At 66.7% G+C, this 109941-nt stretch carries 118 protein-coding genes, 1 tRNA gene and 1 riboswitch (2 of these 120 cut by a window edge); of the genes, 55 read left to right on the top strand and 64 right to left on the bottom strand.

Translation table 11 applies throughout. The annotated features are described in order from the left end of the window. A protein-coding gene (locus tag AC2EAL_RS04905) for a hypothetical protein (RefSeq protein WP_484723045.1) crosses the window boundary here: on the bottom strand, positions 1 to 70 show its beginning. It extends 74 nt beyond the left edge of the window; 70 of the gene's 144 nt are visible here — the first part of the coding sequence; the start codon lies at positions 68 to 70; the stop codon falls past the left edge of the window. Positions 71 to 171: 101 nt separating this feature from the next. Beyond that, positions 172 to 816: a cob(I)yrinic acid a,c-diamide adenosyltransferase gene (gene cobO / locus AC2EAL_RS04900; protein ID WP_484723044.1), complete on the bottom strand. Its 645-nt coding sequence runs from the start codon at positions 814 to 816 to the stop codon at positions 172 to 174. A gap of 36 nt (positions 817 to 852) precedes the next feature. Then, a riboswitch (cobalamin riboswitch) is annotated at positions 853 to 1051 on the top strand. Between the two features lie 82 nt (positions 1052 to 1133). On the opposite strand from cobO, the gene AC2EAL_RS04895 reads away from it, so the two are divergent. The 7 genes from AC2EAL_RS04895 (at position 1134) to cobJ (ending at position 9293) form a co-directional block, all read left to right on the top strand. Beyond that, positions 1134 to 1508: a DUF1636 family protein gene (locus tag AC2EAL_RS04895; protein WP_484723043.1), complete on the top strand. Its 375-nt coding sequence runs from the start codon at positions 1134 to 1136 to the stop codon at positions 1506 to 1508. Next, positions 1505 to 2539, top strand: coding sequence for a cobalamin biosynthesis protein CobW (gene cobW / locus AC2EAL_RS04890; protein WP_484723042.1), 1035 nt, complete (start codon positions 1505 to 1507; stop codon positions 2537 to 2539). The genes AC2EAL_RS04895 and cobW overlap by 4 nt, the downstream gene beginning before the upstream one ends. A gap of 103 nt (positions 2540 to 2642) precedes the next feature. After that, the gene (gene cobN / locus AC2EAL_RS04885; protein ID WP_484723041.1) at positions 2643 to 5915 is read left to right on the top strand and encodes a cobaltochelatase subunit CobN; all 3273 of its coding nucleotides are present in this window, start codon (positions 2643 to 2645) and stop codon (positions 5913 to 5915) included. A gap of 145 nt (positions 5916 to 6060) precedes the next feature. Beyond that, positions 6061 to 7203: a precorrin-3B synthase gene (gene cobG, locus AC2EAL_RS04880; RefSeq protein WP_484723040.1), complete on the top strand. Its 1143-nt coding sequence runs from the start codon at positions 6061 to 6063 to the stop codon at positions 7201 to 7203. Then, complete coding sequence (locus AC2EAL_RS04875) at positions 7187 to 7816, top strand: precorrin-8X methylmutase (RefSeq protein WP_484723039.1); 630 nt, start codon at positions 7187 to 7189, stop codon at positions 7814 to 7816. Before cobG ends, AC2EAL_RS04875 begins: the two co-directional genes overlap by 17 nt. Then, positions 7813 to 8562, top strand: coding sequence for a precorrin-2 C(20)-methyltransferase (locus AC2EAL_RS04870; RefSeq protein WP_484723038.1), 750 nt, complete (start codon positions 7813 to 7815; stop codon positions 8560 to 8562). The genes AC2EAL_RS04875 and AC2EAL_RS04870 overlap by 4 nt, the downstream gene beginning before the upstream one ends. After that, positions 8559 to 9293: a precorrin-3B C(17)-methyltransferase gene (gene cobJ, locus AC2EAL_RS04865; protein WP_484723037.1), complete on the top strand. Its 735-nt coding sequence runs from the start codon at positions 8559 to 8561 to the stop codon at positions 9291 to 9293. Before AC2EAL_RS04870 ends, cobJ begins: the two co-directional genes overlap by 4 nt. A gap of 83 nt (positions 9294 to 9376) precedes the next feature. Here the strand turns inward: cobJ and AC2EAL_RS04860 are convergent, their stop codons facing one another. Continuing rightward, positions 9377 to 10117 (bottom strand): cobalt-precorrin-6A reductase, encoded by a 741-nt coding sequence (locus tag AC2EAL_RS04860; RefSeq protein WP_484723036.1) that lies wholly within the window; start codon positions 10115 to 10117, stop codon positions 9377 to 9379. On the opposite strand from AC2EAL_RS04860, the gene cbiT reads away from it, so the two are divergent. From cbiT to AC2EAL_RS04825, 7 genes are all read left to right on the top strand, one after another. Beyond that, positions 10116 to 11285: a precorrin-6Y C5,15-methyltransferase (decarboxylating) subunit CbiT gene (cbiT, locus tag AC2EAL_RS04855; protein ID WP_484723035.1), complete on the top strand. Its 1170-nt coding sequence runs from the start codon at positions 10116 to 10118 to the stop codon at positions 11283 to 11285. The two genes, AC2EAL_RS04860 and cbiT, sit on opposite strands and share 2 nt — an antisense overlap. Next, entirely contained in the window at positions 11282 to 11641 is a 360-nt protein-coding gene (locus AC2EAL_RS04850) for a cobalamin biosynthesis protein (RefSeq protein WP_484723034.1), read from the top strand. Before cbiT ends, AC2EAL_RS04850 begins: the two co-directional genes overlap by 4 nt. Before the next feature lie 136 nt (positions 11642 to 11777). Continuing rightward, positions 11778 to 12563: a precorrin-4 C(11)-methyltransferase gene (gene cobM, locus AC2EAL_RS04845; RefSeq protein ID WP_484723033.1), complete on the top strand. Its 786-nt coding sequence runs from the start codon at positions 11778 to 11780 to the stop codon at positions 12561 to 12563. Further along, positions 12560 to 13879, top strand: a complete 1320-nt coding sequence (locus AC2EAL_RS04840) for a cobyrinic acid a,c-diamide synthase CobB (RefSeq protein ID WP_484723032.1) — start codon at positions 12560 to 12562, stop codon at positions 13877 to 13879. The genes cobM and AC2EAL_RS04840 overlap by 4 nt, the downstream gene beginning before the upstream one ends. Continuing rightward, positions 13876 to 14601, top strand: a complete 726-nt coding sequence (gene cobA, locus AC2EAL_RS04835; RefSeq protein ID WP_484723031.1) for a uroporphyrinogen-III C-methyltransferase — start codon at positions 13876 to 13878, stop codon at positions 14599 to 14601. Before AC2EAL_RS04840 ends, cobA begins: the two co-directional genes overlap by 4 nt. Beyond that, on the top strand, positions 14598 to 15341 hold the full coding sequence (gene cobF, locus AC2EAL_RS04830; RefSeq protein WP_484723030.1) for a precorrin-6A synthase (deacetylating): 744 nt from the start codon (positions 14598 to 14600) through the stop codon (positions 15339 to 15341). The genes cobA and cobF overlap by 4 nt, the downstream gene beginning before the upstream one ends. Then, positions 15334 to 16284: a phosphotransferase enzyme family protein gene (locus AC2EAL_RS04825; protein WP_484723029.1), complete on the top strand. Its 951-nt coding sequence runs from the start codon at positions 15334 to 15336 to the stop codon at positions 16282 to 16284. The genes cobF and AC2EAL_RS04825 overlap by 8 nt, the downstream gene beginning before the upstream one ends. A gap of 7 nt (positions 16285 to 16291) precedes the next feature. On the opposite strand, the gene AC2EAL_RS04820 is transcribed toward AC2EAL_RS04825, so the two are convergent. Next, a complete protein-coding gene (locus AC2EAL_RS04820) occupies positions 16292 to 17194 on the bottom strand; it encodes a DMT family transporter (RefSeq protein ID WP_484723028.1) in 903 nt (300 codons plus the stop codon). Next, complete coding sequence (locus AC2EAL_RS04815; RefSeq protein WP_484723027.1) at positions 17194 to 18078, bottom strand: LysR family transcriptional regulator; 885 nt, start codon at positions 18076 to 18078, stop codon at positions 17194 to 17196. The genes AC2EAL_RS04820 and AC2EAL_RS04815 overlap by 1 nt, the downstream gene beginning before the upstream one ends. Positions 18079 to 18261: 183 nt before the next feature. On the opposite strand from AC2EAL_RS04815, the gene AC2EAL_RS04810 reads away from it, so the two are divergent. The 19 genes from AC2EAL_RS04810 to AC2EAL_RS04720 all read left to right on the top strand — a co-directional run bounded on the left by AC2EAL_RS04810 (position 18262) and on the right by AC2EAL_RS04720 (position 30421). Further along, the gene (locus AC2EAL_RS04810; protein WP_484723026.1) at positions 18262 to 19146 is read left to right on the top strand and encodes a glycosyltransferase; all 885 of its coding nucleotides are present in this window, start codon (positions 18262 to 18264) and stop codon (positions 19144 to 19146) included. Positions 19147 to 19182: 36 nt separating this feature from the next. Then, positions 19183 to 20160: a hypothetical protein gene (locus AC2EAL_RS04805; protein ID WP_484723025.1), complete on the top strand. Its 978-nt coding sequence runs from the start codon at positions 19183 to 19185 to the stop codon at positions 20158 to 20160. Between the two features lie 156 nt (positions 20161 to 20316). After that, positions 20317 to 21828: a signal recognition particle protein gene (gene ffh, locus AC2EAL_RS04800; protein ID WP_484723024.1), complete on the top strand. Its 1512-nt coding sequence runs from the start codon at positions 20317 to 20319 to the stop codon at positions 21826 to 21828. Then, positions 21825 to 22391, top strand: coding sequence for a demethoxyubiquinone hydroxylase family protein (locus AC2EAL_RS04795; protein ID WP_484723023.1), 567 nt, complete (start codon positions 21825 to 21827; stop codon positions 22389 to 22391). Before ffh ends, AC2EAL_RS04795 begins: the two co-directional genes overlap by 4 nt. Next, the gene (locus AC2EAL_RS04790; RefSeq protein ID WP_484723022.1) at positions 22388 to 22567 is read left to right on the top strand and encodes a hypothetical protein; all 180 of its coding nucleotides are present in this window, start codon (positions 22388 to 22390) and stop codon (positions 22565 to 22567) included. The genes AC2EAL_RS04795 and AC2EAL_RS04790 overlap by 4 nt, the downstream gene beginning before the upstream one ends. After that, a complete protein-coding gene (locus AC2EAL_RS04785) occupies positions 22567 to 23073 on the top strand; it encodes a GNAT family N-acetyltransferase (RefSeq protein ID WP_484723021.1) in 507 nt (168 codons plus the stop codon). The genes AC2EAL_RS04790 and AC2EAL_RS04785 overlap by 1 nt, the downstream gene beginning before the upstream one ends. Beyond that, on the top strand, positions 23070 to 23609 hold the full coding sequence (locus tag AC2EAL_RS04780) for a GNAT family N-acetyltransferase (RefSeq protein WP_484723020.1): 540 nt from the start codon (positions 23070 to 23072) through the stop codon (positions 23607 to 23609). The genes AC2EAL_RS04785 and AC2EAL_RS04780 overlap by 4 nt, the downstream gene beginning before the upstream one ends. Then, complete coding sequence (locus AC2EAL_RS04775) at positions 23606 to 24124, top strand: GNAT family N-acetyltransferase (RefSeq protein ID WP_484723019.1); 519 nt, start codon at positions 23606 to 23608, stop codon at positions 24122 to 24124. The genes AC2EAL_RS04780 and AC2EAL_RS04775 overlap by 4 nt, the downstream gene beginning before the upstream one ends. Further along, positions 24121 to 24648 (top strand): GNAT family N-acetyltransferase, encoded by a 528-nt coding sequence (locus AC2EAL_RS04770; RefSeq protein WP_484723018.1) that lies wholly within the window; start codon positions 24121 to 24123, stop codon positions 24646 to 24648. The genes AC2EAL_RS04775 and AC2EAL_RS04770 overlap by 4 nt, the downstream gene beginning before the upstream one ends. Beyond that, entirely contained in the window at positions 24645 to 25274 is a 630-nt protein-coding gene (locus tag AC2EAL_RS04765; RefSeq protein ID WP_484723017.1) for a GNAT family N-acetyltransferase, read from the top strand. The genes AC2EAL_RS04770 and AC2EAL_RS04765 overlap by 4 nt, the downstream gene beginning before the upstream one ends. Further along, positions 25271 to 25567, top strand: a complete 297-nt coding sequence (locus AC2EAL_RS04760; RefSeq protein ID WP_137109538.1) for a chorismate mutase — start codon at positions 25271 to 25273, stop codon at positions 25565 to 25567. Before AC2EAL_RS04765 ends, AC2EAL_RS04760 begins: the two co-directional genes overlap by 4 nt. Before the next feature lie 43 nt (positions 25568 to 25610). Continuing rightward, the gene (rpsP, locus tag AC2EAL_RS04755; RefSeq protein WP_484723016.1) at positions 25611 to 25967 is read left to right on the top strand and encodes a 30S ribosomal protein S16; all 357 of its coding nucleotides are present in this window, start codon (positions 25611 to 25613) and stop codon (positions 25965 to 25967) included. A gap of 6 nt (positions 25968 to 25973) precedes the next feature. Continuing rightward, positions 25974 to 26138: a hypothetical protein gene (locus AC2EAL_RS04750; protein ID WP_484723015.1), complete on the top strand. Its 165-nt coding sequence runs from the start codon at positions 25974 to 25976 to the stop codon at positions 26136 to 26138. Continuing rightward, positions 26135 to 26641 (top strand): ribosome maturation factor RimM, encoded by a 507-nt coding sequence (gene rimM, locus AC2EAL_RS04745; protein ID WP_484723014.1) that lies wholly within the window; start codon positions 26135 to 26137, stop codon positions 26639 to 26641. Before AC2EAL_RS04750 ends, rimM begins: the two co-directional genes overlap by 4 nt. A 60-nt stretch (positions 26642 to 26701) precedes the next feature. Further along, positions 26702 to 27670, top strand: coding sequence for a hypothetical protein (locus AC2EAL_RS04740; RefSeq protein ID WP_484723013.1), 969 nt, complete (start codon positions 26702 to 26704; stop codon positions 27668 to 27670). Between the two features lie 43 nt (positions 27671 to 27713). Continuing rightward, positions 27714 to 28517 carry a tRNA (guanosine(37)-N1)-methyltransferase TrmD gene (gene trmD / locus AC2EAL_RS04735; RefSeq protein ID WP_484723012.1) on the top strand — a complete coding sequence of 268 codons (804 nt, stop codon included), beginning with the start codon at positions 27714 to 27716 and terminating at the stop codon, positions 28515 to 28517. A 258-nt stretch (positions 28518 to 28775) separates the two neighbouring features. Beyond that, positions 28776 to 29150, top strand: a complete 375-nt coding sequence (gene rplS, locus AC2EAL_RS04730; RefSeq protein ID WP_484723011.1) for a 50S ribosomal protein L19 — start codon at positions 28776 to 28778, stop codon at positions 29148 to 29150. A gap of 11 nt (positions 29151 to 29161) precedes the next feature. Beyond that, the gene (gene rpmE, locus AC2EAL_RS04725) at positions 29162 to 29383 is read left to right on the top strand and encodes a 50S ribosomal protein L31 (protein ID WP_484723010.1); all 222 of its coding nucleotides are present in this window, start codon (positions 29162 to 29164) and stop codon (positions 29381 to 29383) included. A 228-nt stretch (positions 29384 to 29611) separates the two neighbouring features. Next, on the top strand, positions 29612 to 30421 hold the full coding sequence (locus AC2EAL_RS04720; protein ID WP_484723009.1) for a division plane positioning ATPase MipZ: 810 nt from the start codon (positions 29612 to 29614) through the stop codon (positions 30419 to 30421). On the opposite strand, the gene AC2EAL_RS04715 is transcribed toward AC2EAL_RS04720, so the two are convergent. The 13 genes from AC2EAL_RS04715 to xdhA form a co-directional block, all read right to left on the bottom strand. Continuing rightward, positions 30390 to 30563, bottom strand: coding sequence for a hypothetical protein (locus AC2EAL_RS04715; protein WP_484723008.1), 174 nt, complete (start codon positions 30561 to 30563; stop codon positions 30390 to 30392). The genes AC2EAL_RS04720 and AC2EAL_RS04715 overlap by 32 nt on opposite strands. 150 nt (positions 30564 to 30713) lie before the next feature. Then, on the bottom strand, positions 30714 to 31502 hold the full coding sequence (locus AC2EAL_RS04710) for a glycoside hydrolase family 25 protein (protein ID WP_484723007.1): 789 nt from the start codon (positions 31500 to 31502) through the stop codon (positions 30714 to 30716). A gap of 96 nt (positions 31503 to 31598) precedes the next feature. Further along, entirely contained in the window at positions 31599 to 31946 is a 348-nt protein-coding gene (locus AC2EAL_RS04705; RefSeq protein WP_484723006.1) for a carboxymuconolactone decarboxylase family protein, read from the bottom strand. A gap of 60 nt (positions 31947 to 32006) precedes the next feature. Continuing rightward, complete coding sequence (locus AC2EAL_RS04700; RefSeq protein ID WP_484723005.1) at positions 32007 to 33083, bottom strand: NAD(P)/FAD-dependent oxidoreductase; 1077 nt, start codon at positions 33081 to 33083, stop codon at positions 32007 to 32009. 49 nt (positions 33084 to 33132) lie between these two features. Continuing rightward, a complete protein-coding gene (locus AC2EAL_RS04695) occupies positions 33133 to 34035 on the bottom strand; it encodes an aldo/keto reductase (protein ID WP_484723004.1) in 903 nt (300 codons plus the stop codon). 79 nt (positions 34036 to 34114) lie between these two features. Next, positions 34115 to 35203 carry a BMP family ABC transporter substrate-binding protein gene (locus AC2EAL_RS04690; protein ID WP_484723003.1) on the bottom strand — a complete coding sequence of 363 codons (1089 nt, stop codon included), beginning with the start codon at positions 35201 to 35203 and terminating at the stop codon, positions 34115 to 34117. 49 nt (positions 35204 to 35252) lie between these two features. Further along, on the bottom strand, positions 35253 to 36179 hold the full coding sequence (locus tag AC2EAL_RS04685; RefSeq protein WP_484723002.1) for an ABC transporter permease: 927 nt from the start codon (positions 36177 to 36179) through the stop codon (positions 35253 to 35255). A gap of 3 nt (positions 36180 to 36182) precedes the next feature. Continuing rightward, positions 36183 to 36461, bottom strand: a complete 279-nt coding sequence (locus AC2EAL_RS04680; protein ID WP_484723001.1) for a hypothetical protein — start codon at positions 36459 to 36461, stop codon at positions 36183 to 36185. After that, the gene (locus AC2EAL_RS04675) at positions 36458 to 37540 is read right to left on the bottom strand and encodes an ABC transporter permease (protein WP_484723000.1); all 1083 of its coding nucleotides are present in this window, start codon (positions 37538 to 37540) and stop codon (positions 36458 to 36460) included. Before AC2EAL_RS04675 ends, AC2EAL_RS04680 begins: the two co-directional genes overlap by 4 nt. A gap of 71 nt (positions 37541 to 37611) precedes the next feature. Continuing rightward, complete coding sequence (locus AC2EAL_RS04670) at positions 37612 to 39135, bottom strand: ABC transporter ATP-binding protein (RefSeq protein WP_484722999.1); 1524 nt, start codon at positions 39133 to 39135, stop codon at positions 37612 to 37614. Then, positions 39132 to 40124, bottom strand: a complete 993-nt coding sequence (gene xdhC, locus AC2EAL_RS04665; RefSeq protein ID WP_484722998.1) for a xanthine dehydrogenase accessory protein XdhC — start codon at positions 40122 to 40124, stop codon at positions 39132 to 39134. Before xdhC ends, AC2EAL_RS04670 begins: the two co-directional genes overlap by 4 nt. Further along, positions 40117 to 42411, bottom strand: coding sequence for a xanthine dehydrogenase molybdopterin binding subunit (gene xdhB, locus AC2EAL_RS04660; RefSeq protein WP_484722997.1), 2295 nt, complete (start codon positions 42409 to 42411; stop codon positions 40117 to 40119). Before xdhB ends, xdhC begins: the two co-directional genes overlap by 8 nt. Then, a complete protein-coding gene (gene xdhA, locus AC2EAL_RS04655; RefSeq protein ID WP_484722996.1) occupies positions 42408 to 43784 on the bottom strand; it encodes a xanthine dehydrogenase small subunit in 1377 nt (458 codons plus the stop codon). The genes xdhB and xdhA overlap by 4 nt, the downstream gene beginning before the upstream one ends. Before the next feature lie 297 nt (positions 43785 to 44081). On the opposite strand from xdhA, the gene AC2EAL_RS04650 reads away from it, so the two are divergent. The 6 genes from AC2EAL_RS04650 to AC2EAL_RS04625 all read left to right on the top strand — a co-directional run bounded on the left by AC2EAL_RS04650 (position 44082) and on the right by AC2EAL_RS04625 (position 52802). Next, entirely contained in the window at positions 44082 to 44621 is a 540-nt protein-coding gene (locus AC2EAL_RS04650; RefSeq protein WP_484722995.1) for a DUF2269 family protein, read from the top strand. A 96-nt stretch (positions 44622 to 44717) separates the two neighbouring features. Next, complete coding sequence (locus tag AC2EAL_RS04645; protein WP_484722994.1) at positions 44718 to 45332, top strand: glutathione S-transferase family protein; 615 nt, start codon at positions 44718 to 44720, stop codon at positions 45330 to 45332. A gap of 106 nt (positions 45333 to 45438) precedes the next feature. Beyond that, the gene (gene dnaE, locus AC2EAL_RS04640) at positions 45439 to 48885 is read left to right on the top strand and encodes a DNA polymerase III subunit alpha (protein ID WP_484722993.1); all 3447 of its coding nucleotides are present in this window, start codon (positions 45439 to 45441) and stop codon (positions 48883 to 48885) included. A gap of 79 nt (positions 48886 to 48964) precedes the next feature. Beyond that, on the top strand, positions 48965 to 49696 hold the full coding sequence (locus tag AC2EAL_RS04635) for a heparan-alpha-glucosaminide N-acetyltransferase (protein WP_484722992.1): 732 nt from the start codon (positions 48965 to 48967) through the stop codon (positions 49694 to 49696). Positions 49697 to 49755: 59 nt separating this feature from the next. After that, positions 49756 to 52173, top strand: a complete 2418-nt coding sequence (gene pheT / locus AC2EAL_RS04630; RefSeq protein ID WP_484722991.1) for a phenylalanine--tRNA ligase subunit beta — start codon at positions 49756 to 49758, stop codon at positions 52171 to 52173. Between the two features lie 158 nt (positions 52174 to 52331). Next, positions 52332 to 52802 (top strand): DUF411 domain-containing protein, encoded by a 471-nt coding sequence (locus AC2EAL_RS04625; RefSeq protein ID WP_484722990.1) that lies wholly within the window; start codon positions 52332 to 52334, stop codon positions 52800 to 52802. Between the two features lie 10 nt (positions 52803 to 52812). Here the strand turns inward: AC2EAL_RS04625 and AC2EAL_RS04620 are convergent, their stop codons facing one another. From AC2EAL_RS04620 to panB, 14 genes are all read right to left on the bottom strand, one after another. Next, the gene (locus AC2EAL_RS04620; RefSeq protein ID WP_484722989.1) at positions 52813 to 53493 is read right to left on the bottom strand and encodes a DUF1523 family protein; all 681 of its coding nucleotides are present in this window, start codon (positions 53491 to 53493) and stop codon (positions 52813 to 52815) included. A 12-nt stretch (positions 53494 to 53505) separates the two neighbouring features. Continuing rightward, entirely contained in the window at positions 53506 to 53787 is a 282-nt protein-coding gene (locus AC2EAL_RS04615; RefSeq protein ID WP_484722988.1) for a hypothetical protein, read from the bottom strand. Next, complete coding sequence (locus tag AC2EAL_RS04610; RefSeq protein WP_484722987.1) at positions 53784 to 55133, bottom strand: DUF6638 family protein; 1350 nt, start codon at positions 55131 to 55133, stop codon at positions 53784 to 53786. Before AC2EAL_RS04610 ends, AC2EAL_RS04615 begins: the two co-directional genes overlap by 4 nt. Next, complete coding sequence (locus AC2EAL_RS04605) at positions 55130 to 55615, bottom strand: hypothetical protein (RefSeq protein ID WP_484722986.1); 486 nt, start codon at positions 55613 to 55615, stop codon at positions 55130 to 55132. Before AC2EAL_RS04605 ends, AC2EAL_RS04610 begins: the two co-directional genes overlap by 4 nt. A gap of 137 nt (positions 55616 to 55752) precedes the next feature. Continuing rightward, on the bottom strand, positions 55753 to 56088 hold the full coding sequence (locus AC2EAL_RS04600) for a hypothetical protein (protein ID WP_484722985.1): 336 nt from the start codon (positions 56086 to 56088) through the stop codon (positions 55753 to 55755). Further along, a complete protein-coding gene (locus AC2EAL_RS04595; RefSeq protein WP_484722984.1) occupies positions 56085 to 56471 on the bottom strand; it encodes a hypothetical protein in 387 nt (128 codons plus the stop codon). Before AC2EAL_RS04595 ends, AC2EAL_RS04600 begins: the two co-directional genes overlap by 4 nt. Before the next feature lie 57 nt (positions 56472 to 56528). Continuing rightward, on the bottom strand, positions 56529 to 56843 hold the full coding sequence (locus AC2EAL_RS04590) for a hypothetical protein (protein WP_484722983.1): 315 nt from the start codon (positions 56841 to 56843) through the stop codon (positions 56529 to 56531). Continuing rightward, complete coding sequence (locus AC2EAL_RS04585) at positions 56843 to 58771, bottom strand: AAA family ATPase (RefSeq protein ID WP_484722982.1); 1929 nt, start codon at positions 58769 to 58771, stop codon at positions 56843 to 56845. The genes AC2EAL_RS04590 and AC2EAL_RS04585 overlap by 1 nt, the downstream gene beginning before the upstream one ends. A 58-nt stretch (positions 58772 to 58829) precedes the next feature. Beyond that, the gene (locus AC2EAL_RS04580) at positions 58830 to 59957 is read right to left on the bottom strand and encodes a hypothetical protein (protein ID WP_484722981.1); all 1128 of its coding nucleotides are present in this window, start codon (positions 59955 to 59957) and stop codon (positions 58830 to 58832) included. 307 nt (positions 59958 to 60264) lie between these two features. Then, positions 60265 to 60441 carry a hypothetical protein gene (locus tag AC2EAL_RS04575; protein ID WP_484722980.1) on the bottom strand — a complete coding sequence of 59 codons (177 nt, stop codon included), beginning with the start codon at positions 60439 to 60441 and terminating at the stop codon, positions 60265 to 60267. Further along, positions 60434 to 60655 carry a hypothetical protein gene (locus AC2EAL_RS04570; protein WP_484722979.1) on the bottom strand — a complete coding sequence of 74 codons (222 nt, stop codon included), beginning with the start codon at positions 60653 to 60655 and terminating at the stop codon, positions 60434 to 60436. Before AC2EAL_RS04570 ends, AC2EAL_RS04575 begins: the two co-directional genes overlap by 8 nt. Positions 60656 to 60658: 3 nt before the next feature. Then, entirely contained in the window at positions 60659 to 61729 is a 1071-nt protein-coding gene (locus AC2EAL_RS04565) for a hypothetical protein (RefSeq protein WP_484722978.1), read from the bottom strand. Positions 61730 to 61990: 261 nt separating this feature from the next. Continuing rightward, complete coding sequence (gene panC / locus AC2EAL_RS04560; RefSeq protein ID WP_484722977.1) at positions 61991 to 62830, bottom strand: pantoate--beta-alanine ligase; 840 nt, start codon at positions 62828 to 62830, stop codon at positions 61991 to 61993. Then, positions 62827 to 63657 carry a 3-methyl-2-oxobutanoate hydroxymethyltransferase gene (panB, locus tag AC2EAL_RS04555; RefSeq protein ID WP_484722976.1) on the bottom strand — a complete coding sequence of 277 codons (831 nt, stop codon included), beginning with the start codon at positions 63655 to 63657 and terminating at the stop codon, positions 62827 to 62829. The genes panC and panB overlap by 4 nt, the downstream gene beginning before the upstream one ends. Before the next feature lie 153 nt (positions 63658 to 63810). On the opposite strand from panB, the gene AC2EAL_RS04550 reads away from it, so the two are divergent. Then, positions 63811 to 64152 carry a cupin domain-containing protein gene (locus AC2EAL_RS04550; RefSeq protein ID WP_484722975.1) on the top strand — a complete coding sequence of 114 codons (342 nt, stop codon included), beginning with the start codon at positions 63811 to 63813 and terminating at the stop codon, positions 64150 to 64152. Here the strand turns inward: AC2EAL_RS04550 and AC2EAL_RS04545 are convergent. Together AC2EAL_RS04545 and AC2EAL_RS04540 are read right to left on the bottom strand one after the other, a co-directional pair. Next, entirely contained in the window at positions 64149 to 65024 is an 876-nt protein-coding gene (locus AC2EAL_RS04545) for a L,D-transpeptidase (protein ID WP_484722974.1), read from the bottom strand. The genes AC2EAL_RS04550 and AC2EAL_RS04545 overlap by 4 nt on opposite strands. Positions 65025 to 65181: 157 nt before the next feature. Next, positions 65182 to 66390, bottom strand: coding sequence for an aminopeptidase P family protein (locus tag AC2EAL_RS04540; protein ID WP_484723402.1), 1209 nt, complete (start codon positions 66388 to 66390; stop codon positions 65182 to 65184). Between the two features lie 246 nt (positions 66391 to 66636). Here AC2EAL_RS04540 and AC2EAL_RS04535 point away from each other — a divergent pair, with 246 nt between their 5' ends. After that, entirely contained in the window at positions 66637 to 66975 is a 339-nt protein-coding gene (locus AC2EAL_RS04535; protein ID WP_484722973.1) for a TFIIB-type zinc ribbon-containing protein, read from the top strand. Positions 66976 to 67203: 228 nt separating this feature from the next. Then, entirely contained in the window at positions 67204 to 68193 is a 990-nt protein-coding gene (locus AC2EAL_RS04530; RefSeq protein ID WP_484722972.1) for a P1 family peptidase, read from the top strand. Between the two features lie 142 nt (positions 68194 to 68335). Here AC2EAL_RS04530 and AC2EAL_RS04525 read toward each other — a convergent pair whose 3' ends face one another. From AC2EAL_RS04525 to AC2EAL_RS04475, 11 genes are all read right to left on the bottom strand, one after another. Further along, positions 68336 to 68776 carry a molybdenum cofactor biosynthesis protein MoaE gene (locus tag AC2EAL_RS04525; RefSeq protein ID WP_484722971.1) on the bottom strand — a complete coding sequence of 147 codons (441 nt, stop codon included), beginning with the start codon at positions 68774 to 68776 and terminating at the stop codon, positions 68336 to 68338. 1 nt (position 68777) lies between these two features. Further along, complete coding sequence (gene moaD / locus AC2EAL_RS04520) at positions 68778 to 69026, bottom strand: molybdopterin converting factor subunit 1 (protein WP_484722970.1); 249 nt, start codon at positions 69024 to 69026, stop codon at positions 68778 to 68780. Further along, positions 69023 to 69688, bottom strand: a complete 666-nt coding sequence (pgsA, locus tag AC2EAL_RS04515) for a CDP-diacylglycerol--glycerol-3-phosphate 3-phosphatidyltransferase (protein ID WP_484722969.1) — start codon at positions 69686 to 69688, stop codon at positions 69023 to 69025. The genes moaD and pgsA overlap by 4 nt, the downstream gene beginning before the upstream one ends. A 67-nt stretch (positions 69689 to 69755) precedes the next feature. Continuing rightward, positions 69756 to 71051 (bottom strand): M16 family metallopeptidase, encoded by a 1296-nt coding sequence (locus AC2EAL_RS04510; protein WP_484722968.1) that lies wholly within the window; start codon positions 71049 to 71051, stop codon positions 69756 to 69758. Then, positions 71048 to 72397, bottom strand: a complete 1350-nt coding sequence (locus tag AC2EAL_RS04505; protein WP_484722967.1) for a M16 family metallopeptidase — start codon at positions 72395 to 72397, stop codon at positions 71048 to 71050. Before AC2EAL_RS04505 ends, AC2EAL_RS04510 begins: the two co-directional genes overlap by 4 nt. Before the next feature lie 74 nt (positions 72398 to 72471). Continuing rightward, positions 72472 to 73002 carry a DUF3035 domain-containing protein gene (locus AC2EAL_RS04500; RefSeq protein ID WP_484722966.1) on the bottom strand — a complete coding sequence of 177 codons (531 nt, stop codon included), beginning with the start codon at positions 73000 to 73002 and terminating at the stop codon, positions 72472 to 72474. A gap of 62 nt (positions 73003 to 73064) precedes the next feature. Then, positions 73065 to 73559: a signal peptidase II gene (lspA, locus tag AC2EAL_RS04495; protein ID WP_484723401.1), complete on the bottom strand. Its 495-nt coding sequence runs from the start codon at positions 73557 to 73559 to the stop codon at positions 73065 to 73067. A 2-nt stretch (positions 73560 to 73561) separates the two neighbouring features. After that, positions 73562 to 75148, bottom strand: a complete 1587-nt coding sequence (gene purH, locus AC2EAL_RS04490) for a bifunctional phosphoribosylaminoimidazolecarboxamide formyltransferase/IMP cyclohydrolase (RefSeq protein WP_484722965.1) — start codon at positions 75146 to 75148, stop codon at positions 73562 to 73564. 13 nt (positions 75149 to 75161) lie between these two features. After that, on the bottom strand, positions 75162 to 76895 hold the full coding sequence (locus tag AC2EAL_RS04485; protein WP_484722964.1) for a heparinase II/III family protein: 1734 nt from the start codon (positions 76893 to 76895) through the stop codon (positions 75162 to 75164). Positions 76896 to 76998: 103 nt separating this feature from the next. After that, entirely contained in the window at positions 76999 to 78150 is a 1152-nt protein-coding gene (locus AC2EAL_RS04480) for a saccharopine dehydrogenase family protein (protein ID WP_484722963.1), read from the bottom strand. 97 nt (positions 78151 to 78247) lie between these two features. After that, the gene (locus AC2EAL_RS04475) at positions 78248 to 79297 is read right to left on the bottom strand and encodes a saccharopine dehydrogenase (RefSeq protein ID WP_484722962.1); all 1050 of its coding nucleotides are present in this window, start codon (positions 79295 to 79297) and stop codon (positions 78248 to 78250) included. Positions 79298 to 79449: 152 nt separating this feature from the next. On the opposite strand from AC2EAL_RS04475, the gene rfbC reads away from it, so the two are divergent. From rfbC to rfbA, 5 genes are read left to right on the top strand one after another with little or no spacing between them, the layout of a single operon-like run. Then, positions 79450 to 80013, top strand: coding sequence for a dTDP-4-dehydrorhamnose 3,5-epimerase (gene rfbC / locus AC2EAL_RS04470; RefSeq protein WP_484722961.1), 564 nt, complete (start codon positions 79450 to 79452; stop codon positions 80011 to 80013). Continuing rightward, positions 80010 to 81047, top strand: coding sequence for a dTDP-glucose 4,6-dehydratase (rfbB, locus tag AC2EAL_RS04465; RefSeq protein WP_484722960.1), 1038 nt, complete (start codon positions 80010 to 80012; stop codon positions 81045 to 81047). The genes rfbC and rfbB overlap by 4 nt, the downstream gene beginning before the upstream one ends. Further along, positions 81047 to 81829 carry a YdcF family protein gene (locus AC2EAL_RS04460; RefSeq protein ID WP_484722959.1) on the top strand — a complete coding sequence of 261 codons (783 nt, stop codon included), beginning with the start codon at positions 81047 to 81049 and terminating at the stop codon, positions 81827 to 81829. Before rfbB ends, AC2EAL_RS04460 begins: the two co-directional genes overlap by 1 nt. Next, complete coding sequence (gene rfbD / locus AC2EAL_RS04455) at positions 81826 to 82662, top strand: dTDP-4-dehydrorhamnose reductase (RefSeq protein WP_484722958.1); 837 nt, start codon at positions 81826 to 81828, stop codon at positions 82660 to 82662. The genes AC2EAL_RS04460 and rfbD overlap by 4 nt, the downstream gene beginning before the upstream one ends. Then, on the top strand, positions 82659 to 83549 hold the full coding sequence (gene rfbA, locus AC2EAL_RS04450) for a glucose-1-phosphate thymidylyltransferase RfbA (RefSeq protein WP_484722957.1): 891 nt from the start codon (positions 82659 to 82661) through the stop codon (positions 83547 to 83549). The genes rfbD and rfbA overlap by 4 nt, the downstream gene beginning before the upstream one ends. Positions 83550 to 83825: 276 nt before the next feature. Here rfbA and AC2EAL_RS04445 read toward each other — a convergent pair whose 3' ends face one another. The 7 genes from AC2EAL_RS04445 to AC2EAL_RS04415 form a co-directional block, all read right to left on the bottom strand. Further along, a complete protein-coding gene (locus AC2EAL_RS04445) occupies positions 83826 to 84053 on the bottom strand; it encodes a formate dehydrogenase subunit delta (protein ID WP_484722956.1) in 228 nt (75 codons plus the stop codon). Further along, positions 84043 to 84843 (bottom strand): formate dehydrogenase accessory sulfurtransferase FdhD, encoded by an 801-nt coding sequence (gene fdhD, locus AC2EAL_RS04440; RefSeq protein WP_484722955.1) that lies wholly within the window; start codon positions 84841 to 84843, stop codon positions 84043 to 84045. The genes AC2EAL_RS04445 and fdhD overlap by 11 nt, the downstream gene beginning before the upstream one ends. Beyond that, positions 84840 to 87716 (bottom strand): formate dehydrogenase subunit alpha, encoded by a 2877-nt coding sequence (gene fdhF, locus AC2EAL_RS04435; RefSeq protein WP_484722954.1) that lies wholly within the window; start codon positions 87714 to 87716, stop codon positions 84840 to 84842. Before fdhF ends, fdhD begins: the two co-directional genes overlap by 4 nt. A 4-nt stretch (positions 87717 to 87720) precedes the next feature. Beyond that, entirely contained in the window at positions 87721 to 87930 is a 210-nt protein-coding gene (locus AC2EAL_RS04430) for a DUF4287 domain-containing protein (RefSeq protein ID WP_484722953.1), read from the bottom strand. Then, the gene (locus AC2EAL_RS04425) at positions 87927 to 89432 is read right to left on the bottom strand and encodes a formate dehydrogenase beta subunit (RefSeq protein WP_484722952.1); all 1506 of its coding nucleotides are present in this window, start codon (positions 89430 to 89432) and stop codon (positions 87927 to 87929) included. The genes AC2EAL_RS04430 and AC2EAL_RS04425 overlap by 4 nt, the downstream gene beginning before the upstream one ends. Then, positions 89429 to 89887, bottom strand: coding sequence for a formate dehydrogenase subunit gamma (locus AC2EAL_RS04420; RefSeq protein ID WP_484722951.1), 459 nt, complete (start codon positions 89885 to 89887; stop codon positions 89429 to 89431). Before AC2EAL_RS04420 ends, AC2EAL_RS04425 begins: the two co-directional genes overlap by 4 nt. Before the next feature lie 89 nt (positions 89888 to 89976). Beyond that, positions 89977 to 90858, bottom strand: a complete 882-nt coding sequence (locus AC2EAL_RS04415) for a LysR family transcriptional regulator (protein ID WP_484722950.1) — start codon at positions 90856 to 90858, stop codon at positions 89977 to 89979. 61 nt (positions 90859 to 90919) lie between these two features. Between AC2EAL_RS04415 and AC2EAL_RS04410 the strand changes: the two genes are divergently transcribed. The 4 genes from AC2EAL_RS04410 to uvrC all read left to right on the top strand — a co-directional run bounded on the left by AC2EAL_RS04410 (position 90920) and on the right by uvrC (position 94823). Continuing rightward, positions 90920 to 91711: a S49 family peptidase gene (locus AC2EAL_RS04410; RefSeq protein ID WP_484722949.1), complete on the top strand. Its 792-nt coding sequence runs from the start codon at positions 90920 to 90922 to the stop codon at positions 91709 to 91711. Further along, positions 91712 to 91897, top strand: coding sequence for a hypothetical protein (locus AC2EAL_RS04405; RefSeq protein WP_484722948.1), 186 nt, complete (start codon positions 91712 to 91714; stop codon positions 91895 to 91897). Next, the gene (locus AC2EAL_RS04400) at positions 91894 to 92667 is read left to right on the top strand and encodes an SDR family oxidoreductase (protein WP_484722947.1); all 774 of its coding nucleotides are present in this window, start codon (positions 91894 to 91896) and stop codon (positions 92665 to 92667) included. The genes AC2EAL_RS04405 and AC2EAL_RS04400 overlap by 4 nt, the downstream gene beginning before the upstream one ends. Positions 92668 to 92966: 299 nt before the next feature. Further along, the gene (gene uvrC, locus AC2EAL_RS04395; RefSeq protein ID WP_484722946.1) at positions 92967 to 94823 is read left to right on the top strand and encodes an excinuclease ABC subunit UvrC; all 1857 of its coding nucleotides are present in this window, start codon (positions 92967 to 92969) and stop codon (positions 94821 to 94823) included. Positions 94824 to 94934: 111 nt separating this feature from the next. Here uvrC and AC2EAL_RS04390 read toward each other — a convergent pair whose 3' ends face one another. From AC2EAL_RS04390 to tsaD, 9 genes are all read right to left on the bottom strand, one after another. Then, entirely contained in the window at positions 94935 to 95627 is a 693-nt protein-coding gene (locus AC2EAL_RS04390) for a hypothetical protein (RefSeq protein WP_484722945.1), read from the bottom strand. Between the two features lie 360 nt (positions 95628 to 95987). Then, complete coding sequence (locus AC2EAL_RS04385; protein ID WP_484722944.1) at positions 95988 to 96989, bottom strand: 4-hydroxyproline epimerase; 1002 nt, start codon at positions 96987 to 96989, stop codon at positions 95988 to 95990. Between the two features lies 1 nt (position 96990). Further along, entirely contained in the window at positions 96991 to 98220 is a 1230-nt protein-coding gene (locus AC2EAL_RS04380; RefSeq protein WP_484722943.1) for an NAD(P)/FAD-dependent oxidoreductase, read from the bottom strand. 1 nt (position 98221) lies between these two features. Beyond that, positions 98222 to 99181 carry a dihydrodipicolinate synthase family protein gene (locus tag AC2EAL_RS04375; RefSeq protein ID WP_484722942.1) on the bottom strand — a complete coding sequence of 320 codons (960 nt, stop codon included), beginning with the start codon at positions 99179 to 99181 and terminating at the stop codon, positions 98222 to 98224. 82 nt (positions 99182 to 99263) lie between these two features. Next, the gene (locus AC2EAL_RS04370; protein ID WP_484722941.1) at positions 99264 to 99965 is read right to left on the bottom strand and encodes a GntR family transcriptional regulator; all 702 of its coding nucleotides are present in this window, start codon (positions 99963 to 99965) and stop codon (positions 99264 to 99266) included. Positions 99966 to 100054: 89 nt separating this feature from the next. Then, entirely contained in the window at positions 100055 to 100474 is a 420-nt protein-coding gene (locus AC2EAL_RS04365) for an EVE domain-containing protein (protein WP_484722940.1), read from the bottom strand. Beyond that, the gene (locus AC2EAL_RS04360; protein ID WP_484722939.1) at positions 100471 to 100743 is read right to left on the bottom strand and encodes a YciI family protein; all 273 of its coding nucleotides are present in this window, start codon (positions 100741 to 100743) and stop codon (positions 100471 to 100473) included. Before AC2EAL_RS04360 ends, AC2EAL_RS04365 begins: the two co-directional genes overlap by 4 nt. A 2-nt stretch (positions 100744 to 100745) precedes the next feature. Further along, positions 100746 to 101702 carry an NAD(P)H-dependent glycerol-3-phosphate dehydrogenase gene (locus AC2EAL_RS04355; RefSeq protein WP_484722938.1) on the bottom strand — a complete coding sequence of 319 codons (957 nt, stop codon included), beginning with the start codon at positions 101700 to 101702 and terminating at the stop codon, positions 100746 to 100748. Next, the gene (tsaD, locus tag AC2EAL_RS04350) at positions 101699 to 102790 is read right to left on the bottom strand and encodes a tRNA (adenosine(37)-N6)-threonylcarbamoyltransferase complex transferase subunit TsaD (protein ID WP_484722937.1); all 1092 of its coding nucleotides are present in this window, start codon (positions 102788 to 102790) and stop codon (positions 101699 to 101701) included. Before tsaD ends, AC2EAL_RS04355 begins: the two co-directional genes overlap by 4 nt. 45 nt (positions 102791 to 102835) lie before the next feature. Here tsaD and AC2EAL_RS04345 point away from each other — a divergent pair, with 45 nt between their 5' ends. The 4 genes from AC2EAL_RS04345 (at position 102836) to AC2EAL_RS04330 (ending at position 106355) form a co-directional block, all read left to right on the top strand. Continuing rightward, positions 102836 to 103588 carry a uroporphyrinogen-III synthase gene (locus tag AC2EAL_RS04345; RefSeq protein WP_484722936.1) on the top strand — a complete coding sequence of 251 codons (753 nt, stop codon included), beginning with the start codon at positions 102836 to 102838 and terminating at the stop codon, positions 103586 to 103588. Positions 103589 to 103642: 54 nt separating this feature from the next. Next, on the top strand, positions 103643 to 104782 hold the full coding sequence (locus tag AC2EAL_RS04340) for a COG4223 family protein (protein ID WP_484722935.1): 1140 nt from the start codon (positions 103643 to 103645) through the stop codon (positions 104780 to 104782). After that, a complete protein-coding gene (locus tag AC2EAL_RS04335; protein ID WP_484723400.1) occupies positions 104782 to 106230 on the top strand; it encodes a heme biosynthesis HemY N-terminal domain-containing protein in 1449 nt (482 codons plus the stop codon). The genes AC2EAL_RS04340 and AC2EAL_RS04335 overlap by 1 nt, the downstream gene beginning before the upstream one ends. A 49-nt stretch (positions 106231 to 106279) precedes the next feature. Beyond that, positions 106280 to 106355: transfer RNA gene (locus tag AC2EAL_RS04330), tRNA-Thr, on the top strand. A 69-nt stretch (positions 106356 to 106424) separates the two neighbouring features. On the opposite strand, the gene AC2EAL_RS04325 is transcribed toward AC2EAL_RS04330, so the two are convergent. From AC2EAL_RS04325 to AC2EAL_RS04315, 3 genes are all read right to left on the bottom strand, one after another. After that, a complete protein-coding gene (locus tag AC2EAL_RS04325; protein ID WP_484722934.1) occupies positions 106425 to 108923 on the bottom strand; it encodes a DEAD/DEAH box helicase in 2499 nt (832 codons plus the stop codon). A 145-nt stretch (positions 108924 to 109068) separates the two neighbouring features. Then, a complete protein-coding gene (locus AC2EAL_RS04320; RefSeq protein ID WP_484722933.1) occupies positions 109069 to 109845 on the bottom strand; it encodes a 3'(2'),5'-bisphosphate nucleotidase CysQ in 777 nt (258 codons plus the stop codon). Then, positions 109832 to 109941: the 3' portion of a TldD/PmbA family protein gene (locus AC2EAL_RS04315; RefSeq protein WP_484722932.1), read on the bottom strand. The gene runs 1234 nt beyond the window's last position; the window shows 110 of its 1344 coding nt (coding positions 1235-1344); its start codon lies beyond the right edge, outside the window; it ends in the stop codon at positions 109832 to 109834. The genes AC2EAL_RS04320 and AC2EAL_RS04315 overlap by 14 nt, the downstream gene beginning before the upstream one ends.

Here is a 109941-nt window from a genome sequence, read left to right as displayed (position 1 = left end):
CCAGCGGCGCGCAACCTGCGAGCGTCAGCATCAAGAGTGCCGCCATCAGCATCCAACCCGTGTTCTGCATCCCTGCCTCCCCCGTTTTTCCATGTGTTGCGAAATCGTTAACGTCCGCGACCAAGTGATTGATTCCAAAGCGGTCCCAGCGTTTTCCCACCGTGGACAGGTTCAGAACTCCACCCCCGGCTGGCCCTTGATTCCGGCCCGGAAGGGGTGCTTGACCAGCGTCATCTCGGTCACCAGGTCCGCCGCCTCGATCAACTCATCCTTCGCATTCCGCCCGGTCAGCACGACATGAGTCAAGGGCGGCTTCTCGGTCTTCAGAAAGGCCAGAACCTCCCCGATATCCAGGTAGTCATACCGCAGCGCGATGTTGATCTCATCCAGCAGGACCATGCGGACCCTAGGGTCCCGGATCAGCTCCTTCGCCTTCTCCCACCCCGCCCGTGCGGCGGCGATGTCGCGGGCCTTGTCCTGCGTCTCCCAGGTGAAGCCCTCGCCCATCGCGTGGAACTGGCAGAGGTCCGAGAAATTCTCGGTGATCAGCCGCCGCTCGCCGGTGTCCCAGGCGCCCTTGATGAACTGCACCACCGCCGAAGGCATCCCATGCGCGATGCAGCGCAGGATCATCCCGAATCCGCTGGAGCTTTTGCCCTTCCCCGCCCCGGTGTGAACGATGATCAGGCCCTTCTCGCCCTCTTTCCCCGCCATGATCTTGTCCCGCGCGGCCTTCTTCTTCGCCATCTTCTGGGCGTGGCGGGCGAGGTCGTCAGTGGCAGGCGCGGGCTCGGGTGTCGCAACAGTCTCGGTCATGGTCGGTCGTGTCCTTGACAAGGGGGGGTGCGATGGCTCAGGTGGGCTGGCGCTGGTTCCTGTTTATGACAGGCGAAGAGGGAATGCGACAGGTCGGAAGCGACCCAGGCAGCCGCCCCCGCGACCGTGACCGGAGAGGTCCCATGGCCACTGGCGAAAGCCGGGAAGGCGGGGGCCGTGGGGGCCATCCCCCGTATCCGCAAGCCGGGAGACCTGCCAGCGCGGAAGGCAACCGGCGGACGGGGTGTTCCGCGACCGGTGATCGGCGGAAACGCCCCTCGCTGGCCCACCCTTTTCGCCTTAAAGGCAAGGCACCGATGGGCACGACCCTTTTCGTCTGCACCACCTGCAAGGCCGGGGAACCGGCCCCCGAGGGCGCAACGCCCCCCGGTGCCCAGCTGCATGCCGCCCTTACCGCCGAGCCCACGCCCGAAGGCGTCCGCATCGTCGGGGTGGAGTGCCTCTCGGCCTGCAACACCGGCTGCGCCGTCTCGCTGACCAAACCCGGCGCCTGGTCCTACGTCTACGGCCGCCTTACCCTTGACGACGTCCCCGCGATCCTGGAGGGCGCCGGGAAATACGCTGCAACCACGGACGGCATCGTCCCCTGGCGCGACCGCCCCACCGTCTTCCGCAAGCAATCCATCGCCCGCATCCCTCCCCTCCCGCCGCACGAAGAGGCCGCCGAATGACCGATCTGACGAAAATCCCCGTGACCGTGATCACCGGCTTCCTTGGCGCGGGCAAGACCACGCTGATCCGCCACCTGATGCAGAACCCGCAGGGCAAGCGCCTGGCGATCCTCGTCAATGAGTTCGGCACCGTGGGCGTCGACGGCGACATCCTGAAATCCTGCGCCGATGAGAATTGCCCCGTCGAGAACATTGTCGAACTCGCCAATGGCTGCATCTGCTGCACCGTCGCCGACGACTTCATCCCGACGATCGAGCAGCTGATGGCCATGCCCCAGCGCCCCGATCACATCCTGATCGAGACCTCGGGCCTCGCCCTGCCGAAGCCGCTGCTCAAGGCCTTCGACTGGCCCGCGATCCGTTCGAAGATCACGGTCGACGGCGTCATTGCGCTCGCCGATGCCGAGGCCGTCGCGGCGGGCCGCTTCGCCCCCGACGTGGACGCCGTAGAAGCCCAACGCGCCGCCGATGACTCGCTCGACCACGAAACCCCGCTCTCCGAAGTCTTCGAAGACCAGATCCTCTGTGCCGACCTGATCCTCCTGTCCAAGGCCGACCTCGCTGGGGAAGCGGGCCTTGCGGCGGCGAAGGACGTGATCGCTGCCGAGATGAACCGCCCGGTCCCCATGCTCCCCATGACTGACGGCGTGATCGACCCCCGCGTGATCCTCGGCCTCAATGCCGCCGCCGAGGACGACCTCGCAGCCCGCCCCTCGCACCACGACGGCGAGGACGACCACGAGCATGACGACTTCGATTCCGTCGTCATCGACCTGCCCGAAGTCACCGACCCGGAGGCCCTGACCACCGCCATCGTCCGACTGGCCGAAGAGCTGAACATCCTCCGCGTCAAGGGCCACGTCGCCGTCGCCGGCAAACCCCTGCGCCTTCTGGTCCAGGCCGTCGGCGCCCGGGTCCGCATGCAGTTCGACCGCCCTTGGGGCACCGCCCCGCGCAAGTCGCAGCTGGTCGTGATCGCCGAACACGACGACATCAATGAGGCCGCCATCCGCAGGGTCCTGGGGGCCTGACTGACGTGAACCACCCCTTCCCATCCCGCAGGCCCAAAGCGCCTCCCTCCCCCCAGCGTGGGGGAGGGCCGGGGTGGGGGGGCACCTCTCTCGGGAGGACCTGATGCACGTCGTCTTCCGCGAAAGCCACGGGCTGGAGGAAACCGAGACCCCCTTCGACCTCGGCCAGGACCCCGCTGACCTCATCGTCCTCAGCTTCTCCGACAGCGACCTCGGCGCCTTCACGGCAGGCTATGAGCGCATGAGTAAGGTGGGCAAAGATGCCCACCCTACCGTGCGTCTCGCCAACATCGTGGCGCTGAAGCACCCGATTTCCGTCGATACCTACGCCGAGCGGACCCTGTCCGGCGCAAAGGCCATCCTCGTCCGTCTGATCGGCGGCGAGGCCTACTGGCCCTATGGCCTCGCCACGCTGCAGGACCTCGCCCGCCGCAACGGAATCGCCTTGGCGGTCCTCCCCGCCGACGGCCGCCCCGACCCGCGCCTCGACGAGCTGTCCACCCTCCCCGTCTCAACCCTCCGCCGGTTGCAGTCCCTCTGCGACGAAGGCGGGGCCGTCGCCGCCCATGCCGCGCTTGCGCAACTGGCCCTAGCCGCAGGCATCTACGCCGCCCCGGTGTTGGGTGAAAAGACTGTGCCGCAGATGGGGTTCTACGATCCCGACCGGGGGGTCATCCCCGCGCCGCAGGCCCTCCCGATTCAGGGGGTGGGAACGACGCCCGCTAAAGGCTCCATCCTCGTCACATTCTACCGCAGCTACCTGACCTCCGGCGACACTGCGCCCGTGGACGCCCTGATCCACGCCCTCCGCGCCGCAGGTTTCCAGACCTACGGCGCCTTCGCCCCGAGCCTGAAGGCCCCCGGCGTGGCCGACTGGCTCTCCGCCCACCTGACCGCAAACCCGCCCATCGCGATCCTCAACGCCACCGCCTTCTCCGCCAAGTCCGACGCCGGCGCGACGCCCTTTGACGCGGCCACTTGCCCCGTCTTCCAGGTCGCCCTCTCCACGGCCCGCCGTCGCGACTGGGCCACCTCCGACCGGGGCCTGTCGCCCGCCGACCTCGCCATGCACGTCGTCCTGCCCGAGGTCGACGGCCGCCTCTTTGCCGGCATCGTCAGCCACAAGTCCCCCGGCAAAAAGCACCCCGAGCTCCAATTCTCCCGCTTCGCCCACCGCGCAGATGCCGCCCGCATCCAGGCCGTGGTCGACCGCGTCACCCACTGGCACCGCCTCGCCACCACCCCCGCCGCTGACCAGCACCTGGCGATCATCCTCTCCACCTACCCCGGCCGCGCGCACCAGATGGCCCACGCCGTCGGCCTCGACGCCCTGGCCTCGACCGATCGCCTGCTCACCACCCTGGCCGCCGAGGGTTACCAGGTCACCAAAGGCGCACCGCTGACCGAGGCCCTGACCGAAACCCTCACGTGGCCCCTAACCGCATACGAGACGGAACTCCAAACCCTCCCGGAACCCCTCCGCCAGGACCTGACCGAGGCCTGGGGCGACCCCACCAGCGACCCCTCGGTCAAGGATGGCCAATTCCACTTCCCCGCCACCCGCCGCGGCCACACTCTCATCGCGCTGCAACCCGAACGCGGCGAGGTCCAGACACGCGACGACAGCTACCACGACCTCTCCCGCACCCCGCGCCACGCCTACGTCGCCTTCTACCTCTGGCTCCGCGCGCAAGGAGCCCACGCCCTGATCCACATGGGCGCGCACGGCACGCTGGAATGGCTCCCCGGCAAGTCCGTCGCCCTGTCCGACACCTGCTGGCCCGAGGCGCTGATCGGCCCCACACCAGTCATCTACCCCTTCATCGTCAACGACCCCGGCGAGGCCGCCCAGGCCAAGCGCCGCATCGGCGCCGTCACCCTCGGCCACCTGCCCCCCCCGCTGACCGCCGCCCAAGTCCCCCCCGAACTCCAGCGCCTTGAACGGCTGCTCGATGAATACTCCACCGCCGACGGTCTCGACCCCGCTCGCCGCACCCGCCTCATCGCCTCGATCCGCGACGAGGCGTCAGCCTCGGGCGTGGCGCAGGACCTCGGCCTCGCCCCGAACGCCACCCCCGCCGAGGCGATCACCCGCATCGACCGCTTCGTCTGCGACCTGAAGGAAAGCCAGTTCGGCCAAGGCCTCCACATCTTCGGCGAAGGGCAAGGAGAAAACAAAGGCCTCCTCACCGCCCTGAACGGCCACCGCGTCGCCCCCGGTCCCGCAGGCTCCCCGAACCGTGGCCGCAGCGACGTCCTTCCCACCGGCCGCAACCTCTTCTCCGTCGACCCCCGCGCCGTCCCCTCCCGCAACGCCCATGCCCAGGGCGTCAAGCTGGCCGAGGAACTGATCCGCCGCCACCTGCAGGACCACGGCGACTACCCGCGCGGCCTCGTCGTCGACCTCTGGGGCAGCGCCACCATGCGCACCGCGGGGGAAGAGTTCGCCATGGCCCTCCACCTCGCCGGCCTCGCCCCCAAATGGGACGACGGCTCCGCGAGGGTCTCCGGATTCGAAATCCTCCCCCTCTCCCTCCTCGGCCGCCCCAGGATCGACGTCACCCTCCGCGTCTCCGGCCTCTTCCGCGATGTCTTCCCGACCCTCGCCCAACTCTTCGAAGCCGGGGCCGAGGCGCTCAGCTGCCGAGACGAAACCCCCGAAGACAACCCCTACACGACCCGTGCCTCCCGCGTCTTCGGCCCCAAGCCCGGCCTCTACGGCCTCGGCATGGGCACCGCCGCCGACACCTTCACCGACGAGGCCCGCGCCGCCGCAGGGGAAGCCTGGCTCAAGGCCTCAAGCTGGGCCATCGGCCCCGACGGCCAGGCCCATGAGGCCCGCGCCGCCCTCGAAGCCCGTGTTCTAGCGTCAGACAGTTTCGTCCACGCCCAGGACCTCCCCGAAACCGACGTCCTGATCGCCGCCGACTACGCCGCCCACGAAGCTGGCTTCGCCGCCGCTGTCGCCAAACTGGGTGGAGCCAAACCCACCCTCTACCACCTCGACGCCACCCGCCCCGACACCCCCCACGCTCGGACGCTGACCGAGGAAATCGCCCGCGTCGTCCGCGCCCGCGCCGCCAACCCAGCCTGGGCCGAAGGCATGATGCACCACGGCTTCCGCGGAGGCGCCGAGATCGCTGCCACCCTCGACCACATGGCCGCCTTCGCCCACCTGGCCCAGGTCGTCCCCCCGCACCTCTTCGACCTATACCACGACGCCACCCTCGGCCGCGATGAGGTCCGCGACTTCCTGAGCCGCGAGAACCCCGCCGCTCTCGCCGCCATGGAAGACCTCTTCCGCCGCCTGAGAGACGCCGGCCTCTGGCAAACCCGCCGCAACTCCATAGCCGCCCGGCTGGACGGTGCGGCATGACCAAGCCCTTTCACCTGTTCATAAATATCCCCGCCGGAGGCCCTTCGCCCGAGCCGTTTGCGCGCCCTTCGCGCGCAGAGGCGAGACAAAAGGCGTGCGCGTCAGCGCTCAATCTGAAACCCGCCCCAACCCAGGGGCGCACCGCATGACCGGCTGGGAAATCAAGGGCTGGTGCCCCGGCGCGCTCCGCCCGATGCAGTCCGGCGACGGCCTTGTCGTGCGCATCCGCCCCCCCTTGGGCCGGCTGACCCCGGCACAGGCACAGGCCATTGCGCAGGCCGCCGAGACCCACGGCAACGGCATCATCGACCTCTCCGCCCGCGCCAACCTGCAACTGCGCGGCGTGACCGATGCCTCCCACCCCCGCCTCATCGACGACCTCCGCGCCCAAGGCCTAATCGACCCCGACATCGAGACCGAAAGCCTCCGCAACCTCATCGTCACACCTTTCCGCGACGCCGAGACCAACAGACTCGCCGCAAGTCTCACCGCGGCTCTTGCCAATATGCCCAGCCTCTCCGGCAAGTTCGGCTTCGCGCTCGATACCGGCCCGCGCCCGATCCTGACCGGGGCCTCCGCCGACATCCGCATTGAACGTGCAAGAGATTGCCGCCTTATCCTCCGCCCCGACGGCCACCCGCTGGGTCAACACGTCACCGACCTCGCGGCCGACGCCATCGCGATGGCCAACTGGTTCGTCGCCAACGGCGGCATCACCAACGGTCGGGGCCGGATGGCCGCCCTGATCGCCCGTGGCATCAGCCCGCCGAATTGCACCCTCGCCCCCGCCGATCCGCTGCCGACCCCCTCCCCCGGCCTCCACCCAGACGGAGCCCTCGTCGCCCTCGCCTTCGGCCAGATGCGCGCCGAGACGCTCCACCAATTCGCCGCCTTGGGCCACGAGATCCGCCCCACGCCCTGGCGCATGCTCCTGATCGTCGGAGCCACCGAACTCCCTGCGATCCCCGGCCTGATCACCGACCCGGAAGACCCGATCCTCCGCATCACCGCCTGCACCGGCGCGCCCGCCTGCCCGCAGGCGCTTGGCGACACTCGACACCTGGCCCGCCAACTCGCACCGCACCTCGCGCCCGGCGAACCCCTCCACATCTCCGGCTGCGCCAAGGGCTGCGCCCACCCGACCGCCGCGAAGACCACCCTCACCGCCACCGGCCAGGGCTACGACCTGATCCGGAACGGCACCGCCCATGACACGCCCAGCCTGCGCAATCTCTCCCCGCAGGCGATCCTCGACCACCTGAAGGCCCCGAATGCCCCACCTCTATGAAACCGACGGCGCCGCGATCTACCTGCAAAGCTTCGCCATGATCCGGGCCGAGGCCGACCTCGCCCGCTTCACGCCCGAGGAAGAGATCGTCGCCGTCCGCATGATCCACGCCGCCGGGATGGTGGAGCTTGCGCCCCATATACACTTCACCCCCGGCATGGCCATCGCCGCCCGCGCAGCCCTGGAGGACGGCGCCCCGATCCTCTGCGACGCGCGCATGGTCAGCGAAGGCATCACCCGCGCCCGCCTGCCCAAGGACAACGACGTCATCTGCACCCTGCACGACCCCAAGGTCCCAGCACTGGCAAGGGAGATGGCAAACACCCGCTCCGCTGCCGCCCTCGAACTCTGGCGCCCGCACCTTGCCGGGGCCGTGGTCGCCATAGGCAACGCCCCCACCGCACTCTTCCACCTCCTGAACATGCTGGAAGACCCCGCCTGCCCCCGCCCCGCCGCGATCATCGGCTGCCCGGTGGGCTTCGTTGGCGCCGCGGAATCCAAGGACGCGCTGATGGAGGTCCCTCCGGCCCCGAGCGTCATCGTCAAGGGCCGCCTCGGCGGCAGCGCGATCACGGTGGCCGCCGTCAACGCCCTCGCCTCCCGGAAGGAATGACCATGGCCCCCCCGACCGGAAAGGTGATCTGTGCGGGCCTCGGCCCCGGCGACCCGGAGCTGATGAGCCTCAAGGCCGCCCGCACCATCGGGGCTGCGAAACACGTGGCCTACTTCCGCAAGGAAGGCCGCGCCGGTCAGGCGCGCCGGATCGTCGACGGCATGCTCCCCCTGGACGCCATCGAATACCCGATGGAATACCCCGTCACCACGGAACTGCCCTTCGACAGCCCGGGATACATCGACGCCTTGGCGCATTTCTACGACGACTGGGCCAATCGTCTCGCTACCCTCGCCGCAACCGAGGACGTGGTGGTCCTTTGCGAGGGCGACCCGTTCTTCTACGGCAGCTTCATGCACCTCCACTCGCGCCTGCAGGGCCGTGTCCCGGTGGAGGTCATCCCCGGCATCACCGGCATGACCGGCTGCTGGAACGCCACCGACACGCCGATCACCTGGGGCGATGACGTGCTGACCGTCCTCATGGCCACGCTGCCCGAGGATGACCTCGTCCGCCACATGGACCAGGCCGACGCACTGGTCATCATGAAGACCGGCCGCAACCTGCCCCGCGTCCGCCGGGCGCTGGAGCGGACGGGGCGGCTGGACCAGGCCTGGCTTGTCGAGCGCGGCACGATGCCAAACCAGCGCGTCGCGCGGCTGGCCGAGGTCGACCCGAACGACTGCCCCTACTTCGCCATCGTCCTCGTCCACGGCCACGGTCGCCGCCCGGAGTTGCCCGAATGAGCGGCTGGCTGGCCATAGCGGGCCTTGGGCCGGGCGACGACCAGCTGGTCACGCCCGAGGTCACGGCGGCCCTGGCAGAGGCCACCGACGTCGTCGGCTATATCCCGTACGTCGCACGCATCGCTCCGCGACCGGGCTTGACCCTCCACCCCTCCGACAACCGCGTCGAACTAGACCGCGCCCGCGCCGCGCTGGAGATGGCGGCCACGGGCCGGAAGGTCGTCGTCGTCTCCTCGGGCGACCCAGGAGTCTTCGCCATGGCCTCCGCCGTGTTCGAGGCACTGGAGGGCCGCCCGGACTGGCAAGCGCTCGACATCCGCATCCTGCCCGGCATCACTGCAATGCTTGCCGCAGCCGCCGCTGCGGGTGCCCCCCTGGGCCACGATTTCTGCTGCATCAACCTTTCCGACAACCTGAAACCCTGGGAGGTCATCGACACCCGCCTCCGCCACGCCGCCCGCGCCGATTTCGCGATGGCCTTCTACAACCCCCGCTCCGCCTCGCGGCCCGAGGGCTTCGTGAAGGCTCTGGCGACCCTCCGCGAAGAGTGTGGTCCTAACCGCCTGATCACCTTCGCCCGCGCCGTCTCCACCTCCGAGCAGCGCCTGACGACCGTCACCCTTGGCGAGGCGACACCCGAGATGGCCGACATGCGCACCGTCGTCATCGTCGGCAACTCCGCCACCCGCCGCGTCGGCCCCTGGGTCTACTCGCCCCGGAGCGTGAAATGACCGCCGAAACCCTCGTCGTTCCCTTCGCTTCCTCCTCGGAGCACCCCAGCGAGGAGTGCCCGAAGGGCTCGACGAGCCGTCCCCTAGAGCCACGCCATAACTTCGGCCACGGTCCGCGCCACCTGGCGCTCGGGCACCCAGGGCCGGTCGATCAGAACCACCGGCAGCCCCAGCTCCCGCGCCGCCACCAGCTTGGCCTCGGCACCCGCTCCGCCGGCATTCTTGGCGACGATCACCTCGATGCGGTGCTCCTGCAGCAAGGCCCGGTCGCCCTCCACCGTGAAGGGTCCGCGCGCTATCACCGCTTCGGCGCGGGGCAGGGGCAGCGGTTCGGTCGGGGGATCGACCAGCCGGAGCAGGTAATGGTGCTGCGGCGCCCCGGCGAAGGCGTCCAGGTTCTGCCGCCCGATCGCAAGGAAGACCCGGCGCGGGGTCTCGCCCAGCGCCGCCACGGCTCCTGCAAGATCAGGGACATGAGTCCAGCGGTCGCCTTTAGTTGCGGCCCAGGGTTCACGTTCGAGGGCGATCAGCGGGATTCCCGTGGCCGCAGCGGCGTCTATCGCGTTCCGGCTCATCTGCGCGGCGAAAGGGTGGGTCGCGTCGATCACGTGAGTGACGCGCTCCGCTTTCAGATAGGCCGCAAACCCAGCGACCCCGCCGAACCCGCCCACGCGGACGGGCAGGGGCTGCGCCAGCGGGCTTTCCGTCCGTCCGGCGTAGGAATACACCGCGTCCACCCCGGCCTCCGCCAAGGCGCGGGCCATGCGGGCGGCCTCGGTGGTGCCGCCCAGAAGCAGGACGCGGGGCGGAAGGAGGGGGGGCATGGCTGATCCCTGGCTCACGATCATCGGTCTGGGCGAAGATGGACTGGAGGGCCTGTCGCCCGCAAGCCGCGAAGCGCTGGCTTCCGCCACCGCGATCTTCGGCGGCCCGCGCCATCTGTTGCTGGTGGACGCCGGCGACAAAGGCCACCCCTGGCCCATCCCCTTCGACGCCACCCCCGTTCTAGCACACCGCGGGCAACCCACCGTCGTCCTCGCCTCGGGTGACCCGTTCTGGTTCGGCGCGGGCGGCAGCCTGATGGCGCATCTGCAACCCGGCGAATGGGTGTCAAATCCCGCGCCCTCGACCTTCCAGCTTGCCGCGAACCGCCTCGGCTGGCGGCTGGAGGAGGTGCACTGCCTCGGCCTCCACGCCGCCCCGTTCACCCGTCTGGGCCCGGTGCTTGGCAAGGGGGTCCACGCGATCTGCACCCTCCGCGACGGAGCCGCCGTCGCCGACCTCGCCTCCTGGCTGCAAGGGAACGGCCACCCCAATGCCCGCATCACCACCCTCGAACGCCTCGGCGGCCAATACGAACGCATCAGCCATGGCCTGCCCACCGGCCCCATCGCCGCCCCGGTCTCCGCAGCCATTGAGGCCACCGACCCCGGCCTCCCCCGCGCCTCAGGCCTGCCGGACGAGCTTTACCAGCACGACGGCCAGATCACCAAGCGGCCCGTCCGCGCGCTGACCCTTTCCGCCCTAGCCCCCCGCGCCGGCGAGACCCTGTGGGACATCGGCGCGGGCTCCGGCTCCATCGGCATCGAATGGCTTCTCGCCGGGGGTGCCCGCGTCGAAGCGCTGGAAGCCGACCCCACCCGCGCCGCCCGCGCCCGGGGGAATGTCGAGGCGTTCGGCCTGTCGCATCGCCACCGCCTGACGGAGGCCCGCGCGCCCGAAGGGCTGAAGGATTTGCCGAAGCCCGATGCTGTCTTCATCGGCGGCGGTGCATCGCAGGAACTTCTGACCGCGCTGTGGGACCTGATCCCCTCCGGCACGCGTCTGGTGATGAACGCCGTCACGCTGGAGACCGAGGCGCTGGTCCTCGACTGGTCCAGGCGTCATGGTGGATCGCTTTTGAAGATCGAACTATCGGAAACCGCCCCCATCGGGCGCAAGCGCGGCTGGAAGTCGGCCCTGCCGATCCTGCAATGGAGCGTCACCCGATGATCGTCGCAGGTTTCGGCTTTCGGTCTGGCGCTACGCTTTCGGCCCTGCAGGATGCTTTGGCAAGGGCCGGGGGTCCGCAGGGGGTGACGCATCTGGTAACGCTGGCTGCCAAGGTCGAGGGACTGGAACCGCTGGCCACGGCACTGGACCTGCCCTTGGTGGCGCTGCCGCCAGAGCGCCTGCGCGGTATCCCGACGCTGACGCAATCCGACCGGGTGGAGCAGATGTTCGGCACCGGCTCGGTCGCCGAGGCCACCGCTCTGGTGGCTGCCGGTCCGGGGGCGCGGTTGCGAGGCGCACGCGCGGTTTCAGCGGATGGGTCCGCGACGGCGGCCATTGCGGAGAGCGCAGGGTGAGGGGCGACGATCAAATCGAGCGGCATTCGCCGCAAGCCTTTTGTCTCGCCTTGTGCGCGCGAAGGGCGCGCAACGGCTCGGAAATGCCTCCGGCGGGAGTATTTTGGACAAGGGCAAGGGCAAAGGGGCATTCGGCATGACCGTCCATTTCATCGGCGCCGGACCGGGCGCGCCGGACCTTCTGACCTTGCGGGGGCGGGACCTGATCGCTGCCTCTCCGGTCTGCCTTTACGCCGGTTCCCTGGTGCCAGAGGGCGTCCTGTCGCATTGCCCGCCCGGTGCTCGGCGCGTGAACACCGCGCCCCTGTCGCTGGACGAGATCATGGCGGAGATCGTCGCAGCGCATGAGGCCGGGCAGGACGTCGCACGCCTCCATTCCGGGGACCTGTCGGTCTGGTCGGCGATGGGCGAACAGCTGCGGCGCCTGCGCGAGCTGGGCATCCCCTATGACGTGACGCCGGGGGTGCCTTCATTTGCCGCCGCCGCGGCGGCGTTGGGGGTGGAACTGACGCTGCCTGGCCAGGCGCAGTCGGTGGTGCTGACGCGGACCGAGGGCCGGGCGACGCAGATGCCGTCGCGCGAAAACCTTCCGGCCTTTGCGGCTACTGGGGCGACGCTGGCCTTACACCTTTCGATCCACCTGATCGACAAGCTGACCGAGGAGCTGATCCCGCACTACGGTGCCGACTGCCCCGTGGCCGTGGTCTGGCGGGCAAGCTGGCCCGACCAGCGGATCATCCGGGCGACTTTGGCGACGCTGAAGGCCTCGGTGCCCGAAGAAGTTGAACGGACTGCGCTGATCCTGGTGGGTCCGGCCCTGGCGCAAGAGGGGTTCGAGGAAAGCCGTCTTTACGCCGGCGACTACGACCGCCGCTATCGCCCCGTCGGCACGCATCCGCGCTTCCCGGGGACGGGCAGATGATCCCCGGCCTCCTCATCGCGGCACCCGCCAGTGGTATCGGCAAGACCACGGTCATGCTGGGCCTTCTGGCTGCGTTGCGCGAGAGGGGGCTGACGGTCCAGCCGTTCAAGAACGGTCCGGACTATATCGACCCGGCGTTCCACCGGGCGGCCTCGGGGCGGGAGTCCTTCAACCTCGACACCTGGGCGATGCCGGGGGCGATGCTGGACGGGATGCTTGTCGCGGCCGAGGGCGCGGATCTCGTGCTGGCGGAAGGCTCGATGGGCCTGTTCGACGGAGTTGCAGCGTCAGGGGCCACGGGGAACGGAGCCTCGGCGGACCTGGCCGCGCGGATGGGCTGGCCGGTGGTGCTGGTGATCGACGCGAGCGGTCAGGCGCAGACGGCGGCGGCGGTGGCGCAGGGGCTGGCACGGTTCCGCCCTGGGGTGACGGTGGCGGGGGTGATCCTGAACCGCGTCGCCTCGCCCCGGCATGAGGCGCTGATCCGGAACGGGATGGAGGAGGCGGGGCTGCCCGTCCTGGGCGTGCTGCCGAAACGCGCGGCCATTGCCATGCCGGAGCGGCACCTTGGCCTTGTGCAGGCCGAGGAGCAGCCCGCCCTGCAAGCCCTGATTGCCGAAGCCGCGCAGCTGATGCGAGAGGGCGTGGACCTTGACGCGCTGATAGCTGCCGCCCGAACGACCGCCTCGACCCACTCCCCGGCCAGGATCACCCCACCCGGTCAGCGCATCGCCCTCGCCCGCGACGCGGCCTTCAGCTTCGTCTACCCGCATCTCCTGCACGGCTGGCGCGCGGCAGGGGCCGAGGTCCTGCCCTTCTCGCCTCTCGCCAACGAAGCCCCCGACCCCAGCGCCGATACCTGCTGGCTGCCCGGCGGCTACCCGGAACTGCACGGCGCGACCCTGGCCAATGCCGACCGCTTCCGCACCGGCCTCCGCGCCTTTGCCGCGACGAAGCCCGTGCATGGCGAGTGCGGGGGCTACATGGCGATGGGCGCGGCAATCATCGACAAGGACGGAACGCGGCACCGGATGGCGGGGCTGCTGGGGCTGGTGACCAGTTTCGAGAAACGGAAGATGCACCTGGGCTACCGGCTGGCGCAGTTGGCGCAACCGATCCCGGGCCAGGCGGTGGGCGCCCGGCTTCGTGGCCATGAGTTCCACTACTCCACAATCCTCGACCAACCCGACGCGCCCTTGGCGCAAGTCACCGATGCCACCGGTGGAACCGTCGCGGAAACCGGCTCCACTCGACTCCAGAGTCGAGGCGGGCTATCGACCGGCACCTTCTTCCACCTGATCGCGCCCGCTCCATGACCGGTTTTGTCTCCTTTGTTTCTGCAGGTCCCGGCGACCCGGACCTTCTGACCGTCAAGGCGGTGAAGGCCCTTCAACGTGCGGATGCCGTGCTGTTTGACGACCTCTCCTCAGGTCCGATCCTGGCGCTGGCGAAGCCCGGGGCGGACATGGTGGGCGTTGGCAAACGGGCCGGGCGCGCCTCGCCCAAGCAGGATCACGTGAGCCGCCTTCTGGTCGACTACGCCAGGACCGGCGCCCATGTCGTGCGGCTGAAATCGGGCGACAGTGGCATCTTCGGCCGGCTGGAGGAGGAGCTGACCGCCGTCCGCGCCGCCGGCATCGGCTGCGAGATCATCCCGGGCGTCACTTCCGCATCAGCCGCCGCTGCTGCCGCGGGCATACCACTTACCCGGCGCCAGCACGCCCAGCGCGTCCAGTTCATCACCGCCGCCGATGTCACTGGCAACCTGCCCCCCGGCCTGAACCTGCCCGCACTCGCCGACCCGCAGGCGACCACCGTCATCTACATGGGCAAGCGCACCTTTCCCGCGCTGGCACAGGCGCTGATCGCCCACGGCCTGCCGCCTTCGACCCCCGCGCTTCTGGCCGAAGCCGTCTCGACGCCCGAGCAGGTTCTCCACCGCTCCACCGTCGCCGAACTTGCCGCCCGGCTTGCCGAGGACCGCTCGGCCCTTCCCGGCCTGATCCTTGTCGGAGCCTTGGCCGAGGGGACCGAATGACCACTCTCTGGCTGATTGGCATCGGCACGGGAAACCCCGACCACGTCACCGGCCAGGCCACCCGCGCCCTGAACGCGGCCGACCTGATCCTGATCCCCCGTAAGGGCACGGCGAAGTCCGATCTCGCGGAAGTCCGCGAAGCGATCCTGTCGAAAGTCCTGACCGCCCCGGTCCCCGTCGCCAACTACGACGTGCCGCAAAGGGCCGACCAGGACGACTACCTTGGCGCGGTGAACGACTGGCACGACGCCATCGCCAAGGTCTGGGCCGACACCATCGCCGCCCACCGCCCGGACGCGGCGAATGTCGCGCTGATGGTCTGGGGCGACCCGTCGCTTTACGACAGCACACTGAGGATCGCCGCCCGCCTGCCCGGCCTGACCGTCAAGGTCATCCCCGGAATCACCAGCCTGCAGACCCTGACCGCCGCCCATGCCATCCCGCTGAACACCCTCGCCGCGTCGGTGACCATCACCACCGGCCGCCAACTGCGCGACCACGGCTGGCCCGAGGGCGCAGTTACCCTCGCGGTCATGCTGGACAAGGGCGGCGCGTTCACCATCCTGCCGCCCGACACGGAAATCTGGTGGGGCGCCTATGTGGGCATGCCCGAAGAGACGCTGATCCACGGCACCCTCGCCGACGTCTCCGACCACATCCTCACCACCCGCGCGAAGCTCCGGGCTCAGCACGGCTGGATCATGGACATCTACCTCCTCCGCCGGGGCGGCGATGTCTGACCTGCTGCGCCGCACCCTCCCGGTCTACGGGCTGGCCGAGGACACCCCGCTCACCCTCCTCAACCGCTCGGAAAACGAGACCTGGCGGGCGGGCGACCTGGTCCTCCGCCTCCACCGGCAGGGTTACCACACCAAACCCGAGATCGCCTCGGAACTCGCTTGGCTTACCGCGCTACAGGACCTCCCCGGCCTGAACGCCGTCTGCCCCATCCCCGGCGCACAGGGCCTCGTCACCGAACTGGACGGCCGCTTCCTCGTCGCCTTCGTGCCTATCGAGGGCCAAGAACTCCAACCCGGCGACGACCTCACCCGCTGGTTCGCCCCGTTGGGAGAAATCACCGCCCGCCTGCACCTGCAGTCCCGCGAATGGACCAGGCCCACAGACTTCTCCCGCAAGCGCTGGGACGTCGAGACGATCCTCGGCCCTCAGCCGCATTGGGGCCACTGGCGGCAGGCGCAGGGCCTTGAACCGCAAGGCGAGACCCTCCTCGCCCGCGCCACCGATGCCCTTGCGGCCAAACTCCACGCCTACGGCACCGGGCCGGAGACCTTCGGCCTGATCCACGCCGACCTGCGGCTGGCGAACCTGATGGTTGACGGCGACACCCTTACCGCCATCGACTTCGACGACTGCGGCTTTGGCTGGTGGGCCTACGACCTCGCCTCGGCGCTGAGCTTCATCGAGACCGACCCGCGCCTGCCAGACCTGATCGCCGCCTGGGTCGAGGGCTACACCCGCATCGCCCCCCTGCGCCCAGAAGACCGCGCGATGATCCCCTCGCTGATCTTCCTGCGCCGGGTGCTTCTCACAGCCTGGCTCTCCACCCGCGCCGACAGCGACACCGCGCAGGCGCTTGGCGGCCCGACCTATACCGAAGGCACGCTGGAGCTTGCCGAGGCGTACCTGTCACACGGGCTTCGATTTTTCGTCGAAAAATCGTAGACTTGGCTCATTCCTTCAACAGAAGGAACAGCGCCAGCACGGTCATCGCCACGCCCACCAGCACCAGCCCCGGCTGTACCAGGCCATGCAGCACCACCTCCCACAGCGCCACCCAGCTGGGGACCAGGTAGGTATATGCCATCACCTTCGCGGCAGGCAGCCGCAGCGAGGCGTATTGCAGCAGCACAAACGTCATCGCGCTGGCCGCCACGGCGACATAGACCAGCGTCACCCAGACGATCCCCGGCAGCGCCAGCCAATCTGTCGCCACCACGGCAGGCCAAGCGTAGAGCGCAAGCAACACTGTCCCCGCAACCATCATCCCGAAGGTGAAGACGACCGCCGGCTCGCCCCGGTTCAGCTTGCGGATGAGGGGTGCATAGGCCGCATGGGCCACGCAACCGACGAAATAGATCGCCTCGCCCTGCCCGACCTGGAACGCCAGCAAGGCCGACAGGTCCGCCCGAAAGATCACCCACAGCGCGCCGATGCCCCCGATGCCCAGCGCCAGTGCCATCCGCCCGGTCAGCCTTTGCCGCAGGAACAGCCAGGCGAACCCTGCCGCCATCATCGGTGTCAGCGTGAACACCGCCGCCGCCGAGACCGGAGCCGCCGTCTTCAGCCCCTCGAACATCAGCACGAAATAGGCGCCCATAAGCCCGCCCAGCACCAGATAGCGCCAGGGCGCCACCCAGGCGCTGCGCGGGATGCCCGTCGTCATCGCCGCAGCCGCGCCGACCAGCACGCCCGCCAGGATGAACCGTACCACCGCCAGCGCGCCCGGGTCGATCAACGGGGCCGCCATCACACCCAGCGAGAATGACCCCGCGACCAGCGCCGAAAACGCCAGCATCGCCAGATGCCCGCGTGCGGGCTGGGACAGGCGCGACAGGAATTGGCCGTCCAGCATCAAACGCAGGACTTCCACTCCTTCGCCGCGTCCTTCAGGTGGGTCAGGAACGCCTGCACCTTCCGTGTCCGATGCAGGTCGACATGGGTGACGATCCGCAGGGGCGACTCCCAATCGGGCCGGGACGGCAGGATCTCGACCAAGTCCGGATCCTCGGCAGCACGGAAGCTCATCATGAAGCCGATCCCGGCACCTTCCCGCACTGCCTGCTCCAGGGCCGCGGGTTCGGTGGCCGCATAGGCGATCTGGTCGGGGTGCACGGTCGCCCGCAGCCAGCGGTGGAACGGCGCCCGCGTCACCTCGACATCGGTGCACACGAAGCGATGGCCCTCAAACTCCGCCTCCGAGCCGGGCTTGCCGAACTGCTCGACATAGCGGCGCGAGGCATATAGACCCGCCTTGATCCGGCTTAAGGGCTGCACCACGTTGTCCGGCTCCTCTGGCCCCGCTCCGGCGCGGATCGCCACATGCGCCTCGCCATAGTCCAGCCGGAAGACCCGCATGTCGGTCAGAAAGCGCACCCGGACCTCGGGGTACTTCTGTTGGAACGAGACCATGATCGGGGTCAGAAGGTCCGAGACCCCGGCAATCGAGGTCACCACGAGCTCGCCCGAGACCGATTCCCCCTGGCCCTTGATCCGGCTGGCCAGATGGGCGAACTGCTCTTCCGTGGTCTGCGCCACCGCCAGAAGGTCACGGCCCGGCTCGGTAGGCGTGTAGCCCCGGGCATGACGCTGGAACAGCTTGACCCCCAGGCGCTTTTCCAACGCGTCGATATGGCGGATCACTGTCGCGTGGTGGACCCCCATCACCTCGGCCGCCCCGGACACGGTGCCCATCCGGGCGACCTGAAACGCCGTGCGGATCTCGTCCCAGTTTTCCATGTCGCCTCCGGTTCGTTTGTGCATGGGTGCACAGATGCACATCATCGCGATTCCCCACCGGATTCAAGGGGTCCCGCTGGTATCCCGGAACCGCGCGATGGCCCGCGCCGACCCGGCTGGGCGCTTGACTTGCCGATCCAGTTTGTTGCTTTTCACCACAGGCAAACCACGAAGGAGACCCGCGTGTTCGATCATCGGGCGATCTACGGGCATATCCGCTTTTCGTTCTACGGGTTGACCGATACCCGTACCCAGCCGGACGAGGACGGCGCCGCTCTGGCCCGGCTCTATGACGAAACCCGCATGGCCCGGCGCTTCTTCCTGTTCGAGAACCTGACGCTGCCCAGCCTGATCCACCAGACCGACCGCGATTTCCGCACGGTCATCATGTCCTCCGAGGTGATGCCCGACCGGTTCAAGGAACGGCTCAGCGCGATTGCGGCAAAGCTGCCCGGTGCCGTGGTCGAATTCTCGCAACACCAGCGCGGTGATCTCGCGTTCCAGAAGTTCATGATCGAGGCTTCGGGCTTCAAGGGCCGGGCCACGTCGGTGCATTTCCGGCTGGACGACGACGACGCCGTATCGGTCAACTACATTTCCCGCCTGCGCGACGTCACCCGGGTCCTGTCGCCCGCGACCCACATCACCTTCCCGACCGGCGTCTTCGTCTTCCCGGTCAGCGCGACGGAGCCGGTGGGCGTCTCGATGATGCAGCAGCGCTTTCTGACTGCCATCGGCCTGGCCACCGTGAACGGCCCCAGCTTCCAGAAGAACCCGTTCCAGATGCAGCACGGCAATGTCTGGACCCGCTGGCCCGTCGTTTCGATCCCCGACTTCTGTTCGCATATCCGCACCCAGCACTTCGAGAATGACTCGGCCGCGATGCAGGACCGCATCCTTGGCGCCTTGCAGCGCGAACGGACCAGCCGCCGGGGCAGAAGCCATGCCGCAGTGGTTGACAGGCGGCTGGCCGAGACCTTCCCCTGGATCGACCGTGTGACGCTGGACGGCCTGATCGCCCGCTGCGAGGCGGTGAAGTTGCTCGCCGACCTGCCGCCGGTCGGCTGAGGTTCTGGCCGTGGTCGCAGTCCGCAGGTCCGCTGGATGACCGCGCCCTTGCACCTGCCGATGGGCCTGATGTGGAACATGCCGGTTCCCGTTGCTTGCTCGCTGGCCGTCGCGGCCGATGGCATTGCCGCGACCTGCGGCCAGTGCCCACTGGACGATACGGGCCGGGTGCAGTCGCCCGGCGATGCCACGGCGCAGGCCGCCCTTGTCGCGCGGATGGGGCAGGGCGTCCTGTCGCATCTTCCCGGGTTTCAGGCCGCATTCCTGATCGTCTACCACGACTGCGCCGACCCGGACGAGGTTCTGGAACCCCTCGCCGCAGCCTTCCCTCAGGCCACCCTGGCCCCGATTCGCCTGCCGCACTTCTACTACCCCGGCATGCGGATCGAGGTCGACCTCTACGCCATCACGGCCAGCCCCCGCACGACGCGCCTTGCCTCGGGCCCCGCGCAGCTGACCCAGGTGGAAGGCGGCCCGCTGACCCTCTGCCACCTCTCTGGCCCTGACATGGCGACCTGCCTTCCTCTCCTCGCCCGGATAGACGAGTCTCGCCTGCTCGGCGTGCAGTGGTTCTCCACCGAACCGCCTCCCAGCCACTGTCCCGACCCCGCTGCCCGGGTGATCCCGCCAAGGCCCGGCGTCACCGTCGTCCTGACCCTTGCACCCGAACCCGTCCGCGTCACCACCACCCCCGGCGGCGCGATCCTGCGCCAGTCGGGCCGTTTCGCCTGGATCTCGGCCACCGGCACCGCGCCCGATCTCGCCCAGGCCGCCCACCAGACGATGGACGCTCTCGCACTGGACCGGATGCCCCGCTTCACGCCGATCAAGGCCACCACCCACTACGCCGGAGGCCCAGGCCCCGAGGACCTGCACGGCAATCTTGCCGTCCGCCACGCCCGCTTTCCCCGCCCCGGCCCGGGTTCAACCGGCGTCCCCGTGACCGCCCTCGCCGGGGCCACCCTGGCCATCGACATGCTCGGTGTCATTGACTCCCCCGCCGCTTCGGCGTAATCCGCCCGCAATTCCCCGGAGGCATCAGCTTCCGGTCCCTTGGGCATTGCCCGGGATCGCCATCCGTCAGCGCGTCTGCGCCCACGGGTGCGCTTCCGCTTTGCAGCAAGGTCTCGCCGCCCCATATCGGGGCAAACGCTAGGATGAGGTGACGCGATGTTCGAAAGCCTGTCAGAACGCCTTGGCGGCGTCTTCGACCGTCTGACCAAGGCCGGCGCGCTTAGCGAGGCCGACGTCGTCACCGCCCTGCGCGAAGTCCGCGTGGCGCTGCTGGAGGCCGACGTCTCCCTCCCCGTCGCCCGCGACTTTATCAAGCGCGTGACCGAAAAGGCCACCGGAGCCGCTGTCACCAAGTCGATCACCCCCGGCCAGATGGTCGTGAAGATCGTCCATGACGAGCTGATCCGGGTGCTGGCGGGCGACGACACGCCCGAGGCGCTCAAGATCGACAACCCGCCCGCGACGATCCTGATGGTAGGTCTGCAGGGCTCGGGCAAGACCACGACCACCGCGAAACTCGCGAAGCGCCTCAAGGAAAAGAACGGCAAGAAGGTCCTTCTCGCCTCGCTCGACACCAACCGCCCCGCGGCGATGGAGCAGCTGGCGATCCTCGGCACGCAGATCGGCGTCGACTCGCTGCCCATCGTGAAGGGCGAGACGGCGGTGCAGATCGCCAAGCGCGCCAAGACCCAGGCGAACCTCGGCGGCTATGACGTCGTCTTCCTCGACACCGCCGGACGCCTGCACATCGACGAAGTCCTGATGGACGAAGTCCAGGCCGTCCGCGACATCGCCCAGCCGCGCGAGACGCTGCTGGTTGTCGACGGCCTCACCGGCCAGGACGCCGTCAACGTCGCGACCGAGTTCGACGGCAAGGTCGGCATCTCGGGCGTCGTCCTCACCCGGATGGACGGCGACGGTCGCGGCGGTGCGGCGCTTTCCATGCGCGCCATCACTGGCAAGCCGATCCGCTTCGTCGGCCTTGGCGAAAAGATGGACGCCATCGAGCCGTTTGAGGCCGAACGCGTCGCCGGCCGCATCCTTGGCATGGGCGACATCGTCGCCCTGGTCGAAAAGGCGCAGGAAACCTTCGAGGCCGAGCAGGCGGAACGCATGGCCAAGCGCTTTGCCAAGGGTCTGTTCAACATGAACGACCTGAAGATGCAGCTTGACCAGATGCTGAAGATGGGCGGCATGCAGGGCCTGATGGGCATGATGCCCGGCATGGGCAAGATGTCCGCCCAGGCCGAGGCCGCGGGCCTGAACGACAAGATGCTCCACCACCAGATCGCGCTGATCAACTCGATGACCAAGAAGGAACGCGCGAACCCTGACCTCCTCGCTGCCTCCCGCAAGAAGCGCATCGCCGCTGGCGCTGGCCTCGACGTTGCCGATCTCAACCGCCTCTTGAAACAGCACAAGCAGATGGCGGACATGATGAAGAAGATGGGCAAGGGCGGCATGATGAAGAACATGGTCAAGCAGTTCCTTGGCAAGGGCGGCATGCCTGATCCGTCGAAGATGTCGCCCGACCAGCTGGCCGAAATGGCCAAGGGCATGCAGGGCGGTCTGGGCGGCATGGGTGGCGGCCTGCCCCCCGGACTGGGCGGCCTCCCGCGCGGGATCACCCTGCCTGCGGGCCTGTCGGGGCTGATGAAGAAGAAATGACCGAGGCGGAGATCATCTCTGTCGCCCGCATCGCCCGTGTCAATCACGCGGGCGAATATGGGGCCATCCGCATCTATGGCGCGCAACACGCCGTAGCGCGGCTCCTTTGGCCCGACGTCGCCTCAAAAATTGCCGACCTGCGCAGCCATGAGATCGAGCACTGCCGCCTGTTCCGCGAAGCGATGCGCCTGCGGAATATCCGCCCCTGCCGAGCGATGTATCTGTGGAGCACGGGCGGCTATGCCCTTGGCGCTGTCACGGCGATCCTCGGTCGCAAGATGATCTGGGCCTGTACCGAGGCGGTCGAAGATACGGTCCACCATCACCTTGCCGCCCAGCTTCACTATCTCCAGGCCCGCGATGCGGCACTGTTCACCCTCGTCAAGAACATCCAGTCCGAGGAAGAGGGCCATCTTTCGCTTGCCATCGCTGAAAAGGGCAGGCCCAGCCCCATGACCCGCGTCGCCGAAACGGTGGTGCGCGCTTCTGTTCATCTTGTTGTCTGGCTGTCCACCTGGGGCGGCTCGTCCCGCATGCGCAGCGATCTGAGGGCAGCCGCATGACCTACGCAATGCACCTGCCGATCCCACTCCTGGAAACCGACCGCCTCACCTTGCGCGAACCGCGTGAGGACGACTTCCCCGCCATGCTCACCTTCAACGACAGCCCGCGCTCGCAGTTTGTCAGAGGCGGCAAGGATCGGCAGTTGGTGTGGCGCGCACATCTGAAGAAGAAGTGATGCAGTCCCCCACGCTTCATACCCAGCGCCTGACGCTACGCCCCATGATCGCGGCCGACTTTGCGGCTTACGCGGCGTTCATGGCGTCTGCGCGGTCGCAGGGTATGGGCGGGCCGTTCGACGAACGCGCCGCCTGGGGATTGTTCTGCCACGAAATCGCCTGCTGGCAGCTGTTCGGCCATGGCGGGCTGACGGTCATCCGCAACGACACCAGCGAAGCGGTCGGGGTTGTCGAGATCAACGCGGGCCCGCTTTTCCCCGAGCCCGAGCTTGGCTGGCAGCTTTACGAAGGCCACGAGGGCCAAGGTTTCGCGACCGAAGCCGCCTGCGCCCTGCGCGACTGGGCATTCGCCAACCTGCCGCTGCCAAGCCTGGTCAGCTACACCGGCCCCGAGAACCTGGCCTCGCAAGCCGTGGCCCGCCGTCTTGGCGCGGTCATCGACCCCACTGCGCCGGTTCAGGACGAAGGCGACATTGTCTGGCGTCACGTGCGGGGCGCGGCATGACCTACCTCCAGACGCAGGACGCACACGGCGCGCCGGTCCTTGAGACCGCGCGTCTGCGCCTGCGCCGCCCGTCGATGGGCGACCTGGCCGAAAGCGTGGCCTTCTGGTCGTCGGATCGCTGCGTGATGATGGGCGGGCCTGTTGCCCCGGCAGAGGCGGAAAAATCCCTGGCCAAGGTCATCGACCTGTGGGACCTGCGCGGCTTTGGCCTGTTTGCGATGACCCTGAACGGGTCGGACAGGGCCGTTGGTTTCGTCGGGCCCTGGCAACCGGTCAGCTATCCGGAACCCGAGATCGGCTGGAACCTCTGGCAGGCCGAACTGGAAGGCAAAGGGCTGGCCTTTGAGGGGGCGGTGGCCGCAAAGGACTGGTTCTTTGCCACTACCACGCATCGCACGGCGGTCAGCTATACCCATCCGGACAACACCCGCTCGCACCGGCTGTGTGACCGTCTGGGCGCGGTGCATGATCCGGATGCGCTGCAGATTGATCCACCGGAAAAGGTCTACCGCCATTTCGCCGGGGGGCACGCATGACGCCTGCGATTGCCCCGACCCTTCACACCGCCCGCCTGACCCTGCGCATGCCGCGCCTTGCGGATTTCGAGGCCTGGGCACGCTTCTTCGCGACCGACCGCTCGGTCCACGAAGGCGGCCCGAAAACCCGACGCGCAGCATGGGAGCATTGGGCCTGCGACGTCGCCCTCTGGACGCTGAAGGGCTATGGCCCCTTCGGCGTCGACGACAAGGCAACCGGCACCTATCTGGGCGAGGTCGGCCTCTACCACGGTGAGGGCTATCCCGCCCCGGAACTCGGCTGGTTCGTCGTGCCATCGGCCGAAGGCAAGGGCATCGCGGCCGAGGCAGCCCTTGCCGTGCTGGACTGGGTTCGTGCCACCTTCGACTGGCCGCACATCACCAACATCATCAGTCCAGCAAACGATCGCTCAATTGCGCTTGGCCTGCGTCTGGGCGGGGTGATCGACCCGACCCTGCCCGGCATCGACCCCGGCGACGTCGTCATCCGCCACGACCTGCGGAGGGCGGCATGACCTACGCCTTCCCACTGCCGATTCCGGTGCTGGAAACCGCCCGCCTGATCCTGCGCGAACCGCGGGAATCGGACTTCCCCGCCATGGTCGCCTTCAACGACAGTCCAAGGGCGCAATACGTAAGCGGCGGCAAGGAACGGCAGTTGGTCTGGCGCACGCACCTGTCGAACATCGGCCACTGGGCGCTGCGCGGGTATGGGTTCTATTCCGTCGACACCAAGGCGGGCGAGTTCATCGGTCGCGTCGGCGTCATCTACCACGACGGCTGGGACGAACCCGAACTCGCCTGGCACCTCTACGACGGCTACGAGGGCAAGGGCTACGCCTACGAGGCCGCCCTTGCCGCCCGCGCCGACTACCACGCCCGCATCTCGCCCCAACCGCCGATCAGCTATGTCGACGTGACGAACACTCGGTCCCAGGCCTTGGCGGAACGCCTTGGCGCGGTGATCGAGCGGACGCTGCAGGACGACCAGGGCCACGACCACGTCTACCGCCACCCGGCACCGTGGGGTGAAGCATGACCGCCGCGCGCGCCCCGCATGAGATTGCGATTCCCGGCCCGGCTGCGACATTCGCCGCCACGCTGTCCGGCATGCTGCCGGAAATCGAGACCGCCCGTCTCCGCCTGCGCGCACCGATGCTTTCGGATTTCGAGGCCTGGGCCGAAATCTTCACTGGCCCCGCCGGTCCCCACCTTGGCGGTCCCTTCGACCGGGACGAGGCCTTTACCGAATTCGCCGCCACCTGCGGTCTCTGGCTCTTGCGCGGCCACGGGCTCTGGACGGTGGAAGCCAAGACGGGCGGCGAGCCCCTGGGCTTTGTCCTGATCGGCTTCGAACCCGGCGACCAGGAGCCCGAACTGGGCTACCTGTTCCGGCCCTCGGCAGAACGGCAGGGCTTTGCGACCGAAGCCGCCCGCGCCTTGCGCGATCACGCCTTCACGGCAATGGGGATGAACCGGCTGGTCAGCTATATCGACCCGGAAAATCCGGCCTCGATCCGCGTCGCCGAACGGCTGGGCGCCTCTCGCCTTGCCGATTTCGACGGCGCGCAGGTCTGGCTGCACCGGGGTGCTGCGTCAGGGGTCGGTCAGGCGGGCTCCAGACGGAAAACCGACGCATTGAAGACGTCGAAAAGGGGGGATTGATGGACGCTGCAACCCGCGCTTCCGAGCTTCTGAAGGACCATCGCGCCTCGATCGACCGGCTCGATGCGATCCTCGTCTACACGCTTGCCGAACGGTTCAAGCACACCCAGGCCGTCGGTCGGCTGAAGGCGGAACACGGCCTTCCGCCCTCTGACCCCGACCGCGAGTCGCGCCAGATGGCCCGGCTCCACCAGCTGGCGACCGAGGCCGACCTCGAACCCGAGCTCGCCAAGAAATTCCTGACCTTCATCATCAGCGAAGTCATCAGGCATCACGAGAAACTGCAAAAATAACCGGGGCTTGCCCCGTTACCCGCCATTCAAAGGAGAAAACCAAATGGCTATGAAAATCCGTCTCGCGCGCGGTGGTTCCAAGAAGCGCCCGTTCTATTCCATCGTCGCGTCCGATTCGCGCATGCCGCGTGATGGCCGCTTCCTGGAAAAGCTCGGCACCTACAACCCGCTTCTCGCCAAGGACGACGAAAAGCGCGTCGTCATGAACATGGAGCGCGTGACCTACTGGCTGTCGCAGGGCGCCCAGCCGACTGACCGTATCGCCCGCTTCCTGGAAGCTGCCGGTGCGCGTCCGAAGGCCGCCCGCAACAACCCCAAGACCGGCACCCCCGGCAAGGCGATGGCCGAGCGCGCAGCCAAGAAGGCCGCCCGCAACGCCGCCCCGGCCGAGGCCGAATAATACGGCATGATTCCCGGTCTCGGCCTCGTCCGCCGCGCCGTGACGCTGGTCCTCATGGGGGCGGCGTTCTGGGCGGGCATGCAGTTTGCCCGATCAGGGCAGGCGGATGAATGCCGGGACCTCGGGGGTCGCATGAACGAACGGGGCCTCTGCGAAGTGGGGACACCATGACTGATGAGCTCATCTGCATCGGTGCCATCGCCGGGGCCTTCGGCGTGTCGGGCGAGGTCCGGCTGAAAAGCTTCTGCTCGGAACCGACCGACATCGCCTCCTACGGCCCGCTGTCCACCCAGGACGGCAGCCGGACCTTCCACATCACCCTGACGCGCCCCGTTTCGGGCGGTCTTGGCGCGCGAATCAAGGGGGTCAACACCAAGGAAGAGGCCGACGCCCTGCGCGGCACCAGCCTTTTTGTCCCGCGCGACCGGCTACCCTCGCTGCCCGACGACGAGTTCTACCATGCCGACCTGATTGGCCTGTCCGCCTTTGACACCGGCGGCACCCTGATCGGCAAGATCACTGCCGTCTACAACCATGGGGCGGGTGATATCCTCGAAATATCGCCCACCGGTCACAAATCGGCCCTGCTTTTGCCCTTTACGCTGGCAATCGTGCCCAATGTCGATCTGGCAGCGGGACGCGTGGTTGTCGACCTGCCAGACGAATCCGACTGAGCGCTGGCCCGTACGGGCCGGGGTCTGGCAAGAAGGAAAGGGTTGCACATGCTGACGCGCATGCGCCTTTTGAAGGGTGCAACGGCACTCTTGTACATCGGACCGCTGATTGCCGGGCTGTGCGGCTTTGGCTGGACCATGGTCGCCCCCTTTGCCGGGATCTTCGTTGTCTGGCTGATGGTGCTGCGGCCGGAACAGTGGCCCGCTTCGCCCGCGGAATGGTTGACAGGCCAAGCCTGGCTTGCCGCTCTGGCGCAAGTCCTGTCGCAGATCGCACTGATTGCCGTCCTGTTCGGCATCGGGCGCGGACTGGGCGGGCTTGCCGGGATCGGCACGGTGGCGGTCAACCCGATCCTGCCCCTGTCGGTGTCCTTCATCGCCATTCCGCTGTGCCGGATGCTGTGGGATTCGCAGGAAGCCGCCAGCCAGGGCTTCTACCTGGATGACGAAGCCGAATCCGCCTACGCTGAAAGCTCGGCCGGTGGCGCGGCGCGTGCCGTCATTCCGCTTCTGAACCTGCCCGACGCGGCCCCCGACGCGCAAGTGGGCCAAGCTGTGGCCGAAGCCCTGTCGGTCCATCCTGCCGACCTGCGGCTCGATGCGCTTTGCGCCGCCCTGGCCAAACCAGATCGCAGCCACGCGGCCCTGCGGCGGGCGTTGGTTCTCTGGGCGACCGAACCCGAAATCGTGGCACCGGGCCAGGTCCCGGAAGGCATGGCCAAGGCCTTCGCGATTGCCAACGGCCATCCCGATGTCCTGCGTCTCTACATTCCGCGCGCCGTGGCCCTTCTGGCCGCCTTCCCGAACCGGGCCGAGGACTTTCCCGATCCGCAAGACCTGCGCGCCGCCGCCGAGGGCGACCTTGACCCCGGTCAGGACCTGCCGGCCCACCTGCGCGCCGACCTTCGCGAAGGTCTGCTGGCGCTCGCCCGTTCCATCGATTCGGCGCGTGGGAACGGCAACGTCACGCCGCTGCGCCCGGCCGCCGATCCGGTTCGCCCCGCCAAGGTCAGCGCCGGGCGCGCCTGACGCGGGGCTTTCCAGCCCTTGCGTTTCAGGCTAAGCCCCGGCCATGTCCGATGACCGCGAAACCCCGAAAAGCCACGGGCGCTTGTCGATCCGTGCCAGCCTGACACCCCGCGACCTGATGGAGGAGCCGCGGGTCGTCAAGGGCGCCTTCACGGCGAAGATCATCACGCTTTTCCCCGAGGCGTTTCCCGGCACGCTCGGCCTGTCGCTTACCGGCAAGGCGCTCGATTTCGGCCTCTGGCAGCTGGAAACCATCGACCTGCGACAGTTCGGCGAAGGCAAGCATCGCAACGTCGACGACACCCCTGCCGGGGGCGGCGCGGGCATGGTCCTGCGCGCCGATGTGGTGGATGCCGCCTTCCGCCATGCCCGCATCGGCACCCCCGTCGACCGCGCCCGCTGGCCGGTCATCTACCTCTCGCCCCGCGGCGCACCCTTCTCCCAGGCCACCGCCCGCCGTCTGGCCCAGGCGCAGGGGCTGACGATGTTCTGCGGCCGGTTCGAAGGCGTTGACCAGCGTGTCCTCGACCACCACCAGGTCGAGGAGATCTCCTTGGGCGACTTCGTCCTGACCGGGGGCGAGATCGCCGCGCAAGCCATCCTCGACGCCACCGTCCGCCTGATCCCCGGCGTCTTGGGCAATGCCGCCTCGACGGAAGAGGAAAGCTTCTCCGACGGGCTGCTGGAACACCCGCAATACACCCGTCCGGCGGTGTGGGAGGGGCAAGAGATCCCCGCCGTCCTGCAATCTGGCAACCACGCCGAAATCGCCAAATGGCGCCGCGCCGAGGCCGAGGCCTTGACCCGAACCCGGCGCCCGGATTTGTGGGAAAAGCGGGGCCGCTGACTGCGCCCTGACCCTTGACCCGCAGGCCCCTTCCCCCTATACGCGCCCGGTCCGGGGTCATCAGGCCCTTGGGCACCGATTCCCTTTGCCTGCCTGCCTTCTTCCGCAGGGTCATCGCAAGGGGCACGGCACAACACACAGCAGGCGCCACCTGCGGCGGGCTTCTTGGGCAACCAAGGGGGACCCGGACGAAGACCGGAAGCTCTGGCGCGGCATCACCTCTGCGGAAACCACCGCAGGCAAAAGAAGGAACCGCGCATGAACCTCATCGCGCAGATCGAGGCGGAGCAGATCGCCGCCCTCGGCAAGACCATCCCGGACTTCAAGGCCGGCGACACCATCCGCGTCGGCTACAAGGTGACCGAAGGCTCGCGTTCGCGCGTGCAGGCCTATGAAGGCGTGTGCATCGGCCGCAAGGGCGGCGCGACCATCGCTGCCTCGTTCACCGTTCGCAAGATTTCCTTCGGCGAAGGCGTGGAACGCGTCTTCCCGCTCTACTCGACCAACATCGACTCGATCGAGGTCGTGCGCCGCGGCAAGGTCCGCCGCGCCAAGCTTTACTACCTGCGCTCGCGCCGCGGCAAATCTGCCCGGATCGCCGAAGTCGCGAACTACAAAGAAAAGTCTGAGTAAGGAGCGGGACGATGAAAGCCGATATCCACCCCGAGTACCACACGATCACCATCAAGATGACCGACGGCTCGACCTACCAGACCCGTTCCACCTGGGGCAAGGAAGGCGAGACGATGTCGCTCGACATCGACCCGCTGGCGCACCCGGCCTGGACCGGCCAGCAGGCCAAGCTGATGGACACCGGCGGCCGCGTGTCGAAGTTCAAGAACAAGTACGCGGGCCTCGGGTTCTGATCCCTGCCACGGCGCTGAACCGGGGGCGTGCCGCACGGCGCGCCCTCTTGCTTTTCGCAACCGGCGAGCCTGGCCCTACCCCGGAGTTTTCGAAAACTCCGGATCGGAGCCTTTGAAGGCTCCGTGCCGATTTCTTCAAAGAAATCGCCCCATGCGTTCGGCGAAATCCCGCTTTCCCCTGCCACGGTCCCCGCATAGAAAGCCCCGGGACTGAAGGTAGGGAACAGCATGGCGCGGATCATCGTCGTCGGGAACGAAAAAGGCGGCTCGGGCAAGTCGACGACCTGCATGCACGTCGCCACCGCGCTCGCCCGCCTTGGCCAGAAGGTCGGCGCGCTTGACCTGGACCTGCGGCAGAAGAGCTTCGGCCGCTACATCGAGAACCGTCGCGCCTATCTGGCCCAGGCCGGGCTGGACCTGCCCACGCCCGACTACCGCGACCTGCCCGAGGTCGACCCCTCCACCGTCGCCGATGGCGAGAACGCGCAGGACCTGCGCCTGTCCCGCGCGATCGAGGCGATGGACGCCACGATGGACTACATCGTGATCGACTGCCCTGGCAGCCACACCCGACTGTCCCAGGTCGCCCATACCCTGGCCGACACGCTGATCACGCCCCTCAACGACAGCTTCGTCGACTTCGACCTCCTGGGCCGGGTCGATCCGGTGACCGGCAAGATCAAAGGGCCGTCGATCTATTCCGAAATGGTCTGGGGCGCGCGGCAGCGGCGGGCGCAGGCCGGGCTGCAGCCCATCGACTGGATCGTCGTGCGCAACCGTCTGGGCGCGCAACAGATGCACAACAAGAAGAAGGTTGGCGCCGCGCTGGAGGAACTGTCGCGCCGCATCGGCTTTCGCGTGCTGAACGGGTTTTCCGAACGGGTGATCTTCCGCGAGCTGTTCCCCCGCGGGCTGACGCTACTCGACCTCAAGGACACCGGCGTCGATCAGCTGAACCTGTCGAACATCGCTGCCCGGCAGGAACTGCGCGATCTGATGACCGGCCTCAGATTTCCGTCTCTGGCTGTCGGTTTTTGAACACCGGACCACCCAGCCCCTGCTGGTTGACCACGCGGATGCGCGTCACCTTCTTCAGGCGCTTTTCAAACGGAGTGTCTTCCTCGGCCTTGCGAACACGGCCAAGTCCAAGCTTTTTCAGAATGCGGATCGTTTTATCCATCTTGGTCGTCCTTGGTTCGGTGCCCTAAAATTCACCGGCAAGCAGGGCAGGACTAAGGCATCCTACGACAATTGCTGCGTCAGGGATGTGCTCATTTGGCGACAGATTGTATCCAATCTCGCCACATTTAGCGTAGTCAGGGGTGGAATGTCATAGGGATCGTGTGGCCAGCCACTCGGCCCAGGCCTGCCCGGACCCCGCGAAGACGTTGATGTCGACCGGTCCAGCGATGCCCGGGATCACCCCGGTCGAGGTGTATTGCCAGAAACTCCAGGCGTTGCCGTCATAGACGCCATGCGGGTGATCCGCGACCGATCTCAGCCAGAATTCCACCCCCTGCAGCCGCCAAAGCTCGGTGTCGTCGAAGAAATCGACCGTGGTGTAGATCAGCGGCCGCTGGCCATAATGGCGCTCCAGGATGTCCAGGAAGATGCGCGCCTCCTTGCGGATCGTCTCTCCGTCGCGGCGGATGGTGCAGGTCGGGCTGGTGGGCGTCCACTCCATGTCCAGCACCGGGGGCAGGGCACCCGGCGTTTTCGGCACATGGCGGATGAACCAGCGCGCCTGCTCGGCGGCCGGGCGGCAATGGTAGAAGAAGTGATAGGCCCCGCGCTTGACCCCCGCCGCGCCCGCCCCGCGCCAGTGGCTGTCGAACATCGGGTCCACCATGTCGCCGCCCTCGGTGGCCTTGATGAAGGCGAAGTTCACCCCGTTGGCCCGCGCGGTCACCCAGTCGACCTGCGTCTGGAACCGCGACAGGTCGATTCCGTGCACCGGATAGCGGTCGGGTGAGCGGCCGGGCCAGTCGGTCGGGTCGCTGTCGGTGAAGTTGGCGCTCATCACCGTCACATCGCCGGTCGCAGCGACGGGCATTGCGCTTCGACCGCCGCCGCAGGCCGCCAGGGCAAGGAACCCAGTCATGCAGATCAGCCGGATCATGGCCGCAGCCTGCCGCCGCTTGTGGTCCCTGTCACGCAGGAAATCCGGCTTCCCGCAGCACCTTGACCGCGATGCGCAATGATCCGCGCAACGGCGTCAGGCGGCGGCGAGTTCATCCCAGCAGGCCAGCGCCTGCCCGGCATACATCAGGCCCGGCCCGCCCCCCATCTGGATCGCCATGGCCAGGACATCGCCCAACTCCTCACGCGTGGCACCCGCCTTCATCAGCGCCTCGACGTGAAAGTTGATGCAGGGCTCGCAGCGCAGGATCACCGACATGCCCAGCGCAACGAACTCCTTCTCCTTGAACCCCAGCGGGCCGTTTTCCTTGACCCCCTTCGACAAGGCGCCAAAACCCTTGGCGGCCTCGGGCACCAGGGTGTTCAGCGCGCGCAGCTTGTGCCGCATCTCGGTGATCTCGTCGGCGTAGGGAGTGGTGGACATCGCGGGCTCCTTGATCTTGCCCCTTGTCGCACTGCGCGGTTCCCTTCGCGTTGACCTGCGTCAACCAAAGCGGCCGGGCGAAAGCGCCGCCACCAGGCCCTTGTCCAACTCGGGCGTCCGCCCCCCGATCAGGTCCGCTGCCAGCCGGCTGGCCGCAGCGCTCGTCTGAAAACCATAGCCGCCCTGGCCCGCCAGCCAGAAGAACCCGGGCTCGCGCGCATCCGGCCCGATCACCAGCACCCGGTCCGGCGCAAAGGTCCTGAGGCCCGCCCAGTTGGAGATCAGCCGCGTCACCGGTTCGGTCACCATCTCCTCGTACCGCGCCAAACCCTCGGCCAGCACCATGTCATCAGCCCATGCGTCATGCGGCTCCATCAGATGTTCCTCGGCAGGCGACACGATCAGCGCCCCCGCGTCTGGCTTGGCGTACCAGTCCTCGCCCGGGCCGAACATCATCGGCCAACGGCTGACATCATGCCCGCCGGGGGCAGGGATACGCGCCATTGACCGCCGATAGGGCGTAAACCCGAGCTGCCTGACCCCCGCCAGAGCCGCCACCTGGTCCACCCAGGCCCCCGCAGCGTTTACGATCATCCGCGCAGTGAACTCCCCCGCTGCCGAGCTTACCCGCCAACCCGAGCCCTCCTTGGCAATCGCGCTGACCCGAGCCTTGGTCAGGATGCGCGCCCCGCGCCCCTTGGCCTCCCGGGCAAAGCCCTGGATCAAGAGGTCGGTATCCACATCCTCGGCATGCGCTGCATAGCCCGCCATCGCCACCACATCCGGGTTCAGGATCGGCACGATCCCCCGCGCCTCGTCCACACTGATCCGGTCGAACTCCATCGCCACCAGATCATGCTCGAAGGCCTCGCCCGCGTCGGCCTTGCCCAGAAGCAGCAGCCCGCGAGGGCTAAGCACCCCCGGCACGCTACGGAAATAGGCCTCGGACGCCATCGACAGCCCCACCACCGCAGGCGCGCCATAGCGCGGCTCGAACAGCGCCGCGGAACGGCCCGAGGCGTGGTGCGCCAGCGCCTCCTCAGCCTCCAGCAGGATGACCGACCCGAGTTCCGACATCCGCGCCGCTGCCGAAACACCCGCGATCCCGCCGCCGACAATCAGAAAATCCGCGTCCATGCCCGCCCCCTGCTTTGCCGCCCCCTCAAACCACTGCCGCCCGCCGGTTTCAACCTTCCTCGTTGCGGTCGGTTGCGGGCGGCGGGGCTGGGACCAGCCCGGCCACGGCGGCATAAAGGTCAGGGTCCAACTGCACGCCCGCAGCCGCCAGCGCCGGCGCCAGTTGCCCCGCATCGCGGGCCGAGACGATGGGCACCACCCGCGCCGGATGGGCCATGACCCAGGCCACCGCCAGCGTCACCGGAGACAGCCCCGCCTCCGCAGCCAGCCGGGCAAAGGCGACATCGGTTCCGGCGGGCACCACCGAATAGCGCCGGGCATAGCGCGCATCCGTGGTCAGCCGCCCGGTGCCGCCCGTGGCGTACTTGCCGCTCAGAAGCCCCCCACCCAGCGGCGAATAACTGTAGATCGCCAGCCCCTGATCCTGCGCCATCGGCAGAAGTTCGACCTCGGCCTGCCGCTTCACCGCCGAATACATCGGCTGGATCGCATCGATCCGCCCGCCCATGCCAGCAGCGATGCCTTGCGCCTTCATCACCTGCCAGGCGGCGAAGTTCGACACGCCCACCCGCTGCGCCAACCCCTCGGCCTTCACCTCCAGAAGCGCCGCTACCGTCTCCTCCAGCGGCGTCGTGGGATCAAAGCGATGCAGATAGAACAGGTCCACCGGCAGCTTGATCCGGTCCAGGCTTTCCGAAAGCTGAGCCCGCAGGTTCGCCCGCCCAGCCCCGCCGAAATAGCCTGCCTTGGTCGCGATCCGCACGCCCGCGACCCCGCGCAACAGGCCCCCCAGCATCCGCTCGGACGCCCCCTCGCCATAGCCGTGCGCCGTGTCGAAATCGCGGACTCCCGCCGCAAGACAGGCCTCGACCATTTCCGCCGCGGCGCGGTCATCGGCTGTCGTTCCGAACTGCATGGCCCCGAAGGCCAGCCCTTGTGTGCCCATGCTCATGTCCGCACCCTGCCACAGCCCCGCCGCATGAAAAAGGCCCGCACGGGGCGGGCCTTTTCCTGTCACGTCGGAAAGCCGATCACTGCGGGATGTCGCCGACAATGCCTTCGACGTAGAAGTTCATCCCCAGCAAGTCCCCGTCCGGCGCTGTCGCGCCTTCAGCCAGCCAGGGGCTGCCGTCTTGCTTGTTGATCGGGCCGGTGAACGGGTGATAGGTCCCCGCCGCGATGGCATCGCGCATCGCTTCTGCTTCGGCCTTCACTTCCGGCGGGACCAGAGCCGTGATCTCGCCGATCTCGACCTCACCGCCGGCGATACCTTCCCACGCATCTGTCTGCGCATAGGTCCCGTCCAGCAGCTGGCCCACGCGCTTCACATAGTAAGGCGCCCAGTTGTCGATGATCGACGACACCCGCGGCCCGTCCTTGTATTCCGCCATGTCCGACGCCTGACCGAAACCGATCACCGCGCCGTTGGTCTTGGCGGCCTCGGCCAGCGGGGCGGTGGAGTCGGTGTGCGACGCGATCACATCCACGCCCTGGTCGATCAGCGCCTTGGCGGCATCGGCTTCCTTGGCAGGGTCGAACCAGGTGAAGGCCCAGACGATGGACAGCTCGACGTTCGGGTTCGCCTTCTTGGCATGCAGGTAATAGCTGTTGATCCCCATGATGACTTCGGGGATCGGGAAGGACGCGATGTAGCCGATCTTGTTCGACTTGGTCATCTTGCCCGCGATATGGCCCTGCACCGCACGGCCCTCATAGAAGCGCGCGTTGTAGGTCGAAACGTTCGGATGCTCGCGTTTGAAGCCCGTGGCATGTTCGAACTTCACGTCCGGAAACTTGGCCGCGACGGCATTGGTCGGGTCCATGTAGCCGAAGGACGTGGTGAAGATGATGTTGCAGCCGCCCAGCGCCATCTGGGTCAGCACCCGCTCGGCGTCCGCACCTTCCGGCACGTTTTCCTGGAACTGGATCTCGACCTTGTCGCCATAGGCCTCCTGCACCGCCAGCGCACCCTGATGGTGCTGGAAGGTCCAGCCGCCGTCGCCAATCGGGCCCACGTAGACAAAGCAGGCCTTCACCTTGTCCATCCCTTGCGCGAACGCCCCGCCCGAGGCCAGCAGAAGCCCCATCGCGGCGGTTGCCAGCAGATTTCTCCGTTTCATACTCATTCTCCCCTTGGTGGCAGGACGTTCGGCCCTGCAGTTATAGGCCTCAACGCGAGGCGTGAAAGTTTTGGCCCAGCGCGGCAGGTGCGCCGTTTGCCTTGCGTCCCGCCGACATGATGACCAGCACAAGGATGGTTATCAGATAGGGGGCCATGGACAAGTACTCGACCGGGATCACCGACCCGGCGACCTGCAGGTTCAGCTGCAAGACGGTGATGCCGCCGAAAAGGTAGGCACCGATCAGCACCCGCCAGGGCTTCCAGCTGGCGAAGACCACGATGGCCAGCGCGATCCACCCCGCCCCTGCCGTGATCCCGTCCACCCATTGCGGCACGCGCGCCAGGCTGACATGGGCCCCGCCCATCCCCGCCATCGCCCCGCCGAAGGCGATGCACATCAGGCGAATGCGGTTGACCTTGTAGCCCAGCGCATGCGCCGCCTCGTGGCTTTCCCCCACCGCCCGGATGATCAGCCCCACGCGGGTCGCCTTCAGCACCCACCAGAGGACTGCTGTCATCGCGATGCTGAAATAGACCACCCAGTCATGCCCAAAAACAATCGGCCCCACCACCGGCAAATCCGCCAGCGCATCCGGCAAAAGCTGCCCCGTCGGAGGCGGCTTGATCCCGTTATACCCCTGCCCGCCCAGGCTGGAGACCCCGAGGCCAAACAGCGTCAACGCCAACCCCGTCGCCACCTGGTTCGCCAGGAACACCTGCGTCAGCAGCGCGAAGATCAAACTCAACGCCGCCCCGCAGACCGCCCCACCGACGAACCCCAGCACCGGGCTCCCGGTCTGCACCGCCACGACGAACCCGCCCAAGGCCCCGATGACCATCATCCCCTCGACGCCGAGGTTCAGCACGCCCGAGCGTTCCACCACCGTCTCCCCCAGCGCCGCCAGCAGGATCGGCACCGCCGAGGCCATGAGCGTCGCGATCAGGATGATCGGATTGATACCGCCAAGGTCCATGTCTCAGCCCCCCGCTGCCAGCAGCAATGCAAAGAAGAGTCCAACCGGCACCCCCAGGAACAAGGCAAGCACCACGCCCAGGGTTCGACCGGCCAACTGGCGCATGGTCAAAGCGTCTTCGCTGGCTGCGTCGTGCTCGCTTGCAATCTTTAGGAAGTAGAGAAGTCCACCGACGATTGGCAGACCAATCGGCCCAAAGAATACGAAGTAGATCGATGATGCCGCGGAAATGCCGACAAGGCCGAGCACGACCCCAATCCAGAAAGTGACGAAGAACCTCACGCCTTCGCCCCCACAGCCAGCCGGAACCGATAGTTCGTCAGCACGTCCACCGCGAGCAGGAAGAACAGAAGCATCCCCTGGAACACCTGGATCGCCGCATCCGGCAGGCCCAGGTTGGTCGAGGCCATCTCGCCCCCCACATAGGTCAGCGCCATCAGGAACCCGGCCAGCACGATCCCCAAGGGGTTCAGCCGCCCGAGGAAGGCCACGATGATCGCCGTGAACCCATACCCCGTGTTGAAGTCGATGCTGATCTGCCCCGCCGGCCCCGTCACCTCAAACAGCCCCGCCAACCCTGCGAGTGCCCCCGAAATCCCCATGCACATCACCACCAGCCGCGCCGGCGACACCCCGTGGAACCGCGCCGCGCGGGGGGCCTGCCCCGCCAGCTTGATCTGGAACCCCGCCTGGTGCCGCGTCAGCAGGATATAGGCCAGCACCGCCGTCACCAGCGCCGCGACCCCACCCCAATGCAGGCCCAAGGGCTCATACAGGAACCCGTTCTGCGCCGCCGGATAGCTGGAGAAATTCCGGCTCCCCGGAAAGCCCATGCCTTCAGGGTTCTTCAGGAAACCCGTGGAGGCCTTTGCCAGGATCGTCTCGGCCACATAGACCAGCATCAGGCTGACCAGGATCTCGTTCGTGTTGAACTTGGTCTTCAGGATCGCCGGGATCATCGCCCAGGCCCAGCCACCAAAGGCCCCCGCGATCACCATCACCGGAAAGATCCACCGGCTTTCCGTCGGGAACACTGCCAGCCCAACTCCGGCGCCGACGATGGCGCCCATGATGTACTGCCCCTCGGCCCCGATGTTCCAGATGCCTGCCCGGAAGCCCAGCGCGAGCCCGATGGCGATCAGGATCAACGGCCCCGCCTTAACCAACAGCTGCCCGCGCAGATAGAAGGCGAACTCGCCGAAGATCGGGTCCCAGAAAATCGTGCGGATCACCTCGAACGGGTTCTTCCCCATCGCCGCAAACAGGATGCCGCCTGCGATCATCGTCAGGATCACCGCGACAGGTGGCGTCGCATACAGCCAGAACCGGCTCGGCGTCGGGCGCTTCTCAAGCCGCAGCATGGGTCACCACCGTTGCACGATCCTTCGGCGAAGGATCGCAAACCGATTTCTCGCCGAAAAATCGTCCCCGCTCACGCATGATGCGCGACCTCCATCCCATGCGCCCCGCCCATCATCAGCCCGATCTCGTCCATCGTCAGCCCTTCCGTGGGCCGCGGCTTCGTGAGCCGCCCCTCGTTCAGCACCGCAAAGCTGTCCGAAACCTCCAGCAGCTCATCCAGGTCCTGCGAAATCACCACCACCGCCGCACCTTCCCCAGCCCGGTCGAGGATGCTCTGCCGGATCGAGGCCGCCGCCGCCGCATCCACCCCCCAGGTCGGCTGGTTGATGACGATCACGCTCGCCCCCTGCATCAGCTCCCTCCCCATCAGGAACTTCTGCAGGTTCCCGCCCGACAGCGCCCGCGCCGCCACATCCGGCCCCGGGGTCCTGACGTCATAGGCCGCAATGATCTCCTCCGCGAAGGCCTTCGTCCCCGCCCAGTCCACGAACCCACGGCGGGTAAGCCCCTTCCGGACCCCCGCCGTCAGGAACGCGTTCTCCACCAAGGACATGTCCGGCGCCGCCGCATGCCCGTACCGATCCTCCGGTGCCGCCACCAACCCGGCGCGCCGCCGCTCCACCGGTCCCCGGTCGCCCACCGGCTGCCCGCCGATCCGCACCTTGTCCGCCGCCGCGCGCAACTCTCCCGAGAGTGCAAGCAGCAACTCGTCTTGCCCGTTCCCCGCGACCCCGGCGATCCCAAGAACCTCTCCCTTCGCCACCGTGAAGGACACACCTTTCAGCGAGGTCCCGAACGGAATGGGCGACGCCACCGACAGGTCCGACACCCCCAGCGCCACCTCCCCCTTCGCCCCCTGCCGCCGCTCCGGCGACTTCAGGCTGGTGCCAACCATCAGCTCCGCCATCTCCCGCGCCGTCCTCTCGCGCGGGGTGCAAGTGGCCACCACGCGTCCCCGCCGCAGGATCGTCGCCTCGTCGCAGAGGCTTTTGATCTCCTCCAGCTTGTGGCTGATGTACAGGATCGCCGTCCCCTCCGCCGACAACTGCCGCAGCGTCTTGAACAGGATCTCCACTTCCTGCGGCGTCAGCACGCTGGTGGGTTCATCCATGATCAACAGCTTCGGGTCCTGCAGCAGACACCGGATGATCTCCACCCGCTGCCGCTCCCCCGCGCTCAAGTCCCCCACCATCCGGCTCGGGTCCAAGGGCAACCCATACTCCTCCGACACCGCCCGGATCTTCGCCGCCAGCTCCCGCATCGGCGGCGGGTTCTCCATCCCCAGCGCCACGTTCTCCGCCACGTTCAGCGCCTCGAACAGGCTGAAGTGCTGGAACACCATCGCCACGCCGAGCCGCCGCGCCTCCGCCGGTTTCGACGGCGTGTAAGCCGCCCCGCGCAAGGTCATCGTCCCCGTGTCGGGCCGCACCAGACCATAGATCATCTTGACCATGGTTGACTTGCCCGCCCCGTTCTCGCCAAGGAGGGCATGGATCTCCCCCTCGCCGATGGAGAACGTGACGTCCGAGTTCGCCACCACCCCCGGATAGGCCTTGGTGATCCCTTCCACCCGCAGAAGTTCCGGCCGCGTCATGCCCGCTTCTCCTTCGCCATCACCTTCGGCGCACGGAGCAATTCCGCCACCACGCCCACCGCAATCGCCTGCGGATGCTTGCCCAGACTTGGATCGCCGATCGGGCACTGAATTCGGCCGATCTGCGTCGCCTCATGCCCCAAGGCACGCAGCCTGGACCGGAACCGCCCCCACTTCGTCGCCGACCCGATCAGCCCCAGACCCCGGAAACCCCGCAGCAAAAGCCGATGACACAGCTCCAGATCCAGCGCATGGCTGAACGTCAGCACCAGATGCTCCGCCCCGACCGGCGCATGATCCGCCACCACCGCCGGATCGCTCGCCGGAACGACAGTGACCCCCTCCGGCACCGTCTCCGGAAACCGCTCAACCCCAACATCGACCCAAGTCACCGCAATCCCCGGCAGCGGAGCCAGCACGCTGACCAACGCCCGCCCCACATGCCCCGCGCCCCAGACCCAGACCTGCCGCTCCGCCTCCAGGACCGGCTCCACCAGCCAGCCCGAAACCAACCCGGGAGAAGGCCGCACCCCCTGCCCCCGCGCCGCCGCCAGCACCCGCTTCACGGCAAGGGGTATCTGCCCCGGACCCCGAGCCACGACCCCTGCCACAGCCTCCGGCACAGCCTCGAAGACCTCAGTCCACAAGGTCACCGCCCCGCCGCAGCACTGTCCCAGCGACGGCCCCAGAGCGACCTTCTCGACGCGCACAGAGGAAGCGGCCTGCTCGCCAACCAGCGCGACAGACTCCCTCTCCCCAATCGGGGGGAGGGTAGGGGAGGGGGGCACCGAGGCCAGCCACTCCCGCGCCTTCGCTGCCGCCTCGAACTCCAAAGCCCCGCCGCCAATAGTCCCCGTCTGCCCATCCGCAAAGACCAGCATCGACGCCCCGACCTCACGCGGAGACGACCCCTCCACGCCGGCGATCACCACCCGGGCTACTCGCCCATGCGCCTGCAAAGCCGCCGCCAATGCCGAAAGGTCAAACACGGCCTTCAACCCTCCGCACCGCCATCAGCACCCGCTCTGCCGTTGCCGGGGCATCCAGCGCCGGATAGACCGACCCGTCGCCACAAGCCGCCACCGCATCCGACAGCGCATAGAGCGCCGAGATCCCCAGCATGAACGGCGGCTCGCCGACCGCTTTCGACTTGCCGACCGCATCCTCGCGGTTGGGTTTCCCCCACAGCGCCACGTTGAACACGTCAGGCCGGTCGGAACAGGCCGGGATCTTGTAGGTCGACGGCGCATGCGTCGCCAACCGCCCCTTCCCGTCCCAGACCAGCTCTTCGGTCGTCAGCCAACCCGCGCCCTGCACATAGGCCCCCTCGACCTGGCCAATATCCAAGGCAGGGTTCAGCGACGTCCCCGTGTCATGCAGCAGATCCGCGCGCAGGATCCGGTTCTCCCCGGTCAAGCGGTCGATCACCACTTCCGTCACCGCCGCGCCATAGGCGAAGTAGAAGAACGGCCGTCCGACCCCCTTCACCCGGTCCCAGATGATCTTCGGCGTGGCATAATACCCCGTCGACGACAGGCTGACGCGAGCCTGATAGGCCCAGGCCACCACCCGCGCCCAGTCATAGACCTCGCCCGCGACCTTCACCGTCCCGTCCACGAACTTCACTGTCGACGGCTTCACCTGATGCTTCTCGGCAATGAACTCCGCCAGCCGCCCGCAGATCGTCTCTGCCGCAGCCTTCGCCGCCATCCCGTTCAGGTCACTGCCCGACGATGCCGCCGTGGCGCTGGTATTCGGCACCTTCCCGGTATCCGTCGCGGTGATCTTCACCATCCCGACGTCGAGGCCAAACACCGAAGCCGTCACCTGCGCCACCTTCTGGAACAGCCCCTGTCCCATCTCGGTCCCGCCGTGGTTCAGCGCCACGCTTCCGTCCTGATACACATGCACCAGCGCCCCCGCCTGGTTCAGCCAGGTGAGCGTGAAGGAAATCCCGAACTTCACCGGCGTCAGCGCGATCCCCCGCTTCAAGACCGGCGACCCCGCGTTCCAGCGCGCAATCTCCGCCTTCCGCGCCCGGTAATCGCTGGTCCGCTCCAGCTCCGCCACCAGCTCATGCCCGATGAAATCCTCCACCGGCATGTGATAGGGCGTGGACTGGACAGGCTTCGATCCCATCGGTCCGTAGAAGTTCAGCTTCCGCACTTCCAGCGGCTCGCGGCCCACCGCGAAGGCCACGTGGTCCAGAACCCGCTCGATCCCGACCATCCCTTGCGGCCCGCCAAAGCCCCGATAGGCGGTCGCACTGCAGGTGTTGGTCTTCAGCCGATGGCTCTCAATCCGGATGTGGGGCAGGTGATAGCAATTGTCCGAATGCAGCATCGCCCGGTCCGCGACCGGCAAGCTCAGGTCCTGAGACCACCCGCAGCGGAACAGGTGCGTGAACTCCAGCCCGAGTATCCGCCCCTGATCATCCACCCCGGCGCGATACTTGATCCGCAGGTCATGCCGCTTCCCCGTGATGACCATGTCGTCATCCCGGTCATAGCGCATCCGGCACGGCCGCCCCGTCGCCTTCGCCGCGACCGCACAGGCAATCGCCAGCGCGTTCCCCTGGCTCTCCTTGCCCCCGAACCCGCCGCCCATCCGCCGCACTTCCACCCGGACCGAGCTCATCGGCAGATGCAGCGCATGCGCCACCTTGTGCTGGATCTCGGTCGGATGCTGGGTCGAGGAATGGATCACCATATCCCCGCCTTCCTGAGGCACCGCCGCCGCAACCTGCCCCTCAAGGTAGAAGTGCTCCTGCCCCCCAACCTCGAACGACCCCTCGACCACGCGAGGGGCCTTCTCGATTGCCCGCGCCGCATCTCCCTTGGCCCAGACCACCGGCCCCTGCTCGAACCGGCTGTTCGCTGCGAGCGCGTCATCCACCGTCAACAGCGCCGGCAACTCGCGGTAAGACACCTTCCCCAGCCGCGCCGCCTTCCGCGCCGCGAGATGGCTCTCCGCCACCACCAGAAAGACCGGCTGCCCGACGTAATGCACCGTCCCCACCGCCAACAGCGGCTCGTCATGCGCCGAGGGCGAGCAATCCGGCATGCCCGGCAAATCCTCTGCCGACAGTACCGCCACCACGCCCGGAGCCGCCTTCACCGCCGACAGATCGATCCCCGTGATCTCGCCATGCGCGACGGTCGACAGTCCAAACGCCAGATGCAGCGCCCCGGCGATGGACAGGTCATCCACATACCGCGCCTGCCCGGTCACATGCAGCGGCGCTGCGTCATGCGGCAGGGCTTTCCCCATGCTCATGGCGCCACCTCCAGCACCGAGACGGGCACGCCATTCAGATCGTGGAAATACCGCCGCAAAAGGTTCTGCGCCGTCAGCATCCGGTAGCCTGCGCTCGCCCGCATATCCGTCAGCGGAGCAAAATCCCCCGCCATCGCCTCCGCCGCCGCATCGACACTGGCCTCGGTCCACGCCTTCCCGACCAGCGCCGCCTCAGCCATGGACGCCCGCTTCGGCACCCCCGCCATGCCCCCGAAGGCGATCCGGGCCTCGCGGACCACGCCACCCTCGACAGTCACATTGAAGCATCCGCAAACCGCCGAGATATCCTGGTCGAACCGCTTGGAAATCTTGTAGCACCGCAAGGTAGGGGCGAACTCCGGGAACGACACTCCCGCCACGAACTCCCCCGGCCGCCGGTCCTGCTTGCGGTACTCCAGGAAGAAATCCTCCAGGGCCATCGACCGCATCTCATCCCCGCGCCGCAAATGCAGCGTCGCGCCCAGCGCGATCAGCGCCGGTGGCCCATCCCCGATGGGAGAGCCATTCGCGATGTTCCCGCCGATCGTCGCCGCATTCCGCACCTGCACGCTGGCATAGCGCCGCAAGAGCTCGCCAAACGACGGCAACCGCTCCGCCACCGCCTCCCGCAGCGCGCTGATCGTGACGCAGGCGCCCACATGCAGCTGCCCGCCCTGGACCTCGATCCCCTTCAGGTCCTCGACGCCGTTCAGGAACGCCACCGGCCGCAGGTCGCGCAGCTGCTTCGTCACCCAAAGCCCCACGTCCGTCGCACCCGCCACCAGCACGGCATCCGGATGCTCCACATACCACTCCGCCAGCGCGTCGGAATCCGAGGGCCGGAACACTCCCGCCTCCCCCGCCGCGAAGCCAGCCACCGTAGCGCGGTCCGCCACCATCCACTCCGGCACCGGCTCAGCCGCCGCCGCCTCCGCCGCCCGGACAATCGGAGCATACCCGGTGCACCGGCACAGGTTCCCCGCCAGCTGATCGTCGTGATCCGTGGCCCCATTCAAATGCGCCACCGCCATCGACACGACGAACCCCGGCGTGCAGAACCCGCACTGCGAACCATGATGCGACACCATCGCCGCCTGCACCGGATGCATCTGACCGTCCGGACCGCCGATCCCCTCCACCGTCCGCACCGCCTTGCCGTGCAGCTGCGGCAGGAACAGGATGCAGGCATTCAGCGCCTTGGACCCCTCCGCATCGGTGACCATCACCGTGCAGGCTCCACAGTCACCCTCGTTGCAGCCTTCCTTGGTGCCCTTCAGCCCGCGCACCTCGCGCAGCCAGTCCAACAGGGTCCGCGTCGGGGCTTCCCCCTCGATGCGAACCGGCGTTCCGTTCAACAGAAACGCTACAGTCATCCGTCAGCCCGCCGCGGTCTCCCCGTTTGGAGCACTTTGCGTGGTCGCCCGATGCGGCGTAAAGCGACCCACGCGCCCCTTCTTCTGATTATCATTCCATCAAGCGCGGCCTGCCGATTCAAGGCAAGAACAAACTTATCGCCAAAAGATGAAGCTGTTTTCAGGATTTGCCGTAAATTCAGGCTTCCACGTCGCTGAATGCCGACGGACGCAGGGGTAAGGCATCCCCTACTCGCATCGTTCCGGCCTGCCGTCTAGACCCAATATCATTCGTACACATACAATGGATTTATCCCCATGGACTTCGCAACCACCCTCAAATTCGCTCACGTTCTCGCCGCCGTCCTCTGGGTCGGCGGCGGTTTTGCCACCATCATCGCGGGCATCGTCCTCGCCGGTCGCGCCACTGCCCAGACCCAGCTTGCCATCGTGCAGGCCGTCGTCCTTCTCGCCCCGCGCCTGTTCATCCCGGCCTCGATCTTCACCTTGGCCAGCGGCGTCACCCTCCTCTTCGTCGCCGGCTGGGGCTGGCAGCCCTTCACCGTCCTGGGCCTTGCGGGCGTGATCTTCACCGCCGGGTTCGGCGCCCTCGTTCTCGGCCCCTCCTGCGAGCGCGCCCTGAAACTGGCCGAGACCCACGGGGCCGAAGCCGCGATCCCCTCGCTCCGCCGCGTCCAGCGCCTGGCGCTGATGGACTACGCCGTGCAGTTCGCCATCGTCTTCATGATGGTGGTGAAACCCTCGTGGAGCGACTTTGCCGTCTTCGGCGGGATCGGCGCGATCATCGCCCTCGCCGCCTTTGCCGCCCTGCGCCCCGTGCACCGCGTTACCATCTAAGGACCCGCAATCGCGCAGCCCGGACCTGCAAAGTTTCGGGCTGCGCCCCCGCGCCGCATCTGACAGGATGATCCTGACCAACAGCGGGACCGGATCATGCTGACCTTCTACTACACCCCCAAGACCTGTGCGCTCGCCACCCACATCGCCCTGATCGACGCCGGGGCCGACTACACGCTCAAACGGATCGACTTCAAATCCGGCGAACAGCGCTCCCCCGAGTTCCTTGCGATCAACCCCAAGGGCCGCGTCCCCGCGCTGGTCACGCAGCAAGGCATCCTGACCGAGACGACCGCGCTCCTCACCTACATCGCCCAGACGCATCCGCAGGCGAACCTTGCCCCCACCGAGCCCTTCGCGCTGGCCCGGCTCCAATCCTTCACCGCCTTCCTTTCGTCCACCCTGCACGTCGCCCACGCCCACGGCCCCCGCGGCAACCGCTGGACCGACGACCCCGCCGCCACCGCCGCGCTGAAAGCCTACGTCCCGACCTCGGTCACCGCCGCCTTCAAGCTGGTCGAGGACACGATGCTGCAAGGCCCCTTCGTGATGGGCGACAGCTACACCATCGCCGACCCCTACCTTTTCACCGTCTCCACCTGGATCGAGGGCGATCAAGTCGACACCACCCAGATCCCCCGTGTCATGGCCCACCGGCAGATGATGTCCGAACGCCCCTCCGTCATCCGCGCGCTGGCCGAGGAAGCCTGACCCTCTGGCGTCTCGTCTGCGACTCCTCGTCGGTGGACCCTGCGAGGAGCGACGAAGTCGACGACGAGCCTTCCCGTCGCCCGCAAACCTGCGCTAGACTCCCCCCATGCCCAGCGCGAACCCCCGTTTCATCCACCTCCGCACCCACACCGAACACTCGCTCCTCGAAGGCGCGGTGCCGGTGAAGAAGCTCGTCGGCCTCTGCACCGCGCAGAACATGCCCGCCGTCGCCGTGACCGACACGAACAACATGTTCGCCGCGCTGGAGTTCTCCGTGACGGCCATGGGCGCTGGCGTCCAGCCCATTGTCGGCTGCCAGATCAGCATCGCCCATGACCCCGCCCAACCCGGTGAAAAGCCCCGCCTTCCCGCGCCCATTGTCCTGCTCGCCCAGACCGAGCAGGGCTACCTGAACCTGATGCGGCTCAACACGCTCCTCTACATCGACGGCGCGATGACCGGGTCCGCCAACCTCCCGCAGGTGACACTCGACGAACTCGCCCAGCACGCCGACGGCCTCATCTGCCTGACCGGCGGCCCCGAGGGTCCCTTGGGCCGCTTCCACGCCACCGGCCAGCAGGCCAAGGCCCGCGCGCTCCTTGAACGCCTCGCGCAGATCTACCCGAACCGCCTCTACGTCGAGCTTCAGCGCCACCCCGGCCCCGGCGGAGCCCTTCCGGAAACCGAAGCGCTGGCCGAACGCGGCGCCATCGACCTGGCTTACGAACTGGGCCTCCCCATCGTCGCCACCAACGACGTCTACTTCCCCAAGACCGAGATGTATGAGGCGCACGACGCCCTGATCTGCATCGCCGAAGGCGCCTATGTCGACCAGCAGCAACCCCGCCGCCGCCTGACCCCGCAGCACTACTTCAAATCCGAAGCCGAGATGGTCGCCCTCTTCGCCGACCTGCCCGAGGCGCTGGAGAACACCATCGAGATCGCCAAACGCTGCGCCTATGCCGCGCAGAAGCGCAAACCCATCCTTCCGAAATTCGCCGATGACGAGGTGCAGGAACTCCGCCGCCAGGCCAACGAAGGACTACAGGCCCGGCTCAAGGTCATCCCCCATTCGGCGACGCCTCAGGAATACCAGGACCGCCTCGATTTCGAGCTGTCGATCATCGAAAACATGGGCTTCCCGGGCTACTTCCTGATCGTGGCCGACTTCATCAAATGGGCCAAGGACCACAACATTCCTGTCGGTCCGGGCCGGGGCTCCGGGGCCGGTTCCCTCGTCGCCTACGCCCTGACGATCACCGACCTTGACCCCCTGCGCTATGCGCTTCTGTTCGAACGCTTCCTGAACCCCGAACGCGTCTCGATGCCGGACTTCGACATCGACTTCTGCATGGACCGCCGGGAAGAGGTCATCGCCTACGTTCAGGACCGCTACGGCCGCGACAAGGTGGCCCAGATCATCACCTTTGGAGCTTTGCTCTCCAAAGCCGCCGTCCGCGACGTTGGCCGTGTGTTGCAGATGCCCTACGGCCAGGTCGACAAGCTGTCCAAGCTGATCCCGCTGGAGGGCGTGAAGCCGGTCAGCATCACCAAGGCACTGGCCGACGAACCCCGCCTGCGCGAGGCCGCCAAGGAAGAGGTCGTCGGCCGCCTCCTCGACTATGCCAAGGAAATCGAGGGCCTCTACCGCAACGCCAGTACCCACGCCGCCGGCGTCGTGATCGGCGACCGCCCGCTCGACCAGCTGGTGCCGCTCTACCGCGACCCCCGGTCCGACATGCCCGCGACCCAGTTCAACATGAAATGGGTCGAAGCCGCGGGCCTGGTGAAGTTCGACTTCCTCGGCCTCAAGACCCTGACCGTCATCCAGAACGCGATGGACCTCCTCAAACTCCGGGGCATCGAGTTCGACATCAACCTGATCCCGCTCGACGACAAGCCCAGCTATGACCTCTACGCCAGCGCGAAAACCGTCGCCGTCTTCCAGGTCGAAAGCTCCGGCATGATGGACGCCCTGCGCCGGATGAAGCCCACCTGCATCGAGGACATCGTCGCCCTCGTCGCGCTCTACCGCCCCGGCCCGATGGAGAACATTCCGACCTATTGCGAGGTCAAGAACAAGGAGCGGCCGCTGGAGTCGATCCACCCGACCATCGACCACATCCTGAAGGAAACCCAGGGGATCATCGTCTACCAGGAACAGGTGATGCAGATCGCCCAGGTCATGGCGGGCTACTCCCTGGGCGGCGCCGACCTTCTCCGCCGCGCCATGGGCAAGAAGATCGCCGAGGAGATGGCGAAGGAACGCCCCAAGTTCATCGAAGGCTGTAAGGCCACCCACAACATCGACGCCAAGAAGGCGGGCGAGGTCTTCGACCTTCTGGAAAAGTTCGCCAACTACGGCTTCAACAAATCCCACGCCGCCGCCTATGCCGTGGTCAGCTACCAGACCGCCTACCTGAAGGCGAACTATCCGGCCGAGTTCATGGCCGCCGTCATGAACTGCGACATCCACCTCACCGACAAGCTGGCGGTGTACAAGCGTGAGGTCGACAAGCTGGGCCTCAAGACCATCGCCCCCTGCGTCAACGCCTCCCTCGCCACCTTCACCGTCCGCGACGGGGCCATCGTCTACGGCCTCGGCGCGCTAAAGAACGTCGGCGTCGACGCCATGCGCCTGATCGTCGAAGCCCGCGGCGACAAACCCTTTACCACCCTCTTCGACTTCGCCCGCCGCGTGGACCTGAAACGCATCGGCAAACGCCCCCTCGAAATGCTGGCCCGCGCCGGGGCCTTCGACCAGCTCGACCCCAACCGCGCCCGCGTCTTCGAAGCCCTAGACCCCCTCGTCGCCTACTCCGCCGCCATCCACGAAGCCGCCGCTTCCGCCCAGAACTCGCTCTTCGGCTCCGCCGGGGCCGACATCCCCGAACCCCGCCTCCCGTTCCGCGACGACTGGCTTCCCACCGAACGCCTGTCCCAGGAACACCAGGCCATCGGCTTCTACCTCTCCGGCCACCCGCTCGACGACTACATGTCCGCCCTCCGCAAAAAGGGCGTCGAGACCCTCGCGCAGGTCACCCAAAAGGCCGAACGCGGCCCCTGCATCGCCAAGCTGGCCGGCAGCGTGTCCTCAAGACAGGAACGCAAATCCGCCAAGGGCAACCGCTTCGCCTTCGTCCAGCTCTCCGACCCCACCGGCCTCTACGAGGTCACCTGCTTCTCCGAGGTGCTGGAGGCCTCGCGCGACTACCTCGACGCCGGGGAAAACGTGGTCCTCACTGTGAAAGCCGAGCTGGAAGGCGACTCCCTCAAACTCCTCGCCCAAAGCATCGCCCCCATCGACACAGTGGCGGCCCAGGCCGGGGCCCCCGACCTCCGCATCCACCTGACGAAGCCCGAGGCCGCGATCTCCCTCGCCTCGCTCCTCGCCCGGGTCGAAGGCCGCAGCCGGGGCAGCATCACGCTCTGCATCACCGATCCCCAGGGGCGTGAGATCGACATCGCGCTCCCCGACAGCTACCCGATCACTCCGCAGGTCAAGGGCGCGATCAAGGCGATGCAGGGCGTGCTGGCCATCGAAGAGCTGTAAGACAAAGTAGGGTGGGCATTCCTGCCCACCCTACGAACCCGGCTTGCAGCCCCCGCCGTTCCGCGCCACGCTCCGGCCCATGTCCACGGCCCCCGACATTCTCCCCCCCAGCCGCCTGACCGGCCTCGACGCCGCGCGGACCCTGGCCGTGGTCTGCATGGTGATCTTCCACTTCACCTTCGACCTCGCGATGTTCGGGCTGATCGACCCCGGCACCATGTCCCAGCCCTTCTGGTACTACTTCGCCCGGATGATCGCCGGGTCATTCCTCTTCCTCTCCGGCATCTCGCTCTGGCTCGCCCACGGCCGCGGCATCCGCTGGCCCGCCTTCTGGAGGCGCTGGGCGATGATCGCCGCTTCTGCCGCCCTCGTCACCGCGGGTTCAATCTGGTTCGTCCCCGGCGGTCCCATCTGGTTCGGCATCCTCCACGCCATGGCCGCCACAGCACTTCTCGGCCTCATCGCCCTGCGCCTGCCCTGGCCCGTCACCCTGGCGCTGGCCGCCGTGATCTTCGCCGCCGCCTGGGGTCCACGCTTCCCCGCCTTCGACCCGATCTGGCTGGTCTGGACCGGCCTCGCCGAGACCCGCCCGATGATGGGCGACTACACCCCCCTCGTCCCCTGGGCCGCCCCCGCCCTCGCCGGACTGGCAACCGCAAAGGCCCTCCGCCTCGACCAATGGCGCGGCACCACGCCCTCCCACCTCACCCACCTTCTCACCTTCCCCGGCCGCCATTCCCTCATCATCTACCTCGTCCACCAGCCCATCCTGATCGGCCTCTTCAACCTCTACTTCCTCGCCACGACCTGAGCCTTCCCCTCGCCCCCGCTTTCCGCTAATCGGAACCCCGAGTTTTGGAGGCCCGCGCGATGAAGTTCACCCTCAACTGGCTGAAGGATCACCTCGACACGACGGCCAGCGTCGATGCCCTGTCCGAGGCGCTGACCGACCTTGGGCTTGAGGTCGAAGGCGTCGAGGACCCGACCGCGCAGCTCGGCCCCTTCCGCATCTGCCGCGTCATCGAGGCCGTCCAGCACCCCAACGCCGACCGCCTCCGCGTCTGCCGCGTTGAAACCTGGCCCGAAGGCCCCGGCGGCCGGGTGGAGGAAGTCCAGGTCGTCTGCGGCGCACCGAACGCCAAGACCGGCCTCGTCGGCGTCTTCGCGCCCCCCGGCACCCATGTCCCCGGCACCGGCGTCGACCTGAAGCCCGGCAACATCCGGGGCGTGGATTCGAACGGGATGCTCTGCTCGGAACGCGAACTCATGCTCTCGGACAACCACGACGGCATCATCGAGCTGCCCTCCGACGCCCCCCTCGGCGTGCGCTACATCGACTGGAAGGGCCTGAACGACCCGGTCATCGAGATCAAGGTCACCCCCAACCGCCCCGACGCCCTTGGCATCCACGGCATCGCCCGCGACCTCGCGGCCCGTGGCCTGGGCAAACTGAAACCCGTGACCGCCACCCCCGTGGCGGGCAAGTTCCCCACGCCCATCGGCATCCACATCGCCCCCGAACTGAAAACCAAAGGCTGCCCCCACTTCGCCGGCCGCCTGATCCGTGGCGTCAAGAACGGCCCCTCGCCCGACTGGATGCAGGCCCGCCTCAAGGCCATCGGCCTCCGCCCCATCTCGGCGCTGGTGGACATCACCAACTACTTCACCTTCGGCCTGAACCGCCCCCTCCACGTCTTCGACGCCGCCAAGGTCAAGGGCGACCTCCACATCCGCCCCGCGAAGGACGGCGAGACGCTGCTGGCGCTCGACGGCAAGACATACACCCTGACCCCCGGCCAAATGGTCATCGCCGACGACCACGGCCCCGAGTCGCTCGCCGGGATCATGGGCGGCGAGGCCTCCGGCTGCACGCCCGAGACGACCGACGCCTTCATTGAGTCTGCCTACTGGGACCCGATCACCATCGCCGCCACCGGCCGCGCGCTGAAGATCAACTCCGACGCCCGCTACCGGTTCGAACGTGGCGTGGACCCGGCCTTCACCCTGCCGGGGCTGGAACTCGCGACGCAAATGATCCTCGACCTCTGCGGCGGTGAGGCCGGGACCGTCGTGCAAGACGGCGCCCCCATCGACCCGACCCGCACCTACCAGCTGAACCCCGCCCGGGTGATCAGCCTCGTCGGCATGGACATCCCCGAAGCCACCCAGCGCGCCACGCTGGAAGCACTCGGCTTCACCCTCAACGGCAACGCCGTCACCCCGCCCACCTGGCGCCCCGACATCCTCGGCGACGCCGACCTGGTCGAGGAAGTCGCCCGCATCGCCAGCCTGACCAAGCTGCAAGGCGCCCCCATGGCCCGCACGCTTCCCGGCGTGCCCAAACCCATCCTGACGCCCCTGCAGGTCCGCGAACGCACCGCCCGCCGCACCATCGCGGCGCTTGGGTACAACGAAGCCGTCACCTACAGCTTCATCGACGCCAAGTCGGCAGCCCTGTTCGGCGGTGGCACCGAAGCCGTCCGCGTCGAAAACCCCATCTCCTCCGAGATGACGCACCTCCGCCCCGACCTTCTCCCCGGCCTCCTGTCAGCCGCCGCCCGCAACCAGGCCCGCGGCTTTATGGACCTGAGCCTGTTCGAAATCGGCCCCGCCTTCCAAGGCGGCGAACCCGGCGACCAGCACCTGCAAGCCGCCGGCCTTCTGGTCGGAGCCGCCGCACAACGTGATCCCCACGGCAGCCGCCGCATGGTCGACGTCTTCGACGCCAAGGCCGATGCCGAGGCCGTCCTGTCAGCCCTCGGCGCGCCCGCCCGTGTCCAGATCACCCGCAAGACCGCCGACTGGTGGCACCCCGGCCGCTCTGGCGTGATGGGCCTCGGCCCCAACACCATCGCCACCTTCGGCGAAGTCCACCCGCGCATCCTCCAGGCCATGGACGTCAAGGGCCCCGCCGTTGCCTTCACCATCCTGATCGCCAACGTCCCTGCGCCCAAGGTGAAAACCCCCACTCGCCCCGCACTCGCCATCAGCGACCTGCAGGCCGTCGACCGCGATTTCGCTTTCGTCGTCGACGCCAAGGTCGAGGCCCTGACCGCCGTCAACGCCGCGCAAGGCGCCGACAAGACCCTGATCGAATCCGTCCGCGTCTTCGACCAGTTCACCGGCGACAAGGCCGAGGCGCAGATGGGGGCGGGCAAGAAATCCATCGCCCTGACCGTCCGCCTGCAACCGCAGGACAAGACCCTGACCGAAGCCGAGATCGAAGCCGTCAGCGCCAAGATCATCGAGAAGGTCACCAAGGCCACCGGCGGCACGCTCCGCGCCTGACGGGCCGCTCATCGCTTGTCTTCGACGCTCTTCGCTGGGGTCCACGCCCAGCGAGGAGCGCATGAAATGCGACGACGAGCGGCGTATCCCCTTCGTGACTGGACCTTGGGCCCCACCCCGCTATCCTGCCCGCCAGGACCTCAGGAAGGACTTGCCCGATGCACACCCTGTCCCGCCGCCACCTCCTCGGCCTTGCCGCCGCCCTTCTGGCCGCCCGCCCCCTCGCGGCCGAAACCCTGCCCAAGGTCCATGTGGTCAAGGACCCGAATTGCGGCTGCTGCGAGGATTGGATCGGCCACATCCGCGACGCGGGCTTCCCCGTCAGCTTCGAGGAAATGGACCCCGGACCCCTGGCCGACCTCAAGGCCAGGCTCGGCCTGCAACCGACCCAGGTCTCCTGCCATACCGCGCAGGTCGAGGGCTATGTGATCGAAGGCCACGTCCCAGCCGCCGACATCCAGCGCCTCCTCACCGAACGCCCCGACGCCATCGGCCTTGCGGTGCCCGGCATGCCCTACGGCTCTCCCGGGATGGGTCCGGAAACCGAACGCGAGGCCTATGAGGTCCTCCTGGTCGCTAAGGACGGCACCGCGAGCGTCTTCAGCCGGTACGAGGCCGCTGCGATCTGATCCCCGGCTCCTACTTCTTCGCCCGCCAGGTCCCCAGCCAGGCCCCGATCCGTCCGAAGAACCCGCGCGCTTCCTTCTGCACGGCTTCCACCCGCTGTCCGGCGGCATCGAACGTCTCGCCCACGTCGGCCAGCGCCGGATCCACCATCCGCTCGCGGAATTGCAGCCACATCTTGCGGATCATGAAGATCAGGAAGGCCAGCACCGTCAGGATGATGATGTTGACCCAGGGGATCAGCGTCACATCCGGCCCCTCGACCGGAGTGACCGAGATCGCATTCGGGAAGATCGAAAAGATCGGCAGCCGCCAGCCGTAATGCGTGATCGCCACCCAATGCGGGTTGGACTTGTCCGACTTCAGGTTCTGCGCCTCGGCCTGCAGCGTGCTGGAATCCCACTTGAAATAGGGCGGCCAGAACCAGCCGGTGTCCTCATTCCGGTAGACCATCACGCTTTCGCCGTCCGGATAGACCGCGTCGATGAACCGGATGTCGCGGATCGTCGCCGTGGTTTCGACCCCCGTCCCGGTATCCTCGATGGAATAGAACATCCAGTTCGCACCGATCGGCGTGTTCTTGTTGTAGGTGTTGATGATGTGCACCACGTCGCGCTGCGGCAGGGTGTAGTGCAGGAACAGCCCGACGATCACCAGCGCCAGAATCCGCAGGCCCCATTTGATCTTGGTCCACATGGGTCAGCCCTTTCAGTGCCAGTTGACGAAGTAGATCGTGGTCACGAAACCCACGGTCGGCAGGATATAGATAAGCCACAACAGCCGCTTTTTCAGCCCCTTGTCATAGGCCTGCATCCCCGCCTCGATGAAGGCCCGCCGCTCGTCCTCCGGCACACCCTCCCGCGCCGGATCGGTGTCCCATTCCTTCTCCAGCTTCTCGCGCCGGACCGACCGGGAATAGATCGAGGTGACGAAGTAGATGATCGTCAGCCCGACATACATGAAGAAGGCAAGGCGCAGCCAACCGATCATCTCCGTCCTCCCCAGGGCCCGACCACGGGGCGTGAGGGCTTCGGCCCCTCTGCCATCTGCGGGCGGTGCAGCTCATCCATGCTCGGCTCCGGGCCAAAGAGGGCCGTCCGCGCGCCCTCACGGTCCACCTGATACTCCCGCGCCAGGAAATCCGCCACATAGGTCTTCTTCCGCTCGCTCCACGTCGCGTATTGCGCGTAGAACAGCTCCTTGTGGACGATGAACATCTGCCGCACGTCCATCGGCGACAGTTCCGACAACAGCATGTTCACCAGGTCGCGCTCCGGCCCCTTGCCCCGCAGCGTGTAGAAATACGCTGGATGCTCCGAGGTGATCTTCGGCCAGGGCCCCCCGGCCTCCACCCAGCGCAACAGCGCCGCGAGGCCCAGAAACTCCTCCGGCAGCGCAGTGCCCAGCTTGTAGGCCACCTTCCGCAACTCGGTCCGCCGAGCATCCCCGATCTCGATCCCCAGCCGGTCCGCCGCGTCCACTAGGATGAAATCCATTTTCTGCCGCAGGATCGCCGCCGCATCGGTGCCCCTGGCCTGGACGATAGGCTCCACCAGCCCGTTCCGCTCCAGCCAGTCGGCAATCTGGTTGCGGTGGTCCAGGTCCATCACCTGCGCCACCGGCACCTCGCCCAGCGACTGCCAGTCCAGCGTCGAAATCGCCGCCGGATAGCGCGCACCCTGAAAGACATAGACCCCGCCAAAATGGCTGGTCCAGAAGTTCGACTGCTGGAACGTCATCGCCGGAAGCGAGATCGGCACCCGCGTCACGTCGCCCGTCTTCTTGGCCAGCCCGATCATCTCCGCCACCAGCACATCGTCGCGCCAGCCGTCCGGCTCCTGCCGGAACCGCTCGATCAGCTTCGCCAGCTTCCCCGCATCCGCCACATGCCCGCCAATCGTATCCGCCTCGACCGTCACCTGCCGGATGTCGAACAGCTTGGCCGGCGTGTCGAAGGCGTAGACCGAGTTCTGCAACTCCCCCGCCACCGCATCCCGCGCGGTCAGCGCGAACAGCTGCGCCTCGTTCTTCTCGATGAACTGCGTCAGGATCCCCCGGCTGGTGGAGAACTTGATGTTCAGAAGCGGCGCATCCTTCTGCGCCGTGGTCAGCAAGATGAACTGCCGGTTCGCCCCGTTGGGGTTGAGGTAGAGGTCGTCATTGAGTTCGTCGCCAATCTCGGGCGAATAGCCGGACAGGTCGATGTGGAAATCGTCGAGCTTGGTCGTCTTCCCCGTCAGATGCTTGAGCGCCCGGTTGTAGCGTTCGACAAGGGCGGGAGAGGAGACCTCGATCAGGTTCCCGAACATGAGCCCGCGTTGGATGAGGCGTTTCAACGCTTCTTTCCTTCTTCAACGCTCGCCAGGTCTTCTTGCAGTCGCTCTTTCTCGCGCTTGAGAATTCGGTGCGCAACAACAGTCAGCTCACCTTGAACGCTAGCGTGATCCTGATGACGGATTTGGTCCAGAAAACCCTGAAGTTTGGCGTGGTCTGGGATGGTGGGATCAATCATGAGCTCAAGCTTCGCGACCCTTGCCATGACAAACGGATAGTCATCATTTGCGGTCCGCTGCACCTTTGAGCAGTTCTCAACAATCTCGACAAATGCTTCTTGGAACGCAGTGATCCAAGTCTGGCGAAGTCGCACAGTTTCCAGAGCAGACTGATGTCTTCGCTCAGTTTGTGCCGCTGCAAATGCTCGCTTTCCCGAGTACCAAGCGCCACCTGCTCCCACAATCAAGGAAATGAGGGGAGTTGCCACAAGGCTGACAAACGCCTGATTGGCTGTAACCCAAGCGCTGAACTCGTCTAGAGTCACCCCTTCCCCCCTTCACCATCCACCATCGGCATCCCCCAACCGCCCCGCGCCTCCCTCCCCCCGCGTGGGGGAGGGATGGGGAGGGGGGGCTTGCAACGAGCGAAGCCTCACGAATGCCCAACGTGCATCCAAGCCCATCATTTCGCCGCACTCCTCCGCTCCGCAACCGACAGAAGAAAAATGATAACAAATACAATGCCCGTAAGCTTCAGTTCCCGCGCGGCGTCCCAGAACAGGTCGCTCGGCCAGTCTGGTCCTAATGATTGCGCCCAAGGCGAAGTGGGCCAGAAAGTTCGCGCGTAGTATGAGGCATTCATTGCTGTGATGATGTAACCAATCGCGAAAAGGATCAGTAGACCCTGTACAAGGCGCAAAGTGATCTGAGTGCGACCCGACGGCTTCCTTGAAGCCAACAGCAAGCCCAAACCAACAGCAGCGAGATAGGGGATCAGTGTAGCAAATAGGATGATCACCCCTTCCCCCCTTCACCATCCACCATCCGCATCCCCAACCGCCGGTTCAGCTCCTGCGCCTTCACCAGCCAGACGAAGCCCAAGACCGGCCCCCAGAGCAGCGCGAACAGCGCCGAGCGGCTGAGGTAAAACCCCGCCCGCTCAAGCGGAGCCGCCAGGACCGCCGCCCAGACCCCCTCGTTGATCGCCGCATAAAGCCCGGCCGCCAGCACGGCCCCCACGACCAGCGCCACCAAACCCGTCACCCCCACCGCCCGCGCAAGCCGCGCCTGCGACAGGTTCCCCCGCCCCACCAGCCGTCCCGGCAGCCACGCCACCAGCGCACACAACCCCGCCAGCGGCAGGATGGAGTTCCACAGAGTCAGGGTCAGCGGCTCGGTCACGTCCCCTCCAGATACCGCGTCGCCGCTTCTGTCCGGCCGAAATCCTGCTGCATCGCTTCACCCAAGATGTTCGCGTCGGGTGGCCAGCAGCCAGCCGACCAGCATCCCGCCCAGTGACAGCAGCGCGCCAATCACGCCCCAGGTCATCCCCGCCATCACGGCAAGGAACGCCGATCCGGGCTGCTCGCCCAGCGACGCCCCCGCCTCGTCCATCACCCTTGCCGCGCCAAGCCGCGTGCCGATGAAGAATACCAGGCCGGTCACGACGACGACCGCCGACACCTTTCCCAGGGCCGGCCACAAGGTCTGCCTGATCGTGGCGCCCGCAGCCAGTCCGCCCATGACCGCCCCCGCTGCCGCAAGGAACTCCATCACCCCTTCCCCTCCAGATACCGCCGCTTCGCCTCCTCCGTCCGGCCAAAGTCGCGCACCATCGCCTCGATGGCCACCTCGTCCGACTTGTCGGCATAGCGGAACTCAGAATCGGCGTAGCGGTTGATCTCCTGGATCACCATTTCTACCGTGATCGGCGTCATCAGCTCCTTGATCATCGCCAGCTTCTCGTCATAGGGCTTGAAGAGGAACAGGTCCGGCTCCGCCATCCACTCATCCGGCAGCTCAAAGTCCATCGCCCGGACCTTCACCGCATCGGTGATGTTCTTGATCGCCCGCCCCGTGAACCGCTCATCCGCCTGCTGGATCGCCTTCAGATAGGCCCCGATCTTCGCCAGCGTGTCGAGCTTCCCGATCTCCCCCGACACACGGTCCCAGACCTTCAGAAGCCCCTCCTCATGCGGCTTGGAATGCCCCTCGAAGGACGCAGCAACGGCCTTCTTGATCTCCTGCGCCGCAAACAACTCATGCTCGCCCACCGGGATCGCATGGTTCTTCCCCAGGAGAAGCGAAAGGATGTCGATGTAATCCTCCTTCGACTGCGGCCCGTCGACCAGGAACCGCGCCCCGGCCCTTTGCCGCAACGCATCGTCAACGTTCTCCGGGAAGTTCGAGAACATCCCGAAGGTGCAGTTCCCCCGCACCACCGTGCCCGCCCCCGCGAAGGCCTGCATGAAGACCGCCGTCACCTCCTGCTGGCCCGCGCTGGACTGCCGGTCCCCCCGCTTTCCCGCCACCTGGTCGATGTCGTCGATGGTCCCGAAGCCGATCACGCTCGGATCAAGAACCGCATCGATGAAGGCCTTCGCGTTCTGCCCCGACTTCCCCTGATAGCTGTCGATCTGGTCGATGCTGAAGTTCTGATAGCGGAACGGATACCCCGCCACCTTGCAGTAATCGTTCAAGAGCCCCGCCATCATCTGGATCAGCGTGGTCTTCCCCGTCCCCGGCTTCCCGTCCCCCATGAAGGTAAAGATGAACCCCCCAAGCTCCGCAAACGGATTCAGGCGGCGTTCGAAGTCATAGGCCATCAGCATCTTCGCCAACCGCAGCGACTGGTACTTGGCGATGTGGTTCCCCACCACCTCATGCGGCTTCTTGAAGGCCATGGCGATCATGCCGCCCTTCGCCGCCTTCGCCGGCTTGAACCCCGCGATGGTCAGCCCGTCGGCCTCCACCTTCCACGACGCGCCCGTATACACGGACACCCGAGCCCCATTCTCCGCCCGGATCTGCACCTTCTTCATCAGCGCCTCGGCAAAGGCCGACACCACCGCCACCAGCTTCACGTCATCCGTCGCCAGCGCCCCGATATCCTGGTCCAGCTCCCAGAGCGCCCCCTGCAACGCCAGCGGAGCATTGTCGGTCAGCACCTCCTCCACTTCGCCGATCTCGACCGTCCCGGACCCCACATGCGGCGCGATCAGGTAGGCCAGCGCATTGGCAAAGGTGAACAGGACCACCAGCGCCTCGCCCTGCAACAGCTCGCAGAACTCCGCCCGCCGAGCCTCCGGCACCCGCCCCTCCAGGTTCGCCTTCTTCAACTCGGCGAGCCCCGACTGCGCCGCAAACGTCTCCCCCATCGCCAGCGCAATCGCCAGCGACCGCCGCAGCGCGTTCAGACAAGCCGCCTGCACCGGCGACACCAACCCATCCCCCAACCCCTCGATCCGCTCCGCCAGCCGCACCCCCCCGGGTCTGGCCGTCGTCCGCGTTGCCATCCCCGGCACCGTGGACCGGAACGTGGGCCGCGTCCCCACCCCAGGCGACCGCTCCGCCTGAACCGCCTGAACCAGAGGCTTCGCCAACCGCGGCGCATGATCGAACCCGAAGACCATCCCCAAGGCCGCCTCATACTGCGCTCGGATCGTCTCTTCCTTCAGCTCCATCGTGTCGCGCGTGCTCATCCGGCCAACCCTTTCATCTGTCCGAAAATATCCCGGGGGTCCGGGGGCTGGCCCCCGGCTACAACGTCGGAATCAACCGCCCCCCGGCCCCCACGACGAACTTCCGGTATCCCCGCAGACCCGCCGGGTTCTGCTCTGCCAGCACCTGATAGGGCCGCTCCGGCAGGATGATCATCCGCTCCTGCCGCGTTGCCCCAAGTTCCGCCCCCGCCACCGGGTCGAGCTTGTAGACCTGCCGCTGCGCAGACGAGAACCAGCCGTCCTTCACCGCTTCCTCGCGGTCCGAGACCAGGTCCTCCACCGTCCAGACCAGCGCCCAGTCCTGACCCTCCGGAGCATTCGCGCCCTCCAGCACCTTGGAAATCGGCCCCGACTGCAACGTGAAGCTCGCCGAATACATCGGCCCCAGGATGATCCGCCGCAGGCGCTTCGGGTGCAGGTCCTCGAAATCCTTGTCGAACCCCGTGGCAATGGTCAAAAGCTTCAGCCCCCCCACCGACTGCGCCATCAGCGCCGCCTGCGCCTGCGGCCAGCGGTAGGCGTCGGTCAGGATCGGCCGCTTGCCCGAGTCCTCCAGGTCCATCAGGTACACCACCGGCAGGTTCGCCTGAGTATCCCAGACCGCCCAATGCACCAGGAAATGCCGCCGTTCCCCCAGATCCTGGATCCACTGCGCATCCGGATCGTTCCGCGCCCAGAAGATGCCGCCGGCCAGCAGCGCCTCATAGTAATACCGCTGCGACAGCGCGAACTGCAGCGCCGTGGGGATCGTCAGGTCCCCCACGATCTGCCGGATCATCCGGTCCTTCAACTCCGCCTCCGAGGGCATCCCGGCCAGATGCTTCTCGGCCTGCTGGGCATCGACGGCCATCGTCATCAGCTCCTGAGCCACCGGAAACCCGCTCTCATGCCGGTCGATGGTCAGGCGCGGAGCCCCCTCCCCCCGCCCGGTCATCAGGTACTTGTTCGACAGCGCCCGGAATGTCCCCGCCACCGCCGTCAGATACCGGCCAAGCACCCGTGCCTCGGTCCGCGTCAGCTTCCCCTCATTCTCCACCTCCGCCGCCACCCGGCCCAGATGCCCGGTGATCCGGTCGAACTTGGCAAAATACCGCCGCGCGACGAGCGTGTCATAAAGCTCATGGTGGTCCGAGGTGAGAACGTCTTTGACGGTGGGGTCAGCCATCTTCACTGTTTCTCGCTGCTATCGAACCCAAAATACCAGCGGGCCCAGCGATCCATCACTTCATCCGACTCTAGCCGGACGCCCTTCCGTCTGGCCTCTTTCTCAAACATTCGACGCCCCAGATATCGGTGACCAGCAAGGAGCCAGAGTGACAGCGTCACCAGAATGAGGAACTCGTTCAAATTGGGTCCCCGTGGCGTCTGAGGATCAGAAGCAAACGATTCTGGTATCAATATCGTCCTAGTACCTGCGACGGCCAATAGACCAAGCCCGAGCACGATAATCCAAAACTGGGATCGCCTGAACGTCATCCGCCGATCACTTTCTGTTGGCGATCTTCCAAGAACGCCTCCACCTCCGCCGCCACCCGGCCCAGATGCCCGGTGATCCGGTCAAACTTGGCAGAATACCGCCGCGCGACGAGCGTGTCGTACAGCTCGTGATGGTCCGAGGTGAGGACGTCCTTGACGGTGGTGTCAGGCATCATTTCCCCGACGCGCATAAGACCAAAGGTCGATCAATAACAGCACCGCAAACAGCGGTGAAAGAGAGTAAGTCGACCAAAGACCGACGAACATCATCAGTCCAGCGATCCCGCCAACCACGAAGTTAGTCGCATCGGATAACAGTATTCCGAGCCCAAGAAGAACCGGCGGGCTAAAGGTCATCAGAACGCCGGTTCGCAGGCCAATGATCACCCATCACTCCCCATACGCGTTCTTGTCGTGCTTCTCGACGATCGCCGCAAAGCGCCGGGCAAAGCGCTCATCCGCCTTCGCCTTCTGCTCCAGGATCTGCCGGGCGAACACCATGTGCCCCTCATGCGCTTCCAGCATGTCGGCCATCTTGTCGTTCGTCGCCGCCCCGATGGCCGCCATCGCGGTCTGGGCCTCCTGGTCGGTCTTGACCCCGATCTCATTGATCCGGTGCGCCACGTCCTGCTGCTGGGCGGTCTTCAACGAACTGGTCAGCGCGTCATACAGCACCACCCGCTGCTTGGTGTCCGTCTGCAGCTTGTTGATCAGCACCAGCTGCGTCGCCGCTTGGTTCTGCAAGGAATCAACCCAGGTCTTGCCCTTCTCGATGTACCGCTCCAGCGTCTGCGACTTCGCCAGCTTCACCTGCTCATCCTGGACCAGCGCGTTATGCTGGGCGTTCAGCGTCGCCAGCTCCGTCTCCAGCTTCGTCCGCGCCGCCGCATCAGTTTCCACGGCGATCTTGTTCTCCAGCTCGATTAGCCGCGGGTCCAGCGCCGCGACCTCGGCCCGCACCGCCTCCAGCGCCGCCACCGTCTCTTCCCGCTCGGTCAGGGTCGAGGCCAAATTCCCCTCCACCCGCGTCTTCTGGGTGTTCAGAAGGTCCAGCTGCCCCTGCAACAGCTTCACGATCACGTCCGACTTGGAAATCAGGTCCTGCAGCTTGTCGTCGATAGTCGCCGCCCGCATCCGCTCCTGCCGCATCGATTCGGCCTTGGCAGACGAGAAGATGCCGATGAACGACTCCATCCCCGTCTTCGTCCGCATCTCGTTGAACTCGGCCGAAAATCCGGCGGTCACGTCGTCCAGCCCCATGATCAGCTCGGCGATGTTCGCGTTCATCAGGTCGGTGTGCTTCGACACGTCCTCAAGCGTGGCGTTCTCCACGTCCAGCTGCACGCCCTGGTCCAGCTTGGTCCGCGCCGCCTCGATCCGGCTGGTGATCGCCGAAATCTTCGCCTGCGCCTCGGCGACCTGAGCCTGGCTTTCCTTGATCTGCGTTTCAAAATCGGCCATCCGACCCTCCGTTGAACATCGTTTGCATCACATAGTGATGTAACAGCGAATTACATCATTCCGGCCCCGATTAATCGGACCCGCCACGGGGGAAGTCTTGCAGCAACTTCCCCCCATCGCCAAGAGCGGAATCCAGCCTTTCCCTTCCGGAAATATCCTGGGGGTTTGGGGGTGAAACCCCCATCAGCCGAGGAGGAGGGCGAAAGCCCCGACGACGAGACAAAAGCCTCGCGCGTCAGCGCTCAATCTGAAAACCGTCCGTCACACCGGGATGTTGTCGATCAACCGCACGCCATCGATCCAGGCTGCCGCCAGCATCCGGCGCGGGCGGCGCGGGTCGTCCGAGGGCATCAGCGTCTCGGCATCGCGCAACTCGATGTATTCCACCCGCTCGAACCCGGCTTCCCGCATCGTCTCTGCCGCCTCGCGGATCGCCATCCGATCAGCGTGGCCAATGCGGATGTCCTGCGCCGCCCGGGTGATCGCCGCATAAAGGATCGGAGCCTTCGCCCGCCCCTCTGCCGTCAGCCGCACATTGCGCGACGACATCGCCAGCCCGTCCGCCTCACGAATCGTCTCGCAGCCCACGACCTGCACCGGAATGTTCAGATCCCGCACCAGCCGCAGCACGACCTGCAACTGCTGCCAGTCCTTCTGGCCGAAATAGCCCTTGTCCGCCAGGGACATGCCGAACAGCTTCGTCACCACTGTCGCCACGCCATCGAAATGCCCGGGCCGCATGTAGCCTTCCAGCGGCTGCGCGACCCCCTGCATCGTCACATTGGTGATGAAGCCCTCGGGGTAAACCTCCTCCACCGGCGGGGCAAAGATCGCGTCCACCGGGACGGTCCCCAAAAGCTCCGCATCCGCCTCCAGCGTGCGAGGGTATTTCTTCAGGTCCTCGGGGTTGTTGAACTGCTTGGGGTTGACGAAGATCGTCGTGATGACCCGGTCACACTCCGCCCGCGCCCGCCGCGCCAAGGACAGGTGCCCGTCATGCAGCGCGCCCATCGTCGGGACCACGCCCACCACCTCATTCTTCGCCTTCCACCCGCGCGCGAACGCCCGCAGGTCGGTCACCGTCCGGACAATCGGGATCATTTCTTCACCGGCAGCGCGTCAGGAAAGGAATGCTCAGCCGCCGGGAACACCCGTGCCCGCACCTCCGCCGCATAACCGGCAATCGCCTCATCCGCCGCTTTCCCAAGCTCGGCATAGCGCTTCACGAACTTCGGCCGGAAGTCGGTGAAGAGGCCCAGCATGTCATCCACCACCAGCACCTGCCCGTCGCAATTCACTCCCGCGCCGATGCCGATCGTCGGGATCGACAAGGCCGCCGTGATCCGCCCCGCCAAACCCTCCGGCACTTTTTCCACCACCACGGAAAACGCCCCCGCCGCCTCGATAGCCTTGGCGTCCGCCATCACCTTGTCCGCTTCCTCAGCCCGGCCCACCACCTTGTAGCCACCCAGCGTGTTCACCGACTGCGGCGTAAGGCCCACATGCGCCATCACCGGCACGCCGCGCGCCGTGAGGAAAGCAATCGTCTCCGCCATATGCTGCCCGCCCTCCAGCTTCACCGCAGGGGCCCCCGTCTCCGCCATCAGGCGCGAGGCATTCCGGAACGCCTGCTGCGGGCCTTCCTCATAGGACCCGAACGGCATGTCGATCACCGGCATCGCCTTCGTGCAGCCCCGCACCACGGCGCGGCCATGCAGGATCATCATCTCCAGCGTAACGCCCAGCGTGGACGGCATCCCGTGGATCACCATGCCCACGCTGTCGCCCACCAGCGCGATGTCGCAATGCGCGTCGACCAGCCGGGCGATGGGCGTCGAATAGGCCGTCAGCACCACCAGCGGCGTGCCACCCTTGCGGGCGCGGATGTCGGGGGGCAGCACGGGCCGGACTGGGGACGTGGCGCTCATCGCTGGCCTCCGCTTTCACATTCTGCCCGCCATATGGGCACAAGCGAAACGCCGCCGCAACAAATTTGCGCCGCAGCGCAGCACCGCCGACCGCAGCGTCACGGGGTTGACCCGGCACGTCTCAGCGTCCTGAATGCCGGAAAGGAGACCGCAATGCCCCTGATCCAGCGCGTCAGCCGTGACGGCACCGCCCCCGAGATCACCCGCCCCGATCCCGCCAAGGTGATCTCGGGCGATCCGGTCCACTCGACCTGGAGCCTTGAGGAAACCGATGGCCTCTATGCCGGCCTCTGGCAATCCACCCCCGGCAAGTGGCGCATCAGCTATTCGGAGTGGGAATACTTCCGCATCCTGCAGGGCTATTCGCTCCTGACCGGCAGCGATGGCAGCGTCACCCAGCTGCACCCGGGCGACAGCCTGATCATCCGCCCCGGCTTTGAAGGAACATGGGAGGTCGTGCAGACCACCCTCAAGGATTACGTGATCCGCACTTAGCCAGAGGTACCGACCGTCACGGCAGCCTGGGCAGGCACGCATTCGGCATCCGGAATGCCCCGACGGGCGCAGGCAGCCAGGCGCTTCTTCTCCGCCTTCTCGGCAGCGGCCTTGTCGCGCGCCTCCTGCTTGGCCAGAGCCTTCAGGTCCTTTTCCTTCTTGGCGATGTTTTCCGGGGTCTCCGGCACCATCCGGCCATAGGCGTTCAGCATCTGCGGCCCTTCGATGGCCAGGCTCTCCGCCTCGGTCCGCACCTTGACCCGGGTCCCGTTCGGCACCCGGTTGTAGAGGTCGATGGCGTCCTGGTTGAACAGACGAATGCACCCCGCGCTGGTCGCGTGCCCGACCGAGGCCGCATCGGACGTCCCGTGAATCCGGAACATCGTGTCCCGCCCGCCGCGGTACAGGTACAACGCCCGCGCCCCCAGCGGGTTCTGCAGCCCGCCCGGCAGGCCGCCCGCATAGGCCGCATACAGATCAGGCCGGCTGCGGATCATGTTCGCCGTGGGCTGCCACGACGGCCATTCCGCCTTGCGCCCGACAACGCCCGAGCCACGGAACGACATCCCCTCACGCCCGACCGCGATAGGATAACTTGTCGCCGTCCCGCCTTCACCCACCAGGTACAGCTTGCGCGCAAAGGTATCGACCACCACGGTGCCTGGAGCCTCGGGCCCGGTATAGGCGACCTCGGTCCGGCTGTTGCCGTCCGCCAGGTACTTCGGCGCGACCGGCTCGATGAAGAACGCCCCGTCCTGGATGCCTTCATACCCCGGCGCGGCCTCGGGCGTTTGCGACTTGGGGTTGCCCGCGCAGGCGGCAAGCAAAGGCAGGGCGAGGATCGCGAAGATCCGGGCAAGGGATTGGGTCACTTTGGCAGACTCATCTCAAGGGCAGCTAGGGCCACCTTGCGCCCCAACTGGTCCGGGTCAAGCAAAAACGCAAGCTTTTCCGAATCTTCGCGGGCAAGGCTGGAACAGAAACGGCCCTGAGCCCCTTCTGTTCCCTGTCCTTATCGAACGTCCCGCCTTACCCCACCACGTTGAACGCAGGCCCATAGGGGTAATGCGTGATGTCCTCGGGCTCGTCCTCGGTCACGACGAAGATGTCGTGCTCGCGATAGCCACCGGCGCCCGGCATGCCTTCCGGGATCGTCAGCATCGGCTCCATCGAGATCACCATCCCCGGCTCCAGCACCGTGTCGATGTCCTCGCGCAGCTCCAGCGCCGCCTCGCGGCCATAGTAGTGCGACAGGATCCCGAACGAATGCCCATAGCCGAAGGTGCGGTACTGCAGCATCTGCCGCTCGGCCAGGAACTCGTTGATCTTCATGGTGATCTCGGCACATGAGGCTCCGGGCTTCAGAAGCTTCATCCCGAATTCGTGGCTGTCGATGTTGGTCTGCCAGACCTTCATGCTGGCATCATCCACCTCGCCCACGAACAGCGTCCGCTCCAGCGCGGTGTAATAGCCGCTGATCATCGGGAAGCAGTTGAGGCTCAGGATATCCCCATGCTGCAGCTTGCGGTTCGTCACCGGGTTGTGCGCCCCGTCGGTGTTGATCCCCGACTGGAACCAGACCCAGGTGTCGCGGTATTCCGCATCCGGAAAGCGCTTGGCGATCTCACGCTCCATCGCATCCCGACCTGCGATGGACACTTCCAGTTCCGTCGCGCCGACCTTGATCGCCTCGCGGATCGCATAGCCACCCACGTCGGCGACGTTCGCCCCATGCTTGATCATCACGATCTCGGCCGGGGATTTCTTCATCCGCTGGTACATCGTCGCCGGGGCAACATCCACGCCGCGCTTGGGCTTCAGGAAGCTGTTCAGCTTCTCCATCCGCTCCACGGTCAGGTGATCCGCCTCGCAGCCGATGGCCTTGCCTACGCCTGTGACCGAGGCCACCGCCCGCCACATGTTGTCGCGCTGCCAGTCGGTGTAGGTGATGTTGTCCTCGATCGACCGCCGCCAGGGCTGGCCCGCGTCGATCCCTGCGCTGATGGTCACGCATTCGGTTTTGGTGACAACACAAGCATAGGGCCGCCCGAACGAGCAATAGAGGAAGCCCGAATAGTAGGCCACGTTGTGCATCGAGGTGAGCACAACCGCGTCCAGCTCATGCAGCTCCAAGATCTCGCGCAGGCCCGCGAGGCGGTCATGGTATTCCTGATCGGCGAAGGGCAGCGTGTCCTTCTTCCCGCCATTGTGAAAGCGGTACATCTCGGGACGGTTCAACGACATTTCCAGACCTCATCAACAGGGGGCCGGGATATGCCGCAGGACCCCGAAAGGTCCCGGCGTACAGGACGGAAGCGGGACAATTCCCGCAAGCGTCGGGGTGAACACCCCTGTGGCGACGCCATCGCCACGGCTCGCCCCCTGAATGCGCCTTCGCGACAATTCGCGCAAGAGCGTTTCCGACCCTTGTGAGGCGCAAATGCGACCCCATCTATCGACCTGACCCATGGAATGGAGACGCTGATGCGCTGCCCGGTAGACAACGAAACCCTGGTGATGGCCGACCGTGGCGGGGTCGAGATCGACTACTGCCCGAAATGCCGTGGCGTCTGGCTCGACCGGGGTGAGCTCGACAAGATCATCGAACGCGCCGCGGGTGACGTGGCTCCGGCTCCGGCAGCCGCCCCCCGCCCGGCCCCGCAACCGCAGGCCGCCCCAGTCTATCAGCAGGAACCCCAGCGCGCGCCGCAGTACCGCGACGATGACCGCCGCCGCCGGGACTACGACGACGATGACGACTACAAGTACGGCTACGGCAAGAAGCGCAAGAAAAGCATCCTCGGCGAAATCTTCGACTTCTGAGGCCCGCTCCCCAGAAACGCTCCTCGTCGACTTCGTCGCTCGTCGCTGAACCCCAGCGACGAGAAGCCGAAGGCGAACGAGGAGCCGCCATTTGCACGCACTGGCTCACCCGCCTATCCTGACCCCAAAGCAACCGGGGTCCCAGATGCACAACGCCGCGCCCGTCGCCAAATTCCTTCGAAGGAATTTGCAAAACCCTTTAAAGGGTTTTGGCCCGGAGCCCGCCTGATGCGCCCCGGCCCCCGCAACCTCATCACCGACGTCCCCGGCCTTCGCGTCGGCAACGCCCATTACGCAGCACTCCGCTCCGGCACCACCGTCCTGACCGCCGACCGCCCCTTTGTGGCCGCCGTCCACGTCATGGGCGGCTCGCCCGGCACGCGGGAAACCGACCTCCTCGCTCCTGACCGCATGGTGGAAGGCGTCGACGCGATCTTCCTCTCCGGCGGTTCCGCCTTCGGCCTCGACGCCGGCACCGGCATCATGCAGGCCCTGCGTGAGGCCGGTCGCGGCTTCGCCGTCGGCCCCGTTCGCGTCCCCATCGTGCCCGGGGCCATCGTCTTCGATCTCCTCAACGGCGGCGACAAGGACTGGACCACTAGCCCATACCCGACCCTCGGCCGCCAGGCCTTCGAGGCCGCCGCCGCCGACTTCGCCCTCGGCACCGCCGGCGCAGGCTACGGGGCCATGACCGGCACCCTGAAAGGCGGCCTCGGCTCCGCCTCCTGCATCCTGCCCTCCGGCCTCACCGTTGGAGCCCTCGTCGTCGTCAACGCCTTGGGCCAGGCCACCGTGGGCGAGACCCCCCACTTCTGGGCCGCCCACTGGGAAGAAGGCACCGAGTTCGGCGGCCTCGGCCCCGCGCCCATGATCCCACAAGACGCACCGCTGCCGCGCAAGCGACTGGGCGAGGCCACGACCATTGCCATCGTCGCCACCGACGCCACCCTGACCAAGGCCCAGGCCCACCGCATGGCCACAGCCGCCCACGACGGCATGGCTCGCGCCCTCGTCCCCTCGCACACGCCCCTCGACGGCGACCTCGTCTTCTCCGTCGCCACCGGCGCGAAACCGCTGGAAGACCCCCTGACCGACATCTTCCAGCTCGGCCACGCCGCCGCCACCTGCCTCGCCCGCGCCATCGCCCGCGCGGTCTACCTGGCCCGGTCCGAACCCCTCGACCTGCAACCCACCTGGGCCAGCCGCTTCGGCCCCTGAAGCACCGACCGCAGCCAGAGGCGTCCCCTCTCCCCCCGGGGGAGAGGGTCAGGGTGAGGGGGAACCACGGTTAGCACCCGCTGAACGCCCACAACCAAGCCATTGATTTCACTGCAACCGAACGAACCGCCCAGCGTGGACACTACCACCGCTTCAGCGCGTCCTCATCGGCGTCCTTCGCCGCCACCCAGGAAGCCCCGTCAGCCGAAAGTTCCTTCTTCCAGAACGGAGCCCGGCTTTTCAGGTAGTCCATCAGATACTCGGCGGCAGCGAAAGCATCCCCCCGGTGCGGCGCCGCCGTCGCGACCATCATGATCGCCTCTCCCGGAGCCAGCTTCCCATACCGATGGATCACCAGGGCATCCACCAGCGACCACCGCCGGACCGCCTCCTCGGCAATCCCCAGGATCGCCTTCTCGGTCATCCCCGGATAGTGCTCGATCTCCATCCCGGACAGCGACCCACCCTCGTCCCGCACCAGCCCGGTGAAACTGACGACCGCCCCCGCGCCCCGCACGGAGGCAGTGAAGTCCGCAACCTCTGCCCCCAGATCGAACGGTGCTTGCTGGACGGCGACGCGCACCTCAGCCCCCGGTCATCGGCGGGAAGAAGGCGACCTCCCGAACCCCCGCCAGCGGGGCATCGAACGACGCCAGCTCCTGATCCAGCGCCACCCGCAGCGCGGTCAGGTCGGCAAAGGCCGCCGCATACCGCTCTTCCCGCCCACGCAACTCCTCGACCAGCTCGGCCACCGTCGTGGCCCCGGTCTCGATCCGCTCACGCGGAAGGCCGATCCGTTCCCGGACCCAGGCGAAGTACAGAACGTCGATCACTTGTCTTCCTTCAGGAAGGGCAGCGACTTCGTATAGTATTCCCAGCCCGTGACCACAGTCAGCAGGGCCGCCACCCATAACAGCCAGATGCCCACAAGGTTCGCATAGGACGCGCAATCCCGGTTGCCGCAGGTGCGGATCGCCTCGGCCTCGCCTGCCGCTACGGCGGCCATATGCTGCTCGGGCGTCATCCCCTCCAGCGCCAGGGCGTTCAGATAGTCAAGGCCCGTCCCAAGGAACAGCACCGCGATCGCGATCATCTGCGCCGTGGTCTTCCATTTGGCGAGCCTCGTCACCTTCAGCAGCCCGCTTTTTTGCCCCAGGTACTCCCTCAGGCCCCCCACGAAGACCTCGCGGAACAGGATCAGCGTCGCGGGCAGGATCAGCCAGGGGTTCATCCCGTTATAACCGGTGATGACCATGATCGCGATCACCACCATCGCCTTGTCGGCAATCGGGTCCAGCATCGCGCCGAACTTCGACTCCTGCTTCCACAGCCGGGCAAGATAGCCGTCGAACCAGTCGGTGATCGCCGCGCCCACGAACAGGGTCAGCGCCAGCCAGTCGGCCCAGGGGCGCTGGAAATACAGGAACATCACCGCAACACCGGGTGCGGCAAGCAGGCGAAGCACCGTCAAAGTGTTTGGGATCGTCCAGCGCATGACGAATTCGTAGACGATGGGTCGGACGGGCGAAAGGGGCTTGTTGTCCAATGCCCCTGACACACCGTCACATCCCTTCAGGTTGACCCACCACCACGAACTGCAGGTCCTCGGGCTTGAACAGCCGCGCGGCGACGCGCTGGATGTCCGCCATCGTCACCGCCTCGACCATCGAATTCCGCTTCGTCACATAGTCGCGCGGCATCCCGTCCATCTGCATGCCGACCAGAATGCTGGCGATCGGTCCGTTCCCGTCGAACCGCAAGGGATAGGACCCGGTCATGTAGGTCTTGGTGGACGCCAGCTCTGCTTCCGTCACGCCCTCGCTGACCAGCCGGCCCCACTCGTCCTTCACCACACTGATCGCTTCGGCCACCTTGTCGTTCGACGCCGCGAACTGGCCCAGGATCATGTCGGCATGGTCCATGTTTACGATATAGGTCCCGATCCCGTAGGTCAGGCCGCGCTTTTCCCGCACTTCGGTCATCAGCCGCGCGGTAAAGCGCCCGCCGCCCAGCATCTCGTTCAGGACGAAGGCCGGGAAGAAATCCGGGTCATCCCGCGGAATGCCTTTGTGGCCGAAGAACACCGTTGACTGCGGCGTCGGGAAATCCACCACCGTGACGCCCCCCGTCAGCAGCCACGGGGCATCCTCCGGCAGCGGGGCACCTGTCGCGGGTAGGTCACCCAGCAGATGATCCAAAAGCTCCCCCAGCTGTTCCGCCGTGATGTCTCCGCTGGCCGCGACATAGACCCGGTCCCGCGCGAGTGCCGCCTTGTGCGCGGCCACGATGTCGTCGCGGGTCAGTGCCGTCACCGTCTCGATGGTCCCGTCCCCGGTCGAGGCATAGGGATGATCGCCGAAGGCGAGCGCGTCGAACTTCTCGGAAGCGATGTTTCCCGGGTCCTTCTCGTTGGCCCGCAGGTTCGACAGCACCTGTTCCCGCACCCGGTCCACCGCATCCTGGTCAAAGCGCGGGTTGACCAGCGCCTCGCGCAGAAGGTCGATCACCTGGTCGCGGTTCTCCGTCAGGAACTTCACCGACACGCCCACCGAATCCGACCCGGAATCGAAGCTGATGTCCGCCGCCAGCGCCTCGCGCGCTTCGGCAAAGGCGCGGCTGTCCATCTCGCCCGCGCCCTCCTCCAGCGTCGCCGTCATCAAGTTGACCGCCCCGCGCTTGCTCGGAGCATCCAGCGAGGTGCCGCCCTTGAACTGGATCTCCAGCGCCGCGAAGGGGATGTTGTGATCCTCGACCAGCCAGGCCTTGATCCCGCCGGGGGATGTCACTTCCTTGATCTCGATCTCGGCATGGACCGGGACGGCCAGCAGGAACAGGGCAGCAAAGACGGCGCGGATCATTCCGTGGTCTCCCCTTCGACGGCAGGTTTGGTCAGCCAGCCGGTCACCGCGTTCTTCCGGTTCAAGACCGTCCGCGCGGCCGCCATCACATCGGCCTCGGTCACCGCCGACAGCGCTTCGTCCCAGCCGTCGATATCGGCCACGGTCAGGCCCACGCTCAACCCCTTGCCATAGCTGTTGGCCAGATTCTCCACGCTGTCGCGAGCGTAGATCTCACCGGCGCGGACCTGGGTCCGGATCCGCTCCAGCGCCGCCGGGTCGGGGCCTTCCTTCAGGAACTCTTCCAAGGCCCGGTCCAGATCGGCCTCGATCGTCTCCAGCATTATGTCCGGGGCCGGCACCACGGCGATGCCGAAGGTCCCGTCGTCAATGCTGGTCCCGTCGTAGAAAGCCGAGGTATAGACCGCCACCTGCCGGTCGAACTGCAACTCCCGCGCCAGGAAAGAGGTCTGGCCATTACCGCCCAAAAGCTCGGCCAGCACGGTCAGCGCCGCCGCCATCTTCTGGTCGCCCGGGTCGCGCTCCGGTGCAAGGTAGGTGCGGAAGACGTAAGGCTCCGACACCCGCTCGTCCGCCAGCACGATCCGGCGTTCCGCCAGCTGCGGCGGTTCCTGCGGCCGTTCGCGCGGCACGATGCCCTCGGACGGCTCCAGCGGGCCGTAATGCTTTTCCGCCAGCGCCTTCACCGCCTCGGGCTCCACATCGCCCGCGATCACCAGAGTTGCGTTGTTCGGAGCGTAGAACCGCTCGTAGTAGGACAGCGCATCCTCGCGGCTCAGCTGTTCCATCTCGTGGCGCCAACCGATCACCGGGATCGCATAGGGGTGGTTCATGTACTGCGCCGCCCGCATCTGCTCGATCAACAGCGCACTCGGGTCGCTGTCGGTGCGCTGGCTGCGTTCCTCCAGGATCACCTTGCGCTCGGTATCCACGTCCTCTTCGGTCAGCCGCAGATTGCGCATCCGGTCGGCTTCCATCTCCATCACCAAATCCAGCCGGTCGGCGGCGATCCGCTGGAAATAGGCGGTGTAGTCCCAGGAGGTGAAGGCGTTGTCATCGCCGCCCTGCGCCTCGACGATGCCGGAAAACGCGTTGGGTGCGACCTTCTCGGTGCCCTTGAACATCAGGTGTTCCAGGAAATGCGCGATCCCGGAATGGCCTGGGGGTTCATCCGCCGCGCCCACCCGATACCAGATCATCTGCACCACGACCGGGGCGCGATGATCCTCGATCACCACAACCTTCAGCCCGTTGTCCAGGGTGAAGGTCGTGACCGGCTCATCGGCCGTTGCCGGAAGTGTCAGGGCCAGCGCCAGACCAAGTCCCGCACCAAATCGTCCGAGCATCAGGCTCTCCACCGTTGGGTTTTCGGGAAGCTGCGGCGCGTCGCCCGAACAATCAAGCCGGGGCCACGCGGTTGTTACTCTTCGTCAGGTTTGCGCGGCGGTGCCGAGGGGTTCCGGACCCCAAGCGCCCGCCACCGGTCCAGCTCTGCCTGCTGGTCCAGCCGCTGCTTGCGATAGGCCTTGTAATAGACGTTCACGTTGAACAGCCGCTCCAGGATGCGGCCGTTGTTGTCGCGCCGCCATTCCAGGTCTTCCGAGGCCAGCGTCGCCCGGATGCCACCATCGACGCCGAACCGCCCGGCATGGGCATAAAGTGCCGCATCCGACGACGGAATGCCGCCTGCCGCCTTCGGGTTGCCGCCCAGCGCAATCGCGGCGTCCGCCTCGGGGTTCTGGTCGGTCCGGTTGAAGCCGCCCGGGGTCGGCTCGGGCAGTTCAGCCAGGTTTTCCGGCAATTCCAGGGGCTTGGGCGGAACGATCGCAAATTCGTCAGGGCCCGGCCCCGACCGCAGGTTCATCAGCTCGGGGTCGCCCTTGCCGCCGCAGGCCGCAAGCGTGATCATCGTCGCAACCGCGATGACCGCCCTGCCCAGTCCTGCCCGCATGCCTGCCTCCGAACCCGTCTTTTGCCCGTCTTAGCCTAAAGCCGCGCGGTCGTCACGCCTGATTAGCGCGCCTTGCGCTTGGGTTTGCCGTCGGCGGAATCGCCCTTGGCAAAGATCACCAGCCCCAGCGCCCCGGCAAAGATCGCGATGTCGGCGACGTTGAAGGCATAGGGATTCTCGATCCCGCAGCAGGACATGTTCAGGAAATCCGCCACTGCGCCATAGGCGATCCGGTCGATGACATTGCCCAGCGCCCCGCCAACCAGCAGGCCACCCGACAGTTCAGCCCAGGTGTTCCCCCGCTCGCGCCGCATCCACCAGATCACCCAGGCCGAGATGACCAGCGCCAGCACGATCAGCCCCCAGCGCGCCCAGTCCGCGCCGTGCGACAGAAGGCCAAAGTTGATGCCGTAGTTCCACGCCATCCGCAGGTTCAGATAGGGTGGCAGCACGTCGATCTCGTGCCGGTTTATCAGGTCCAGCCCATGCACGATCCACAGCTTGGTCAGCTGGTCGATGACGAAGGTCGCAACCGCGATGATCCAGAAGCGCCGCATCATCAGTGCCGGAAATGCCGCTGGCCGGTGAAGACCATCGCCAGCCCACGTTCATCCGCCGCCGCGATCACCTCGTCGTCCCGCATCGACCCGCCCGGCTGGATGATCGCCGTCGCCCCCGCCTCCGCCGCGGTGATCAGCCCATCGGCAAAGGGAAAGAACGCATCCGACGCGACGACCGCGCCCTTGGTCAGCGGACCCGCCAGCCCCAAAGCCTCGGCCATGTCCTCTGCCTTCCGCGCGGCGATCCGCGTCGAATCCACCCGGCTCATCTGCCCCGCACCGACACCCACCGTCGCGCCGTCCTTCACATAGATGATCGCGTTCGACTTCACGTGCTTGGCCACCGTCCAGGCGAACATCAGGTCCCGCATCTCGGCCTCGGACGGAGCCCGCTTCGTCACCACCTTCAGGTCACTCGCCGCCACATGCCCATTGTCCCGGTCCTGCACAAGGAATCCCCCCGCCACCTGCTTGAACGCGAGCCCCCCGGCCTTCGGGTCCGGCAGCGCGCCCGTGGTCAGCAGCCGCAGGTTCTTCTTCCCCGCAAACACCGCCTTGGCTTCGTCCGTGGCGTCCGGAGCAATGACGACCTCGGTGAAGATCTTCACGATCTCCTCCGCCGTCGCTCCGTCAAGCACCTGATTCAACGCGACAATACCGCCAAAGGCGCTGGTCTGGTCGCACTGGTAAGCGCGCTGGTAAGCCTCCACCAGCGACCCCGCCGTCGCCACCCCGCAAGGATTCGCATGCTTGATGATCGCGCAGGCCGGGGCACCCCCGGCAAACTCCGCCACCAGCTCGAACGCCGCATCGGTGTCGTTGATGTTGTTGTAGGACAGCTCCTTGCCCTGCCACTGCCGCGCCGTCGCGACCCCCGGACGGCGCGAGCCGTCGGTGTAGAAGGCCGCCGCCTGATGCGGGTTCTCGCCATAGCGCAAGGTCTGCGCGATCCGCCCAGCAAAGCTGCGATACCGCGGGGCGGGTTCGTTCAACTCTCCCGCCAGCCAGGTCGAAACCGCCGTGTCATAGGCCGCCGTCCGCGCATAGGCCGTCAGCGCCAGCTTCTGCCGGAAGGCCCGCGTCGTCGCCCCGTCATTGGCCTTCAGCTGGGCCAGGAGGCACTCATAGTCCAGCGGGTCCGTCACCACCGTCACGAACCGGTGGTTCTTCGCCGCAGCCCGGATCATCGCCGGACCGCCGATGTCGATGTTCTCGATGCAGGTCGCATGATCCGCGCCCCGCGCCACTGTCTCCTCGAACGGATACAGGTTCACGATCAACAGATCGATCGGCTCGATCCCATGCGCAGCCATCGCCACCAGATGCTCGTCGTCATCGCGCAGCGCCAGAAGGCCCCCATGCACGTTCGGGTGCAGCGTCTTGACCCGCCCGTCCATCATCTCGGGGAAACCCGTGACATCTGCAACATCCCGCACCGCCAGCCCCGCCGCCCGCAGCATGCCGGAGGTCCCGCCGGTGGAAATCAGCTCCACCCCGTACCCAGCCAGCGCCCGCGCCAGGTCCAGAAGGCCGGTCTTGTCCGACACCGAGATCAGCGCGCGGCCGATGGGGATAAGGTTTGTCATGGGCATGCCCCTGTCACTCTGGCAGCGGGTCCTCGGGCTCCACGCCCTCCAGGTCCCGGATCGCCAGCGGAGTATCCTTTGCCTTCGCCAAGGTCCAGCCTATCCGTGTCTCGAACCCCCGCGCTTCGCCGCGCAGCACAATTTGCAGGCTTGGCCGGGGGTGCAACCGCCCATTTTCCAGATAGGCCGACGGCTCCAGCGCCAGGTCCGCCGTGCCGGTGTGCCGGAACACCCAGATCTCGCCGCTGCGCAGGACCATCGAGACCGCAGCACCCCCCATATCCAGCGCCGCATCCACATCCGGGTGCAGGTGGAACCGCACCGCAAAGCGCCCGGCCTCCATCGCCGTCGCGGTCATCACATCCTCGAAGCGCTTCCGCGCATCCGCCTTCAGCGCGGTCAAGGCCTCCACCCCCGACAAGCGCCGCCCGTCATGGCTCAAAGTCAGGCTCCGGCTTGCTGTCAGCCCATGCGTCCTGACCCAGCCGTCATGCGCCAGGTACAGGTCCGTCCCCTCGCTGCCCGTGGTCATCCGCGTCGCCGTGACCTGCGCGCGATGCTGCAGCGCCTCGCCGGTCGGATACAGCCGGGAAGAGGACACCCGGTCCATCGCCAGCACCGAATGACACTCCGTCGCCCGCGCCGCCAGCCGCCACATCGGCCCGAACGCGAGCCCCGACCCGCAATTCACCACCAGGGGCCGCCGCCCCGAGGTCAGCTCGAAAGCGCAGGTCGAGGCATGCGCCGTCTCCGCCGCCCGCCCGCCTGGAGGCGAGGACGCATCGACGATCACCGTCGTCCGCCCGCCATGCAGCCGCGCATAGCCCATCGCAATCGCCGGGGTCGTCCCCGCCCGCACAGCCGCCGAGGCCAGCGCCTGATCCAGACGCCCTTCTTCCCCCTTGTCCCCGCCATGAAACCGCGCCAGCTCGCCATCGGCATGGCGCAAGGTCCGCAGGGCCGGGGTGATCCGGATAATCGCCGCCCTGACCGCCGGGGGAACCGCCAGGTTCGCCTCGCTCATCGCGCTGGCCGACCAGGTCAGCAGGGTCAGCACCTCCAAAAGCTCCTCCGGGTTCCGCGTCGGAATCCCGCCTTCCGCGTCGACATCCGTATCGCAGGCCGCCGACAAAGCCTCCGACGCCGGGCCGATCAGCGCTTCCATCCCGATCAGCGAGATCCCGGCATAGACGAGGCCAGTCAGCGCCTCGAATCGCGGCAACCCCTCCGCCGCACTGCGCCAGCGCTTGGCCAGATAGGCCGATTGCCGCGACAGCGACCGATAGAACGCCTCGCTCTCCGCCTTGTCCCGCCCGCTCAGCAGAATGGTCGCGTGATGCACCCAGCGGATGATCCGGCGCCCCGTCAGGTCCGGAGTCCACCCCGGCCCCCGCCCGCCGCCGAACCGCGCGATCCAGTCCCAGGTCCAGGCCTGCGCCCGCGCCTTCGCCTCCTTGGTGCCCAAAGCTGCCAGGTCATCCAGCCAGGCAAAGCCCTGCGCGGCCCGGTCAAAGGCAGGGTCGGGCGCCGCACTGTCCCAGATCGAACCGTCCGCCACCTCGGCCAAGTGCCCGGCCAGCAGGACATTGCCCAAAACCAGCTGCCGCCCGCGCGTCAGCTGCCCGATGGACCGCGGCTCGGGCTGCGACACAAAGCCACCCGCCGCCCGCGCCCGCCGCGCAGCCAGCACCGCCAGCCGGTCGGCCAGCCGGTCCAATCGCCTTGACGTGTTGCTGGTGCCGCCCACGTCCTGCCTCGCTCGCTTGCCCGGTTTGCCCGGATCGTCCGGCGATGATAGGGCAGGGCAGCGGCTCTGTCACGTCAAAGGCTCATGACAACCCTTCCGCCGCCTAGGCCAGATGGTCGATCCGCCGCAGGAACTGCGCCAGGTGTCCCACCTGATCCAGCCACCGCGCCAGCAGCTTCGGGTCATGCGGCGCGCCATGCACCCCCGCCGGGATCTCGCGCGTCAGCACAGCCTCGATCGCCAGCGACACCGGCACCGACACCAGCCGCCCCATCGCCGTCCCGCGCACATCGCCCCAGGCATCCATCGCCCAGGTCTGGTGGAACACCGGCTTGCCGTCCCGTTCCGCCTTCAACGCCACGAACAGCACCACCCGATCCGGCTCGCCCTCGGCATAGGAGTTGTCCTTGAGGAGAGCCGCCGCCCGCGCCTCCAGCGCCGCGTTGATCTCGGCCAGAGGTTTCCCCTCCAGCCCCTCGATCTCACGGAAGATCGGCGCCCAGGCATCGGCCCAGCCGTTCAGCCGGATCGTGCCCCGGACGAAGTCCTTGACCTTCCAGTGCGGCTCAAAACGGTACTCCTCCATGAACGGATAGCTGTCGCGGTTCGGATAGACCTCGAAACTCTCCGGCTGGGGCAGGGGGGCGTCATAGCGGCTGATCGCATCCCAGGGCCGCGCCACCCGCAGCTCGGTGAAATGCCGCAAGGACCGGGATGGAGACCGCAGCGCCTTCAACACCCCCGCCGGGGCCCAGCTGAACTTGTAGCGGAAGGCGTTCGGCTCTTTCGGCACCCCACCACAATAGCTGGTGAAACTCAGCACGTTGTCGTTGTGATAGGCTTTCGAGGCCCGATATCGCGCCACCAGGTCATGCGCCATCAGATGGTCAATCCCGGGGTCGAGGCCCACCTCGTTGATCGACACCAGCCCCTTTTCCCGAAACTCCTCATCCAGCGCCCGCATCTCCGGCGCGATGTAGGACGACGAGCAGAAATTCGCCCCCTTCTCCAGGCAGAGCTTCGCAATCGCAACATGCTGGTCCGCCGGCAGCATCGACACCGCGATATCGCCCGGTTTCAGCGCCGCCGCCAAAGCCTCCATCGAGAACGCCCGGACGTCCTGCGTCAGGTCGCCGACCTCGGCGCGGGCCTTCTCGACCGTGCGGTTCCACACCGTGACCGGATGTCCCGCCTCGATCAGCCGCCGCAGCCCCGGAATCGACGACAGCCCCGTGCCGCACCAATGGATGGTCATTCTCTCACTCCCCTTTGCCCCCAGGACCCAAAAATCTTAAACAAGATTTTTGACAAATTCCTTCCTCAAGGAATTTGGGCCCCGGATGATCCGTTGCTCACACGCCCGCGACATGCCTGTCGAATTCCACCCTCGCCCGCCCCCAGACGCCTTGGTCCAGAGCCTTCAGCGTCAGCAGCGACGGCAACAACTGCGCCGCATAATCCTGCGAGGATTCCACCGGCATCAGCGACGGCAGGTTGTCGATGGCCGTCACATCCAGCGGCGGATTGTCATGCACCCGCAAAGCCGGGGCCTCCCAATTCGTCGCCCGGTCATAAACCTTGATGGGCGAGAAATCCGAGGTCGGGTCGCAGGCAATATCCCCGATCACCGTCAGCTTCCGCGCGTCGGTCTTCGCCGAGGCCGGTACAAACACCGGACACCCCGGCCGCGCGAGGATGCAGTTCAGGAAGATCTCGTGCTGCAAAACTTCCGGAAACGGCCCGCCGCTCGCGGTCTCCGCCATGTCCCACTTCGTCACCGCGACCCCCATCGCCGTGCACAGGTCCGCAGCCCCCGTCCCCACGCGCCCCAAGGCCCCGATGATGATCGCCCTGGGCCGCCCGAGGCCCGCCAGCTCCTCCCCCAACTGCGCCAGCAGCGCATCCTTCGACGCCACCTTCCGCACCGGCCCCGCAATCCCGCCGCGCTGTTGCGCCGCCCAGCATTTCAGCGAAACCGCCGCGCCCGCATAGCCTGCCCAATAGCCGAACGCCGCCACGCGACGCCCGTCCTCGCCGACCAGGTACTCCAGGTCATACAGCGTCCCGCCCCCAGCCTTGAACCGCTGCAACAGCACCCGCCCCGCAGGCTGCCCCTTGTAGGCATGGCCAAACATGATGTGCCGGTGCGTCAGCGGCGTCCCGTCCTCCGGCAACTCCTTCAGCCCGAAGATGATCGCGTCTGCCGGAGCCTTGGGCCAAAGGTTCTCCTCGGCAATCTCGCACCCCGCCGCGACATACCCGTCCAGCCCAATCGCCCGGACCGAGGACCGCTCCACCGTCACCCGGATCCCCGCCTTGACCAGCGCCGCCGCGCCTTCGGGCGTCAGCCCGACGCGTTCCTCGTTCGGTCGCTGCTCGGCGCGCACCCACAGATGGGTCATCTCCCGGTCCCCCTCCACATGTCCGGCCCCCGTGATAGCCCAGGACCACGCCCGGCAAAACCCCGCAAACAGACTGTTTCCCCGTCCTCCCGGCTTGCATTGCGCGTCGGTTCGTCGCAAGTCTCCCCCAGCCGTTCCTGACGAGTTTGCCCATGCAGATTGAGCCGACAGCCCTTGCCGACGTCCTGATCCTGACCCCCCGCCGCTTCGGCGACGCGCGCGGCTGGTTCATGGAAACCTGGAACGCCTCTCGCATGGCCGACGCGGGCCTTGACCTGCCCTGGGTGCAGGACAACCACTCCTTTTCCGCCGCCAAGGGCACCCTCCGCGGGTTGCACTTCCAGTCGCCCCCCCGCGCGCAGGACAAGCTGGTCCGCTGCTCGCGCGGCGCGATCCTGGACGTCGCCGTCGACATCCGCACCGGCTCGCCGACCTATGGCCAATGGGTGGGCGTCGAGCTTACCCCCGAAAACGGCCGCCAGCTGTTTGTGCCCAAGGGCTTCCTGCACGGCTTCGTGACGCTCACCGACGACACCGAGGTGCAGTACAAATGCTCCGACCTCTACAGCCCGGAAAACGACGGCGCCGTCCGCTGGGATGATCCCGCCATCGGCATCGACTGGGGCGTGACCGACCCCACGCTTTCCGACAAGGACGCCCGCGCGCCGCTCCTTTCCGCCATCGGCCAACCCTTCCGCTACGGGGCCTCCGAATGAAACTCCTCGTCACCGGTGGCTGCGGCTTCATCGGCTCCGCCGTCGTCCGCCTGGCCGTGAGCCGCGGCCATGAAGTCGTCAACCTCGACGCCATGACCTATGCCGCGAACGCCGCCAACGTGGCCTCGGTCGCAAACTCCAACCTCTACAGCTTCGAACAGGCCGACATCCGCGACCGCGCGGCCCTTGACCGCATCTTCGCGCTGCACAACCCCGACGCCGTGATGCACCTCGCCGCCGAAAGCCACGTCGACCGCTCCATCGACGGCCCCTCGGACTTCATCGAGACGAACATCACCGGCACCTTCAACATGCTGGAAGCCGCCCGCGCCCATTGGACCCGCCAAGGGAAACCGGAAACCTTCCGCTTCCACCACATCTCCACCGACGAGGTCTTCGGCTCGCTGGGGCCAGAGGGCCAGTTCACCGAACACACCCCCTACGACCCCCGCTCGCCCTATTCCGCCTCCAAGGCCGCCTCCGATCATCTGGTCCGCGCCTGGGCCGAGACCTACGGGCTCCCGACCGTCCTCACCAACTGCTCCAACAACTACGGCCCTTACCACTTCCCCGAAAAGCTGATCCCCGTCGTCATCCTGAATGCCCTCCACGGCAAACCGATCCCGGTCTACGGCAAGGGCGAAAACGTCCGCGACTGGCTCTACGTCGAAGACCACGCCGACGCCTTGCTCCTGGTCGTTCAGAAGGGCCAGCTTGGCCGCAGCTACAACATCGGGGGCGAGAACGAACGCCGCAACATCGACCTCGTCCGCACCATCTGCGCCCTTCTCGACGAGATGGCCCCCAAGGCCACCCCCTACTCAGACCAGATCACCTTCGTCGCCGACCGCCCCGGCCACGACGCCCGCTACGCCATCGACCCCTCCCGAATCCGCGACGAGCTTGGCTGGCGCCCCTCGGTCACCGTGGAAGAGGGCCTGCGCCGCACCGTCCGCTGGTATCTCGACAACCGCGACTGGTGGCAGCCCCTCCTCGACCGCAAAGGGGTGGGCGAACGCCTCGGCAAGGCCTGATGGAGACCCTCTTCTTCATCGCCTCCAAGACCATTGGCATGGCCGCACGGGCCGAAACCTGGGCGCTCCTGCTGATGCTTCTGGCGCTCTTCGGCCTCTGGCGCGGGCGTCGCAAGCTTGCCGGGACCGCCATCACGATCCTCTTTGCAGGCACCCTTGCGTTGACGATCTTCCCCTTGGGCGACCTCTTCCTGCGCCCGCTGGAAGAAACCTTCCCCGCCCAGCCGGACCTGGCGCGCATAGACGGGATCATCGTCCTCGGCGGGGCCGAAGACACTGGCGCGTACCGCAACTTCGGCGGCACCCAGGTCAATGACGCCGGCGAACGGCTGATCGAAGGCGCGCTTCTGGCGCTCCGCTTCCCGCAGGCGCGACTGGTCTTCACCGGCGGCTCGGCGCGGGTCGGGCGGGCCGAAGACACGAATGACCCCTCCCAAATGGCGTTCACTCTCTGGGTGTCGCTTGGCATCGAGCCCGGAAGGATTCTACTGGAACGAGTCTCCCGCAACACCACCGAAAATGCCAAGTGGACACACGGCCTTTTGCAGCCGAAACCGGGCGAGACCTGGGTCCTTGTCACCTCGGCCTTCCACATGCCGCGCGCGCACGAAACCTTCCTGCGCGAAGGGTGGAACGGGATCGTGGCCTGGCCAGTGGACTTCCGGTCCGGCGATCTGGCAGATGGGCGGGGGATCTGGCGGCTTGACCGCAACCTGCAAGAGCTCAATCTGGGGCTCAAGGAATATCTTGGGACCTTGGTCTATAGGATGATGGGCAATTGAAACTCCTCGTCTTCGGCAAGACCGGCCAGGTCGCCCGCGAGCTGCAACGCCTCGCCCCCGACGCCACCTATCTGGGGCGTGACGAAGCCGACCTCCTGAACCCCGCCGCCTGCGCCGCCGCCATCGCCGCGCATGACGCCGACGCCATCATCAACGCCGCCGCCTGGACCGCCGTCGACAAGGCCGAAACCGAGGAAGCCGCCGCCACCATCGTCAACGGCGAAGCCCCCACCGCCATGGCACAGGCCGCCTCAGCGAAAGGCCTCCCCTTCCTCCACATCTCCACCGATTACGTGTTCGACGGCACCGGCGACCAGCCCTTCACCCCCGGCCACCCAACCGGCCCCTTGGGTGCGTACGGACGCTCCAAGCTGAAAGGCGAAGAAGGCGTCCGCGCCGCAGGGGGCAACCACCTGATCCTCCGCACCTCCTGGGTCTTTTCCGCCCATGGCAACAACTTCGTAAAGACCATGCTCCGCCTCGGCCGCGAACGAGACGTCCTGCGCGTAGTCGCCGACCAGATTGGCGGACCGACCCCAGCGCGCGATATTGCCAGGACGTTGGTCGGGATCGCTAACACTATGCGCAGCTTGGGCGCCGAAGGCGGAACGTATCATTACTCGGGTGCGCCGGATGTAAGTTGGGCCGACTTCGCGCGGGAGATTATGCGGCAGGCTGGACTCAACTGTCGGATCGAAGACATCCCGACTGAAGCTTATCCCACCCCGGCCCGACGCCCACTGAACTCTCGACTCGACTGCTTTACTATCGGCGTTCCTCGCCCCGACTGGCGCGAGGGGCTGGCGGATGTACTTAAGGAGCTGACCCAATGACCCGCAAAGGCATTCTCCTCGCCGGGGGCACCGGCTCCCGCCTCTGGCCGATCACCCTTGGCGTGTCCAAGCAGCTTCTGCCGATCTATGACAAGCCGATGATCTACTATCCCGTGTCGGTCCTGATGCTGGCCGGCATCCGCGAGATCGCGATCATCACCACGCCCGAGGATCAGCCGCAGTTCCAGCGCCTTCTCGGCGACGGCAGCCAGTGGGGGATCAGCTTCACCTGGGTCATTCAGGAAAAGCCCGAGGGCCTGGCCCAGGCCTACCTCCTGACCCGCGATTTCCTGGCGGGCGCGCCCTCCGCCATGTGCCTCGGCGACAACATCTTTTTCGGCCACGGCCTGCCCGAAATGCTGAAACGCGCCGACCAGCAGCCCACGGGTGGGACCGTCTTCGGCTACCATGTCTCCGACCCCGAACGCTACGGCGTCGCGGCCTTCGACGCGTCTGGCCGCGTCACCCAGATCATCGAAAAGCCGAAGGTCCCCCCTTCCAGCTTCGCCATCACCGGCCTTTACTTCCTCGACGGCCGCGCGCCCGAGATCGCCGCACAGATCAAGCCCTCGCCGCGTGGCGAGCTGGAGATCGTCGACGTCCTCGAACACTACCGCGCCGAGGGATCGCTCCAGGTCGAACGCATGGGCCGCGGCTTTGCCTGGCTGGATACGGGCACCCCGGGCAGCCTCCTTGACGCCGGCAACTTCGTCCGCACACTGCAGGACCGCCAGGGCATGCAGGTCGGCTCCCCGGACGAGATCGCCTTCCAGCTGGGCTGGATCGACCGCGCCGGGATGGAACGCCAGGCCCAGGTCTTCGGCAAGTCCAGCTACGGCGCAAATCTTTCCAGCGTCCTCAAGGAACACCCCGCCCCGAAACGCTGAGGCCCGGCCCAATCGCCCGCCCACACCATTTGCTCTTTTCCCAAATACTCCCGCCGGAGGCGCCAACGCCACGGCCCGAGACCCCGTTACCAGTCCCGCACCCCCGCCGCCCCAAGCGCCTCCCCTCCCCCTCTGTGGGGGTCGGGGCACTGCCACGACGATGGGGGTGGGGGGGCACCAGCTCGGCACTCAGAAAGTCCGTTAACAGACCCTGAACGCCCACAAGCTAGTCATTGATAAAAAATGGAAATCCCGGATTGTCCACCGTGGACAGTCTCACGCCGCCTCGGCCTTGGGCCGCCGGATCGCCCCCGCCGCATCCAGGACCAGCGGCCGCAGCCCCGCCCCGCCCGCATCCAGGATCTCGAACAACTGCCGCCGCATCCGCGGGTCCCAGAAGTCGTTGATATGGGCCGCCAGCAGCGCCGTGCCCTCGTCATGCGGCTTCGATTCCATGAACTTGGCGATGTCGTTCGCCATCCGCGTGATCTTTTCAACCGACATGCGGCACCTCCGTCAAAATCCTGTCCGTATGGGAGAAGACCTCGAACCGGTCGCCCTTCGCGAGCGCCACCAGGGTGATCCCCGACGCCTCCGCCAGTTCCACCGCCGCGACCGTCGGGGCAGACACGGCAATCACCATCGGCGCGCCCAGCATCGCGACCTTCTGCACCATGTCCGTGGACACCCGGCTCGTCAGCACCACCGCGCCCTCCGGCCGGATGCCGTCGCGGACCATCCCGCCCACCAGCTTGTCCAGCGCGTTGTGCCGCCCGACGTCTTCCCGCGCCAGCATCACCCGCCCGTTCCAGAACGCCGCGCCATGCACCGCCCGTGTCGCATCATGCAGCCGCTGCTCCCCCGGCAGCGCCGCCACCGCCTGCAAGACCTGCGACGGCGTCATCCGAAACCGTGACGGCGCCACCCCCGGCACCTCGCGCAGCGCCTGGTCGATCGAGTCGATCCCGCACAAACCGCAACCCACCGGCCCCGCCATCACCCGCCGCCGCGCCGCAAGCCGCGCCTCGGCTTCGGGCCGCAACCAGACCTGCACGTCCACGCCCCGCGCGACCTCAACCACCTCGACCGACAGGATCTCCTCGGGCCGTGCGATCCCTTCGGTCAGCGCGAACCCGACCCCGAAATCCTCCAGGTCCGAGGGCGTCGCCATCATCACCGCCTGCGTCGTCCCGTTGAACGACAGCGCCACGGCCACCTCTTCGGGCAGCACCCGGTCTCCGGCCGCAACCGAAGATCCGAACACCAGCCGAGGCGTGGCCCGCGCGCCCTTCATTCTGCAGCCAGAATCCGGCGCGACTGGGCGGCCTGCTCTTCGTATTCCTTCTGCCACTCCGAAGGCCCGTTCGACGGTGACACCTGCACCGCCGTCACCTTGTATTCCGGGCAGTTCGTCGCCCAATCGCTGAAGTCCGTCGTGATGACGTTCACCTGCGAGCCCGGGAAGTGGAAGGTCGTGTAGACCACGCCGGGAGCAACCTTGTCGGTGATCGTCGCCCTCAGCGTCGTCTCGCCCGACCGGCTGGCCAGCCGCACGAAGTCGCCCTCGCGGATGCCCCGGTTCTCGGCGTCGTGCGGATGGATCTCCAGCACGTCCTCGTCATGCCAGACCACGTTCGCCGTCCGCCGGGTCTGCGCGCCGACGTTGTACTGCGACAGGATGCGGCCCGTCGTCAGCAGCAGCGGGAAGCGCGGGCCGGTCTTTTCGTCCGTCGCCACATACTCCGTCCGGATGAACTTGCCCTTGCCGCGCACGAACCCGTCGATGTGCATCAGCGGCGTGCCCTCGGGCGCCTTGTCGTTGCAGGGCCACTGGACCGAGCCCATGGTCTCGATCTTCTCATACGACACCCCCGCAAACGACGGCGTCGTCATCGCGATCTCTTCCATGATCTGGCTCGGGTGGGTGTAGCCCCAGCCCGCGCCCATTGCGTTCGCGAACATCTGGGTCACTTCCCAGTCGGCATAGCCCTGCTTCGGTGCCATCACCTTGCGGACCATGTTGATCCGACGCTCGGCGTTGGTGAAGGTGCCGTCCTTCTCCAGGAACGAAGACCCGGGGAAGAACACATGCGCGTAGTTCGCGGTCTCATTCAGGAACAGGTCGTGCACGATCACGCATTCCATCGCCGCCAGACCCGCCGCGACGTGGTGGGTGTCGGGGTCGGATTGCAGGATGTCCTCGCCCTGGCAATACAGACCCTTGAACGTCCCCTCGACTGCCGCGTCCAGCATGTTCGGGATCCGCAGGCCCGGCTCCGGGTCCAGCGTCACGCCCCAGGCCTTCTCATAGATCGCGCGAACCTCGGGGTTCTTCACATGGCGGTAGCCCGGCAGTTCGTGCGGGAAGGACCCCATGTCGCAGGACCCCTGCACGTTGTTCTGCCCCCGCAGCGGGTTCACCCCCACGCCGCGCCGCCCGATGTTGCCGGTCAGCATGGCAAGGTTGGCGATGCCGATGACGGTGGTGGAGCCCTGCGAATGCTCCGTCACGCCCAGCCCGTAGTAGATCGCCGCATTGCCGCCGGTCGCATACAGCCGCGCGGCCTGACGGATTTCCTCGGCCGGAACGCCCGTCACCAGCTCCACCGCTTCGGGCGAGTGGTTGGGGGCCGAGATGAACTCGGCATAGTCCTGGAATTCATCCCAGTCGCAGCGGGTGCGGATGAACTCTTCGTTGTACAGCTTCTCGGTCACGATCACATGCGCGATGGCCGAAACCACCGCCACGTTCGTCCCCGGCGTCAGCGCCAGGTGATGTGCCGCCTTGTAGTGCGGGCCTTCCACCGTCTCCGTCCGCCGAGGATCGACGACGATCAGCTTCGCCCCCTTGCGCAGCCGCTTCTTCATGCGGGAGGCAAACACCGGGTGCCCCGCATGCGGGTTCGCGCCGATGACCATGATGACGTCGGCTTCTTCCACCGAGTCAAAGTCCTGCGTCCCCGCCGAGGTGCCAAACGTCTGCCCCAGACCATAGCCGGTGGGCGAATGGCACACCCGCGCGCAGGTGTCGGTGTTGTTGTTCATGAACACCGCGCGGGTCAGCTTCTGAACCAGATAGGCTTCCTCGTTCGTGCAGCGGCTGGAGGTGATGACCCCCACCGAATTCCGCCCGTACTTGGCCTGAATGCCCTTCATCTTGGCGGCGGCGAATTCCATCGCCTCGGCCCAGGTCACTTCCTTCCAGGGCTGATCGATGCTGTCACGGATCATCGGCTTCAGGATGCGGTCCTGGTGCGTCGCATAGCCATAGGCAAAGCGGCCCTTCACGCAGGAATGGCCCCGGTTGGCCTTGCCGTGCTTGTAGGGCGTCATGCGGACCAGCTCGTCGCCGCGCATCTCGGCTTTGAACGAACACCCGACACCGCAATAGGCGCAGGTGGTGATGATGCTGCGGTCGGGGGTCCCGATCTCGATCACCGACTTCTCTTGCAGCGTCGCGGTCGGGCAGGCCTGCACACAGGCGCCACACGACACGCAGTCCGACGCCAAAGCGTTGTCCGTCTTTGCCCCGAACGACACCCGGCTGTCGAACCCGCGCCCCTCTATGGTCAGCGCGAAGGTCCCCTGCACTTCCTCGCAAGCCCGGACGCAGCGCGAGCAGACGATGCATTTCTGCGGGTCATAGCTGAAATACGGGTTGGAATCGTCGCGCGGTATATACAGCGGGTTCGCTTCGCCCGAGGTGTTCTTCACCTTGAAGTGTGTATCTACAGCCTCATACCGCACATCGCGCAGACCCACGGCACCGGCCATGTCCTGCAGCTCGCAATCACCGTTCGCCGAACAGGTCAGACAGTCCAGCGGGTGGTCCGAGATGTATAGCTCCATCACCCCGCGCCGCAGCTGCTTCAGCTTGGCGTTCTGGGTGTGAACCTTGATCCCCGGCGCGACCGGAGTCGTGCACGACGCCGGCGTCCCGTTCCGCCCCTCGATCTCCACCAGACACAGCCGGCAGGACCCGAAGGCATCGACGCTGTCCGTCGCGCAGAGTTTCGGGACGGAAATCCCGATCTCCGCCGCCGCGCGCATGATGGAGGTACCTTCCGGCACCGTGACGTCGAAGCCGTCGATGGTCAGCGTGACCATCGTCTTGCTCATCGCGGCGGGCGTCCCGAAGTCGCGGTCGGGGATGATGAAGTCTTTCATCTTGTTAGCCTTTCCGTGCGGCAAGCTGGTGGGCGACGATGGCATTGGCATGCCCGTGGCCCATGGAATGGGTGTCCTTCAGGAACGCGACGATCTGCATATGCGGCAGGTCGAGCTTGTCCTTGATCTGGTCGAACCAATGGCTCATCGGCTGACCATACTTGGCCTCGATGGACGGGAAGTAAGAGGCTGGCCCCTTCACCTTCTCGGTCATTCGGCGGCCTCCTTCGCGCGGGCGAAGTCATCCGGGAAATGGGTGATCGCCGACATGACGGGATAGGGCGTGAAGCCCCCCAGCGCGCAGAGCGAGCCGAGTTTCATCGTGTTGCAAAGGTCGGTCAGGATCGGCATCGCCGAGGCATCGCCCCGCGCCAGCCGGTCGATGGTCTCTACCCCACGGGTCGAGCCGATCCGGCACGGAGTGCACTTGCCGCAGCTTTCAATGGCGCAGAATTCCATCGCGAAGCGGGCCATCTGCAGCATGTCGGTGGTGTCGTCCGCGATGGTCAGGCCCGCGTGGCCGATCAGCCCGTCCTTCGCGCCGAACTCCTCATACCCGAAGGGCGTGTCGAACAGCGACGGCGGGAACCAGGCCCCCAAAGGCCCACCCACCTGCACCGCCTTCACCGGCCGACCCGAGGCCGTACCGCCCCCGATCTCGTTGACGATCTGGCCCAGTGTCAGGCCGAACGCGACCTCATAGAGGCCCCCGTGTTTCACGTTCCCGGCGATCTGCAGCGGGATCGTCCCGCGCGACCGGCCCAGTCCGAAGTCCTTATAGTAGGCCGCGCCCTTGGCCATGATCACCGGCACCGAGGCCAGCGAGATCACGTTGTTGACCACCGTGGGCCGCCCCATGAAGCCTTGCAACGCCGGCAGCGGCGGCTTTGCCCGAACCACCCCGCGCTTGCCTTCCAGCGAGTTCAGCAGCGACGTCTCCTCGCCGCAGACATAGGCCCCCGCCCCAACCCGGATTTCCATGTCGAACTGCTGGCCGAGGACCCCGGCGTGACGGGCCACCAGCACGGCGGCCTCCATCACCCGGATCGCCACCGGATATTCCGACCGTATATACACATACCCCTTGGTCGCCCCACAGGCGAGCCCGGCAATCGCCATTCCCTCGATCAGGGTGAAGGGGTCGCCCTCCATCAGCATCCGGTCGGCAAAGGTCGCGCTGTCACCCTCATCCGCGTTGCAGACGATGTACTTCTGCTCACCCGCCGCCTCGGAGACGGTCTTCCACTTGATCCCCGTCGGGAACCCCGCGCCGCCACGTCCCCGCAGACCCGACTCCGTCACTTCGGCCACGATCTCGGCCTTGGTCATGCCCTTGGCACGCTCCAGCCCCTTGAGGCCTCCATGCGCGCTGTAGTCGTCCAGCGACAGCGGGTCGATCACGCCGACCCGAGCGAAGGTCAGCCGGGTCTGCCCCTTCATCCAGGGCAGCTCCTCGACCAGCCCCAGCGCCTTCGGGTGCGAGGACAGGTCCCCGAACAGCCCCGGCACATCGGCCAGCGTCATCGGCCCGAACCCAACCCGGCCCGCCTCCGTCACCACCTCAACCAGCGGCTCCAGCCAGACCATCCCGCGTGAGCCATTCCGCACGACCTGCACAGAAACCCCACGCGCGGCACCCTGCGCGACGATGGCCTCGGCAATCCGATCAGCCCCCAGCGCAACCGCCGCCGAATCCAGAGGAACGAAAACCTTCATTTCGCCACCTCCGCCACGACGCCTTCATCCACCCGACCGACCAACCGCCCGTCGACCATCGCCGCCGGACCGCAGGCGCAGAGGCCCAGGCAGAACACCGGCTCCAGCGTCACGCTGCCATCGGGGGTCGTCTCGTGCCAGTCGATGCCCAGCGCCTGCTTGATCCGCCCCGCCACCGCATCCGCGCCCATCGTCTGGCACGCCTCGGCCCGGCACAGCTTCAGCACATGCTTGCCCGCAGGGGCCGACCGGAAGTCATGGTAAAAGCTGACAACCCCATGCACCTCTGCCTTCGACAGCATCAGCGCCTTGGCGATCTGCGGTACCGCGCTGTCGGGCACATAGCCAAACGCCTCTTGCACCGCGTGAAGGATCGGCAGCAGCGGCCCTTCAAGCCCTTTGTGCGCCTCCAGGATCTCGGCGATCCGGTCCGATTGAGCGTTGGAATCGAGCATGCGGGCATACCTCTGGCTGGCATACCGAAGTATACGCCCGCAACGATAGGATTTTCAATGTTGATATCCCGTCAATCAATAGACAAAGGCTATCGAAACAGCCGCACCGCCTCGTCCACCAGCGCTTGCAACACCGGAGTCTGCGGGTCGCGCCGCGCCGCGATCAGGCCCACGGTATGCTCTGCCTCCGGCTCGACGATGGGGATCGACGCGAGCCGCCCATCCGCCACGAACATGTCCGCCAGCTTCTTCGGCACCACCGACGCCCAGCGCCCGGTCAAGACATGCGCCACAAGCGCCATGGTGGAGTTCGACTCGATCATCGGCGCAGCCGTCACCCCCGCCTCGCCCAAATGCTGGTTCACGATCCGCCGGTTCTGCATGTCTGACGTCAGCAGGCACAGGGGAACCGTCGAAAGCTCCCCCCAGCTGACCTGCCGCCGCGAGGCCATCTCGGACCCCGGGGCGATCAGCAGCCGGTAGAACTCCGTATACAATGGCACCTGCGACACCCGCCCCAGCGGTTCGTTGTCCAGATAGGTGATCCCCGCTTCCAGGTCTAAGGCCTCGATCCCGGACAGGATCTCCACGCTCGTCCGCGACAGGATCGACACCCGCACGTTGGGGTGCTTCTGCGTGAACGGCCCCGTCAGGTCGGCCACCATCGGCAGCGCCGTCGGGATCACCCCGATCCGCAGGTTTCCCGACAGACCCGTCCGGACCACGCGCATCTCGTCCTTCAAGGCACGGACATCCCCCACGATACCCAAAGCCCGGTCCAGCACCCGTTGCCCTTCCGGCGTCAGGCCCTGAAACCGGCTACCCCGGAACACCAGCTGCACGCCCAGCTGATCCTCCAACTGTCGAATCGCCGACGACAACGAGGGCTGCGTCACCCCGCAGACCTCGGCCGCCCGGCCAAAGTGCCGTTCCTTCGCCAGCGCAATGAACATTTCCAGCTTGTCGATCATCACTGCAGCGTGCCTCTGCGCGCCCTTGCCCGCAAGCCCCACAGGGCCTACCTCTGGTCGCATGAGACGCTTGATCCCCTTCCTGCCAAAACCCTCCATCGTCCCGGTGATCCGCCTGTCGGGCACCATTGGTACCGGCACCCGCAGCCTGAACGACGAAGCACTGGCCCCACTGATCGAGAAGGCCTTCAAGATGAAGCCCGCCGCGGTGGCGCTTCAGGTCAATTCCCCCGGCGGTTCAGCGGTGCAGTCCAGCCTGATCGCCGCCCGCATCCGCCGCCTCGCCGACGAAAAGAACATCCCCGTCCACGCCTTTGTCGAGGATGTCGCGGCCTCGGGCGGCTACTGGCTCGCCTGCGCAGGGGACGACATCTGGGTCGACCAGAGCAGCATCGTCGGCAGCATCGGCGTGATCTTCGCCTCCTTCGGCTTCCCCGAACTGATGGCGCGCCAAGGGGTGGAACGCCGAGTCGTGACCGCCGGCAAATCCAAGAGCTTCGCCGACCCTTTCCTGCCGCAGAAGCCCGAGGATGTGGACCGCTTGAAAGCCCTGCAGACCCCGATCCACCAGGCCTTCATCGATCACGTCAAACACTCACGCGGGAAGCGGCTTAAGGAAGATGCCGACCTCTTCAACGCCGACATCTGGGTCGGCCAGCAGTCGGTCGACCTGGGCCTGACCGACGGCGTGGCGCATCTGGTGCCCAAGCTGAAATCCCTCTACGGCGACAAGGTCAAGCTCGTCCCCCTCGGCCGCAAGCGCAGCCTGTTCCAGCGCCTTGGCCTCAACCTCGTCGACGAAACCCTCGGCGCGGTCGAGGACAGGGCCCTCTGGGCAAGGTATGGTCTCTAGATGCTGCTGAAGACCATCATCGTCTTCCTGGGGGCCATGGTCCTGATTGCGCTGGTGGGACGGGCGTTGTTCCCTTCTGCCCTGCCCAAGGCCCTGCGCAAACGGCAAGGATCGCCGCGCTGCGCCAAATGCGACCGCCCCCTGATCGGGAAAATGTCCTGCGACTGCGGGGGACGGGCGAAATGACCGCGCTGGTGACAGGGGCCGGCAAGCGCCTTGGCCGCGCCATGGCGCTCTACCTCGCGCAACGAGGCCACGACGTCGCCGTGCACTATGCATCCTCGGCGGATGAGGCCGAAGCCGTTGCCGCTCAAATTCGCGCAATGGGTCGCCGGGCGCAGACCTTCCGCGCCGACCTCCTGATCGAGGCCGAAACCCAGGCCCTGATCCCCGCCGCCACTGCCGCGCTTGGGCCCCTCACCGTGCTGGTCAACAACGCCTCGATCTTCGAATACGACCGCATCGACACCGCGACCCGCACCAGCTGGGACCGCCACCTCGAATCGAACCTCCGCGCACCTTACGTCCTGACGCAAGCCTTCGCCGCGCAATGCCCCCCGGCGCTGACCGACGACAATGGCGAACCCCTCGCCCAGTGTCTGATCGTCAACATGATCGACCAGCGTATCCTGAAGCTGACGCCCGAGTTCTCCACCTACACCATTGCCAAGATGGGCCTCTGGGCCCTGACCCAGACCGCCGCGCAAGGCCTTGCGCCGCACATCCGCGTCAACGCCATCGGCCCCGGCCCCACCCTGCAGGGCGCCCGCCAGTCGGCCGACCACTTCACCCGCCAGCGCGCCGCCACTGTCCTTGGCCGGGGCGCGAGCCCAGCCGACATCACCGCCGCGCTTGGATTTTTCCTCGACAGCCCCGCCGTGACCGGCCAGTTCATCGCCGTCGACGGTGGCCAGCATCTTGGCTGGCAGACCCCCGATGTGCTGGGCGTCGAATAGCCCTGACGGACGCTCCAGCGACAAGTTGTCCACTTCTCGCCCCGCCGTCACATCATCGTCATAATTCGCTTGGAATTTCAGGGATTTGCCACGGGGACAAAATTCTTTTCTTTGAAATCAATAGCTTGTAAATGTGCCTAAAAAATAGGCAACCTTAGGAAGCAGGCCGAAAACAACGGAAATTTAACACTCCCGAAAACTTCTCCGCAAAGTTATCCCCAGAAACGGGGGACAGCTTTCCTCTTGCCTCTCCCCCCTGATGGTGGCAGCCGGAACCGAGAATCGACATAGTGTAAACCATGGACCAGAAACCCCGCACCGGACATGAGGTGATCCAGGATTACCTGAAGACGCTCGACGGCTCGCCGGGCGTCTACCGGATGCTGAATGCCGCCTCCGAGGTGCTGTATGTCGGCAAGGCGCGCAACCTGAAGGCACGGGTCACCAGCTACGCCCGCCCCTCGGGCCATTCCGGCCGCATCGCCCGGATGATCCACGAAACCGCCTCGATGATGTTCCTGACCACGCGGACAGAGCTTGAGGCGCTCCTCCTTGAACAGAACCTCATCAAGCAGCTGAAGCCGCGCTACAACGTGCTGCTGCGCGACGACAAGTCGTTCCCGAACATCCTGATCTCGGCCGAACACCCCTTCCCGCAGATCAAGAAGCACCGCGGCAAGAAGTCCGAAAAGGGCGCGTACTTCGGCCCCTTCGCCAGCGCGGGCGCCGTCAATCGCACGCTCAACCAGCTGCAGAAGGTCTTCCTCCTCCGCAACTGCTCGGACTCGATGTTCGACAGCCGCACCCGCCCCTGCCTGCAATACCAGATCAAGCGCTGCTCTGCCCCTTGTGTGGCCAAGATCACCCCCGAAGGCTACGCAGGCCTCGTCGACGACGCCAAGCGCTTCCTCGAAGGCAAGACCACCTCGGTCCAGGCCGACCTCGCCCGCGACATGGCCGCCGCGTCCGAAGCGATGGAGTTCGAACGCGCCGCCGCCCTCCGCGACCGCATCCGCGCGCTGACCCAGGTCCAGCAGTCGCAAGGCATCAACCCTCAGGGCGTCTCGGAAGCCGATGTTGTCGCCCTCCACCTCGAACACGGCCAGGCCTGTGTCCAGGTCTTCTTCATCCGCGCCAACCAGTCCTGGGGCAACCGCGACTTCTACCCCAAGACCGGCGCCGGGGCAGAGGAGCCGGAGATCATGGAGGCCTTCCTCACCCAGTTCTACGACGACAAGGACCCGCCCCGCCTGATCCTCCTCTCCCACCCCGTCGACAACCCCGACCTGGTGACCGAGGCCCTCTCCGCCCGCGCAGGCCGCCGCGTCGAACTCGCCGTCCCCCAGCGCGGCGAAAAGGCCGAACTGGTCGAAAACGCGGTCAGAAACGCCCGCGAAAGCCTCGCCCGCCGGATGGCCGAGTCCACCACCCAGAACAAGCTCCTCCAGGGCCTCGCCGAAGCCTTCGACCTCGACGCCCCGCCGCAGCGGATCGAGGTCTATGACAACTCGCATATCCAGGGCACCAACGCCGTCGGCGGCATGATCGTCGCCGGGCCGGAAGGCTTCCTGAAATCGCAATACCGCAAGTTCAACATCCGGTCCGAGGCCGGGGCCAACTCCGACGACTTCGGCATGATGAAGGAAGTCCTGACCCGCCGGTTCGAGCGCCTGTTGAAGGAAGACCCAGACCGCAAGACCGACATGTGGCCCGACCTCCTCCTGATCGACGGCGGGGCAGGGCAAGTGTCAGCCGTGGCCGAGATCATGTCCGAGCTGGGCGTCGAAGACATCGCCATGGTCGGCGTCGCCAAAGGCATCGACCGCGACGCCGGCAAGGAAGAATTCCACCGCCCCGGCGAACGCCCCTTTGCGCTCCAACGCAACGACCCCGTCCTCTACTTCATCCAGCGCCTCCGCGACGAAGCCCACCGCTGGGCCATCGGCGCCCACCGCGCCAAGCGGGCGAAGGCGGTCAGCGTCACCCCCCTCGACGACATCCCCGGCATCGGAGCCACCCGCAAACGCGCGCTCTTGCAGCATTTCGGGTCAGCCAAGGCCGTGGCACGGGCAGGGGTCGAGGACCTGCAAGCCGTGGACGGAATTTCCCAAGCCATGGCCAAAACCATCGCGGACTACTTCTCGGCGAAGGGATGACCCGTAGGTCGGGGTTCACCCCGACACCCTCCCGCCTGTCATCCTCGCGAAGGCGGGGATCCAGACGCTGGGCAGATGGATCCCCACTTTCGTGGGTATGACAGGGCCGCATTATGGACGTCGAATGAAATCGCCGTGCCTGACGGTCATTCCAAATGGGGCCGCCGATGAGCGCCCATCACCCGGAATCAGGTGTGGTTCAGGATATGGCCCCAACCACCCCAGTACCCCCTCAACCCGCCCCTCCGTCACCGCCTCCTCCGTGATCTCCAGCGTCACCGCCTTCAACCGAACGCCGTCCCCAAACACCGCCGCGAGGGTCTTTGGGTCTACTTGTCGCACCGTCTCGGGCTTCGTGATGTCGTCGAAGGTCACCAGGATCGGGTAGCGGGTAGCGAGATCGAGGCTACTCTTAGAGTTTGGATCGAGCGCTATTGGTTCAGTCTGATCGCGGATCAGAGGGATTGCCTCCTCCAAGCCGATGTGCCCATCCGCTTGTTGGTCGCTCACATAGGTGTAGATCAGACGCTCCTGATGCGGCAGAAGCGCAAAGAGCCAGCGGCCGGGAAGAACCTCGACCATCGCCGCCTCTCCTCTCAACCTCAGTGTCGAACCATCAAGGTCGCGCAGGATGATCTTGTTTCTTGGAGAAAATGAGACTTTGGTCACCGACGACCCGCTCACCTCGCCCTGAGGCGTCTCGATCACCAGTGTCAGCCGCTGGTTCCAGCTTGTGCCAACGCATCCACGAAGCGCCAGGAATGCCAGTGCAACCAAGGCGACACCGACAACAACCTTCTTCATCCCAAATCACCCAACCTCAACCACACCACCTCACCCTATCACACCGCACCCAGCCCACCCCCTCCGAAACCCCATACCATTTCATGTCCCCAAATATCCCCGCCGGAGGCATCCCCCGCCCACCCCAGGCGCTCCCCCCACAAACCCAGCGCACCAGAAGCCCCAAGCGCCTCCCCTTCCCCAACGTGGGGAGGGGCCGGGGGTGGGGGGCACCCGGCCAGCCCCGATTCGCGACGGATGGTTAACGACCCCCCGTACATACGCGCGTATGCATGGGGCGTAGACGCGATGTAGACGCAAAGAAGACGCCGTATCTACAGCCAACCCCTTGATCTAACACACCGAACGCCGCACCCGGCGTCACTTCACCACGAACCCATGCGCAAACGGATCGCGGTCGTCGATGAAGATCGTATTGATCCCCGTCTGCCGCGCCCAACCGGCGATGGATGGCACAATCGCCTCCCTCCCGGCAACGGTGACAGAAGCCTCGACCCGCCCCTTGAAGATCGAGCCGATGATGCTCTCGTGGTGGAACTCGTCCCCCACGGCCAGCTTCCCCTTCGCCGCCAGCTGCGCCATCCGCGCCGAGGTCCCCGTCCCGCAGGGGCTGCGGTCAATCGCCTTTTCCCCATAAAACACGGCGTTACGCGCGTGCGCCCCCGGCACCGTCGGCTTGCCCGTCCACAGGATATGGCTCAGCCCCCGGATCTGCGGATGCTCGGGATGCACGAACTCATACTTCGCATTCAGCGCGGCCCGCAGCTTCGGCGACCACCCCACCAGCTCCCCCGCCGTGTGGTCCGCCATGTCGCGGAAGGCCTTCTGCGGCTCGACGATGGCATAGAAGTTCCCGCCATAGGCCACGTCCACCACGACCTCGCCCAGACCCTCGACCTCTGCCGTAAGGCCTTCTGCATAAAGGAAACCCGGCACGTTCGTCAGCCGCACTTCCTCGACAAACCGCCCGTCCTGTATATACGAAACCTCGACCCGCCCAGCCGGAGCATCCACCGCCAGCCGCCCCGGTTCGCGCGGAGCAATCAGCCCGTTCTCCAGCCCCATCGTCACCGTCCCGATCAGCCCATGCCCACACATCGGCAGACAGCCGGAGGTCTCGATGAACAGCACCCCCACGTCGCAATCCGCCCGGGTCGGCGGGTAAAGGATCGACCCCGACATCATGTCATGCCCCCGCGGCTCGAACATCAGCCCGGTCCGGATCCAATCGTAATCCTTCAGGAAATGCGCCCGACGTTCCAGCATCGTCGCCCCTTCCAGCCGGGGCCCGCCGCCCGAGACCAGCCGCACCGGATTGCCGCAGGTGTGCCCGTCGAGGCAGGAAAACGTATATACGGCCATGTCAGAACCTTTGCGGGGAGAACGGGGTAAGGTTGATCGCAGGCGGCGCATCGGTCAACAGGTCCGCCACCAGCCGGGCGGTCCCGGCGCTTTGCGTCAGGCCCAGGTGGCCATGGCCGAAAGCATATACAACGTGCGGCGACGTCCGGGAACGCCCGATGGCCGGCAGACTGTCCGGCAGCGACGGTCGGAACCCCATCCACTGCCTCCCGCCCTCGGTCTTCAGTCCCGGGAGAAAAGCCTTTGCCTTCCGCAACATGGCCTCGGACCTCTTGTAGTTTGGAGGCAGCGACAGCCCGCCCAACTCCACCGCGCCCCCCACTCGGATACCAGTAGAAAGGCGCGAGATGACAAAGCCATGCCCGCCGAAAGTGATCTGACAGCGCAGGTCCAGCGCGTCGGGCGGCAGGGTCGTGTTGTAGCCGCGTTCCGTTTCCAGCGGGATGCGCTCTCCCAGCGTCGCCGCGATGCGGTGTGAGAAGGCCCCGGCGGCAAGCACGACCTTGTCGGCCACCAGCGGCGCTCCAGTGGTCTGTATGGACACACGTCCATCCTGAGGATTCAGGCCCAGGACCTCCGCCCGCAAGATCGTACCGCCTTGCGCCACGAAGCGGTCGGCCAAGGCCTGTACATACAGCTTAGGATCAGCGATGGACCACCATCCGGGGGTGAAGGTCCCTTTGATGAACCGCGGCGAAAGACCGGGCTGCAGCGTCGCCATCTCCTCCGGCCCCATATGCCGGAACTCGATCCCATGCGCCGTCCGCGCCTCCCACCCGGGCAGTGACGCCTGGAACTCCGCCTCGCTCTCATAGACCTGCAGATTGCCATCCTTGCGTAGCATCGGAAGCGTCCCAGTTGCCGCCAGAGACGGCTCTAACTCGGCCCGGGACAGGTCCATCAGCGCCGTCTGCGCGGTGGTGGAGGCCGCAACGGCCCGGGGCGAGCAGGCCCGCCAGAATCGGTATAGCCACGGCGTGATCTGCAGCGCATAGGCGGGCGGGATCGTCAGCGGGCCGAGCGGGTCCAAAAGCCACTTCGGCGCCTTCTGCAGGATGCCGGGGGACGCAAGCGGCAGGATGTCGGTAAAGGCAAAGGCCCCGGCGTTCCCAGCCGAGGCGCCCGCCGCCGGACCCTCACGGTCTACAACCGTAACCGACAACCCGCGCGCCTGCGCCATCAGGGCCGCAGATAGGCCGATGACCCCGGCCCCGATGACGGTGACCTTCATGTCAGGCGGCGTACTTGCGCGCCTCTGGCTGCTTGGCCCAATCGGCATACCAGGCGTCGAACATCTTCAGCTGCGCCTCGATGAAGCCCTTCTGGCTGGCCGACAGCTCATCACCTTCGTTGAAGTGGTGTAGATACGCCCGTTCACCGCGCAGGACCATCATGTGCTTGAAGAACAGCACCAGGTCCGGACCGGCATCGACTTCGGACAGGACCTGCATCGCCTGGTCCAGCTCATAGGCTAGCTGCCGGGCCCGCGCATCGCCTTTCTGCGCGGCCTTGCATAGGGACACCAGATGCAGCACCTCACGCGGCAACACGTTGCCAATCCCGGTGATCGCGCCGCCGGCGTTGCAGTTGACGTAGCCGTGGTAGACCGCTGTATCTACACCGATCATCAGCCGCAGGTCGGGCGAGGCCCCGGTGATCGCGTTCGCGGCATAGGACAGGTCGTCATAGCCGCCGAATTCCTTGAAGCCGACCAGGTTCGGATGTTCAGCCCGGATCTGGAAGAACAGGTCGGCCTTGGTCGAATAGCCGTAGTAGGGGCTGTTGTAGATCACCGCCGGCAGGGTCGGGGCTGCCGAGAGCACCGCCTTGAAGTGCAGCCGCTGCGCCGCGACCACCGTCCCCCGCGACAACAGGCGCGGGATCACCATCAACCCATGCGCGCCGACCTTCTGGGCATGGTCGGCGATGGCCGCAGAGGTCGCCGTGTTTACAGCCCCCGTGCCGACCACGACCTTGATCCCCGCCTTCACCAGCCGCTCCACCCCCTCCATCCGCTGTTCGGTGGTCAGCAGCGGCCAGTCGCCCATCGACCCGCAATAGACCACCGCCGACATGCCCAGCCCGACCAGCTCTTTCGCCTTGGCGACCAGAGTGTCAAAGTCGGGCGTCCGGTCCGGCTTGCAGGGCGTCATCAGGGCCGGGATCGTGCCCGAGAAGATATCCGATTTCATGTTGCCATCCTCCATCCGCGGGCCGAATCCGCTGCGTTCAAGGTTCAGGATACGTCTTGCATTTTATTTGTCGACAAGAATCTCACAGCTTCGGGTCCTGCCGCAGGTCCCGCGCCATCATCTGCTGGATTTGCTGGATGATTTTGTCGGCGTGGTCCTTCGCCAGCCGGTCACAGGCCTCGACATCCCGCGCGGCGATGGCGGCGATGATCGCTTCGTGCTCCTGTATATACGGGTGCGGCAGCTGCGGCTCGAACGTCGGGTAATAGTACAGCCGCACGATCCGCCGCCCCTCGTCCAAGAGCCGAGAAAACAGCTGCAGGTAATAGGGGTTGCGGCCCGCCTCGGCGATCGCGACATGGAAATCCCGGTTCAGCCGGATCATCGCCGCCGTGTTCCCGGACAGCACCGCCCGGGCAAAGGCATCTTGCTGCTTGCGGATCGCATCCAGGTCGCCCGCATCATGGAACTGCGCCGCCAGCCGGGTGGTCATCCGGTACATCAGCGTCAACGCGTCGAAGAAGTGGTGCAGGTTCGGAAAGTCGATCTGGCTGACCACGGTCGACCGGTTCGGCAGCAGCGTCACCAGACCTTCCGCCGCCAGCCGCACCAGCGCCTCGCGGATCGGCGTGCGCGACATCGCCAGGCGGTCGGCCAGACCCACCTCGTCGATCGGAGTCCCCGGCGGCAGGACCAGGTCCAGGATCTCGTCCCGCAGCGTGTCATACACGTACCGCGCGCCGGTACCGCGCTTGCGTTCTTGCTGATCTTCGCTGTCGGTCATCTGTGAGGCGGATTCTCTATGGCATTGATATAGCGGCAGTATATCTTCTGTATGTACAGACGTATCTACCTGAAGTAGATACGCACAACTCAGGGGTCAACGCCGCCCAGACGGCAGATGATCGCCCATTCCTCCTCCGACACGGGCTGCACCGATAGGCGCGTGTTGTTGACCAGCACCATCTTCTCCAGGCCCGGGGTTACTTTGCACTCCTCAAGGCTGATCGCCCGCTGCAATGGCTTCACCGCCTTGATCCAGACGCAGTCCCAGCGCGGATCGTCCGTCGTGCTGTCCGGGCTGCTTTCCCGACAGACCTCAACAATTCCAACGATCTCCTTGCCGACGTTCGAGTGGTAAAAGAACCCCCGGTCGCCGACCTTCATCGCCCGCATGTTGTTGCGCGCCTGATAATTGCGCACCCCATGCCATTCCTCGCCAATATCACCCTTGGCGACCTGATGCTCCCAGCCCCAGACGTCGGGCTCGGACTTGAACAGCCAATAGGTCATCCGATCACCCGCTTCCATTCCTGCACCATGACCGACTGGAACAGCCCGGCCTTCGCGTAAGGGTCGCCAGCAGCCCAGGCATCCGCCTCGGCCTTCGAGCCGACGTTCAGGATCAGCAGGCTGCCGCACATCTGCCCGGCCGCGTCGATGAAGGGGCCCGCCTGCTCGACCACCCCGGTCTCCTGTATATACGCCAAATGCGCCGCCCGGTTGTCGGTGCGGGTCTGCAGGGCGTTCGGTTTGTCGATACAGATCAGGGCATAGCGCATGGTCATTCCTGTTTCAGCGGCCGGCTCATCAGCTGGCCCATGGCATCTTTCAACGCGATCCGGCCACTGGCAAGGGCATCCACCATCGCCGTGATCGGCATGTCCACCCCAAGGCTCGCCGCCAGCTGCAGCACGGCCCGGGCGGTCGCAACCCCTTCCACGGTGATGCTGGGGTCAAACCTGGTCCCCTGTCCCAGCGCCGCGCCAAAGCGGAAGTTGCGCGATTGAGTCGAGGTGCAGGTCAGCACCAGATCTCCCAGGCCCGACAGTCCCGCCAGCGTCTCGGGCCGGGCACCCACAGCCGTGGCCAGCCGCACCATCTCGGCATAGCCCCGCGTCATCAACGCCGCACGGGCACTGTCGCCCAGCCCGGCGCCGATCACCGCCCCAGCGGCGATGGCGACCACGTTCTTCAGCGCGCCGCCCACTTCCGCCCCAATGATGTCGTCCGTCCGGTACAGGCGCAGGGTCGGGGTCGACAACAGGTCCTGCAGCGAGGCCCCGTCCCCCGTCGCCGCCAGCGTCAGCGCCGTCGGCAGCCCCTTCGCGATGTCCACGGCAAAGCTCGGCCCGGTCAGCATCGCAGCCGCCGTCCCGGGCCGCCGGTCCCGGATCAACGCCACGGGACCGCGGAGCGTGGTCAGGTCCACCCCCTTGCAGCAGGCAACCAGCGGCTGATCGGTCCCAAGCTGCGGAAAGCGGTCCAGCACGCCCCCCAGCGTCTGCATCGGAACCGTCAGCAGCACCGCCTTGCACCCGGCAAGATCAGCGATTTCGGCGTGAATAGAGACTGTTTCCGGCAGCCCGATCCCCGGCAGCGCCTTTTCGTTGCGGCGGCTTGCCTGCATCTGCCGTACCGCCTCGGCGTCGCGCGCCCAGAGCCGCACGGACCGTCCGGCCTGCCCAAGCGTGACCGCCAGCGCCGTCCCGAAGGCCCCCGCGCCAAGGATGCCGATCATGCCTTGGCCCCCTTCTTGCCGGACCCGAGCAGCGCCGGCGCAGCCTCGTCCAGCGGCCAGCGTGGTCGGGCGACGAAGTCGGGCGAGGCTTCCAGCCCGGCCCGCAGCCGCTCGATCCCCGCCCAGGCGATCATCGCCGCATTGTCGGTGCACAGCCGCAGCGGAGGCGCAACGAAGGGCAGGCCCGCATGGGCCGAAACAGTCTCTAACATGGCCCGAATGGCCTTGTTTGCCGCAACGCCCCCCGCCACGGCCAGCGCAGTGGGTCGCTGATCCGCAACCGCCTGGATCGCCCGCGCCGTCTTGGTCGCCAGCACCTCGGCCACCGCAAGCTGGAACCCGGCACACAGATCGCGGCGGTCCTGCACGGTGATTCCGCCCTGTTCCGCCACCAACGCATCCCGCGCCCGCAACAAGGCCGTTTTGAGGCCCGAAAAGGACATGTCGCAGCCCTCGCGGTCCAACAGCGGCCGTGGAAACCGGAACCGCATCGGATCGCCCAGCGCCGCCTCAGCCTCGACCGACGGCCCCCCAGGCTGCGGCAGGCCCAGAAGCTTGGCCGTCTTGTCGAACGCCTCGCCCGGCGCATCGTCGATCGTGCCGCCCAGCCGCTGGAACCTGTCGGCACCCTTGACCAGCAGGAACTGGCAATGCCCGCCCGACACCAATAGCATCAGGTAGGGAAAGGCGGTCCCATCGGTCAGCCTCGGGGTCAGCGCATGGCCCGCCAGGTGGTTCACCGCCACCAGCGGCAGGCTCCGCGCCGCCGCAAGCCCCCGCGCCAACATCACCCCGGACAGCACGCCTCCGATCAGCCCCGGCCCCGCCGTCACCGCAATCCCGTCGATCCGGTCCAGCCCCAATCCGGCCTTTTCCAGCGCCGCCTCGACCACGCCATCCAGCCGTTCCGCATGGGCGCGGGCCGCGATTTCCGGCACCACGCCGCCGAACGCCTCGTGCAGCGCGGTCTGGCCCAGCACTTCCGACGCCAGGATCTCTGGCGCCCCCGACCCCGGTGCGCGCACCACGGCAGCCGCGGTGTCATCGCAGCTCGTCTCGATGCCAAGCAGGGTAAGCGTCCGGTCCATGGCCCGCCGTTGCGTCAGGGGTCCCCGGCAGGTAACACCGTGGGCATGGCGAGACAATCCGCAGCTTTGCCCGATCCCCGCCAGCCCGTCCCGGTGCTGCTGACCCGGCCCCAGGCCCAGGCCGAGTCCTTCGCGCGCCAGCTGACCCAGCGCCTCGGGCCGCGCGTCCGCCCCGTCATCGCACCGCTGATGGCGCCCGAATATCTGTCGCCCCCCCTCCCCGAGGGCCCCTTTGCCGCCGCCGTCTTCACCTCGGCGCATGGCGTGGAAGGCGCGCTTCGGCTGGGGATCAGACTGCCCCCGCTGGCCTATTGCGTCGGCCGCTCCACCGCCGCCGCAGCCCGTGCGGCAGGACTTGAGACACGGTCCGCCGACGGCAACGCCAGGGACCTCCTGGCCACCATCCTGAACGACCGCCCGAATGGTAGATTATTGTACATACGCGGCGTAGATACATCAGGAGACATCGCCAAAGACTTGAATTCCAACGATATTCCGACACTATCTTTACAAGTGTATTTACAGAAACCGATACCCTTTTCAGGCGAGTCCCTTGAGCTTTTGCGCCGGTCCACCCCGATCATCCTGCCGCTCTTCTCGCCCCGCAGCGCCCTGATCTTCTGCGACGCCATGCCCCCCGACACCCGCGCCGACTTGCGGCTCGTCGCGATGAGCAGCGCCGTTGCCCAGGCTGCAGCCGCCATTCCCCACAGCGCCCTGACAGTCGCGGCGCGCCCCGACAGCGCTGCAATGCTCGACAGTGTCGAAAGCTTGCTTGCCCATCGCCCTCTGCCTTGAACCCCCGCACCGCCAGTGCTTAGGTTGGGGCAGGGGATGACAAAGAGCTGCACCATGACCAGACGCAAGGGATCCCAGCCAGGCATCACCGAATCGGAAGCACCCGACGTGACTGCATCGGTCGCCCCGGAGCCGTTTGTCGAACCCGTGCCGCCCGAACCCGCTGCCGCTCCCGAGCCTATTCCCGAACCACCGCCACCCCCGGCACCACCACCTCCGCCGCCGCGGCAATCGGGTTTCTTCGCTCCGCTTCTGGGCGGCGCTCTGGCGGGCGTCGCAGGCTTTGCTCTGGCACATTTCAACGTGCTCGGCCTTTCCGCCCCCGATGCCTCAGCCGAGGTCGCCGCGCTTGAGGCACGGATTGCCGACCTCGAATCCCGCCAGACCGTCGCGCTGGACGAGATCACCGGAAACCTCTCCGCCACCACCGCGCGCCTTTCGGACCTTGAGGCCCGCCCCACCCCCGAAGCGCCCGACCTCTCCCGCCTCGACGACCTCGCAGCCCGCCTGGCCGCCATCGAGGCGATGCCCGCCGACGGCACCGGCACCAACGCCGCCCTGACCGCAAAGCTGGCCGAGCTCGAACGTCGCCTGTCCGCGATGCCGACCACGTCCACCTCTCCCGAACTGCAGCAACAACTCGACGCCGCCCTTGCCCGCCTAGATGCCGCCGAGGCCGCCGCGACCGACCGCGCGGCAGAGGCCGAACAGGCCGCCGCTGCCGCCGCCCGCGCCCAGGCGCTCGACGCCCTCTCCGCCGCAGTCACCGAAGGCCGCCCCTTCACCGCCGAACTGCAGGCCCTGGCCGACTCTGCGCTGTCGACCGCCCTTGACCCCCTCGCCGCCACCGGCGCACCGACTCTCGCCAGCCTGCAAGCCGCCTTCCCCGATTCCGCCCGCGAAGCCCTCCGCCTCTCGCGTGAGATCAGCCAGGAGGACGGCTGGACCGACCGCCTCGTCGACTTCCTTGCCGCGCAGACTGGCGCGCGCTCTGTCACCCCACGCGAAGGCACCACCCCCGATGCCATCCTGTCCCGCGCCGAATTCGCCGTCTCCGAGGGCCGCGTCGCCGACGCCCTGTCCGAACTCGACACGTTGGACCCCGCGCTGAAACCCCCGCTTGACCCCTGGATCGCCCAGGCCCAGACCCACCTCGCTGCCGCCGCAGCCCTTGCCGCTGCCCGGGGGGAATGATGCTCTGGTCACTGACAAAGGTCGTCCTCTTCGTCGTCCTGATCGCCGCGCTGGCCCTGGCCGCCGGAATGCTGTCGGAAACCGGTCAGACGATGCAGGTCCGGGTCGCCGGCTGGGAATTCACCCTCGGCCCGGTTCAGGCCGTCGTCCTCGCCTTGCTGACCGTGATTGCGGTCTGGCTGCTGCTGAAAGTCCTCGGCCTCCTCGGCGCGACCTTCCGCTTCCTGAACGGCGACGAAACCGCGATCTCGCGCTATTTCGACCGCAACCGCGAACGCAAGGGCTACAAGGCCCTGTCCGAGGGTCTGATGGCCCTGGCGTCCGGCGAACCCCGCCTTGCCTTGACCCGCGCGCAGACAGCTGAGCGTTTGCTCGGAAAACCGGAACTGACCACGCTCCTCGTCGCCCAGGCCGCCGAAGCCGCCGGTGACCGCAAGCGCGCGAGCGAGGCCTACAAGACCCTTTTGCAGGACGACACCACCCGCTTTGTCGGCGTCCGTGGCCTTCTGCACCAGAAACTCGCCGAGGGCGACCGCGAAGTGGCGCTGAAGCTTGCCGAAAAGGCCTTTGAACTCCGCCCCAAGCACGCCGAAACCCAGGACATCCTGCTGAAATTGCAGTCGGACGCGGGGGATTGGTCCGGCGCCCGTGCCACCCTTGGTGCCAAGCTGCGGGCCGGCAGCCTGCCCAAGGACGTCTACCGTCGCCGCGATGCGGTCCTTGCGCTGCAGCAGGCCCGGACCGTGATGGACGACGACGCCAGCATCGAGGCGCGCGAGGCCGCGATCGAGGCGAACAAGCTTTCGCCCGACCTGATCCCCGCCGCCGCCATGGCCGCCCGCGGCTACATCGCCAAGGGCGACAAGAAGAACGCGACCCGCGTGTTGAAGAAGGCCTGGGAAGTCCTGCCCCACCCCGACCTCGCCGCCGCTTTCGCCGAGATCGAGCCGAATGAGTCCCCGCAGGACCGCCTGAAGCGCTTCCGCACCCTGACGAATGCCCGGCCCGACAACGACGAAAGCCGGATGCTGTTGGCCGAGCTTCTGCTGGCCACCGAGGACTTTCCGGGTGCCCGCCGCGCGCTGGACGATGTCGCTACCCGCGCTCCAACCCAGCGTTCATTGGCGATTCTGGCGGCAATTGCGCGTGGCGAGGGGGCTGAAGATTCCATCGTACGCGATTTGATCGCACGCGCCATCGCCGCCCCGCGCGGTCCGCAATGGGTTTGCGACAAGTGCCACGCGATCCACGAAAGCTGGCAGCCGGTCTGTGACAACTGCGGCAGTTTCGACACCCTGTCCTGGACCACCCCACCCGCCACCGCCGCCGCCTCGCCCGTCCTGGCCGAGTTGCTGCCCCTGATGGAGGCCCGGCCGCAGCCGGAACCGGAGCCCGAACCCGAGGTCCCCCAGCTCCCCCTGGACGAGATCGCCCGCCGCGCAAATTAGGGCTACACACTGCGGATGGGCGATGCTAATAGCCCGCCCACGGAAGAATGCCGGTGTAGCTCAGCTGGTAGAGCACGTCATTCGTAATGATGGGGTCGGGGGTTCGAGTCCCTTCACCGGCACCATTCTTCCAAAACAAAGGCCGCCGGTCCCTGTGGGTCCGGCGGCCTTGTTGTTTCCCGGCCTGCTTGCGGTTAGCGCTTCGGCCCTTTCGGCGGCACGAACCGCTTGGACGTATCCCGCGCATCTGCCTTGGGCTTCGCCGGACGGTCCGAACCACCCGCGCGATCGAACGGCTTCTTGGTCCCGAAGCTCTTGCCGCCCGGCTTGACAGCCCCGTCGCGCTTCACATAAGGCCGCGCGTCATCGCCCTTGGGCGCGTAGGTCTTCTTCGGGCGGTCGCCATCTTCCCGGGGCCGGAACCCCTCGCCCTTCGGCGCATAGGGCTTTTTCGGACGATCTCCGTCCTCGCGCGGCTTGTACTCCCCCCTCGGCTTGTAGCCTTCGGATTTCCCCGCATAGGGCTTCCGTGCCGGACGGTCCCCCTCCGCGCGCGGAGCGTATTCGCCGCGCGGCTTGTAGCCTTCGGTCTTGCTGGCATAGGGCTTGCGCGCCGGACGCTCGCCTTCCGCCGGGGCAGCACCTTCCCCACGCGGAGGGTAGTTTTCCGGTTTGCCCTTGTAGCCGCCTCCCTCGCTGGCATGGCTCTTGTAACCCGCAGCCCGTCCCGGACGATCCGCCGACCCGCCGTGGCTCTTGAACCCGGCCGAGCGCGGGGCCGCCTTCTGGTCGGGCGACCAGCGCGGTTTGCGCGGAGCCTCTTCGGTCGTCTCGGCACGCGGCGCACGCTCTTCGTAGGGCTTCCGCGCCGGGCGCTCACTCCGCTCCGGCCGCGCCTCGGACGGGGTCACCCGCGGACGCGGCTCATACTTCGGCTTCGGCGTGTACTCCGCCCGCGGAGCCTCGGCCTCGCCCTCCTCTTCGACCACACGCGGCGGCTTCGGCGTGTAGGCCGGTTTCTCTGCCCGGGCAGGACGCTCGGTGCGCTCGGCCCGTTCCGGACGCGCCGGTCGCTCGAACTTCGGCTTGTCGAAACGCGGACGGTCGAAATCCGGCTCGCCCTCGATCCGCTCCATCAGCAGACCCTTGTCGAGGTCGATCTGCGTCCGGAACTTGTCCGCCACACCCTCGGCAATCTGGACGAAGGTCTCCTCCTCGCGCACCCGGATCGCGCCGATGGAATCCTTCGCAATCGACCCCGCATCGCAGATCTTCGGCAACAGCCACCGCGCCTCGGCCCGACCCGCCCGGCCCACATTGATCCGGAACCAGACCGAAGGCCCGAACTCCCCCCGTTCCCGCGGGGCCGAGGGCGCAGGCATCGGATTGTCAGTCGAAAGCACCTCGGGCGCCGACCGCCCCTCGCGCCACAACCGCACGAAAGCCGCCGCCAGTGCCTCGGGTCCGAACTGCTCCAGCAATTCGCCAGCAATCCCGGCCTCTTCCCCCAAGGGGGCCGTCAGCGCCGGATGCTCCAGAATCCGCAGGTCATCCTTCGCCTGCACGTCATCCGCACCAGGGGCCGAGCCCCATTCGGCGGTGACCTTCGCGCCCGACAACAGCCGCTGCGCCTTCTTGAACTCCGCCGGAGTCACGATCAGCGCCGAAACGCCCTTCTTCCCCGCGCGACCGGTCCGGCCCGACCGGTGCAGCAGAGTTTCCGAATTCGACGGCAGATCGGCATGGATCACCAGCTCCAACCCCGGCAGGTCGATGCCCCGCGCGGCAACGTCGGTGGCGATGCAGACCCGCGCCCGCCCGTCCCGCAGCGCCTGCAGCGCGTGCGTCCGCTCCTGCTGCGACAGCTCGCCCGACAGCGCGACGACCTGGAACCCCCGGTTCCCCATCCGCGCCAGCAGGTGGTTCACGTTCACCCGCGTCTTGCAGAAGACGATGGCCGTCCGCGCGTCGTAGTACCGAAGCACGTTGAAAATCGCATGCTCCCGGTCCCGCACCGCCACCGAGAAAGCCTTGTATTCAATGTCGACGTGCTGCTTCGCCTCGCCCTGCGCGACGATCCGCAGCGCGTCCTTCTGGAACTCACCGGCCAGCTTCTCGATTTCCTTCGGAACGGTGGCCGAGAACATCAGCGTCCGCCGATCCTCAGGCGCCGCCGCCAGGATGAACTCCAGGTCCTCGGCGAAGCCCAGGTCCAGCATCTCATCCGCTTCGTCCAGCACCACCGCGCGGAGGCCCGACAGGTCCAAGGACCCCCGCTCGATATGGTCGCGCAACCGCCCCGGGGTCCCCACGACGATATGGGCGCCCCGTTCCAGCGCCCGGCGTTCGGTCCGGTAGTCCATCCCGCCCACACAGGTGGCCAGCTTGGCCTGAGCGCCCGCGTACAGCCACTCCAGCTCCCGCGCGACCTGCAGCGCCAGCTCACGCGTCGGCGCAATGGCCAGAGCAATCGGCTTGTCGGCGAACAAAAGCACGTCCTGCCCGCCCAACACCTCGGGCGCGATGGCCAACCCGAAGGCCACCGTTTTGCCCGACCCGGTCTGCGCCGAAACCAGCAGGTCGCGCCCCGCGACACCCTCCGCTAGCACGGCGTCCTGCACCGAAGTCAGCGCTTCATAGCCCTTGAGAGCCAAAGCCTGCGCCAGCGGCGCGGCCACGTGTTCAATCGTCATCGATGTTTTTCCAAAGGGGGCGCAGCTATTCGCCCATCAAAGCCAAACGGCCCCTGTCCCTTCGGGTCGCGGGCCTCCTCGCCCGCAGTCGTAGGAATCTCGACCGTGGGGCGCACCTATCCCAGATCGGGCGGCCTGTATAGGCCTAACCCCGTAGCCGAGCCAAAGCCTCGGCATGGGGACCCGGCGGCAGCGCCAGCACGCCCTTAGCCTGAGCGCCTGGGCTGTTGAACCGCAGCGCCGCCCCCGTCTGGTCCGTCACCACAGCCCCGGCCCGCTCGGCGATCAGTGCCCCCGCCGCGATGTCCCACTCCCAGGCGTCGCGCAGGGTCAGCATCCCGTCGAACCGACCCTCCGCCGCCAGGCACATCCGGTAGGCCAGCGAGGCGCGGAAATTGCGGACGATCTCCGGCAACCCACCCGGCCATTTCTCCGGCACGAGATTGGCCTTTGTGGTCAGGATGTTGGCCCCGACCAGCCGGTCCCGCCCACTGGCCCGGATGACCTGACCGTCCAGCATCGGGGCCGAAGTCTCGGAGGCCGTGTATATACGATCAATCGCCGGTAGATAGACGACCCCTGCCGTCACGCGCCCCTTGTGCGCCACCGCCAGTGAATGCGCCCAGGTTTCCTCGCCCGCGATAAAAGCGCGCGTGCCATCAATCGGGTCCACGATGAAGACCGTATCTACAGCCAGCCGGTCCACGTTGTCCGGCGTCTCCTCCGACAGCCAGCCATAGTCCGGCCGCGCGCCCAGAAGCTTCGCCTTCAGCATGTCGTTGACCGCGAGGTCCGCCTCGGATACCGGCCCATGCTCGCCGCCCTTGTCCCAGACCTTCGGATCCCGCCGCCAGAACCGCAGCGCGATCCGCCCCGCCTCGCGCGCGGCCTCGGTCAAAAGCGCCAGGTCACGCGCCGGCAAGGGTCATCCCGTCCACCAGGATCGACGGCACCCGCGTCGACAGATGCTGGCGAGCATCATTCGCCGGGACGATCCGCAACAGCATGTCGCGCAGGT

This window comes from Tabrizicola sp. T74, from assembly GCF_057219935.1.
Note: the sequence above shows the minus strand (reverse complement) of the source record. Positions and strands in the feature narration are given on the sequence as shown.

What these genes read in the sequence shown, in the direction of transcription:
- AC2EAL_RS04615 (WP_484722988.1), bottom strand. Translation starts at nt 53,787, where the DNA reads ATGATCGGTTGGCTGCGCCTTGCCTTCTTCATGTATGTCGGGCTGACG.
- AC2EAL_RS04740 (WP_484723013.1), top strand. Translation starts at nt 26,702, where the DNA reads ATGCGCCTTTTGAAGGGTGCAACGGCACTCTTGTACATCGGACCGCTG.
- AC2EAL_RS04380 (WP_484722943.1), bottom strand. Translation starts at nt 98,220, where the DNA reads ATGAAGGTCACCGTCATCGGGGCCGGGGTCATCGGCCTATCTGCGGCC.
- AC2EAL_RS04770 (WP_484723018.1), top strand. Translation starts at nt 24,121, where the DNA reads ATGACCTACGCCTTCCCACTGCCGATTCCGGTGCTGGAAACCGCCCGC.
- rpmE (WP_484723010.1), top strand. Translation starts at nt 29,162, where the DNA reads ATGAAAGCCGATATCCACCCCGAGTACCACACGATCACCATCAAGATG.
- AC2EAL_RS04500 (WP_484722966.1), bottom strand. Translation starts at nt 73,002, where the DNA reads ATGCGGGCAGGACTGGGCAGGGCGGTCATCGCGGTTGCGACGATGATC.
- AC2EAL_RS04580 (WP_484722981.1), bottom strand. Translation starts at nt 59,957, where the DNA reads ATGGCTGACCCCACCGTCAAAGACGTTCTCACCTCGGACCACCATGAG.
- AC2EAL_RS04530 (WP_484722972.1), top strand. Translation starts at nt 67,204, where the DNA reads ATGCGCCCCGGCCCCCGCAACCTCATCACCGACGTCCCCGGCCTTCGC.
- AC2EAL_RS04685 (WP_484723002.1), bottom strand. Translation starts at nt 36,179, where the DNA reads ATGGACCTTGGCGGTATCAATCCGATCATCCTGATCGCGACGCTCATG.
- AC2EAL_RS04860 (WP_484723036.1), bottom strand. Translation starts at nt 10,117, where the DNA reads ATGCCCCCCCTCCTTCCGCCCCGCGTCCTGCTTCTGGGCGGCACCACC.
- AC2EAL_RS04405 (WP_484722948.1), top strand. Translation starts at nt 91,712, where the DNA reads ATGCTGCTGAAGACCATCATCGTCTTCCTGGGGGCCATGGTCCTGATT.
- AC2EAL_RS04825 (WP_484723029.1), top strand. Translation starts at nt 15,334, where the DNA reads ATGTCTGACCTGCTGCGCCGCACCCTCCCGGTCTACGGGCTGGCCGAG.
- AC2EAL_RS04620 (WP_484722989.1), bottom strand. Translation starts at nt 53,493, where the DNA reads ATGTGGACCAAGATCAAATGGGGCCTGCGGATTCTGGCGCTGGTGATC.
- AC2EAL_RS04750 (WP_484723015.1), top strand. Translation starts at nt 25,974, where the DNA reads ATGATTCCCGGTCTCGGCCTCGTCCGCCGCGCCGTGACGCTGGTCCTC.
- AC2EAL_RS04870 (WP_484723038.1), top strand. Translation starts at nt 7,813, where the DNA reads ATGACCATGGCCCCCCCGACCGGAAAGGTGATCTGTGCGGGCCTCGGC.
- AC2EAL_RS04790 (WP_484723022.1), top strand. Translation starts at nt 22,388, where the DNA reads ATGACCTACGCAATGCACCTGCCGATCCCACTCCTGGAAACCGACCGC.
- AC2EAL_RS04340 (WP_484722935.1), top strand. Translation starts at nt 103,643, where the DNA reads ATGACCAGACGCAAGGGATCCCAGCCAGGCATCACCGAATCGGAAGCA.
- AC2EAL_RS04335 (WP_484723400.1), top strand. Translation starts at nt 104,782, where the DNA reads ATGCTCTGGTCACTGACAAAGGTCGTCCTCTTCGTCGTCCTGATCGCC.
- AC2EAL_RS04445 (WP_484722956.1), bottom strand. Translation starts at nt 84,053, where the DNA reads ATGTCGGTTGAAAAGATCACGCGGATGGCGAACGACATCGCCAAGTTC.
- panC (WP_484722977.1), bottom strand. Translation starts at nt 62,830, where the DNA reads ATGATCCCGATTGTCCGGACGGTGACCGACCTGCGGGCGTTCGCGCGC.
- rfbA (WP_484722957.1), top strand. Translation starts at nt 82,659, where the DNA reads ATGACCCGCAAAGGCATTCTCCTCGCCGGGGGCACCGGCTCCCGCCTC.
- rplS (WP_484723011.1), top strand. Translation starts at nt 28,776, where the DNA reads ATGAACCTCATCGCGCAGATCGAGGCGGAGCAGATCGCCGCCCTCGGC.
- pgsA (WP_484722969.1), bottom strand. Translation starts at nt 69,688, where the DNA reads ATGCGCTGGACGATCCCAAACACTTTGACGGTGCTTCGCCTGCTTGCC.
- AC2EAL_RS04820 (WP_484723028.1), bottom strand. Translation starts at nt 17,194, where the DNA reads ATGCTGGACGGCCAATTCCTGTCGCGCCTGTCCCAGCCCGCACGCGGG.
- AC2EAL_RS04425 (WP_484722952.1), bottom strand. Translation starts at nt 89,432, where the DNA reads ATGAAGGTTTTCGTTCCTCTGGATTCGGCGGCGGTTGCGCTGGGGGCT.
- fdhD (WP_484722955.1), bottom strand. Translation starts at nt 84,843, where the DNA reads ATGAAGGGCGCGCGGGCCACGCCTCGGCTGGTGTTCGGATCTTCGGTT.
- AC2EAL_RS04575 (WP_484722980.1), bottom strand. Translation starts at nt 60,441, where the DNA reads ATGCCTGACACCACCGTCAAGGACGTCCTCACCTCGGACCATCACGAG.
- AC2EAL_RS04505 (WP_484722967.1), bottom strand. Translation starts at nt 72,397, where the DNA reads ATGCTCGGACGATTTGGTGCGGGACTTGGTCTGGCGCTGGCCCTGACA.
- AC2EAL_RS04585 (WP_484722982.1), bottom strand. Translation starts at nt 58,771, where the DNA reads ATGAGCACGCGCGACACGATGGAGCTGAAGGAAGAGACGATCCGAGCG.
- AC2EAL_RS04695 (WP_484723004.1), bottom strand. Translation starts at nt 34,035, where the DNA reads ATGAGCATGGGCACACAAGGGCTGGCCTTCGGGGCCATGCAGTTCGGA.
- pheT (WP_484722991.1), top strand. Translation starts at nt 49,756, where the DNA reads ATGAAGTTCACCCTCAACTGGCTGAAGGATCACCTCGACACGACGGCC.
- AC2EAL_RS04590 (WP_484722983.1), bottom strand. Translation starts at nt 56,843, where the DNA reads ATGGAGTTCCTTGCGGCAGCGGGGGCGGTCATGGGCGGACTGGCTGCG.
- AC2EAL_RS04675 (WP_484723000.1), bottom strand. Translation starts at nt 37,540, where the DNA reads ATGCTGCGGCTTGAGAAGCGCCCGACGCCGAGCCGGTTCTGGCTGTAT.
- AC2EAL_RS04400 (WP_484722947.1), top strand. Translation starts at nt 91,894, where the DNA reads ATGACCGCGCTGGTGACAGGGGCCGGCAAGCGCCTTGGCCGCGCCATG.
- cobF (WP_484723030.1), top strand. Translation starts at nt 14,598, where the DNA reads ATGACCACTCTCTGGCTGATTGGCATCGGCACGGGAAACCCCGACCAC.
- AC2EAL_RS04410 (WP_484722949.1), top strand. Translation starts at nt 90,920, where the DNA reads ATGAGACGCTTGATCCCCTTCCTGCCAAAACCCTCCATCGTCCCGGTG.
- AC2EAL_RS04650 (WP_484722995.1), top strand. Translation starts at nt 44,082, where the DNA reads ATGGACTTCGCAACCACCCTCAAATTCGCTCACGTTCTCGCCGCCGTC.
- xdhA (WP_484722996.1), bottom strand. Translation starts at nt 43,784, where the DNA reads ATGACTGTAGCGTTTCTGTTGAACGGAACGCCGGTTCGCATCGAGGGG.
- AC2EAL_RS04635 (WP_484722992.1), top strand. Translation starts at nt 48,965, where the DNA reads ATGTCCACGGCCCCCGACATTCTCCCCCCCAGCCGCCTGACCGGCCTC.
- AC2EAL_RS04355 (WP_484722938.1), bottom strand. Translation starts at nt 101,702, where the DNA reads ATGATCGGCATCCTTGGCGCGGGGGCCTTCGGGACGGCGCTGGCGGTC.
- uvrC (WP_484722946.1), top strand. Translation starts at nt 92,967, where the DNA reads ATGGACCAGAAACCCCGCACCGGACATGAGGTGATCCAGGATTACCTG.
- AC2EAL_RS04625 (WP_484722990.1), top strand. Translation starts at nt 52,332, where the DNA reads ATGCACACCCTGTCCCGCCGCCACCTCCTCGGCCTTGCCGCCGCCCTT.
- cobA (WP_484723031.1), top strand. Translation starts at nt 13,876, where the DNA reads ATGACCGGTTTTGTCTCCTTTGTTTCTGCAGGTCCCGGCGACCCGGAC.
- AC2EAL_RS04775 (WP_484723019.1), top strand. Translation starts at nt 23,606, where the DNA reads ATGACGCCTGCGATTGCCCCGACCCTTCACACCGCCCGCCTGACCCTG.
- AC2EAL_RS04705 (WP_484723006.1), bottom strand. Translation starts at nt 31,946, where the DNA reads ATGTCCACCACTCCCTACGCCGACGAGATCACCGAGATGCGGCACAAG.
- cbiT (WP_484723035.1), top strand. Translation starts at nt 10,116, where the DNA reads ATGGCTGATCCCTGGCTCACGATCATCGGTCTGGGCGAAGATGGACTG.
- AC2EAL_RS04710 (WP_484723007.1), bottom strand. Translation starts at nt 31,502, where the DNA reads ATGATCCGGCTGATCTGCATGACTGGGTTCCTTGCCCTGGCGGCCTGC.
- AC2EAL_RS04565 (WP_484722978.1), bottom strand. Translation starts at nt 61,729, where the DNA reads ATGGCCGATTTTGAAACGCAGATCAAGGAAAGCCAGGCTCAGGTCGCC.
- cobN (WP_484723041.1), top strand. Translation starts at nt 2,643, where the DNA reads ATGCACGTCGTCTTCCGCGAAAGCCACGGGCTGGAGGAAACCGAGACC.
- cobG (WP_484723040.1), top strand. Translation starts at nt 6,061, where the DNA reads ATGACCGGCTGGGAAATCAAGGGCTGGTGCCCCGGCGCGCTCCGCCCG.
- AC2EAL_RS04460 (WP_484722959.1), top strand. Translation starts at nt 81,047, where the DNA reads ATGGAGACCCTCTTCTTCATCGCCTCCAAGACCATTGGCATGGCCGCA.
- AC2EAL_RS04700 (WP_484723005.1), bottom strand. Translation starts at nt 33,083, where the DNA reads ATGGACGCGGATTTTCTGATTGTCGGCGGCGGGATCGCGGGTGTTTCG.
- AC2EAL_RS04895 (WP_484723043.1), top strand. Translation starts at nt 1,134, where the DNA reads ATGGGCACGACCCTTTTCGTCTGCACCACCTGCAAGGCCGGGGAACCG.
- AC2EAL_RS04385 (WP_484722944.1), bottom strand. Translation starts at nt 96,989, where the DNA reads ATGGCCGTATATACGTTTTCCTGCCTCGACGGGCACACCTGCGGCAAT.
- xdhB (WP_484722997.1), bottom strand. Translation starts at nt 42,411, where the DNA reads ATGAGCATGGGGAAAGCCCTGCCGCATGACGCAGCGCCGCTGCATGTG.
- cobO (WP_484723044.1), bottom strand. Translation starts at nt 816, where the DNA reads ATGACCGAGACTGTTGCGACACCCGAGCCCGCGCCTGCCACTGACGAC.
- AC2EAL_RS04850 (WP_484723034.1), top strand. Translation starts at nt 11,282, where the DNA reads ATGATCGTCGCAGGTTTCGGCTTTCGGTCTGGCGCTACGCTTTCGGCC.
- cobJ (WP_484723037.1), top strand. Translation starts at nt 8,559, where the DNA reads ATGAGCGGCTGGCTGGCCATAGCGGGCCTTGGGCCGGGCGACGACCAG.
- AC2EAL_RS04795 (WP_484723023.1), top strand. Translation starts at nt 21,825, where the DNA reads ATGACCGAGGCGGAGATCATCTCTGTCGCCCGCATCGCCCGTGTCAAT.
- AC2EAL_RS04390 (WP_484722945.1), bottom strand. Translation starts at nt 95,627, where the DNA reads ATGAAGAAGGTTGTTGTCGGTGTCGCCTTGGTTGCACTGGCATTCCTG.
- AC2EAL_RS04785 (WP_484723021.1), top strand. Translation starts at nt 22,567, where the DNA reads ATGCAGTCCCCCACGCTTCATACCCAGCGCCTGACGCTACGCCCCATG.
- cobM (WP_484723033.1), top strand. Translation starts at nt 11,778, where the DNA reads ATGACCGTCCATTTCATCGGCGCCGGACCGGGCGCGCCGGACCTTCTG.
- AC2EAL_RS04430 (WP_484722953.1), bottom strand. Translation starts at nt 87,930, where the DNA reads ATGACCGAGAAGGTGAAGGGGCCAGCCTCTTACTTCCCGTCCATCGAG.
- panB (WP_484722976.1), bottom strand. Translation starts at nt 63,657, where the DNA reads ATGAGCGCCACGTCCCCAGTCCGGCCCGTGCTGCCCCCCGACATCCGC.
- AC2EAL_RS04360 (WP_484722939.1), bottom strand. Translation starts at nt 100,743, where the DNA reads ATGCGCTATGCCCTGATCTGTATCGACAAACCGAACGCCCTGCAGACC.
- AC2EAL_RS04840 (WP_484723032.1), top strand. Translation starts at nt 12,560, where the DNA reads ATGATCCCCGGCCTCCTCATCGCGGCACCCGCCAGTGGTATCGGCAAG.
- AC2EAL_RS04720 (WP_484723009.1), top strand. Translation starts at nt 29,612, where the DNA reads ATGGCGCGGATCATCGTCGTCGGGAACGAAAAAGGCGGCTCGGGCAAG.
- AC2EAL_RS04690 (WP_484723003.1), bottom strand. Translation starts at nt 35,203, where the DNA reads ATGAAACGGAGAAATCTGCTGGCAACCGCCGCGATGGGGCTTCTGCTG.
- AC2EAL_RS04375 (WP_484722942.1), bottom strand. Translation starts at nt 99,181, where the DNA reads ATGAAATCGGATATCTTCTCGGGCACGATCCCGGCCCTGATGACGCCC.
- AC2EAL_RS04535 (WP_484722973.1), top strand. Translation starts at nt 66,637, where the DNA reads ATGCGCTGCCCGGTAGACAACGAAACCCTGGTGATGGCCGACCGTGGC.
- AC2EAL_RS04420 (WP_484722951.1), bottom strand. Translation starts at nt 89,887, where the DNA reads ATGCTCGATTCCAACGCTCAATCGGACCGGATCGCCGAGATCCTGGAG.
- dnaE (WP_484722993.1), top strand. Translation starts at nt 45,439, where the DNA reads ATGCCCAGCGCGAACCCCCGTTTCATCCACCTCCGCACCCACACCGAA.
- tsaD (WP_484722937.1), bottom strand. Translation starts at nt 102,790, where the DNA reads ATGGACCGGACGCTTACCCTGCTTGGCATCGAGACGAGCTGCGATGAC.
- AC2EAL_RS04805 (WP_484723025.1), top strand. Translation starts at nt 19,183, where the DNA reads ATGACCGCGCCCTTGCACCTGCCGATGGGCCTGATGTGGAACATGCCG.
- AC2EAL_RS04475 (WP_484722962.1), bottom strand. Translation starts at nt 79,297, where the DNA reads ATGACCCATCTGTGGGTGCGCGCCGAGCAGCGACCGAACGAGGAACGC.
- lspA (WP_484723401.1), bottom strand. Translation starts at nt 73,559, where the DNA reads ATGCGGCGCTTCTGGATCATCGCGGTTGCGACCTTCGTCATCGACCAG.
- AC2EAL_RS04510 (WP_484722968.1), bottom strand. Translation starts at nt 71,051, where the DNA reads ATGATCCGCGCCGTCTTTGCTGCCCTGTTCCTGCTGGCCGTCCCGGTC.
- AC2EAL_RS04875 (WP_484723039.1), top strand. Translation starts at nt 7,187, where the DNA reads ATGCCCCACCTCTATGAAACCGACGGCGCCGCGATCTACCTGCAAAGC.
- AC2EAL_RS04550 (WP_484722975.1), top strand. Translation starts at nt 63,811, where the DNA reads ATGCCCCTGATCCAGCGCGTCAGCCGTGACGGCACCGCCCCCGAGATC.
- AC2EAL_RS04715 (WP_484723008.1), bottom strand. Translation starts at nt 30,563, where the DNA reads ATGGATAAAACGATCCGCATTCTGAAAAAGCTTGGACTTGGCCGTGTT.
- AC2EAL_RS04480 (WP_484722963.1), bottom strand. Translation starts at nt 78,150, where the DNA reads ATGACCATCCATTGGTGCGGCACGGGGCTGTCGTCGATTCCGGGGCTG.
- ffh (WP_484723024.1), top strand. Translation starts at nt 20,317, where the DNA reads ATGTTCGAAAGCCTGTCAGAACGCCTTGGCGGCGTCTTCGACCGTCTG.
- rfbC (WP_484722961.1), top strand. Translation starts at nt 79,450, where the DNA reads ATGCAGATTGAGCCGACAGCCCTTGCCGACGTCCTGATCCTGACCCCC.
- AC2EAL_RS04780 (WP_484723020.1), top strand. Translation starts at nt 23,070, where the DNA reads ATGACCTACCTCCAGACGCAGGACGCACACGGCGCGCCGGTCCTTGAG.
- AC2EAL_RS04670 (WP_484722999.1), bottom strand. Translation starts at nt 39,135, where the DNA reads ATGACGCGGCCGGAACTTCTGCGGGTGGAAGGGATCACCAAGGCCTAT.
- purH (WP_484722965.1), bottom strand. Translation starts at nt 75,148, where the DNA reads ATGACAAACCTTATCCCCATCGGCCGCGCGCTGATCTCGGTGTCGGAC.
- AC2EAL_RS04365 (WP_484722940.1), bottom strand. Translation starts at nt 100,474, where the DNA reads ATGACCTATTGGCTGTTCAAGTCCGAGCCCGACGTCTGGGGCTGGGAG.
- rimM (WP_484723014.1), top strand. Translation starts at nt 26,135, where the DNA reads ATGACTGATGAGCTCATCTGCATCGGTGCCATCGCCGGGGCCTTCGGC.
- AC2EAL_RS04765 (WP_484723017.1), top strand. Translation starts at nt 24,645, where the DNA reads ATGACCGCCGCGCGCGCCCCGCATGAGATTGCGATTCCCGGCCCGGCT.
- AC2EAL_RS04345 (WP_484722936.1), top strand. Translation starts at nt 102,836, where the DNA reads ATGGCGAGACAATCCGCAGCTTTGCCCGATCCCCGCCAGCCCGTCCCG.
- fdhF (WP_484722954.1), bottom strand. Translation starts at nt 87,716, where the DNA reads ATGAAAGACTTCATCATCCCCGACCGCGACTTCGGGACGCCCGCCGCG.
- AC2EAL_RS04645 (WP_484722994.1), top strand. Translation starts at nt 44,718, where the DNA reads ATGCTGACCTTCTACTACACCCCCAAGACCTGTGCGCTCGCCACCCAC.
- AC2EAL_RS04815 (WP_484723027.1), bottom strand. Translation starts at nt 18,078, where the DNA reads ATGGAAAACTGGGACGAGATCCGCACGGCGTTTCAGGTCGCCCGGATG.
- rpsP (WP_484723016.1), top strand. Translation starts at nt 25,611, where the DNA reads ATGGCTATGAAAATCCGTCTCGCGCGCGGTGGTTCCAAGAAGCGCCCG.
- AC2EAL_RS04370 (WP_484722941.1), bottom strand. Translation starts at nt 99,965, where the DNA reads ATGACCGACAGCGAAGATCAGCAAGAACGCAAGCGCGGTACCGGCGCG.
- cobW (WP_484723042.1), top strand. Translation starts at nt 1,505, where the DNA reads ATGACCGATCTGACGAAAATCCCCGTGACCGTGATCACCGGCTTCCTT.
- AC2EAL_RS04415 (WP_484722950.1), bottom strand. Translation starts at nt 90,858, where the DNA reads ATGATCGACAAGCTGGAAATGTTCATTGCGCTGGCGAAGGAACGGCAC.
- trmD (WP_484723012.1), top strand. Translation starts at nt 27,714, where the DNA reads ATGTCCGATGACCGCGAAACCCCGAAAAGCCACGGGCGCTTGTCGATC.
- rfbB (WP_484722960.1), top strand. Translation starts at nt 80,010, where the DNA reads ATGAAACTCCTCGTCACCGGTGGCTGCGGCTTCATCGGCTCCGCCGTC.
- AC2EAL_RS04325 (WP_484722934.1), bottom strand. Translation starts at nt 108,923, where the DNA reads ATGACGATTGAACACGTGGCCGCGCCGCTGGCGCAGGCTTTGGCTCTC.